The organism is Streptomyces sp. NPDC030838, assembly GCF_055572035.1.
Window position 1 is genome coordinate 1 of the sequence record NZ_JBVIED010000007.1, and the last position, 113,909, is coordinate 113,909.

Consider the following 113,909-nt stretch of genomic DNA (forward strand, 5'->3'; position numbering starts at 1 on the left):
TGTATGCGGGCGCGGCGGCGCTCGCCGCGGTGGCGACCGGGTCCGCCGCCGCCGAGCTGCCGTACATCCCTCTACCCCCCCCCCCCCCCCCCCTCCCCCCCCTCTCCCCCTCCCCCCCCCCCCCCCCCCCCCCCCCCCCCCCCCCCCCGCGTCCCGCGTCAGAGGTTGGTCATGTCGACCGGGATACGGGCCTCGCAGCCGTCCCGCAGGATGGTGGCCTCGATCAGGCCGTAGGGGCGGTCGGCGGCGAAGTACACCTCGTTGTCGTTCTTCAGCCCGAACGGCTCGAGGTCCACCAGGAAGTGGTGCTTGTTCGGAAGGGAGAAGCGGACCTCGTCGATCTCGCTTCGGTTGTTGATGATGCGCGCGCCCATCTGGTAGAGCGTCTGCTGCAGCGACAGGGAGTAGGTCTCGGCAAAGGCCTGGAGCATGTGCTTCTTCACCTGCTCGTAGGACTTCTCCCAGTTCGGCATCTTCTGCTCGTCGTCGGTCCAGTTGAACCGCCAGCGGCCGGAGACCTGGGTGGCCAGGATGCGGTCGTACGCCTCCTGGAGGGTCGTGTACTTGTCCTTGACGTAGCCCCAGAACTCGGAGTTCGTCGAGTTCATCACGATCAGGTCCTTCAGACCGGAGACGACCTCCCACTTCTCACCGTCGAAGGTGATCTGGGTCAGCCGGGTCTCCTGGCCCTTGCGGACGAAGGAGTGCTTGACCTCGTCGGCGCCGATGAACTTGCTGTTGGCGTCGGAGGTCTCGATCCGCTCCCAGGCGTACTCCTCGATGCGGATCCGGGCCTGGTGGATCGGCTCCTGCGAGGTGACGAAGTGGCGGGCGAGGTGGATGCCGAACTGCTCGGCGGACTCGATGCCGTACTCCTTGGCGAACGCGTACACCGTGTTCTTGGTGGTGTCCGTGGGGAGCACGTTGGCGTTCGAGCCGGAGTAGTGGACGTCGTCCATGTCGCCGCTCAGCGCCACGGAGACGTTCAGGTCCTTGATGTGGTGGGTCGCGCCGTCCCGCGTGATCTTTACGACTCGGTTCTCGGCCTTGCCGTACTGGTTCTGTCCCAGGATCGTGGGCATGTGTCTGCTAGCTCCCTCGGTAAACGGAGTAGCCGAACGGGTTGAGCAGCAGCGGTACGTGGTAGTGCTCGCCCGGTACGACGGCGAAGGTGATCGCCACCTCGGGGAAGAACACTGCGGCACCGCTGTCCCGATTCGCGGGGGCGTCCTGCTGCGCATCGGCTTGCTTCTTCTCGAAATACGGCTCCACGGCGAAGTCGAGCCGTACGTGGGTCGTCCCCTCCGGCAGGTCCGGAAGGTCCTTGCACCGGCCGTCGGCGTCGGTCGCGGAGCCGCCGAGCGCCTGCCAGTCCGCGTCGCGCCCGCTGCGGGCGGAGAGGTGGACGGCGACGCCCTCGGCGGGGCGGCCGACGGAGGTGTCCAGGATGTGCGTGGACACGGAGGCGGTGGTGCTGGTGCTCATGGTGTCAGGCGTCCTCTTCGACGAGTCGGGCCAGTCGGATGCGGTTGATCTTCCCCAGCTCGGTGCGGACGATCTCGCGCTCCCGCTCCGGCGTGTTGCCGATCCGCTCCTTGACCGCGTCCCGCATCTGCTCGCCGGTCCTGCCGGTGGCGCAGATCAGGAAGACATGACCGAACTTCTCCTGGTAGGCCAGGTTCAGTTCCAGCATCTCCGCCTTGAGCTCGTCGGAGGCGCCGGCCATGCCGCTCTGCTCGCGGGCGGAGGTCGGGTCGCCGGGCTTGGGGCGGCCGATCGGCGGGTGCCCGGCCATCGCCTCGTCGAGGTCCGCGGCGGTCAGCTCGGCCATGGCGGCGTCACTGGCCGTGTACAGGTCCTCGGCGGAGGCGTAGGGCCGGGCGGCGAGCAGCCGCTTGGCCCATGCCGTGGAGGCACACGCCTCATGGAGCGCGGCGAAGGCCGCGGGCTCCTCCAGAGCGTTGAACCGGGCCAGGCCCGGCGGCGTGGAAGTGGAAGTCACGGGAGCCTCCGTGGCCGTTTCGGCCTTCGTGCTGTTCGTGCTGAACGGGCTGCGGATAGCTAACGCCCTCTGAAACAGCACGTCAACACTTTGTTGAAAATTCGGCGTAACAAAGCGGACGGCCGGCGGTACGCCGGGGACACACCGCGGGTGCGCGAAACGCCGCCGCCCCGACCGGGACGACGGCGCTCGACATCACCGCTCGCTCGCGTCGGGCCCTAGGCCTCCTTCTCGCGGTTGAGGTAGTTGTAGACGGTGAAGCGGCTGACGCCGAGCGCGCCCGCCACGGTCTCCACGCCGTGCCGGACGGCGAACGCGCCGCGCGCCTCGAGGGTCCGTACGATCTCCTGCTTGGCCTTGCGGTCCAGGTCGGCGAGCGGCTTGCCCCGCTTGCGCTCCATGGCGGCCAGGATGTGATCGAGGGAGTCGGCCAGCTGCGGCAGCCGGACGGCAACCACGTCCGCGCCCTCCCACGAGAGCACGACATCGTCGGGGCCGGCCTCGTCGGGCGGCAGCATCTCGCCGCCCATGGCGTCGACCAGGGGCTTCACGGCCGTGATGAAGGGCTCGTCGCCGGACCCGGTCACCGCTCGTCCTCCCCGACCACGTTGACCTGGAGCGAGACCCGGGTGGCACCGGCCTCCAGGGCCTTGCGCAGCAGGGCGTCCACGGCGGTCAGCACCCGGTCGGCGCCGCCCTCCGCGGTGTTGCCGAAGGGGCCGACGTCCACCTCGTCCAGCCCGGCGGCCTCGATGACCTCACGCGCCACCAGCGCGTGCGCGGGCGCCTCGTCGAGATCGAAGGGCTCGGTTGTGAATTCCACTCGCAGTCGCACGGCCTCAACCTAACGCGCGCCACGCACGTTCGTGCAGCCCTTCGGGCACCCTGACCCTCGGACCGGCACGGGACCGGGGCCCGGCCCCTCCGGCTCGACACCAGACCGGGACCCGGCCCGACCCCTCCGGCTCGGCGCCGGACCGGCGCCCGGTCGGCTTGCTGTCGAATCCGCGCCCGCCCCCGGTGATACCGGACCGGTGCCCCAGCGGCGTCGGTAACGGATCGGGCCCCGCCCCGCTCACCACCGCATCCAGGCATGGCCCCACTTGCCGCCCGCCACCGGGTCGGTGCCCCACGTCGGCTCGCCGCCGGACCCGTGCCGGCCCCCGCTCACCACCAGATCAGGAACCCGCGCCCTCCGGCTGAGCAGGGGGATCGGCGTCCCGGCCGTCCCAGCCACACCCGCCAGGTCCCCGTCGCGCACCAAATCCGGGCCCGACCCGCCCCTGGCACCGGCTCGGTGCCCCGCACCGACTCGCCGCCCGACCCGTGCCCGCCCCCGCCCCCGCCCCCGCCCCCGGCCCCGCCCGCCACCAGATCAGAAGCCCTCGCCCTCCGACTGGCCAGGGAATCGGCGTCCCGGCCGTCCCAGCCACACCCGCCAGGCCCCCGTCGCGCACCGAATCCGGAACCCACCCGCCCCTGGCACCGGGCCGGTGCCCCACACCGGCTCGCCGCCGGAGCCAGGCCCCGCCCCGCTCACCACCGATCGGTGCGCAGCGCCCGGCTCGGGACCGGATCCGGCTCTCCCCCCGACCGCCCCCGGATTCGGGGCGACGGACCCGCCGGCTCCCCCCGTAGAGCAGATGACACACGCCTACCGGGAGGGGAACCACGACGTGGCAGGGCACAGAGTCAGGGCGGCGAGAGGTACGGCGGCCGCGGTGGTGGCGATGGCGGCGTTGACCGCCTCGCAGGCGCCGGGGACGGTTGCGGCGCGGGCGGCCGAGCCGGTGCGGCAGGGGGCGGCCGACGGGCACGGACCGAGCGTGTCCGGCGACACGCCGTACCGCACCGAGTTGCCGCCGCTGCGGGTCCCGGAGCGGCCGGAGCACCACGTGGCTGCGGCGCCCGCGCTCGCGGCGACCGTGTTCGCGGCCTATCGCCGGGCCGAAACCGAGCTGCGCCGCACCGACCCCGGGTGCGGGCTGCGGTGGCAGCTGCTCGCCGCGATCGGGCAGGTGGAGTCGGGGCAGGCCCGTGGCGGCCGGGTCGACGCGGACGGCACCACCCGGGCGCCGATCCTCGGCCCGCGCCTGGACGGCCACGGCTTCGCGCTGATCCGGGACACCGACGGCGGCGCACTCGACGGCGACACCGCGTACGACCGCGCGGTCGGCCCGATGCAGTTCATCCCGTCCACCTGGGCGCGATGGGGCGCGGACGGCAACGACGACGGCCGCGCCGACCCGCACAACATCCACGACGCCGCGCTCGCCGCCGGACGCTATCTGTGCGCGGGCGGCCGGGACCTGTCCCGGCCCGGCGACCGCGACCGCGCGATCCTCGGCTACAACCACTCTCGCGCCTATCTGCGGACCGTCCTGGCCTGGTACGCGTACTTCCTGGAAGGCCACCGGGTCGTACCCGACGCCGGGCCGGACGGCTCCGCGCAGACGGAGCGGAAGCCGAAGCCGGAGCCGGAGTCGAAGGCCGACCCGGAGCCGACGCCGTCCCGGCCCCACCCCGACCCCGCACCCGGCCCCGCCCCGCGCGACACGGCCCCCGCCTCCCCCGCGCCGTCGACCGCTCCGCCCGCCTCCCCGGCGCCCCCGCGGCCGGTCCCCGACGGCTCCCTCGAGCTCGCGCCGGAGACGCCGCCGTCGCTGGTCGGGACCGTTGCCGACTCGATAACCGCCACCCCCTCCACAACCGCGGATACTCGGCGGTAATGTCGCCCCCCGCCGGACGTCACGGGACCGGCGGGGTGAGCGCGAAGGGGCCCTCATGGCGACGATGGACAGGACCGCGGAAGCGGAGGTTCGGGCGGCCCACGACCGGTGGCAGCGCATGTGGAGTCACCGCGAGGAACTGCTGAGGGTGGCGCGCCGCCGGTCGATGAGCCAGGAGGACGCCGAGGACGCCGTGCACGAGGCGATGCTGCGCGCCGCCGAGCGCCCCGACCTCGACGACGAGCGGCTGGCCGCCTGGCTGACCACGGTGACGATGCGGCTCTGCGTCGACCGGCACCGCCAGGTCAGCCGGGAGGCCGAGGTCCATCGCAGCCCCACCCTGGTGGGTCCGGGCCCGGTGCCGGTCGAGGAGGTCGTCTGCGACCGGGCCGAGGCCAAGTGGCTCGCCGTGCGCAGCGGGGAGCTGCCCGCCCGCCAGGCGGAGGCGCTGCGGCTGAAGTCCGAGGACCTGGACGTCGGCCAGGTCGCCCACCGGATGGGCCTGAGCTACCGGACCGTGGAGTCGCTGCTGGCCCGCGCCCGGCGCACCCTGCGCAACTCGCTCGCCGGCACGCTCGGCCTGGTGCTGTTCCTGTGGGGGCGGGGCCGGCCGCGCACCGGCGGGCACGCCCCGGCCGTGGCGGTGGCCTCGACGGCGGCGACCCTCGCGGTGGCCGGGCTCGTCCTGCCGTACGACCGTGACGGCGGCGGCGAGCGCCAGGCGGTGGCGCCCCGCACCTCCGTCGCCCCGGCACCGGAGACCGGGCCGCCCGGGCAGCGTCCGTACGGGGAGGTCCGGGTGGCACAGCGCGATGACCGGGCGGCGGCCTCCCCCGCTCCGCGCGGACCCCGGCCGACGTCCGGGCAGGAAGCGCTGCCGGTCTCCGTGCCGGACCTCTCCGACCTGCCCGACCTGCCGGAGCTGACCCCCGGGCCCCCGCTGCCCTCCGCAGAGGTGCCCGGCCTCCCGGACACGTCGGTACTCCCGGACACGTCGGTGCTCCCGGACACGTCGGCCCTTCCGGACGCGTCCGTGCTCCCGGACACGTCCGTGCTCCCCGACGTCCCGCAGGCTCCCGCCCTGTCCAAGACGCCCGCCCTGCCCGAGGCAGAACCCACCCCGGCGATCGCCCTCCCGTAACAAAACCCGACGCCGCGAAAAAAATCCTCGTCCGCCGCGACGGACGCCCCGCCCCTCCCCGTAGAGCAGATGTCGAAGCTGCTCCACGGCCGGCGGAAGGGTGGACCGGATGGGTGTCGAGATCTGTGTGGAAGGGCTGACCAAGTCCTTCGGGCACCAGGTCGTCTGGCAGGACGTCTCGCTGACGCTGCCCGCCGGGGAGATCTCCGTGCTGCTCGGGCCGTCCGGCACGGGCAAATCGGTCTTCCTGAAGACGCTCGTCGGGCTGCTGAAGCCGGACCGGGGGTCCATCACGATCCAGGGCCGGGACATCACCCGGCTCCGTGAGCACGATCTGTACGAGGTGCGGAAGCTGTTCGGCGTGCTGTTCCAGGACGGCGCGCTGTTCGGGTCGATGAACCTGTACGACAACATCGCCTTCCCGCTGCGCGAGCACACCCGCAAGTCCGAGAGCGAGATCCGGCGGATCGTCCTCGAGAAGATGGACATGGTCGGGCTGATCGGCGCGGAGGACAAGCTGCCCGGCGAGATCTCCGGCGGCATGCGCAAGCGCGCCGGGCTCGCCCGGGCCCTCGTCCTCGACCCGGAGATCATCCTCTTCGACGAACCCGACTCGGGCCTCGACCCCGTCCGCGTCGCCTACCTCAACCAGCTGATCGTCGACCTCAACGCGCAGATCGACGCGACGTTCCTGATCGTCACCCACGACATCGCCTCGGCCCGCCAGGTCCCGGACAACATCGGGCTGCTGTTCCGCCGTGAACTGGTCGTGTTCGGGCCCCGGGAGAAGCTGCTGAGCAGCAACGAGCCCGTCGTACGGCAGTTCCTGAACGGCAGGATGCAGGGCCCGATCGGCATGGCCGAGGAGAAGGACGCCGCGCTGGTCGAGGCGGAGCTGGCGCAGCTGGACGACGACGGGGGCGGCCCGCCGCCGCTGACGCCGAGACTGCTGCCGGGCCGCGGCATCCCCCGGCCACCGCGCTGGGAGGCGATCGCCCGGCGTGAGGCGACGCGCCGGACCGAGGGGGCGGACGCATGAGCCTGTCGCCGACCGGGGCGCTGCGCCACTCCGGCCAGCTGTTCGCGCTGGCCCTGGACATCCTCCGGACCATGCCCAAACGGCCTTTCCAGGTACGGGAGTTCATTCAGCAGGCGTGGTTCGTCGCCAGTGTGACCATCGTGCCGACGGCGCTCGTGTCGATCCCGTTCGGCGCGGTGATCGCGCTGCAGATCGGCAGCCTCACCCGGCAGCTGGGCGCCCAGTCGTTCGCGGGGGCCGCCTCGGTGCTCGCGGTGCTGCGGGAGGCGTCGCCGATCGTGACCGCCCTGCTCATCGCGGGCGCCGGCGGCACGGCGATCTGCGCGGACCTCGGGGCGCGGAAGATCCGCGAGGAGATCGACGCGATGCAGGTGCTCGGCATCGATCCGGTGCACCGGCTGGTCGTGCCGCGGGTGCTGGCGTCGATGCTGGTCGCGGTGCTGCTCAACGGGCTGGTGTCGGTGGTGGGCGTGGCCGGCGGCTACTTCTTCAACGTCATCCTCCAGAACGGCACACCCGGCGCCTATCTGGCCTCCTTCACCACGCTCGCCCAGCTCCCCGACCTGTGGGCGGCGGAGGTCAAGGCGCTGGTGTTCGGGGCGATCGCCGGGATCGTCGCCTCGTACAAGGGGCTGACGGCAAAGGGCGGCCCGAAGGGTGTCGGCGATGCCGTCAACCAATCTGTGGTGATCACTTTCATGCTCCTGTTCGTGACCAACTTCGTGCTGACGGCCGTGTACTTCCAGGTCGTCCCGCAGCGGGGGTGAGAACAAGATGGCTCCGTTGCGTTTTCTCGACGATCTGGGTGCCCAGCTGGTCTTCTACGGCCGTTCGCTGGCGTGGACCGGGCGCACCCTGCGCCGCTACAAGAAGGAGATCCTGCGGCTGCTCGCCGAGGTGAGCTTCGGCCGGGGCGCGCTCGCGGTGGTCGGCGGCACGGTCGGGGTGATCGCGTTCCTGTCGTTCTTCACCGGCACCGAGGTGGGACTGCAGGGCTACGCGGCCCTCAACCAGCTCGGCACCTCCAACTTCGTGGCGTTCCTGTCGGCGTACTTCAACACCCGGGAGATCGCGCCGCTGGTGGCCGGGCTCGCGCTGTCGGCGACGGTCGGCGCCGGGTTCACCGCGCAGCTCGGCGCGATGCGGATCAGCGAGGAGACGGACGCGCTGGAGGTCATGGGCGTGCCGTCGCTGCCGTTCCTGGTGACGACGAGGATGGTCGCCGGGTTCGTCGCGGTGATCCCGCTGTACGTGGTCGGGCTGCTGTCGTCGTATCTCGCCGCCCGGACCATCACGACCGGCTACCACGGGCAGTCGGCGGGCACCTACGACCACTACTTCCAGCAGTATCTGCCGCCCGTCGACGTGCTCTGGTCGTTCGGCAAGGTGATCGTCTTCGCGGTGCTGATCATCCTGGTGCACTGCTACTACGGCTACTACGCGAGCGGCGGCCCGGCGGGTGTCGGCGTCGCGGTGGGGCGGGCGGTGCGCACCTCGATCGTCGCCGTGAACGTCCTGGACTTCTTCCTCAGCCTGGCCATCTGGGGCGCCGACACGACCGTACGGATCGCGGGATGAGCGGGGTGGGAGGCATGAGACTCAAGGTGTACGGGATCGCGTTCATCGCCGTGCTGGCGCTGCTGCTGTCGCTCGCGGTGGCCGCCTACCGGCAGGCGTTCACGCCGGTCGTGCGGATCACCCTGGAGGCCGACAGCCTCGGCAACCAGCTCGATCCGCGCGCCGACGTCAAGCTGCGCGGGCTGCTGGTCGGCGAGGTGCGCGAGGTGCGGGCGGACGGCCGCAAGGCGACGCTGGACATCGCGCTGAAGCCGCAGCACGTGCCGTTCATCCCGGCCGACGTGCACGCGCGGCTGCTGCCGAAGACGCTGTTCGGGGAGAAGTACGTCGACCTGGTGGTGCCGCGGGGTTCCACCGCCCGGCCGATCCGCGCGGGCGACGTCATCACCCAGGACCGCACCCGGGTCGGCATGGAACTCCAGCAGCTGATGAACGATCTGCTGCCGCTGCTGCGGGCCGTGCGGCCGGGCGAACTCAACGCCACCCTCTCGGCGTTCGCGACCGCGCTGGAGGGGCGGGGCGACCGGATCGGCGACAACCTCGTCCGCGTCGAGGGCTATCTGCGGCGGCTGAACCCGCATCTGCCGTCGCTGAAGGAGGACATCGCGCGGTTCGCCGACGTCGCCGAGGTGTACGCGGACGCGGCGCCGGACCTGATGGCGGTGCTGCGCAACACGGTCACCACCAGCCGCACGATCGTCGAGAAGCAGGACCGGCTGGCGGCCGCCCTCACCTCGACCGCGCGGGCGGCGGGCACCGGGCGGGACTTCCTCGACGCCAACGGGGACCGGCTGATCACCCTCGGCCGGGTCTCCCGGCCCACGCTGGAGCTGTTCGCCCGCTACTCGCCGGAGTACCCGTGCCTGCTGGAGGGCCTGGTCCGGCAGAACCGCGCGGCCGAGGAGACGTTCCGGGGCGGGAAGATGCGGATCACCCTGGAGGTCGTCCAGCAGCGGCGCGCGTACGAACCCGGTGAGGAGCCCTTCTACGGCGAACGGTCCGGGCCCGACTGCCGCGGCCTGCCGCATCCGGCGGTGCCCGCCCCGCACCCTCGCCTCAACGACGGGACGAGGGCCGGGAGTTCGCATAGCGCGCCGCCCTCGGACGTGTCCGCCACCCGGTCCGAGCAGCGGGTCGTCGGCTCGCTGGTGGCGCCGGTCCTCGGCGTGCCGGCGGACGAGGTGCCGCCCGTGGCCACGCTGCTGTTCGGTCCGCTGGCCCGGGGCACGGAGGTGAGCCACGCATGAGCCGGAACACGGCGGCACCGCTGGTCAAGTTCGGCCTCTTCGCCGTGGTGACCACCCTGGCCACCGCACTGCTCGCGGCGACCATCGTCCATCTCGACCTGGGTCCCGAGCACCGCTATCGCGCGGTGTTCAGCGACGTCACCGGGCTGGAGGAGGGCGACGACATCCGGGTCGCGGGCGTGCGGGTCGGCGAGGTCGAGGACATCCGGATCAAGGACCGGACGCTGGCGGAGATCACCTTCACCGTGGACACCGAGCGGCCGCTGCTCACCAGCACGGGCGCGCAGGTCCGCTACCGGAACCTGGTCGGGCAGCGGTACGTCGCGCTGACCGAGGGCTCGGGCGACGGCACCCGGCTGCGGCCGGGCGGCACCATCCCGCTGTCCCGGACCCAGCCGGCGCTGGACCTGAACGCGCTGCTGAACGGCTTCAAGCCGCTGTTCGCCGCGCTCAGCCCGCAGGACGTCAACAAGCTCGCCACGGAGATCGTCAAGACCTTCCAGGGCGAGGGCGGCACCGTGCACAGCCTGCTCGCGCACACGGCCTCCCTCACCACCACGCTCGCCGGGCGGGACAAGCTGATCGGCTCGGTGATCGACAACCTCAACACCGTGCTGGAGACGCTCGACAAGCGGGGCGGCCGCTTCTCGAGCCTGCTGAAGGAGCTGCGGCGGCTGATCTCCGGGCTGTCCGCCGACCGCAAGCCGATCGGCGAGTCCCTGGTGGGCATCGGGGACCTCACCGAGGCCACCTCCGGGCTGCTGAAGGACGCCCGGCCGCCGCTCAAGGACGACATCGCCGAGCTGACCGAGCTCACCGGAACGCTGAACGACAACGAGGAGACCGTGGAGGGCGTGCTGAAGCGGCTGCCGGGCAAGCTGAACGAGCTGACGGGGACGGCGTCCTACGGCTCGTGGTTCAACTTCTATCTCTGCGACTTCGACGGCCGGATCGTGCTGCCGAAGACCGAGCAGGTGCTGACGCCGGAACTGCATGTGGCGCGGGCGAGGTGTGCGGGATGAGGACGACCCTGCGGCTGCCCCGCCTGAAGCCCACGACCCTGCGGCTGCCCCGCCTGAAGCCCTTCCGGGAGCGCAATCCGGTCGTCGTCGGCGCCGCCGGCCTCACCACCCTCGCGCTGCTGACGGTCGCCGCCTTCAACGCCGACAGCCTCCCGGTGATCGGCGACGGCGACACCTACAGCGCGGCCTTCGCGGAGGCGGGCGGACTCAAGGCGGGCGACGAGGTGCGCATCGCCGGAGTGAAGGTCGGCAAGGTGGAGGAGGTCGACCTGGACGGCGACCACGTCAAGGTCACCTTCAAGGTCAAGGGCGACCCCGCGTTCGGCACCGCGACCGGCGCGTCGATCCGGGTGAAGACGATCCTCGGCGCCAAGTACCTGGCCCTGCATCCCAAGGGGCCGGGGCAGCTGCCGCCCGGCAGCGAGATCCCGCTGCGGCGGACCGTCCCGGCGTACGACGTGGTGCAGGCGTTCAGCGATCTGACCACCACCACGGAGGAGGTGGACACCGAGCGGCTGGCCAAGGCGCTGGACACCATCTCCGCCACCTTCGAGGACTCCCCCGCCGAGGTGCGGGCCGCCGTCAAGGGCCTGTCGAAGATCTCCCGGACGGTGTCGAGCCGCGACGAGGAGCTGCGCGAGCTGCTCGACCACGCCAACGGGGTGACCGGTGTGCTGGCCGAGCGCAGCGAGGACTTCGGGGCGCTGGTCGAGGACGGCGGCGAGCTGTTCAAGGAGATCTCCAAGCGGCGCAAGGCGATCCACAAGCTGCTCACCACCTCGGCCGCGCTCGCCGTCCAGCTCTCCGGCCTGGTCGAGGACAACCGCAAGGAGATCGGTCCCGCCCTCAAGGGCCTGAACCGGGTGGTCGAGATGCTGGAGCGCAACCAGTCGAGCCTGGACCGCAGCGTCAAGCTGCTGGCGCCGTACGTCCGGGTCTTCACCAACACCCTCGGCAACGGCCGCTGGTTCGACAGCTACATCCAGAACCTGGTCGCCGCTCCGGTGGTGCCGCGGACGGGAGGCGACCGATGAGGAAGAAGGCCGTCGCGCTGATCGCCGCGCTGGCGGTGGTCGCCGCGCTCGCCGTCGCGCTGTGGCCGCGCCCGGAAAGGGTGCGCGTCACGGCGTACTTCCCGCGCACGGTCGGCATCTACCCCGGCTCCGACGTGCGGGTGCTGGGCGTACGGATCGGGGAGGTCGCGGAGATCGAGCCGGAGGGGCGCAGGGTGCGGGTGGTGCTGGAGTACGACGCCGGGCGCCGGGTTCCGGCGGGCGCGCAGGCGGCGATCATCAACTCCTCGGTGGTCAGCGACCGTTATGTGCAGCTGCTGCCGGTGTACCGCAAGGGCCCGGTGCTGCGGGACGGCGACGTGATCCCCGAGTCGCGCACCGCGGTGCCGGTCGAGCTGGACCGGATCTTCGACAGCCTGCACACCACCGCCGAGGCGCTGGGCCCCGACGGCGCGAACGAGGACGGCGCGCTGGCCCGGCTGCTCGGGGTGAGCGCGGACACCCTGGAGGGCCAGGGCGACGACATCCACCGGACGGTCGAGGATCTGTCGAAGGCGGTCACCACGCTCTCCGACGGCCGCGGCGACCTGTTCGGCACGGTGCGCAACCTCCAGGTGTTCACGGCGGCGCTGGCGGCCGACGACTCGAGCGTGCGGACGTTCAACAGCACCCTCGCCAAGGTCGCCGAGCAACTGGCCGGTGAGCGGAAGGACCTGGCGCTGGCGCTGAAGCATCTGGGCACGGCGCTGGGGGACGTGGCGGACTTCGTGAAGAACAACAAGAAGTCGCTGACCGCGAACGTGAAGGGGCTCAGCAAGGTGACCAAGGTGCTGGTCACCCAGCGCGCCGCCCTGGAGGAGCTGCTGGAGGTCGCCCCGACGGGTCTGTCGAACCTCCAGAACGCCTACAACCCGTCCGCCGGCACCCTCGACACCCGCAACAACCCCGACCACCCGCAGGATCCGGCCGCCCTGCTCTGCTCGATCCTGCGCACGACCGGGGAGAAGAGCGCGGACTGCGAGGGCCTGGAGCAGCTGTTCGACTCCCTGCCCGAGCTGCCCGCGGCCCCGGTCACGACCGGTTCCACCGACCGCACCCTGGGCGGAATCCTGGAGGCCGACGCATGAGCGCGGCACGTGCCCGCAGGGCGGCCGTCTGGGCGGCGGCCGGTTCGCTGCTGCTGTCCGGGTGCGAGGTGAACGGCTGGTACGACGTCCCGCTGCCCGGCGGCGCGGCCGCCGACGGGAACGCCTACCGGGTCACCGTCGAGTTCCGGGACGTCCTCGACCTGGTGCCGCAGTCCGCCGTGAAGGTGAACAACGTGACCGTGGGCGCCGTGGAGGAGGTCGAGCTGGTCGGCTGGCACGCCCGGGTACGGCTGCGCATCGACGACTCGGTGAAACTGCCCGGCAACGCGATCGCCGAGCTGCGGCAGACCAGCATGCTCGGCGAGAAGTACGTCGCCCTGTCCGCCCCCGCGGACAGCGCGCCGGCCGGCCGGCTGCGCGACGGCGACCGGATCCCGCTGGCCCGCAGCGGCCGCAACCCGGAGATCGAGGAGGTGCTGTCCGCCCTGTCCGCGCTGCTCAACGGCGGCGGGGTGGCCCAGCTCAAGACGATCACCGTGGAGCTGAACAAGGCGCTGGACGGACGGGAGAACCGGGTCAGGTCGCTGCTGAGGGAGCTGGACACCTTCCTCGGCGGCCTGGACGAGCAGCGCGCGGACATCGTGCGCGCGCTGAAGGGCATCGACCGGCTCGCCAAGCGGCTCGGCAAGGAGAAGGAGACCATCGCCCGCGCCGTCGACACCCTGCCGCCCGCGCTGAAGGTCCTGGCCGACCAGCGGAAGGACCTGACGAAGATGCTCACCGCCCTGTCCGAGCTCGGCAAGGCCGGCACCAAGGTGGTCAAGGCGTCCCACCAGGACACGGTCGCCAACCTCAAGGCGCTCCGCCCGATCCTGGCCCAGCTCAACAAGGCGGGCGACGACCTGCCCAACTCGCTGGAGCTGCTGACCACGTATCCGTTCCCGCGCAACGCCGTCGACGCGATCAAGGGCGACTACGTCAACCTGAAGATCACCGCCGACCTCGACCTGTCGAGCCTCTACGGCAACGTCACCGACGAACCGGAGAAGGGCGAGGACTCCCCCGAGGCACCGGGGCTCCCGGACACCCCGGAGCTGCCGGACCTCCCGGAGACCCCGGACCTGCCCGACGTACCGGAGGTGCCGGGCGTGCCCACACCCACGCCGCTGCCGGAGGAACCCGGAGACGACGGCGGCCCGCTCTGCCCACCCGTCTGCACCGGCAGCCCGGTCGCCTACGGGACCGAATCCCCCGTCGACTACGACCCCGCCCTCGCCGAGCTCCTGCTGAAGGGGATACTCCCGTGATCACACGCGCGGTCAAGGCCCAGTTGGTGGCGTTCGCCACCCTCACGGCGGTGGGCGTGTCGTACGTCGGCGCCGAGTACACGGGCCTGGTGGACGGAGTGCTCGACCGCGGCTACACGGTGCGGGCCGACTTCGCCGACTCCGGGGGCATCTTCACCGGCGCCGAGGTCACCTACCGCGGGGTCCCGGTGGGCCGGGTCGGCTCGCTGCGGCTGAGCGGGGACGACGGGGTGTCGGTGGCCCTGGAGATCGAGGACGGGGCGCCGCGGATCCCGGCGGACTCGGTGGCCGTCGTGGCGAACCGGTCGGCGGTGGGCGAGCAGTACGTCGACCTCCAGCCGCGCCGGGCGGGCGGGCCGTATCTGCTCGACGGCGGCACCATCCCGCGCGCCCGGACCCGGGTGCCGCTGCCCACCACCGACCTGGTGGTGAGCCTGGACCGGCTGGTGAACTCGGTCGGCAAGGAGGATCTGCGCGTCACCGTCGAGGAGCTGGGCGAGGCGTTCTCCGGCACCGGCCCGCATCTGAGCCGGCTGGTGGACTCGGGCAACGCGCTCGTCGAGTCGGCGTCCGAGGCGCTGCCGGAGACGATCGCGCTGATCGAGGACTCGCGGACGGTGCTGAAGACCCAGGCCGACCAGGGCTCGGCGATCAAGTCCTTCTCGCGTGATCTGGCCACGCTCACCGCCCAGTTGAAGGCGAGCGACGGGGATCTGCGCAAGCTGATCGGCCACGCTCCTCCGGCCGCGCAGCAGGTCGACTCGCTGCTGAGGGCGACCGGACCCCGGCTGTCGGTGCTGCTCGCGAACCTGATCAGCGGCGGCCAGGTGACCCTGGCGCGGCTGCCCGGCGTGGAGCAGGCGCTGGTCACCTTCCCGGTGGTGGTGTCCGGCAGCTACACGGTCATCCCGGGCGACGGCACCACCCACTTCGGCATGGTGGTCAACGCCGACGACCCGCCCGCGTGCACCCGCGGCTACGACACCCGGCGCCGCGACCCGGCGGACACCGGCACCCGCCCCGCGAACACCGGCGCGCACTGCGCGGAGCCGCGCGGCAGCGCCACCTCGGTGCGGGGCGCGCAGAACGCCCCCGGCGCGTCCGGGACGCCGTATGTCGCGCCGTACGACCCGCAGACCGGTCTCGTCCAGGGGCCGGACGGAAGGCCCGTCGAGATCGGCTCGGCGGGCGGCCAGCAGGCCGTGTTCGGAAAGGAGTCCTGGCAATGGCTGCTCGTCGGACCGATGGCATGAGGCGGCGCGCCGATGGCGTGCGGCGGCGCGTGCGCGCGCTGCGGCGGAGTTCGGTGGCGCTGGTGGCGGCGACGGTCCTCACGACCGTGGCGGCCGTCTGGCTGAGCACGCAGGTGTACGAGCAGCGGCGGACGGAGCAGCGGCGGCAGGACATCCTGGCCGCGGCCCGGCAGTCGGCGCTCAACTTCACCTCGCTCGACTACCGCCACTACAAGCGGGACAGCGGCACGGTGCTGCGCGGCGCGACCGGCGACTTCAAGGAGCAGTTCGCCGCGCAGACCGAGGAGCTGACCCGGCTGGTGCGGCAGAACAAGTCGGTGTCGGAGGGACAGGTCCTGGAGGCGGGCATCGTCCGCGCCGACGAGCGCTCGGCCCGGGTGCTGGTGGTCGCGGACAGCGAGGTCACCAACGTCGCCGTGCCGAAGGGCGAGGCGCGCACCTACCGGCTGCAGCTCGACCTGGTCCTGGAGAAGGGCCGCTGGCTGACGTCGGACGTGGAGTTCGTCGGATGAGCCGGCAGCACGTACCACCCGTGAGGAGAACGACCGTGCCCCACCCGAGCACGAAGAGCCGGGCCCCCGGCTCGCCCACCCGGCGCACCCTGACCGCGGCGGCCCGAGCGGCGGCCAAGCGCGCGGAGCGGGCCGATCAGGAGCCCCCGCGGGACCAGGAGCCCCGGCCGGACCAGGAGCCCCGGTCCGGGCGGACGGTCGTCATCGAGGCGCCGGACGGCTGGGACGACCCGCCGGAGCCCGCGACGGACGGCGAGGAGATCGTCCTGCCCGTGCGCCGCCGCAGGCTCGGCACCCTGTCCCTCACGGTGCTGCTGGTGGCGGCCCTGGTCGCGGCGGGTGTGCTGGGCTGGCGGTACCAGGAGGGGCGGGCCACCGAACAGGCGCGTCAGGAGGCCCTGACGGCCGCGCGGAAGGCCGCGCCGGTGGTGCTGTCGTACGACCATCGCCGGCTGGAGCACGACTTCGCCCGGGCGCGTGCCCTGCTGACCGGGGAGTTCCGGGCGGAGTACGCCCGGACGACGAAGGCGGTGGTGGGGCCGACGGCGCGGAAGTACCGGGGCGTGGTGAAGGCGACGGTCGTGGCGCCGGCCGGCGGCGCCCCGGCGGCCTCGGTGGTGTCGGCCGCGCCGGACCGGGCGGTCGTGCTGCTCTTCGTCAACCAGGTCACGCAGAGCACCCAGGTCACGGGATCCCGCGTGGACCTGAACCGGGTGCGGATGACGATGGACCTGACCGACGACGGCTGGAAGGTGAGCGCCGTCGACGCGCTCTGACCTGCACTCCTGGAGAGCCCCCGCGCTGCGGCGCGGGGGCTCTTTTTGCGTACCCGGCTCGTGCCCGGCTCTTGACAGCTCTCCCCGACGACAGGCAGTCTTCCCCATGTCTTCCATTAAGCAGAAACCAACTTCCGCGATGCGAAATAGCAAGCGGATCAGCTAGTCAGGGAAGGGAGCGCGGCCCCGATGGGATTCGCAGACCAGCGCTTCAACGTCAACCTGTCGATCCTCTTCACGGAACTCCCGCTCCTGGAGCGCCCCGCGGCCGCCGCCGCGGCCGGCTTCACCGCGGTCGAGCTGTGGTGGCCCTGGATCGACTCGCCCACCCCCGAGCAGTCCGAGCTGGACGCGCTGAAGAAGGCCATCGAGGACGCGGGCGTCCAGCTCACCGGCCTCAACTTCTACGCCGGCCGGCTCCCGGGCCCGGACCGCGGCGCCCTGTCGGTGCCGGGTGAGGAGTCGGAGAGGTTCCGCGCCAACATCGACGTGACCGCCGACTTCGCCGCCTCCCTCGGCTGCAAGGCGCTCAACGCGCTCTACGGCAACCGCGTCGAGGGCGTCGACCCGGCCGAGCAGGACGCGCTGGCGCTGGAGAACCTCACGCTCGCGGCCCGGGCCGCCGACCGGATCGGCGCGATCCTGCTGATCGAGGCGCTGAACCAGCCCGAGTCGCCGCTCTACCCGCTGGTGAGCGCCCCGGCCGCGGTCGGGATCGTCGACAAGGTCAACGAGGCGACGGGACTCGGCAACGCCAAGTTCCTCATGGACCTCTACCACCTGTCCATGAACGGCGAGGACCTGCCGCAGGTGATCGCCGCGTACGCCGAGAAGACCGGCCACGTGCAGATCGCCGACAACCCGGGCCGCGGCGCCCCCGGCACCGGCACGCTCCCGCTGGAGGAGCTGCTCGACCAGCTGAGGAAGGCCGGTTACGACGGCTGGGTCGGCCTGGAGTACAAGCCCGGCGACCGCCCGAGCGCCGAGGCCTTCGACTGGCTGCCCGCCGAGGCCCGCGCCGCCCGCTGACCACCTTGCACTTGCACCAAGAGAGGCACCCCATCATGAGCAACCTCGCTGCTTCTTCCCACCCGACCCGCCCTGCGATCGCCTGGATCGGCCTCGGCATCATGGGCTCCCCCATGTCCGAGAACCTGATCAAGGCGGGCTACAGCGTCACCGGCTTCACCCTGGAGCAGGAGAAGCTGGACCGCCTGGCCGCCGCCGGCGGCACCGCGGCCGGTTCGATCGCCGAGGCGGTCAAGGACGCCGACGTGGTCGTCACGATGGTGCCCGCCTCCCCGCAGGTCGAGGCCATCGCCTACGGCCCCGACGGCATCCTGGAGAACGCCAAGTCCGGCGCGCTGCTGATCGACATGTCCTCGATCACCCCGCAGACCTCGGTCGACCTGGCGAAGGCCGCCAAGGACAAGGGCATCCGCGTCCTGGACGCCCCCGTCTCCGGCGGTGAGGCCGGTGCCATCGAGGCCGTGCTGTCCATCATGGTCGGCGGCGAGCAGGCCGACTTCGACCAGGCCAAGCCGATCTTCGAGGCGCTGGGCAAGACCATCGTGCTGTGCGGTCCGCATGGCTCCGGCCAGACGGTGAAGGCCGCCAACCAGCTCATCGTCGCCGTGAACATCCAGGCGTGCGCCGAGGCCGTGGTCTTCCTGGAGAAGTCGGGCGTGGACCTCGCCGCGGCCCTGGACGTCCTCAACGGCGGCCTCGCGGGCTCGACCGTGCTGACGCGGAAGAAGGACAACTTCCTGAACCGCGACTTCAAGCCGGGCTTCCGGATCGATCTGCACCACAAGGACATGGGCATCGTCACCGACGCCGCCCGCAACGTCGGCGCCGCGCTGCCGGTCGGTGCCGTGGTCGCCCAGCTGGTCGCCTCGCTGCGCGCCCAGGGCGACGGCGGCCTGGACCACTCGGCCCTGCTGCGGGCCGTGGAGCGCCTCTCCGGCGCCCAGGTCTGACGACCTCCCCGAGACCCCGGGCGGCGCCGCTGCTGACACCTGTCCTGTCGCGCCCAGGCGGCGGCGCCGCCCGGAATCCACTTCAACAAACTGTTGACGCCCCGATCGGCCCACTTCTAGGCTCCACAAAGCGGAAGTCGTTTTCCGCTGCCCCTCGTACGGAAGGTCCACGATGTCGAAGCGCGTGCTCACCACCGAGTCCGGCGCCCCGGTCGCCGACAACCAGAACTCCGCCTCCGCCGGCGTCGGCGGCCCCCTCCTCCTCCAGGACCAGCACCTCCTGGAGAAGCTGGCGCGCTTCAACCGCGAGCGCATCCCGGAGCGCGTGGTGCACGCCCGCGGCTCCGGCGCCTACGGCTACTTCGAGGTGACCGACGACGTCACCGGCTACACGCACGCCGACTTCCTGAACACGATCGGCAAGCGCACCGAGGTGTTCCTGCGCTTCTCCACCGTGGCCGACTCGCTCGGCGGCGCCGACGCGGTGCGCGACCCGCGCGGGTTCGCGGTCAAGTTCTACACCGAGGAAGGCAATTACGACCTCGTCGGGAACAACACCCCGGTCTTCTTCATCAAGGACCCGATCAAGTTCCCGGACTTCATCCACTCGCAGAAGCGCGACCCGTTCACCGGCAAGCAGGAGCCGGACAACGTCTGGGACTTCTGGGCCCACTCCCCCGAGGCCACCCACCAGATCACCTGGCTGATGGGCGACCGCGGCATCCCGGCGTCGTACCGCCACATGAACGGCTACGGCTCGCACACCTACCAGTGGACGAACGAGCAGGGCGAGGCCTTCTTCGTCAAGTACCACTTCAAGACGAACCAGGGCATCCGCTGCCTGTCCACCGAGCAGGCCCAGGAGATCGCGGGCAAGGACCCCAACTCCCACCAGACGGACCTGCTCCAGGCGATCGAGCGCGGCGTGAACCCGTCCTGGACGCTGTATGTGCAGATCATGCCGGCGGCCGAGGCGGCGGACTACCGGTTCAACCCGTTCGACCTGACCAAGGTGTGGCCGCACAAGGACTACCCGCTGCAGCGCGTGGGCCGCCTGGTCCTCGACCGCAACCCGGACAACGTGTTCGCCGAGGTCGAGCAGGCCGCGTTCTCCCCGAACAACTTCGTGCCGGGCATCGGTCCGTCCCCGGACAAGATGCTCCAGGGCCGCCTCTTCGCCTACGCCGACGCGCACCGCTACCGCCTGGGCGTCAACCACACCCAGCTCGCGGTGAACGCCCCGAAGGCGACCGTCGCGAACAACTACGGCCGCGACGGCTTCATGGCCGTCAACGGCCAGGGCCGGCACGCCAAGAACTACGAGCCGAACTCCTACGACGGCCCGGTCGAGACCGGCCGCCCGCTGTCCGCCCCGCTCGCGGTGACCGGCCACACCGGCACCCACGCGGCCCCGCAGCACACCAAGGACGACGACTTCTTCCAGGCGGGCGAGCTGTACCGGCTGATGAGCGCGGAGGAGAAGTCCCGCCTCGTCGCCAACATCGCCGGCGGCCTGTCCCAGGTCTCCCGCGACGACGTCATCGAGAAGAACCTGGCCCACTTCCACGCCGCCGACCCGGAGTACGGCAAGCGTGTGGAGGAGGCGGTCCGCGCCCTGCGCGAGGACTGAGGCCCGAGAACTCCCTGACCGCGCCCGGCCGCCGGACGACCCGGATGAGGGGTGGTCGCCCGGCAGGGGCGGGCGCGGACAGGGTGAGGACCGCGGCGGCGTGCGAGCCAGTGCGGTGGTGAAGGACTGGTGACTCCCTTCTCGACCTGAGGGAAGGGGCCGCCGGTACCGTCGCATCCGCCGCGGTCCCAGCACCACTCCGGACGAGCGCCGGGTGCGGACGGTCCCGCACCCGGCGCTTTCCGTGTCTCCGGAGCGTCGCCGGGGTGCGGATCGGTCCGGTGCGCAGCAGCCTGAAGGCATGGCACCTGCATCGGAGCATCCGCACGTCGTGGTCCATCCCCCCGCCCTGGACGGATCCCGACGGGTCACCGAGGGCGACGAGACGCTGGGGATCGCCACGCACGCCGACGACGTCGGCGAGATCCTGCGGCTGGCCGACCTGTATGTGACGGACGTGGCGGAGAGCGACTTCATCGAGTGGCAGGGCGGCGGCCCCGACGACTGGCCGGGGCTGTCGGAGCACCACGAGGCCTGACACGAGGCCTGAACGGCCGTACGTCACCGGTCGTATGGCCGGTACGACATGCTCAAATCAACCTCTGAACCCGCCCCCGGGAGGCGTAATCCACCCCCGGGGGCGGGCACAGTGCTGTCACGGGGCCCGCCGGCACGGGGGCGGCGGGCCCCGGCACGGGGGTGAGAGCCATGAGCGACGGTACGGCGGCCCTGGCGCCGCACGAGATCGCGCTGCTGCGGGGCGGCCCGCGCGCCGCCGTCACCGTCGCTCTGGTGGCGCTCCATCTGCGGGGCGTGGTGGAACCGGGACAGCCGGGCACGCTTCGCGCGGTGCCCTGGGACGCCGCGGCCGCCGCGCTCGCCTCCCCCTTCGAGGACGTCGTGCACTCCGCCCTGGACCGGCCGCTGCGGCCGCGCCGGCTCATGCGCCACGCGGACGTCCGTCTGGCCGTGGCCCTGACACGCGTCCCGCTCGCCGAGGCCGGGCTGCTGCGCTGGCCGTTCCTCGGCCCCACGCGGGCCGCCCGGCGCGAGGTGGAGGCCCTGCGGGCACGCCACCCGCTGCCCGTCCGGCGCCACGGCCTGACCGACCACGACAAACTGCTGGCCGTCGCCCTGCACGGCGAGGAGGCCCTGCGGGCGCTCGTGCCTCGGTTCGCCTACCGGGCGGGGCTGCTGCCGCGGGTCGACGTGACGGACGTACGCGGTACCAGCCCCTCCTGGGGCTACGGGGGCGCGGGACCGACCTGCGGCGGCGGGGACGGCGGCGGCTCCGACTGACTCCGCACGGGCATGCGAAAGGGCGGCCCACCCCCCGGATGGGCCGCCCTCAGCGTCGTACGAGCGTCGTGACCGTCGTATGACCGCCGTATGCGTCAGGCCTTCAGCGTCTTGATCGACGTCGGGGCGTGCCCCGGCTCGGTCGCGATCTCCTCGAACTCCACGACGTTGCTGATGTCGTTGGTGCCGGACATGGAGATGTTGGTGACGCGCTCGAGGATCGCCTCGACGACGACCGGCACCCGGTACTCGGCGGCCAGCTTCTTGGCCTGCTCGAACGCGGCGCCGAGTTCGCTCGGGTCGGTCACCCGGATCGCCTTGCAGCCGAGGCCCTCGGCGACCTTCACGTGGTCGACGCCGTAGACGCCCAGCTCGGGCGAGTTGATGTTCTCGAACTCCAGCTTGACCTGGAAGTCGATGTCGAACGCCCGCTGCGCCTGGCGGATCAGGCCGAGGTAGGAGTTGTTGACCAGGACGTGGACGTACGGGATCTTGTGCTGCGCGCCGACCGCCAGCTCCTCGATCATGAACTGGAAGTCGTAGTCGCCGGAGAGGGCGACGACCTGCGCCTCCGGGTCGGCCTTCGCCACGCCCAGCGCGGCCGGGATCGTCCAGCCCAGCGGGCCCGCCTGGCCGCAGTTGATCCAGTGGCGCGGCCGGTAGACGTGCAGCATCTGCGCGCCGGCGATCTGGGAGAGGCCGATGGTGGAGACGTACCGGGTCTCCGGGCCGAAGGCCTTGTTCATCTCCTCGTAGACGCGCTGCGGCTTGATCGGGATGTTGTCGAAGTGGGTGCGGCGCAGCAGGGTCGCCTTCTTCTCCTGCGCGGCGGCGGCCCAGGCGGAGCGGTCGGGCAGCCTGCCCGCGGCCTTCAGCTCCTTGGCGACCTCGACGAAGAGCTCCAGGGCGGCCTTGGCGTCGGAGGCGATGCCGTAGTCCGGGGCGAAGATCTTGCCGATCTGGGTGGGCTCGATGTCGACGTGGACGAACTTCCGGCCCTCGGTGTAGACGTCGAGCTTGCCGGTGTGGCGGTTGGCCCAGCGGTTGCCGATGCCGAGGACGAAGTCGGACTCCAGGAAGGTCGCGTTGCCGTAGCGGTGCGAGGTCTGCAGGCCCACCATGCCGGCGTTCAGCGCGTGGTCGTCGGGCAGCACGCCCCAGCCCATCAGGGTGGGCACGACCGGAGTGCCCGTCAGTTCGGCGAACTCCACCAGCAGATCGGCCGCGTCGGCGTTGATGACACCGCCGCCCGCGACGATCAGCGGGCGCTCGGCGGCGTTGAGCATGCCGATCGCCTTCTCGATCTGGGCGCGGGTCGCGGCGGGCTTGTAGGCCTGCAGCGGCTCGTAGGTCTCCGGGTCGAACTCGATCTCGGTGAGCTGGACGTCGATCGGCAGGTCGATCAGGACCGGGCCGGGGCGGCCGGAGCGCATCAGGTGGAAGGCCTGCTGGAAGACGCCGGGGACCTGCGCGGCCTCCAGGACGGTCACCGCCATCTTGGTGACCGGCTTGGCGATCGAGGCGATGTCGACGGCCTGGAAGTCCTCTTTGTGGATCACGGCGGTCGGGGCCTGGCCGGTGATGCACAGGATCGGGATGGAGTCGCCGGTCGCCGAGTACAGACCGGTGATCATGTCGGTGCCGGCCGGACCGGAGGTGCCGATGCAGACGCCGATGTTGCCGGGGTGGGTGCGGGTGTAGCCCTCGGCCATGTGGGAGGCGCCCTCGACATGGCGGGCAAGGGTGTGCGTGATGCCGCCGGAGGCTTTGAGGGCCGCGTAGAAGGGGTTGATCGCCGCACCGGGCACACCGAACGCGTCGGTGACGCCCTCGCGCTTGAGGATCTCGACTGCCGCGCGGGCAGCGGTCATACGAGCCATGGGAACTCCTGCTTCGGCTGTCGGATACGCACTCCCGTCGCGCCCCGCGGTGAGCACTTCTTCCGTATAGCGGAAATGAACTTCTACTATCTGGAAGCAATGTAGGGTGACAGACGAAAGCCGTCAAGAGACGCCCGAAGCGGCGGACAGACGAGCGCCGGGGGGAGCACGATGGGGGGCATGTCCGAGAGCGTGTCGGTGCGGTGTCCGGCCTGTCGGCGCGCCCATCTGTTCGCCGCGCCGTCCTATCCGTGCGCCTGCGGGGCACTCGTCGCGCCGCCGCTCGATCCCCACGCGCCCGCGACCGCCGTCACCCATCGCTCCTGGGACGAGGAGTGGGTGACCGTGCGCTGCGCCGCCTGCGACCGCCCGGCCCAGTGGCCGCACCCGGAGCTGGGCTGCCCCTGCGGCACGGTGCTGCGGCTCCCGGTGGCGGGCGTGGACGCCGCCCCGGAGGAGAAGCCCGCCGGGCCGGCGCGCCCGGCCTTCCAGCCGGTGACCATCCGCACCGCCCGCGACGCGGTCACCGCCGCCGCCCTCTATCTGCGCTGGCTCGGCCACCGGGACGTACGGCGCGCGGACCGGCGCCCGCCGTCCGGGATCGGGCTCGCCGCTCCCGGTGTGCTGGCCCAGGTGGACCCCACGGTGCGCCCGGCGCGGGCGCGGGACGTGGAGTGCCTGTGGCTGACCGCGATGACGGAGTCGGCGGCCTGCGTCTACTTCTCCCTCGCCGGGTACACCGACGAGGCCCGCGCCCGGGCCGACACGCTGGGCGTGCCGCTGTTCGTCCTCGACCTCACGGGCACCCCGCAGCCGGTCAACGACCACGCCGACGCGCTCACCGCCTGACGGCCGCACACACGACCGCGCCGGCCCCGCGGGTGCGGGAGCCGGCGCGGCCATGAACCTGTGTTACGGGGTGACGCAGCCGATCGAGCCGACCGGGAAGTTGTTGCCGGTCGAGGTGGCGGTGAAGCCGAAGGTCACACTGCCGTCCGGCGCGATGGTCCGGTTGTACTCGGCGTTCCGGACCGTGACCGTGCCGTCCGTCCCGGTGCTCAGCGTGCCGTTCCAGACCTGGCTGATCCTGGTGCCGTCGCCCGGCTGCCAGCGCACCGCCCAGCCGTTCTGCGGTGCCGTGTTGTGGTTCATCACCTCGACGGAACCCTGGAAGCCGCCGCTCCAGGAGTTCGTCACCGAGTAGACGGCCATGCACCCGGTGTGCGGCTCGGTGGGCGTCGGGGTCGGAGTCGGGGTGGGCGTCGGGGTCGGGGTGCCGTTCGAGCCGCGGATGCCGGTCACCTCGCCGTTGCCGCCGTCGAAGACGATGTCGGAGCAGGAGAAGAAGTTCTCCTGGCTGTCCGAGCGCACCCACTGGATGAACATCACCGCGTCACCGGAGCGGCCCGAGGGCAGCTTCAGGTCCCAGTAGTAGTGACCGGACTCGGAGCCCACCGAGCCGGACTGCGGCGGGTCGGTGACCGTCTGGATCAGCTCCAGGTCGCCCCAGCCCAGCGGCTGCGTGGGCGAGTAGCCGGGCTTGGACACGTACACCCGGAAGTCGCCCGGGTGCGCGGCCCAGTTGCTGTACTTGACCCGCATCGTCGCCCCGGAGGTGAGGTGCGTACGGGGCCAGTCGGCGCGGGCGGCGTTGTAGCCGGTGAAGTTGTACGGGGAGCGGTCGCCGGCGCTGCACAGCTTGCCGTCCGGCACATAGCCCGGCCCGCGTCCGCCCGCGTTGGAGTCGAGCACGGCGAACCAGTTGTACAGCGCCGTCGCACCGCTCTCGGCGAGCGCGGCCTTGCACGCCGGGTTCGTCGGGTCCAGGGCGCCGGTGCTGGTCTTGGCGTCCAGATAGCAGAGGTAGGTCCGCGATCCGGGCATCATCGCCACGCCGTGCGCCTGCGCGCTGCCCTGTCCGATCAGGGCCAGGCCGAGCCCGCTGAGCAGGGTGGCCAGCACCGCCAGTAAGGACAGTGATCGTCTGTTGTTTCTCGCCATCGTTTCTCCTGTCATGGTGGTGGGGTTGTGTGGGTCTCCTCGGGGGGTTCGGGGCCGGTCAGGCCGGCGGGGTGCCCCACGCCAGGGCCCCGCTCAGGTAGGCGGGGATCTTCGGGGCGTCGGCGTAGGACGTGGCGGTGGTACGGCTGTAGTCACCGGCCTCGTCGAACGCGGACCAGTCGGACTTGGCCATGCGCAGCTGGAGGTCGCCGGTGTCCTTGCCGGCGGGCAGGGTGCCGCTCTTGAAGGCGACCTCGAGGCAGGCGTCGGCGCCCGCGACCGGGGTGCTCAGCGGCACCACCCGCAGGGTGACGTTGGAGCAGCCGACGGCCGCGTGGTCGCAGAACGCGTTCACGGTGGGCGAGCCGCCGTCGCGGGTGAAGTAGTAGCGGGCGGTGACCTTGGTCAGGTCCACGGAGGCGCTGCCGGTGTTGCTGATCCGCAGGCCGGGGCGGATGGCGTTGTCCGTGGCCGAGGCGTCGTTGTTCTTGTATGTGACCTTGACGCCGCCGACCGGGTCGGGGCCGCCGCCGCCCGCCTCGGTGGTGACGCTCAGCGCGGTCGAGGCCGCGGAGACGTTCCCCGCGGCGTCCCGGGCGCGCACGGTGTAGCTGTACGCCGTGGCGGCGCTCAGCCCGGTGTCGGTGAACGTGGTCCCGGCGACCGGCGAGGCGCTGACCTCGGTGCCGTCGCGGTAGACGTCGTAGCCGGTGACGCCCACGTTGTCGGTGGCCGCCGTCCAGGCCAGGGAGACGCTGGACGCGGTCTTCGCGGTGGCCCGCAGACCGGTCGGCGCGGTCGGGGCGGTGGTGTCGACCGGGTCGGGGTCGCCACCGCCGTCGGTGGGCACGGCCGGGTACGCGTTCCGTACGAGTATCGAGAACTGGTCGTGGAACCAGTGGCCGGCGAGCGGCGCGTCCGGCATCGCGCCGGTCGGGTTGCCGCCCGCGTTGGGCGCGGTGTAGTCCGGGTTGCACATCGGGTCAGGGCGCTTGCCCTCCTCGTTCGGGATGTCCTTGCTCGCCCCGTCCGACTCCCCCGGCGGCTTGATCCACAGGAACGCGTCGAGGTGTGAGTCCGGGTAGCCCGCGGGCGAGGCCTGCGGGGGCTGCCCGAGTCCGGCGCCGTTGACGTTGCACCACAGGCCGCGGTGCGTGCGGCGGTCCACCTTGGACTGGCTGACGTAGGTGTCGAGGACCGTGCTGGTGGACTCGGCGGTCGGCCGGGCCGCGCCTCCCCAGCCGTTGCGGGAGGTGTCGACGACCATGCCGGTGGAGGCGGGCCAGCCCTGCGCCACCAGCGCGGCGTGCACCGCCTTGGTGAAGTCCGACTCGTCGAAGTTCGCGTTCCACTCGTAGAACTTGCCGGAGCGGATCTGGTTTCCGCCGACCGTCCTGGTCGGGTCGGTGAGGAACGGCTCGGCGAGCGGCGTGTAGTTGGAAACGTTGGTGATCAGCCCGTCCACGCTGCGCAGGCCGGCCGTGGTGCCCTTGACGACGTCCGTGTACAGCTGGGTGGTCTGGGAGAGGTTGTTGTCCCAGCCGAGCCAGCCCGAGTGGGCGAAGTCCATGTAGGTGTACACGTTCGGGATGGCGTGCAGCTTGTTCAGGGCGTACCGGATGGCGTCGACCTGGATGCCGCTGCTCTTGGCCTGGGCGCACTCCGGGTCGGAGAGGTTGGTGACCAGGTTGGGCAGGCCGTCCGGCTCGATGACCGTGGTGATGCGGATGTCCTGGTACTTCGGGTTGGCGAAGACCTTGGCGATCTCGTCGACGTACTCGCTCTTGTAGCGCGCCAGGCCCTCGGCGGTGAGGGGAAGTTCACCGTTGGAGGCGAGCGCTGCGCAGTCGCGGCCCGGCAGGTCGTACACGACGAAGGTGGCGACGAGCGGCTGGCCGGGCTTCTTCTGCGCGAGCGCCAGGTCGAGGTGGTCGGCGAGGCTCTTGCGGCCCGCGTTGGCGTCGCCGCCGTGGATGGCGGCGATCCGGTCCAGCCAGACGGCCGTCGGATAGCTCTTGACCTTCTCCATCCTGGCCTTGAGCGTGGCGTCGGTGGTCTTGGCGATGGACCCGTCGACCAGGCGGGCGTAGTCCGGGTTGACGTAGAACGAGGCGCCGGCGAAGGGATTGTCGACGTGTGCCTCGGCGGCGGACGCCTGGGGTGCGGACAGCTGGGCCGCGGCCCCCAGCAGCAGGGTGCTCAGCGCGATGGCCAGCGCCGCCGCCCGCTTGCGGTGCGGTCTGCGCGGGCGGGCGCCCCTGCGCCTGGTCCGGTCTGTCATGTGCTCTCCTCGAGTGCGGGGGTGCGGGCGACGGGGTGGGGACGTCCGCGGGATCGACCGGTGGGGAGAACCGTGGGTCCGGTCAGGCGGGGGTGCAGCGCGGGGCGGGGGTGCCCGCTGTGCCGTTCGCCGTGTAGCCGAACGAGGTGGTGGCGCCGGCGGCGAGGGTGCCGTTGGAGCCGGTGTCGCGGACCGTGATCCGGCCGCCGGAGACGGTGTGGGTGCCGTTCCAGAGGCTGGTGACGGTCGCGCCGCCCAGGTCCCAGTCGACCGTCCAGCCCGTGATCGGGCCGGTGCCGGTGTTCTTGACGGTGACCTCCGCCTGGTGGCCGCCGGGCCAGGAGTTGACCAGCTTATGGGTGGCGGTGCAGGCCTTGGCCGGCGTCGGGTCGGGGTCGGGATCCGGGTCGGGGTCGGGGGTGGTGCCGTAGGTCAGGCCGTGCCCGTAGGGGAAGAGCGGGCTCTTGCCGTCGCCGTCGTTGATGGGCTGCTGGGAGACGCCGCGCATCCACGTCATGGGCAGCTTGCCCGTCGGCGCGTGGTCGCCGAACAGTACGTCCGCCACTCCGCCGCCTTCGGTGCCGGGCAGCCAGGCCGCCAGCAGGGCCTGCCAGTCGGGCAGTTGTGCCGCGATGTCCAGCGGGCGGCCGGAGACCAGCACCACCACGACGGGCACCCCGCTCGCCTTCAGCCGGGCCAGGGTCGCCAGGTCCTCCTGGTCGAGGCCCATGCCGTCGGGGCGGTCGCCGCGCATCTCCGCGTACGGGGTCTCGCCGACGACGGCCACGGCGGCCGTGTAGCTGCCGTCGATGCCGTTGCCGTAGCGGTCGTAGGTGACCTTGGACGGGTCGGCGACCGCGGACCGGATGCCCTGGAGGACGGTGGTGCCCTCGGTGACGGCGCCGCTGCGGCCCTGCCAGCCCAGGGTCCAGCCGCCGCTCTGGTTGCCGATGTCGTCGGCGGACTTCCCGGCGACGAACAGTTTGCCCGTCTTCGGCAGCGGCAGGATCCCGCCGTCGTTCTTCAGCAGCACCTGTGAGGCGCGCACCGCCTGCCGGGCGAGGGTGCGGTGGGCGGCCGAGCCGACCGTGGAGGTGTACGAACGGTCGGTCAACGGCCGCTCGAACAGACCGAGCTGGAACTTCTTCGTCAGGATGCGCCGGTTGGCGTCGTCGATCCGGGCCTGGGAGACCCGGCCCGCGGTGACCTCGCCGCGCAGCAGGCTCAGGAACTTCTTGTAGTCGTGCGGGACCATCACCATGTCGACGCCCGCGTTGACGGCGGTGGCGATCTCCGCGCCGGTGAACCCGCTCTGCCCGTCGAGCTGGTCGACGGCGGCCCAGTCGGACACGACGAAGCCGGTGAAGCCCAGCTCGCCCTTGAGGACGTCGGTGACCAGGTACTTGTGGGCGTGCGAGCGGACCCCGTTCCAGCTGCTGTAGGACAGCATCACCGAGCCCACGCCGCGCTTGACCGCCTCCTTGAAGGGCGGCAGGTGGATGGCGCGCAGCTCGGCCTCGGAGATCTGGGTGTTGCCCTGGTCGACGCCGCCGGTGGTGCCGCCGTCGCCGAGGAAGTGCTTGGCGGTGGTGAGCACGGAGGCCGGGTCACCACCCAGGGTGTCGCCCTGCATCCCGGTGATGAACGAGGTCATGGCGGTGGGCAGTTCGGCCGTCTCGCCGAACGACTCGTATGTCCGCCCCCACCGGTCGTCGCGGGCCACGCACAGGCAGGGCGCGAAGGACCAGTCGATGCCGGTGCCGGCCACCTCCTCGGCGACCGCGCGCCCGACGCGCTGCACCAGGGCGGGGTCGCGGGTGGCGCCGAGGCCGATGTTGTGCGGGAAGATCGTGGCGCCGCGCACCGCGTTGTGGCCGTGCACCGCGTCGATGCCGTAGATCATCGGGATGCCGAGCGGTGCGGTCAGGGCGGTGCGCTGGAGGGAGTCGTAGGTGTCGGCCCAGGTCTGGGCATTGTTGGGGCTGACCGTCGAGTCGCCCCCGGAGAGCACCGAGCCGATGCGGTAGGTGGCGAGGTCGGACCTCGGGACCAGCGCGTCCTTCTCGATCTGGGTCATCTGGCCGAGCTTGTCGTCCAGAGTCATCCGGCCCAGCAGGTCGTCGACCCGCTGCGGCACGGGCAGCGACGGGTCCTGGTACGGCAGCGCGGCGGCGGGGGCGGCGGCCGGCTCGGGCGGGGAGGCGGCGGTCAGTGCGGTGACCGCGAGGGCGGCGGCGCAGAGGGCGGCGACGAGCGTGGGGCGGCGGGCGGAGCGGCGGGCGGGGGCTTCGGAGAGGAGCGGGCTCATGGCGGGGCCTTTCCGGGGGCGGTCCGGAGGGGCGGGAGGGGCGGGGGTGGTGCGCTCCGGGGTCCGCCCCGTCGGCGCAGGACGGAGCCCGGAGCGGGTCGGTGTGGCTCGGGTCAGGCGACCGAGCAGGTGGTGCCGTTCAGGGTGAACGCGGCCGGCTCGGCGAAGGTTGCGCTGTAGGTGCCCTGGAACCCGAAGGTCTGGGTGCCGCCGGCCGCGATGCGCGCGTTGTGCGCCACGGGGCTCGCCGTGACGGCGCCGGTCGCCCCGGACAGGGTCGCGTTCCAGGCGTTGCCGATCCGCTGCCCGGAGGGCAGGGTGAACCCGAGCTGCCAGCCGTCCACGGCGGTCGAACCGGTGTTCTTCACGGTCACGTTGGCGGTGAACCCGCCCTGCCAGACGTTGGTGTCGTACGCCACCTGGCAGCTCGCCGCCGGGTCGCCCGGGTCACCGGGGTCGCCGCCGCCACCGAGGTTCACGGCGGAGGAGAAGGAGTTCACCGTGAGCCCGGCGCCGTTCTGCCACGGCTCGAACCCGGCCTGAACGCTCGTCAGGTACCAGTTGCTCTGCGCCATGCCCCGGGCGACGGTCTGGTCGACGAAGTCCATGACGTCGAAGCTCCAGCTGCTGATCGCCGACGGGGCGACGAAGGAGATCACGTCGTTGGACCCGTTGCTGCCGGTCCACACCTCCCAGGAGCGCCCGGCGACGGTGGCGGTGCCGGTCTGCGAGCCGATCGGCTGGATCGGGCCGACCCGGTTGAACCAGATCATGATCTCGGTCCGGTTGACCCCGTCGGTGCGGGGCGTCGGGTCCAGCCAGATGTCGTACGAGGCGTTGTACACGGCGTTGGAGACGTAGCCGTAGGAAATGCTGCTCGGCGCACTGGAGATGGAGCTGATCTGCGCGGGGAGGTTGGTCCCCGGCGAACAGTTGGTGTAGTGGCAGCCGTTGAAGACGGACGGGTACGACTTGGGCGCGCCGTTGGTCGGCACCGAGCCGTCGGCCTGGGTGACCCGGAAGCCGGTGTCGGTCGCGGTGACGCACTGGGTGGCACTGGTGCCCCAGCGGTTGTTCTGGACGACGTAGCGGCCCTGGATCACGGTCGATCCGTACTGCTCGCAGATCAGCGTGTCGGCCTGGGCGGGCGCGCTGCCGGCGAGCAGCGCCGCGAGGGTGGTCAGAGCGGTGAGGAGCGCGCCGAACAGGGCGCGGGCGGTGCGGAGGCGGTGCGGTGACGATCGCATGCGGGGCCTCTCTCCGAGGGAACCGGATTTCGACAGGGGACGCTGTGCGGGTTCGGGTGTCGGGAGCGCTCCCATCTCCCCACTGATGGGAGCGCTCCCACCCCACCGGTTTCGGTCGCGACTGTAGGAGTCACCCCATGTTCCTGACAACCCTGTGCACACGAATCCGTCGAATGGATTTCGAAGCCGCAGGTCAGCGGGGTGGGATCGGTCGCCCGCTCAACAGGCAAGCCGGACAACGGAATTGGGAGCGCTCCCGAAAGTTGCGAGGAACGGGGCCGGGTGGGGACAGAGAACGGGGATCAGGAGGTGCACGTACGACCGTTGAGCGTGAACCCGGTGGGCGTACCCGACGGTGCCCCGCTCCCCTGGAAGCCGAAGCTCGCCGTGGCGCCCGCGGGCAGGGTGGCGTTGTGACCGGCGTCGGAGGCGGTGACGTCGGCTCCGGACTGGGTGACCGTGGCGTTCCAGGCGTTGGTGACCTTCTCGGCGCCCTGGAAGGAGAAGCCGAGCTTCCACCCGTTGACCGCTGCGGTCCCGGTGTTCTTCAGCTTCACCTCGGCGGTGAATCCGCCGTTCCAGGAGGAGCCGACGGTGTAGGTGACGGCGCAGCCTTCGGCGGGGGTGGGAGTGGGGGTCGGATCCGGGGTTGGGGTGGGGGTGGGGGTGGGAGTGGGAGTGGGAGTGGGGGTGCTGCCGTCGGGCAGGGTGCCCCACTGCCGGTCCGCGCCCTCCAGCAGGACGATGTTCGGGGCGTCCACCGGGGTGCTGCCCGGGGTGGTGGCGATCCGCTGGTACGACCAGTCGTTGCCGGGATTCCAGGCACCGGCGGAGCTGATCCGGAACTGCACCTCCTTGCGGTAAGCGGACTGGCCGGCGGGCGCGATCACGGCGTTGGAGCAGTCGACGGTGACGTAGTGGACGTCGCCCGCGTAACGGGTGGGCCCGGAGACCGGCCCGCACTGGTTGTAGTTGGTGGTAACGCTGATCTGGCTCGGCTGGACGCCCGGCTCCAGGGTGAAGTAGTAGCGCAGGGAGCTGTCGGTGAGGGCGCGGGCGGGCCAGGCGGACTTGTTGACGAGATAGGCCTTGATCTCGGTGAAGTTGGTGCCCGAGGCGTTCACGGAGGCCTGTACGGACATCTCCGGACCGTCGGGCGTCTCCGGCGTGGGGAAGTCGGTCTGGGGGGCGCCACCGTACTCGGCGTAGAGGCGGGCGAGGGCGCCGGTGAAGGCGGCGTTGTAGTCGGTGGCGACCTCGTTGTTGACGTAGTTCTGCCGGTCGTCGGTGTAGGCGTCATCGGCCGCGCTGGGCCCGCCGACGAGAGCGCCGTACAGCACGTGCCGGCTGTCGGCGGGGTTGGTGATCTGGTCGGACCAGGACCCGTGCGCCGTACGGTGATGGGGCTTCGTCGGCGGATTGGCCCCGAACCCCACGACGTAGCTGGAGCTGCGCGGATTGTCGCCGAGGGCGTAGTTGATCTGCCGGACGGCGAAGTCGTGGTAGCGGGCCTTGCGGGTGGGATCCCCGCTCAGCCAGTCGGAATAGACGAGCGCGGCGAACGCGGTGTTGGCGGCGTAACGCAGGGAGCCCCAGCTGTCGAGGACGGCCTGCCCGCCGGGCGAGTAGCGCACCCGGCTGCCGTTCACGCCGACGGTCCACCAGTCCAGCCAGCGGTTGGCGTCGTCGATGTACTTCTGCTTGCCGGTGAGCTGGGCGAGCAGGACGTAGGCGCCGTAGGAGCTGTCGTCCCAGGAGAGGGTCCAGCGGTAGGAGCGGGTGGAGGACTGGGGTTCGGTGGAGAGGTTGTCGTAGTAACTCTCGGCCTTGGCGAGGTAGGCGGGATCACCTGTGGCCTTGTGCAGCCAGATCGCACCCCACACCAGCTCGTCCCGGTAGCCGCTCCAGGAGTTGTAGTAGCCCTGGGCGTCGGTGATGCAGTCGCTGTACTCGCCGCGGTAGGTGTCGGCGAAGGAGTAGAGCTGCTTGGCGTGGGTGAGCAGCTTGTCGGCGTACGCGGCGTCGCTGTCCGCGAAGACCATCGAGGAGGCCGCCATGGCGGCGGCGGTCTGCCCGGCGAGGTCGGACCCGGGGCAGGAGGCGTCGACCTTGAAGGCGGGCCGCTCCATGGGCATGACTTCAGCGGGCCCCCACCAGGCGTGGTCGCGGCCGCCGTGCCCGACCTGTCCGTAGAGGACGTTGGGCGAGGGATGGGCCTTGACGAAGTAGTCGTTGACGAACCGGAGGTTGTTCTTCAGGTGCGTCCACTGGCCGGTGTCGGTGTAGGCGGCGCGCTCCTCCAGCCCGCCCCAGGCCAGCACGGTCGCCGAATACGCCATCGGCAGGCCGAACTTGACGTGGTCCCCGGCGTCGTACCACCCGCCGGTGAGATCGATGCCGACGTCCTTCCCGTCGTCCAGCGCGGAGTCGCCGCGCCAGCCGACCCGGTTCCAGTCCGGGAGTTCGCCGGACTGCTGGGCCTCATAGAAGAGGAGGGACTTCTGGAGCGCCTCGCCGTAGTTGAACGCAGGCGCGGCGGCGGAGGGGCCTGCGGCGGTGAGGGGGAGGAGCAGGCCGGCGGTGAGGGTGGCGGCGAGGGCGGCGGGGGCTGAGCGTCTGCGGCGGGTGAACGGGTTGAGGGAGCGCAGGTACGGGCGCAACGGATCGTCCTTTCCGTACGGCGGTGTGCGGGGAGGATGGATCGGGGTCGTGCCGTGCCATGTGGCATGCGTTGTGGTGTGCCATGCGGGGAGGCGGCCCTCGGGGCCATCGGTCGGGGGCGTGATGAAGCCCGGCGCCGGCTCACGTCCGCGGGGAGGCGTGCGGGAGCAGGCGCCGGGAGTCCTTTGGGAGCGCTCCCACGTGCTGGCCATGAAGCCAGGAGGGGCCTCCGGTGTCAAGAGAAGCGGACCAGGACAGATGCGCTGCGGCGGCTCGGGAGGGCTGCCGCACACCATGCATGGCGCGCTCAACTCCCGCTCTGCATAGGCCGATTGGGAGATGCGATGATGTCGATCATGGCTATCGAATCAGTGGTCGTGAGGCAACGCGTCGAGGATCTGGACGCGGCGGTGCCCTTCTACGAGAGGCTCACCGGGAGCACCGCATCCCGCTTCGCCTTCGCCGGGGTCACCCTGGCGAGTGTCGGCCCCTTCCTGCTGTTCAGCGGCCCGGACGACGCCGTGCAGCGCGTGGCCGGTGTGGCGGCCACGCTGACGGTCGCGGATGTCGACACGGTGGTGAAGGAAGCGGTGGAGGCGGGCGCCGAGGTGGTCGCTCCCACCGCCCCGACACCGAGCGGCCACCGGGCCGTGCTGCGGCATCCGTCTGGCGGGGTGTTCGAGTACGTCGGCCCCTGAACCAGCGTCGTGGCCTCGGGCTCGGCGAGACGGCGGCGCGCTTCACCGACGCCGGCCCGCGCCTGGCAGTCCTGGCGGGACACGGTTGCGGTCCTGTGGTCGTATGACGTCGTCGGATGAACCGAGCGCCGGTTCCGACAGCTCACGCCGACTCCCGCACCACCAACTGCGTCCGCAGGATCACATGCCGCCACGCCACCTCCGGCTGGTCCATCTCCTCCAGCAGCAGGCGGACCATCGTGCGGCCGATCTCCTCCAGCGGCTGGCGGACCGTGGTCAGCGGTGGGTCGGTGTGCTGGGCGAGCTGGAAGTCGTCGAAGCCGATGACCGCCACGTCGTCGGGGACGCGGCGGCCCGCCGCGCGCAGGACGGCGAGGGCGCCGGCGGCCATGGTGTCGGAGGCGGCGAGGACGGCATCGACCTCCGGGTGGCGTTCGAGGAGTTCGGTCATCGCGCGGCGTCCGCTCGCCTCGGTGAAGTCGCCCTCGACGGTCCAGGAGGCGTCACTGGACAGTCCCGCCTCGGTCAGGGCCTGCCGGTAGCCGCGCAGGCGGCACTGGGCGACGTACATGTCGAGCGGGCCGGTGACGGTCGCGATCGAACGGCGGCCGGTGCGCAGCAGGTGGGTCACCGCCTCCCGCGCACCGCCCACGTTGTCCGCGTCCACGTAGGTGATCTGCTCCTCGCCGGAGCGGCGGCCCAGCAGCACCGTGGGCAGGCCGGCGTCGGCGAGCATGTCCGGCAGCCGGTCCTCGGCGCGGACGGACATCAGCAGCACACCGTCGACCCGGCCGCCGCGCGCGTACTCGACGAACCGCTGCCGTTCGGCGTCCGTGCGGACCAGGGTGAGCAGCAGTTGTACGGAGGTGTCGGTCAGGGCGTCGCCGACGGCCGTGACCGTCTCCGAGAAGAACGGCTCGCCGAACAGCCGCCAGTCCCGCTCCGTCATCACCAGCGCCACGGCGTCGGCCCGCCGCCCGGCCAGCGAACGCGCCGCCAGGTTGGGCACATAGCCGAGTTCGGCGATCGCCTGCCGGACGGCGTGGCGCGTCGACTCCTTGACGCCCGCCTCGTTGTTGATGACGCGGGAGACCGTGCCCCGCCCGACACCGGCGAGGGTGGCCACCTGCTCCAGCGTGGGCGTCGTACCGGGCCGCCGTTTGACCATCATCACCCCCAAGGGCATCCGATCTTACGGGTGATCGAATGCCCTTGCGGACGTTCACCATCCCTCAGGCGCCGTACCTCTCCCTCAGCTCCACCTTCCGCACCTTTCCGGACACCGTCATCGGGAAGGAGTCGAGCAGCTGAAGCCTGCTCGGGATCTTGTAGTGGGCCAGCCGGCCGTCGCAGAACGCGCGCAGCTCCTCCAGCGTCAACGGGTCCGCGGCGTCGCGCGGGATGACGCAGGCCAGCACCTCCTCGCCGTACCGCTCGTGCGGCACCCCGACGACCTGGACGTCGGCGATCTTCGGGTGGGCGTAGAGGAACTCCTCGATCTCGCGCGGGTAGATGTTCTCGCCGCCCCGGATGATCATGTCCTTGATGCGGCCGACGATCTCCACGTAGCCGTCCTCCCGCATCACCGCGAGGTCCCCGGTGTGCATCCAGCGGCCCGCGTCGACGGCCTCGGCGGTCTTCTCGGGCTCGTTCCAGTAGCCGAGCATCACGCTGTAGCCGCGCGTGCACAACTCGCCTGCGGTGCCGCGTGGTTGGGTCACACCCGTCGCCGGGTCGACGATCTTCACCTCGATGTGCGGCAGGACCCGGCCGACCGTGGCGGTGCGGTGCTCCAGGTCGTCGTCCATACGGGTCTGCAGCGACACCGGGGAGGTCTCGGTCATGCCGTAGCAGATCGAGACCTGCTCCATGTGCATCTCGGCGACCACCCGCTTCATCACCTCCACGGGGCACGGCGAGCCCGCCATGATGCCCGTCCGCAGCGAGGAGAGGTCGTACGACGCGAAGTCCGGCAGGTTCAGCTCCGCGATGAACATCGTCGGGACGCCGTAGAGCGAGGTGCAGCGCTCCTGCTGGACCGCCTCCAGGGTGGCCTTCGGGTCGAAGGAGGGGGCCGGGATGACGATGCAGGCGCCATGGGAGGTGGCCGCCAGGTTCCCCATCACCATGCCGAAGCAGTGGTAGAACGGGACCGGCACGCATACCCGGTCATTCTCCGTGTATCCGATCAACTCCCCCACGAAGTAACCGTTGTTGAGGATGTTGTGGTGGGAGAGCGTCGCGCCCTTCGGGAAGCCCGTCGTGCCCGAGGTGTACTGGATGTTGATGGGGTCGTCGCAGGACAGCTCCGGGTACACGGCGGGTGTCCCGCCGCCCCGGTCCAGCAGTTCCTCCCAGCTCGGGTCGGCGAAGTAGACGATCTGCCTCAGCTCGGGGCAGTTTCCCCGCACCTGTTCGGCCATCGCCCGGTAGTCGCTCGTCTTGTGGCGGAGCGAGGCGAACAGGAGCGAGACGCCGGACTGTTTGAGGACGTACTCGACCTCGTGCGTGCGGTACGCCGGGTTGATGTTGACCATGACCGCGCCGATCCGCGCGGTGGCGTACTGGACGAGGACCCACTCGGGGCAGTTGACCGCCCAGATGCCGACCCGGTCGCCCTTGGCCACGCCGCTCGCGATCAGGGCGCGCGCCAGGTCGTCGACGTCCGCGGCGAACCGCGCGTACGTCCAGCGGCGGCCGGACGGGACGTCGACCAGCACGTCGCGGTCCGGCCAGGCGGCGACCGCGCGGTCCAGGCTCGCACCGATGGTGTCGCCGAGGAGCGGGGTCTCGCCGACGCCGTGAGCGTACGAGTTCACCGGAAGTCCTCCTCGCGGTACTCGGCGTCCGAGCCGGCCGCCGTGGCCTCGCGCAGCTCCACGCGGCGGATCTTGCCGGAGACGGTCTTGGGCAGGTCGGCGAACTCCAGGCGGCGGATGCGCTTGTACGGCGCCAGCGTCTCGCGGGAGTGCTCGAAGAGGACCTTCGCGGTGTCGGGGCCCGGCGTCCAGCCGTCCGCCAGGACGACGTACGCCTTGGGGACGGCCAGGCGCAGCTCGTCGGGGGCGGGGACGACCGCCGCCTCGGCGACCGCCTCGTGCTCCAGCAGGGCGCTCTCCAGCTCGAAGGGGCTGATCTTGTAGTCGGACGCCTTGAAGACGTCGTCACTTCGCCCGATATACGTCAGATATCCGTCTTCGTCCCTTGATGCGACGTCCCCCGTGCGGTAGTAGCCGTCGGCCATCACCTCCGCCGTGCGGTCGGCGTCGCCGTGGTAGCCGGTCATCAGACCGACCGGCCTCTCCGCGAGGTCCAGGGCGAGCTCGCCCTCCGTCGCGCCGGGTGCGCCGGTGACCGGGTCGAGGAGTTCGACGCGGTAGCCGGGGCTGGGGCGGCCCATGGAGCCGGTCTTCAGCGGCTGGCCGGGGGTGTTGGCGACCTGGACGGCGGTCTCGGTCTGGCCGAAGCCGTCCCGGATGGTGATGTCCCAGGCGCGCCGGACCTGCTCGATGACCTCGGGGTTGAGCGGCTCGCCGGCGGCGACGGCCTCGCGGGGCGGGGTGCGCAGCGCGCCGAGGTCCGCCTGGATGAGCATGCGCCACACGGTGGGCGGGGCGCAGAAGGTGGTGACGCCGGCGCGGTCCATCTCGGCCATGAGGCGGGCGGCGTCGAAGCGGGTGTAGTTGAGGAGGAAGACCGTCGCCTCGGCGTTCCAGGGGGCGAAGAGGTTGGACCAGGCGTGCTTGGCCCAGCCCGGTGAGGAGATGTTGAGGTGCACGTCGCCGGGCCTGAGTCCGATCCAGTACATCGTCGCCAGATGGCCGACGGGGTACGAGGTGTGGGTGTGCTCGACCAGTTTGGGGCGGGCGGTGGTGCCGGAGGTGAAGTAGAGCATCAGCGGGTCGTCGGCGCGGGTGGGGCCGTCGGGCGTGAAGCCGGACGGCGCCGTGTACGCCTCCTCGTACGGCAGCCACGGCCCGGCCGGGGCGCCGCCCACCGCGATACGGGTGTAGTCGCCGGGCACCTCGTCGAACTTCCCGGTGTCGGCCGCGCGCACGATCACCTGGCGGACCCGGCCGCGGTCGACGCGGTCGCGCAGGTCGGCGGGGCCGAGGAGCGGGGTGGCGGGGATGACGACGGCGCGCAGTTTCATCGCGGCCAGGGCGGTCTCCCACAGCTCGGCCTGGTTGCCGAGCATGACGAGGACGCGGTCCCCGGCGGCGACGCCCTGGGCGCGCAGCCAGTTCGCGACCCGGTCGGAGCGGTCGGAGAGTTCGGCGAAGCTCAGCCGGGTCTCGGTGCCGTCCTCCTCGACGATGTGCAGCGCGGTGCGGTCGTTGCCGTCCGCGATGACGTCGAACCAGTCCAGTGCCCAGTTGAAGTGCTCGGGCCGGGGCCAGGCGAAGCCGTCGTAGGCCGTGGCGTAGTCCTCACGGTGTGCCAGCAGGAAGTCCCGCGCCCTGCGGAAGTCCTCGGTCGCCGTCGTCATCTGTTCTCCCTCTGTCCGGACCGTTGCCGGGCGGCTCCCGGACATCGTGTAATCCGTGATGCAGGTCTCACTACCCCCTAACGGGGGTGTGCGCCGCAGGGCGCGGCGAGGAAAGGGCGAGCACGTGGGAGCAGACGCGGCGGACACGGCGGAGATACGGGGCGCGCTGCTGCGGCTGCGCCGGACGACCGGCCTTCCGGTGGCCTTCGGCGGTCTGGTGGAGGCGGGGCGGCCGCGGATGCGCATCACCGAGCTGACCGGGACGCGGACCCCGGCGCTGAGCGCGCTCGCGGTGACTTCCGGCAACGGTCTTGGCGGGAAGGCGGTGGCGCTGGGCCGGCCGTGCGCCGTGACCGACTACTCCGCCTCGCGGCAGATCAGCCACGAGTACGACGCACCGGTCGCCGTGGAGGGGCTGCGGTCCGTGCTCGCGGTGCCCGTCGTCGTACGGCGGCGGGTGCGGGGTGTGCTGTACGGCGCTCTGCGCACCGCGCAGCCGCTGGGCGACCGCATGCTGCACGCGGCCGTCGAGGCGGCGCGGGACGTGGAGCAGGCGCTGGTGGCGCGGGACGAGGCCCGCGGGCTGCTGGACACCGTACGGGCGGCCGAGCCGCGGGCCGACGCCGGAGCGGAACGCGAGCGGATGCGGGAGGCGCACGCGGCGCTGCGGGCGCTGGCGCCGCGGATCGCCGATCCGGCGCTGCGGGCGGAGCTGCTCGACGCGTGCGGGCTGCTCGCTCCGGGCCGCACGTCCCGCGAGGTGCGGCTGGCGCCGCGTGAGGTGGACGTGCTGGCCTGTGTGGCGGCGGGCTCGACGAACGCCGTGGCCGCCGAGCGGCTGGGGCTGCGCCCGGAGACGGTGAAGAGCTATCTGCGCTCGGCGATGCGGAAGCTGGGCGCGCGGACGCGGGGGGAGGCGGTGGTGGCTGCGCGGCGGGCGGGGGTGTTGCCGTAGGGGCCCCGGCATGAGCGCCGTAGGGGTTCTGAAGTCTGGCGGCCGCGGGCTCGTCGTGGTTGCTCGCGCAGTTCCCCGCGCCCCTTCCGGGCGCACCCGGAGTCGCCCCTTCGGAGCGCTCCCGCGTGCCGTTCGTCATGCAATTGCCACGGAGCTGAAATTCCCCATGCACGTTGCTGTTATTTCCCTCACCGTCTCGCCCCTCCGAATTTCAATGACTCCCCGCCTAGAATTTGGCCCGGACACGACACACGGAGGGGAGCGGTGACCGTGCGACGGGACTTCAAGGAGCCTGCCAGATGCCGCCCCGACCTGGTCATCGGCCGGGAGGAGCCGTTCACCGCGGCGCGTGAGCAGCTGGACCGCGGCGGCAGTGTGCTGCTCCACGGCCCCGCCGGAATAGGAAAGTCGACCGTGCTGCGGGCATTGGCCGCGGAATACGGCGCCACGGCCCGGACCGTGTTGCGCTGCTCGGCGACCGAGTCCGAATCCCATCTCCCCTTCCTCGCCCTCGCCGACCTGCTGGGCCTGGTCCTCGACGAGGTGTCCGGCCAGTTGCCCGCCACCCAGCGCACCGCGCTGGAGTCGGCGCTCACCGGCCGCGGCGAGTCCACCCTCCAGCGCGACGGACTCGCGCTGCGGCTCGCCGTGCTGTCGGCGCTGCGCGCGCTCGCCGCGGCGGGTCCCGTCCTCGTCGTCGCCGACGACCTCCAGTGGCTGGACCCGGCCAGCGCCGAACTGCTCGGCTTCGCCGCCCGCCGCCTCGGCGACACCCCGGTCCAGCTGCTGTGCGCGGTCCGTACCGAGGGCCAGGAGTACGACCGGCAGCTGCGGGCCGCCCCGCCCGACACCCTCGCGCTGCGCCTCGGCCCGCTCTCCCGCGCCCAGGTCTCCGCCCTGCTCGACCACCGCGGCTACACCGGGCTGCCCCGCTCCACGGTCCGGGACATCCACCGCACCAGCGGCGGCAACCCGCTGTTCGCGCTGGAACTGGGCCGCGCCCTCGCCGAGAACCCGACTCCGCCCCGGCCGGGCGAGCCGCTGCCGGTGCCGACCTCGCTGCGCGCCCTGGTGCTGAGCCGCCTCGAGATGCTGTCCGACGAGGCCCGGCACACCCTCCTCGTGGCCAGCGCGGGCGCCCGTCCCACGCTGGCCCTGCTGCACGCGACCGGCCGCGACAACGCCGAGGCGGAAACCGCGCGGGCCGCCGAACTCGGGCTGCTGGCCACCGAGTCGGAGGGTCCGGCCGTACGGTTCGCGCATCCGCTGATCTCGGCCGCGCTGTACGCGGAGGCGCCCGCGCACCAGCGGCGGGCCGCGCACGCCGCGCTGTCCGAGGCGGCCTCCGACCCGATCGAACGGGCCCGGCATCTCGCCCTGGCGACCATCGGCACCGACCCGGAGGTGGCGGCGCGGCTCGCCGAGGCCGCCGCGCTGGCCCGGGACCGCGGGGCGCCGTCGGTGGCGGCCTCGCTGGGGCTGCTCGCCGCCCGGCACACTCCCGCCGACGCCGTCCCGGCCGCCGACGAGCGGCGGTTGCAGGCCGCCGAGGACGCCATCACCGCCGGAGAGGTGGACCTCGCCCGGGACATCGCGCGGGAGGTGCTGTCCCGCGCCACTGTGCCCGCCGACCGGGTGCGCGCCTGGATGGTGGTGATCGAGGCGGCCGGGCAGGCCCTCGGGGAGGTCGACGCCGTCTTCCCGCAGGCGCTCGCCGACGCGGGCGACGACCCGCGGCTGCTCGCCCTGGTCCACTACCAGCTGGCCTGGCGCGGACTGGTCGTCGAGGGCGACTTCGCGGAGGGCCGGGAGGAGGCCGCGCACGCCGCCGAGCTGGCCGCGCGGGCCGGGGACCGGCGTACCGAGCTGCTGGCGCTCGCCTTCCAGGCGCAGGCCGAGACCCTGATGGGCCACCCGGACGCCCCGGCCACCATCCGGCGGGCGCTGGAGGAACCGCAGGACCCGCAGGTCGCCTGCCATCACAACGGGGCGGGCTCGACCCGGCTGCGCTGGCTGCTGATGAGCGACCAGCTGCCGGAGGCCCGCGCCACGGTCACCCGGCTGCTCAGCGAGGTGCGGCGGCGCGGCATGGTGGAGAGCGAGGTCCACTTCCTGCGCCTGCTCGCCGAGACCGAACTGCGCTCCGGGCACTGCGGGCGCGCCCTCGACCTGGCCCGCGAGAGCCTGCGCCTCGCCCGGGACTCGGGGATCGGCGAGGTCGCCTCCGCCCAGCTGACCTCCGTCGCGGAGGCGTCCGGCGGGGACGTCGACCGGGCGCTGGCGCTGGCCCGGGAGGCCGCCGAGCACGCGGAGGAGGACGGCGACCAGATCTACATGTCACGCGCCCTGGCCTCCCTCGGCTACGTCCAGCTGGTCGCCGGGGACGCTCCCGGCACCGTCCGGTCGCTGCGCCGGGTGTGGGAACTGGAGCAGGGCCTCGGGGTGACGGATCCGGCCCGCGGGCGCTGGCACGGCGACCTCGCGGAGGCGCTGGTGCGGATCGGGGAGATCGCCGAGGCGCAGGACGTCGTCGACGTCACCCGGGAGCAGGCGCTGCGGCTGGGCCGGGAGAGCGTGCTCGCGGTACTGGACCGGGCCGAGGCCCTGGTGCGGGCGGCGCGCGGGGACCACGAGGGCGCGATCGCCCGGCTGACGTCGGTGCAGGACCGGCTCGCCAAGCTGGGGTACGGGCTGGAGGAGGCCCGGGCCGCCTTCGTACTCGCCCGGCTGCGCAGCACGGGACGGCCGGGGCGGACGTCGTACGACGAGGCGGCGCGGCTGTTCCGGCGGTGCCGGGCGCTGCCCTGGCTGCGGCAGGTGGAGGCGGCGGCCGCGCTGCCGGAACCGCCGCCGGTCCCGGCGTCCGCTCCCGCGCCGGCGCCGGCCGCGCTGGACGGGCTCGCGTCGATGGAGCGTCAGGTCGCCGCGCTGGTCATGGAGGGCGCCACCAACCGGGAGATCGCGGCGCGGCTGTTCATCAGCGTCAAGACGGTCGAGGCGACCCTGACCCGGGTCTACCGCAAGCTGGGGATCCGCTCCCGGGTGGACATCGTGCGGCTGGCGGCGGGGCGACGTACGAGCTGAGGCGCGCGTGCAGGTCTAGTGGGCCCGACCGAGGGTTTTCCCTGCACCAACTCCCTTAGGGGGTTCCCTCATTGGGAGGTCGGCGCCCCGCCTCCTAGCGTGGGGACGTGCCGCTCGCCGGGCATACGGAGGTCCGTCCGAGACCCCCGTGCACTACCCCCCACACCCGCGCGACCCCCCACCGGCAACCCCCTGAGGAGACTCATGTTCGGGCTCACCCGTGCGAGAAAGACCGCCGTCGCCATCGCGGCCACCGCCGCCGCGGCCGCGACCGCGCTGACCGCCGCGCCCTCCGCCGTCGCCGCGCCCCAGCCCATCGTGGGCGGCACCACGACCACGACGAGCCAGTACCCGTTCATGATGCAGATCACCGACGCCTCGCAGAACCAGTTCTGCGGCGGCACGCTGGTCTCGCCGACGAAGGTCGTCACCGCCGCGCACTGCATGGTCGGCGAGACCACCAGCAGCGTCCGCGTGGTCGGCGGCCGCACCTACCTGAACGGCACCAACGGCACCGTCGCGCGGGTAAGCAAGATCTGGATCCACCCGAACTACACCACCGCCACCCGCGGTGAGGACGTGGCGGTGCTGACGCTGTCGACGTCGATGCCGTACACCACGGCGAAGTACGTCTCGTCGACCGACACCTCCGTCTACGCGGCCGGCACCACCGCCCGCGTGCTCGGCTGGGGCACCACGTCGCAGAACGGCAGCTCCTCCAACCAGCTGCGCACCGCGACCGTCCCGATCGTCTCCGACTCCAGCTGCAGCGGCAGTTACGGCTCCGACTACGTCGCGAGCGAGATGGTGTGCGCCGGATACTCCTCCGGCGGCGTGGACACCTGCCAGGGCGACAGCGGCGGTCCCCTGCTTGTCGGGGGCGTCCTGGCAGGGATCACTTCCTGGGGCGAGGGTTGCGCCCAGGCCGGTTACCCGGGTGTCTACACCCGGCTGACCACCTTCTCCAGCCTGGTGACCGCGCAGGTCAACTCGTAACCGGGAGAAGCTTCTGAGGGCACCCCTCAGTTGAGTACCAGGGGGCGTTGCGGGCCTCCACGAGCGGCCCGCAACGCCCCCTTTCCATGTCCCCGGCCGACCCTCTTGAATGGACGGTCACAGCCCATGCGCACACGAGGGTGGGGAACATGGACATGGTGCCCGCCGACCGGCTCCTGGCCTTCGCGGCGATGTCGGTCCTGGTGGTGCTGATCCCGGGGCCGAGCGTGCTGTTCGTGATCGGACGGGCACTGGCCCACGGCCGCCGCACCGCCGTGGCGACCGCGATCGGCAATGTCTTCGGCTCGTATCTGCTGGTCGTGGCCGTCGCGGTGGGCGTGGGCTCGCTGGTCGAACGGTCCGTCGTCGTCTATACGGCGGTGAAACTGGCCGGCGCGGCCTATCTGGTGTTCCTGGGCGTGCAGGCGTTCCGGCACCGCGCCGAGCTGAAGGTGACGGCGGCGGGTCGCGGGAGCCCCGCGCGCGGCGATCTGCGGACGGTCGTCGACGGGGTCCTGGTCGGGGTCACCAACCCCAAGGGGGTGGTGTTCTTCGCCGCGGTGCTCCCCCAGTTCGTGGACCAGGCAGCCGGTCATGTCGTGGCGCAGATGCTGCTGCTCGGCCTGGTGCCGATCTCCATCGGCCTGGTGACGGACACGTTGTGGGGCCTGACCGCGTCGGCGGCCCGCACCTGGTTCGCGCGGTCGGAGCGCCGCCTGTCGCTGATCGGCGGCGCCGGTGGCTGCACGCTGGTCGGTCTCGGGGTGACCGTGGCGGTGACCGGGCGCGCGGAGTGACGGTCAGGGGATGACGGTCCCGAACCGGATGTCGTACGACCCGCCCGGATACAGCACCCGCAGCACCCGCTCCGCCTCCGCCCCCACTTCCTCCCGCTGGACCTCGCTCAGCTCGCCGAAGGCTTCGATGACGAGGGCGTCGTCGTACAGCCGCCACACGCCCGCGAGGAAACCGTCGACGAGGAGCGGGCAGTAGAAGGTGTTCGCCTGCCAGGTGCGGCCGCGGGTCGCGGGCGGGATGACCCGGGTGCGGTCGGCGTGGGACAGCAGCAGGTTGTCGAACTCGGGCAGCAGGCGCGGCGGGGCCGGGGTGTCCGGGTCGGGGCGCGGGGCGTCGGGCAGGTCGAAGAGTTCGACGCCGTTCGGGTCGCGGAAGGTGACGAGGGACGGCCGCAGGCGTTCGAAGACGGGACGCGTCCGGGTCAGCCCGGCCCAGGTCTGGAAGTCCTTCACGGAGGCCGGGCCGAAGGCGGCGAGGTAGCGCAGGACGACCGTGTCGGGGGAAGCGGGCGGCTCGGCGGGGCGGCCCAGCCAGTGTTCGACGGTGGTGAGAGCGACCTGGCCGCTCCTGCCCCACAGTCCGCGCGGCGTGACCTGGACGAGCGGGAGGGTGCAGCGGGCGGCGACGGCCAGGGCCTGCGGATCGGCGTCCGGCCACTCGGCGAGCAGGGCCTCGCGCAGCTGCTTCATGGTGCGCGGCTCGTCCTCGACGAGGGCGCGGGCGAGGGCGGCGAGCCGCTGAAGATCGACGCCGACGAGACCGTCGCGGAACGTCTTCATGCTCAGCTCACGGTCCCTGGCGGGCTGCACCAGCGGCCGCAGGGTGAGGCTGTCGTCGGCGGTGTGCAGATGGATGGTGGAGCGCAGGGTGACGATCCGCACGGCCTCCCGGTCGGCCAGCAGCCCGGACAGTTCCTCGGGGGTGAAGCCGTCGAGGCGGGCGGCCAGCGCGTAGTAGGGCGGCCTGACCTCCTGCGCCTGGAGCCCGACGAGGTGCTCCACGGCCGCCTTGGCGGACATCGGCGAGCGCCGCAGCAGCAGCTGCCGGGCGAGGGTGGCCCGGTTGAGGGCGCGGGTGGTGAGCACGGGGGCGGTCGCGGCGGGCTGGGCCTTCGTCCTGGTCATGGGCGGCACGCTAGCGGGGGATGCGGACAGGTAGGGTCCGCGATGCGGCAGCCTGCCCGCCCGCCCCGGCCCGGTGGGTGCCGTTTGCCCCGTATATCCTGCTGGACGACCCACCCAATGCAGGCGATCACCAGCCGGACGCAGGGAGGTGCCCCTCATCGCCGCGAAAGATCCCGCGAAAGACTCCACGAAAGACTCTGCGAAGGACTCCGTAAAAGCCTCCGCGCAGGACTCCGGCAACGGACGAAGCCCACGGCGGCCGGTGTGGCGCCGCGCGACACCCCCGTCCCGCCCGCCGCGAACCCCCGCGACCGCGACCTCGCACGAGCCCGCACCGCGACCGCCCGCCGAGCCCGCCGGCATCGTCCAGGCGGCCCTCTACCAGGACGGCGTCCGCGTCTCCTCCCCCGCCACCCTCGCCGAGACCTACCGCGCCCTGCGTACCCAGCCCTCAGGCATGGCCTGGATCGGTCTGGCCCGCCCCACCGAGCGCGAGCTCCTCTCCCTCGCCGAGGAGTTCGATCTCCACCCGCTCGCCGTCGAGGACGCGATGGAGGCCCACCAGCGCCCCAAGCTGGAGCGCTACGGCGACACGCTCTTCGTCGTCCTCCGGGCGGCCCGCTACCTGGACGCGCCCGAGGAGGTCGACTTCGCCGAACTCCACGTCTTCGTCGGCCCCGACTTCGTCATCACCGTCCGCCACGGCGCCGCGCCCGGCCTGTCCGCCGTGCGCCGCCGCATGGAGGAGACCCCGGAGCTGCTGAAGCTCGGCCCCGAGGCGGTCCTGTACGCGATTCTGGACGCGGTGGTCGACGGCTACGCCCCGGTCGTCGCCGGCGTCCAGAACGACATCGACGAGATCGAGACGGAGGTCTTCCGCGGCCACCCGGAGGTCTCCCGCCGCATCTACGAACTCTCCCGCGAGATGGTCGAGTTCCAGCGCGCCACCCGTCCCCTGGTGGGCATGCTGCACGGCCTGATGGCGGGCTTCTCCAAGTACGGCACCGACGAGGAACTCCAGCGCTACCTGCGGGACGTCGCCGACCACGTCACGCACATCAGCGAACGCGTCGACGGCTTCCGCCAGGCCCTCACCGAGATCCTCACCGTGAACGCCACCCTCGTCACCCAGCAGCAGAACGCGGAGATGCGGGCGCTGGCGGAGGCGGGGTTCGAGCAGAACGAGGAGATCAAGAAGATCTCGTCATGGGCGGCCATTCTCTTTGCACCTACGTTGGTGGGAACCATCTACGGGATGAACTTCGACGCGATGCCTGAGCTGGACTGGGGCTTCGGCTACCCGTTCGCAATCTTGCTGATGGCAGTCGTGTGCACGAGCCTGTACTTCATCTTCAAGCGGCGGGACTGGCTATAGAAGTCGAGCCGGACACTCCGATCAGATTCGCATTCGCGAATGCTTTGGAACGGCCTTTCTGGCCCTCTGGGGAGAATCTGGGGAGAATGGGCTGCGCGGCTGCCCAAGTCGCTTCTCCCCGCGCCGGCCCTGTTCAACGTCTACCGGCGCAGCCACCCTCATCGGCACACGGCTACGCAACGTAACGAAAACGGGTGGCACAGCGTGTGCTGTGCCACCCGTTCTCTCACGTGAGGGCGAGATCCTCTGGGACGTACTCGGGAACCACGCCGAGTAGTGCGTCGACGGCCGCTCGCCCCTTGCCGCCCGCCTCGGGCATGAAGTGGGCATAGTGGTCGAGGGTGATGGTCGGGCTGGAGTGACCGAGCCATCGGGCGAGCGTGACGACGGACTCGCCGGCTTCGAGGATGATCGAGGCATAGGTGTGTCGGAGTACGTGGAAGCCGTCCTTGCGAGATGCCTTCCAGCGTTGCCCCTTCTCTCGCATGGGGATGACGCCGGCCTTCGCGAGCGCGGGCTTCCAGACCTCGACATTGAAGATGTTGGCGCGGATCGCATAGCCGTACGTCGTGGTCAGGACGAGCGGGAACGTCTGCCTCTCCCGCTCGGGCTCCGGGCCGCCCCAGGGCAGCTCGACCTCGACGGCCGGGTACTGCAGAAGATAGGCGGCCAGCTCGGCGGCGACCGACGGAGGCATGTCGACGATGCGCGTCTTCCCGCCCTTGGGAAGGGTGAAGTACAAGCGACCATTGAGAAGTTGAACCTGGCGGCGGACACGGATGAGGCCGCGCTCAAAGTCGACGTCTTCCGGTGAGAGGCCGAAGACCTCGCCCTGGCGAAGCCCGCACCCGAGGGCGACCACGACAGCAATCCGGTACCGCGGGTTGATGACATCCCGTACCCGCCGCGCGGTCTCCAGCGGCCATTTCCGCCGGAATGAGGCCGGGGAATGCCCCGGCGAAAGCACGGCGCTGTCCGCTCCAAGTCCACCGCCAAGCAGCCGGTGCGAACGGGATCAATAGTCCACACGATCGCCGGTTTGGCTAACCGGCGATCGTCGGCTATGTTGCGCGCCGCATCCGATGGGCCAGCAGCATTTCCGGCTGGCCGCAGTCAGGAAGCCAGTCGGTACGACCGCAGGGCCGGAGTCGCGTCATCTGCGACGAGCAGCAGGCCGTCATCCGTGAGGCGGTCAAGGTTGCGCGTCACCAGGCGCTCGGGGACTCCTGTGGCCCGGGCCACGTGCCGCGTTGTAGCTCCAGGGTGTGCAGCAACGTGCGCGAGGACGGCACGGTCACGACGGTAGCTTCGTTGCAGTAGGTCCTCGCCGAACAGGCCGGCCGCACAGACGCAGACGCACAGACCGGTGGAGACCGCGCCGTAGTCACCCGCCGCCTGACCGGACCAAGCGTTCATTGCGCCGAGGACAAAGAGGACGGGTGAAGTGAAGCGAGCGGATCGAATAGCGGAATCAGACAGATGGGCCTCCAAGTAGGGACCACGCCAGCGAAGCAGCTTCATGCGGTGCGGGTTTCCGAGTCAGTTCAACCCTGGCCGCAGCCGAGTAGCTGCTTCATCTGCCCTGGTGTTTTCGGGACGTTGTACGTTGACATGGTCCCGGCGGAGGTTCCAGTCTTTGGAGGTTCCTTCTTGTCTGCCGTGGGCGAATGCTCATTTTCGACCGGCGGGGCGTCCTCGCCTCGGACCTGCTGAGACGAAAGGGATGTGTCGAGACCGGCGCGGTGAAGCCGTCCCATAACTTGTCGGTCAAGACGACGAGGGGCGTCCCCTGGCTCTCGCCGTGGGCCGCCGTGGGAGAACCCTGGCAGCGTGCCGCGAGGGCGCTGCACAGTCGCCGCTCGTCCTGATCTGCGCTCCGCGTTCGTTGCGCTCGTACGTACGCCGCTCGTTCTTCTCGATCTTCCGAGCGACCTCCGATTCGAGGTCCAGCCCGTTCATCTCCGCCACGGCAGTCAGGTAGAGGAAAACATCGGCCAACTCTTCTCCGAGGCCGGGAAGACCCTTCCGCCAGGCGGTAAAGGCTTCGCCGACTCGGCCGTCAGGAGTCCGAACTCCAGGGCCACATCAGTGGTGTTGAAGCCATTAACGAGCTTGTTCTCCCAGGCGAGCCTTTAGGCGGATGAGATGTCCACGACTCCTCCGGAGCGGTACAGCGGGTGCTGCCGCAGCCTAGTACTCCAGCAGCGTTTCGGTGTCAGTGCTGGTCAGGGTGGTGTTTATGGCCCTGTGGGCGGTCGGCGGCACCCCGTGCTGTCAGGCCCGATTCCCATGCCCAGGCGGCGATGCCGACCCGGTTGCGGACCCCCAGTTTCCCTTGGATGTTGGCGAGATGGGTTTTCACCGTGCCGGGTGTGACGAACAGCCGTGCCCCGATCTCCGCGTTCGTCAGGCCCTGTGCGACCAGGTGGGTGATCTCCCGTTCGCGGCTTGTCAGCGGGTCCGGGGACGGGTCCGGGGCCGGGTCCGGGGCCGGGGTGGATTGGGATGGTGAGGTGATGTGCTGGAGGAGGCGGACGGTGATCTGGGGGCTGATCAGGGTGTCGCCGGCCATCGCTGCGCGTACCGCCTCGATCAGCAGCGTGGGGCCCGAGCGTTTCAGCAGGAAGCCGCAGGCGCCGTGGCGTAGCGCGGTGTGGACGTATGCGTCGAGGTCGAAGGTGGTGACGACCACGACCCGGGTGGTCGCGGCGAGTTGGCGGGTGACCTCGAGGCCGTCGAGGCGTGGCATCCGGATGTCGGCGAGGACGACGTCTGGGCGCAGGGTCCGGGCGAGGCCGACGGCGGTGGCGCCGTCCGCGGCCTCACCGACCACGGTCATGTCGGGCTGTGAGTCGAGTATCAGCCGGAAGCCGCTGCGGATGTCCTCCTGGTCGTCGGCGATCAGGATGCGGGTCGTCGTCATGCCGTGTCTCCAGTGGCGGGGAGGGTGACGGTGAGGCACCAGGTGCCGTCGCGCCGGGTGGTGTGGAGGGTCCCGTTCATGGCGCGGACGCGTTCGGTGAGGGCGAGAAGCCCCGTCCCGCCGGTCCCACCGTGCTCGCGCGTACGGGCATGGCTGCGGCCGGTGTCATTGGTGACGCTCAGCCGGACGGTCTTGTCGGCGAGCATGAGGGCCACCTCGACGCCGGTTGCGTCGGGGGCGTGGCGGCGGACGTTCGTCAGTGCCTCCGTCACGACGCGGTAGACCGTGGCGGCGGCCTCGCGGGACAGGGCGGTCTCCACTCCGGGGGCGATGTCGATGCGGGCCCGAGTGCGGCCTGTCTCGTCGAACCGCCTGACGAGTTCGGCGAGTTGGCCCGTGCCTGGGAGGGCCGTGCTGGCGGCCTCGTGGCCCGACTCGCGCAGCATGTGGACCGTACGGTCGATCGAGGCCAGCGCCGCGAGGCCGGCCCGCTCGATCCGTTCCAGTGCCCCGGCCACCGCCTCCGGACGCTGTTCGGCCACGAAGCGGGCGGCCTGGGCCTGTGCCACGATGCCGCTGATGTCGTGGGCGACGAAGTCATGGAGCTCGTGGGCGAGTTCGAGCTGCTGGCTGTAGCGGGCTTCCCGGACGGCCTGGCGCCTGCGGCGTTCCATCAGCCGGGGGTATCCGCCCACGACGGCTGCCCCGAGGGTGGGCAGGAACCAGAAGGCGCCCATACCGACCCGTTCGTAGATCGACGCGGCCGGCACCAGCGGCTGGGGCCACAGCGTGAGCGCCACCGCCGCAAGGCCGATGCCCACGGCTGCCTCCCGGCGCGGCGCCCACCGGAACGCGGCCGCCTGCAGCACCACGAGCGCCGTCGCCGCCGCGAAGAGCGGAACGGACTCGTCCTGCGTGGCGCCCGGGGCCCATCCGAAGGTGACAGCGATCAGTACGGCCGCGGCCAGCGCGGCCGCCCGCCCCGCCCAGGCGCCTACCACCACGACCACCGGGCCGCCTCTCATCGCCGATTCCCTCCCCACAGGTCCGACGGGTTCCGCCGGTTCCGCCGGAGTCCAGCTTATGGACCAGGATCCGGGCGCTGCCTCTGCCGATCGGCAGAGGCAGGACCTTCCGTACGGCCGGAGATCTGCCGGTCGACCGATGGTCGCGGACACGCCCCGCCCCGGAAGCTGATCACGTCAACGAGGCCATACGCCCAACAGGCGTCAGAACAAAGGATGTTCAGCATGCGCTACGTAGGGACGACGGTGGGTGGCGCGCTCGCCACGGCAGTGACGCTCGGACTGCTCGCGGGGACCGCCACCGCCGGCACACCCACCACGGAGTCCACGAAACTCAAGAAGGCCAAGGAGTCCAGCCTGACCGGCTCGGCCACGATGGACCGGGGAAAGAACGGCGAACGCGTGGCCTTCTCCTTCGACGCCCACGGCTTCGCCCCCACCGACGTCGGCGGCACCTCACGCGGCACCTTCCGCTTCAGCCACCACTCCCCCGACGGCGAGCAAGGCGCCACCTTCGAAGGCCGGATCGACTGCCTCCTGACCGGCGGCCCGGTCGCTACCGCCACCGGGATCATCACGCGCTCCGACCACCCCGACGGCCGGGTCATCGGCAAGCGGGTCGGCTTCACCGTGTACGACAACGGCAGGCGCGACCAGGTCGGTTACAGCTGGGCGGTCGGCGAAATTCCCAAGATGAACGTGCCCCAGTGCCTGAGCGCCGCGCCGTACGAGACCGTCCAGAGCGGCGACTTCACGGTGCGGCACGTCCTCCCGCCCACCCCCGGTACGGAGCGCGAGCGATGACCTCCATGACGACCACGCCGAGCACGACGACCGTGGCGAGAACGGCGACCACGGCGACTGCGGTTCCGCCCCGCTGGGTGGTCCGGCTCGCGCACATCACCGCGCTCACCCCGCTGCCCAGCGGCCTGTGGCGGATCGCGGCGGCGCTGGGTATCCCGGTGGGCTTCACGGGCGACAACCCGATGGCCACGGTCACGTTCGGCAGCTCGTTCTCGCTCTACATGATCGCCCTGACCCTGTTCGCCGAGTCCGTCGGACTGCTGGCACTCGGTCTGGTCCAGCGCTGGGGCGAGGTCTTCCCCCGCTGGATCCCGCTCATCGGCGGTCGGCACGTACCGACGGCGGTGGCCGTGATCCCGGCCGGGCTGGGGGCGAGCGCACTCACCGTCCTGTGCCTGGCGGGCGCGTTCGGCTGGAACGCTGCGGACACCATGGGCCACCCGGACTCACCGGACGGCATCGCCTACTGGATCATGACCGTCTGCTATCTGCCCCTGGTGGCCTGGGGGCCACTGCTCGCGGTCGTGACCGGGCACTACTGGCTACGACGTCACCGGGCCGGCCGACTGTACCAGGACCAGCACTGATACCGAAACGCTGCTGGAGTACTAGGGTCTGTTTGATGGGTCAGTGACGAGCCGGGCTGCCGCTCCTTTAGGGGCAGTGTGGGGAGGGTGATCTCACCGATTCTGAATGGGCCCGGCTTGAGCCGCACTTGCCGAAGAACGTCGGTCGGGGCGGGCGATGGAAGGACCACCGGCAGGTCACCAATGGGATCTTGTTCCGCATACGGACCGGCATCCCGTGGCGCGACCTTCCAAGAAGGTTCGGGAGCTGGCAGACCTGCTATGACCGGCACCGGCGCTGGTCCGCGGACGGCACATGGGAGAGTATCCTCCGGGCCGTCCAGGCCGATGCCGACGCGGAAGGCCGCATCGACTGGTCCATGGTGAGCGTGGACTCGACCGTGTGCCGGGCTCACCAGCATGCCGCCGGTGCACGCGAGCAGGCGCTGCGGAAACCCGGCAAGCGCACCCGGCCCGCGCAGCACCGTCCAGATGAAGCCCTTGGCCGGTCACGTGGCGGGCTGACGACCAAGATCCACTTGGCAAGTGAGGGTGGACTGCGGCCGTTGGCCATGCTGATCACGCCAGGGCAATGGGGCGATGCCCCGCAGATGATCCCGGTCTTGGAACACATTCGCCTGCCCCGTCCAGCCGGCGGCCATCCCCGCACCCGGCCGGACCATCTGAGCGGAGACAAAGCGTACTCATCACGCCGCAACCGCCACTACCTGCGGCGTCGGCAGATCAAGCACACCATCCCGGAACGCCGTGACCAGCAGGCCCACCGCCGACGCCGTGGCAGCTACGGCGGCAGGCCCACCAGCTTTGACCCGGCACGCTATGCCCGCAGGAACGAAGTCGAGCGGCTGATCAACCGGTTGAAGATCAACCGTGCGGTGTCCACGCGCTTCGACAAGAGGGCGTACGTCTTTCACGGCACCGTGGCCGTCGCATCCGTTCGCCTCTGGCTGCGCGCATGACTGCCAGAGCGAACTCAGCCCTTCTTCTGTTTGTACAGTTCGAGGTTCCTGTTCACGAACAGATGCACATAGCCGCAGTTCCAGCAGATCAGGCCGGTTGCCGACTCGTTCGCCCAGCCCAGGTTCATGAACTCCATGCCGGAGCTGTTGAGCTTCACCTCACGGTCCCTGAACAGGTCACCTTGACAGAAGTTGCACTTGATCCACACGCCCCCGAGAGCCGCGCGAACAGGTTTGGCCATGTCTCCACCTTTCCTAGGAGCCGCCGGAGTGGTGCATCCGTCTCGCACACAAACTGCGTGGCGGCAGCGTTATCAGGCCCCCGAACAGGGCCATGCCACCGCATCAGCCCAGTGACTACGCGATCACGAAGACGGCGGTGGCGCGCTGTTGGAATCAGGCGATGCCTGGCCGGCGCTGGGTGTGGCGGCGTCCGGTGAGGAACCAGAGCAGGCTCCCGAGGAAGGGGGCTATGAGGGCGAAAACGAGCCAGACCAGCTTCATGCCTCCGGTGAGGTCGGACCTGACGATGCTGCGCAGAGTGCCGAAGAACAACGCGAGGGCGCCCAGGAGCACAGCAGCTCCTGCGGAGGCGATCATGATGTCGCCCGTAGGGGCAAGGGCCATCTGGTGTGCGAGCTGGGTCTGCATCATTCATTCCTCTTGCTGGTGGGGGGGATTCTCAGGGCGCCCGGGTCGGGCAGCCTCGGTTGATGGCGGTCCGGCTGTTTCAGGATGCCGACTGCGTCATAGGTGAGCCTCTGTCACGACGGGCGCCCTGCGGACTTCAGCAGATGGACGCCGGCGGCGGCCGGGAGCGCCAGGACGCCCAGGAGGACCGGGATGAACGCTCCGAGGCCGAAGTTCAGCGTGCCCGCGGCGATCAGCCACTGCGTCACCAGGAACAGCGGCGGCACGAGGCCGGCCGCCGTCCCGATCGCCTTGTCCCGGTTACGCCACTGCGGCGCGGTCCACAGCCACCAGAGCGCGCCGATCAGGACGGGGCCGCCCAGCAGGGGGGCGAAGACCGTCAGGGGGCCGGTCGCCGCCAGCAGTCCCAGCAGGGCGAGGGTGCGTCCTCGGCTCACTTGCGGAGCAGGGGGCTCGTCGCCGAGTGCGGTTGCCGCGATGGTGCGCGGGTCACCGAGGCGGGCGAGCACGGTGCGGATCTCGTCACCGCCGGATGCGGACTGTTCCGCGAGTGTCACGGCGATGTGCTCCTCCAGGTCGGCCAGCAGCTCGTTGCGGCGTTCCGGGCTGAGTCCGGCCGTCTCACGCGCCACGGTGGCCAGGTAACTCTTCACCAGCGGGTGCTCGGTGATCGTCACGATGGTCTCCTGTCAGTCGGTGATGAAGTGGTCGACCGCGTCACGGAAGTGCGGCCAGATGGCGGTGAACTCCTTCAGCGCCTTATGCCCCGAGGGCGTCAGCTCGTAGTAGCGCCGCGGGGGCCCGCTGGGGGACTCCTGCCAGCGGGTCTCCACCAGGCCGTCACGGCGCAGCCGCGACAGCAGGGGGTAGATGGTCCCCTGGCTTGTGGCCATGACGTTCACCGCGCCGAGGGTTTCGAGCAGTTCAACGCCGTAGCGCGGGCCGTCCCGCAGGATCGCAAGCACGCAGTACTCCAGCACCCCCTTGCGGAGCTGGCTCTCCGCCTTGCCCGCGACGGGCTTACCTGCGATGTCAGGTTCCATGCATTGCACAGTACCTGGTTATCTCTAGAAGTCCAAAGGTGATGTCGGTGCACCCGGGATGCGGCCCTCGCGCTCAAGCCCCGCCGCCTGGGACGCCCACGGGGACGACGCCGCCCCCGTCACGTCTGCACCTGGCCGAACCGTGGGAGAACGTGCCACTCGGGCTGTACGGCACCGTGCTGACACGCACCACCTCGCCGCGCATGCCTGGCGGATCTCGGTTCACCCACGCGGGTAGCTTGCGACGCGGGACATGGAGCCGACAGCACAGTGACCCGCCGGACAGGGCCTAGTCGACAGCCCGACATATCGCCGTCAAGGGCGGGAAGCTACGCCGAGGGCGGGAAGACGGAGGGGAGGGACGCCCCGGCGATCTCGGCAAGGGCATCGAGCAGAGGCAAAAGTCCGACGAGTCGGCCGGCAGACTGGTCCTCCCAGGAGGTAACGGCGTCGCGTACGCGCTGCACCAGCTCGGAATGAGAGCGATTCAACACCACGTGATGTTGGTCTAGTTGGTGGAAAACGTCATCGACGTCTCCGAGCGTCGCGGGCTGGACAGCGGCCGGAACCTGGCCCAAGGTCTGGCTTTCAACGAGGTTGTGCAGCGACACGTAAAGCGCCCACGCTGCCTGTCGAGCCTCCTGGTCCTCGTCCATGCCTGTCACCTTACGCCCGCGCATGTTCGGCCAGCAGGAGTGCGGCCACGCCCCCGGCCTCGGTGATCCTGCCGGATCGAATCGCCTCGATGGCGTCGTCCAGCCTGCACGGCTGCACCGTCATGCCGACCTCGGTCTCATCGCGTCGGGACCAACCAAAGCCCTGAATCTCCGGCCGTGAATCCGTCGACGCCGCTCCAATGTTGAACCTGAAGCCCCTCAAGACGCTTAGGCGGCTTCACAGTTCCCTCACCCGATCGTCACGCAACCGTGCACAACCGTGTCCATCGCCACATTCACCGCATCCAGTTCGTGACGTGCGCCCCGATTGATGACCTTGCCGCGCCAGGTCAAGCGCTCCTAGAACAGCAGTGCGACGAATCGCAACCGATCAGCCTCGCCCAGGGGGAACATACGGGCGGGGCCAGAAGGGAAACTTCTCTTGTTAGGAAGCCCCCAAAAGAAGCCGCATCCTGTCGAAACTCGCCTTCGGCGCTTGCTCGATCCTGCTCCTGGGATCCGGAAACGTGGCAGCAGCCGATAGCGGCAACGGCACTCCCGACTGGGACTACGCACCGTCCGCCCGGCCCGCGGCAGGCCCGGAGACCCTCACCAAGGCCAACAACAACCGGCCCGTCTCAGGCAAGAACCTCGAGGCCGGCCCACCGTCCGCCAAAGACTCGGCTGGCGTGTGGCAGGTCAATCGCACCACCGTCACACTGCGCAACACCGTCACCGACGCTGACGGCGACGCGGCCAATCTGACCTTCCAGCTCTACACGACAGACGCCGCCGGCAACCCGAAGGACCAGGTCAAACTCACCGACCCTGACACCGGCCAACCCGCCGCGTACGGTGTGATCGTGTCCGATTTCGTGGCCTCCGGCGGAAGGGCGCAGGTCACCATCAGGTACGGCGACCTGAGGCCGAACACCACCTACGCCTTCCGCACCAGCGCCTACGACGGCAGCCTGTACGAGGCCAACTGGTCGTCATGGGCGAAGTTTCACACCCGCGCCCGGGCGGTGAATATCACCCTGCCCGTCGAACCGAAGAAGGACGCTCCGGCGCTCAACCAGGACGACTTCCAGAAGCCGCAGAAGATCGCTCAGCCCTCCATGGCCGCAGTCGACCCGACCGATCCACCCATCGGCCGAAGCGCCAAAGATGGCTGGAACTGCGGCAAGCTGAACAAGGAAACGGGGATTCAGCCCTGTTCGCGGCTGGTGCCGGGACGACAGCAAGAAGATCCGCGACGCCCTCACCAAGGGGGCGAACGGAGTGAAGGCGCCGCTGCCTCCCCTGGTCGACTGGTGCGCGAACCTCAGCGGCTCACACATCAAGCGCTATGAGGCGTGCATCGGCAGCTTCACCTACGAGTACGAGGGCATCGTCGTCAAGGACGGCAAGCCCACCGGCGAGATCCTGAATGCTTCCTGGGCGGTCGGCCAAGAGGTGAAACTATCGGGGACGTCGGCGACGTTCACACAGCAACTTGTGCTCGTGCCGGTGGCAATCGACGCCAAGTTCGGGTCGGTGACGCTCAACGTGGAGTTCGACTGCCTCCTCGCCGACCGGTGCACCAACAGCTCGCAGTCGTGGAACGGGGCGCTGGTGTGGACGGGGGCGGATCCGTTCTCGCACTCGGCCACCGGGAAGATAGATCACACTTGGAACGCGGCTAACAACGCGGACAAGTTGGACCTGTCCACGAAGATCACCGCCTACTCGCCGGTGGCGAATCCGGCCGCGACGCGGTGGCAGGCCGGTAGTGCGCAGATCCGCTGCGACAAGATTTCCTCCACCACGCCGGGTTGCACCTTCTACAAGTACATCCCGACGTGGGTGATGAACTTCGACAAGACACCGCCAGCCGTCGCGCACGCGTGGCTGATCCAGGCCAAGCTGCCTAACCACCCCGGCAGCAGGGCAGCCAAGAAGCCGCTGTTCTACCTGCCTGCCGCATCGAAGAACGCGCCCGGCCGCGACCCGGACGACAATCGCAAGGTGATCTGCCCTGACGGGTGGGCGGCCACTTACGGCAACCCAGACGCCACCACCGTTCCCGAGATCAGCTCGGGCGACAAGGCGTCGTGCGACGAGTTCGCCTACGCTTCTACCTACAACTCCGGCGGCATGCCCGCCGGCATGGGCGGCATGAACGAGGTCGACACCGGCAACGACTGCGTGCAGACCTATGCCACCCGGGTCAAGCAGGGCGAATGGCGCCTGTACGACGATATCCGGGAGGCTGCTCCGACGTGGACGGAGGTGTGTGGTCGCTCGGCCATGTCGGGATGGATCAACTCCACATCGATGGGTGGAGCGTTCAGCTCGGGCTTCTCGACCAAGTACCGGTTGCTGGACAAGGACCCGTACTGGGTGGACTTCCCCCAGTTCGCGCACTGCGATGCGGCCAAGGCGACGGTGACCTGCACGGTACCCAAGCCGTAACTGGTTGCTGACCACTGGTGGGGCACAGCACCGGGTTCTCGCTGTGCCCCACCAGCCCCACGTTGCGTACGGAAGGAGAAAGCTGCGATGCCCGACAACCTTGCATGGCTCGCCGATGCGTGGCACAGCGCGAACCTGAACGCCACCGACCTGTACATCACCTGCGCTCGCGGCCTCAGCCCTCAGCAGCTGGCTGAACGCATGGCCGACCATGAGCCTGTCGAGATCGGGCCTGCCCTCACCATCCAGGAAGCGTCCCGCATGGTCGACCTGGCGCAGATCTACTGCGTCGGCCGCATCGGCCAGAGCGGCGACTGGTCGTTCATCGTGGAGTCCGGGGGCAGCGAAGGCTGGTCGCTCGATCCGGCAGTGTCCCGCGACGGCGCCGAGGTGCTGATCTTCGATCCACGGCCGGACGATCCGCCCTCCTTCTTCAGGTACCTCGCCGACGGTGAGCTGCAGCTGCACTTCGAGTTGGGCTTCGGCTACGACCCCGCCGGAGCCCAACCTGACCTGCTGCGTCCTGCGCTGGAAGCGGCCGGAGTCATCCCGCCGGAAGACGGCATCGATACAACCTCAGCTGTCAGGCCGTCGCCATGGGCATAGCCCGTGTCGACGGCGTGCTACGGGGATCACTCTTTGAAGCGTCGCAAGCGCGGCTTGGGCCACGTCCCCACTGTCTTTGCCGAACCGGACGTGCAGCTTCCCGAAGTTGCCCAGGTCGGGACTGAAGTCCCGGTGTCGGGCATGACGGTCTCGTTGATCCACGGGCCCAGGCGTCGCCAAATGAGGCAGCGAAGTAGTTCCGGCCGGAAGAGCGGGTCGTCCTCAGCATCGGAGATGCGGAACACATAACTCTGGCCGTGTTGCCGGGCGGCCGGTTGTACTCCTCGATCAGCTGCTCGACATCCGATCCGGGCATGGATGACGCCCTGGTACTGCATCGGTGCTTGCTCTGAGTGCTGGTCAGTTTCAGGGGCTGTGTCCGCGTCGTTTGTCGTGGCTGATGCGGGCTTGGTGTTGGCGCCTCCGGCGCCAGGATGACCAGTGCAGGATGCGGTCGGCGGGTGGGGGCCGGCGGTCGGCGAGGCGAGTGATCAGGCGTCTGATCTCGGCGAGGCTGAGGTGGATGAGCTGGGAGTATCCGTTTCTGCTTTCTTCGCGTCCAGCTCTCGGGCCGCAGGACAGTCAGGCAGGCGTGGGCGGCCATCGCCAGGGTCATGTGGCGGTGCCAGCCTGGGTAGCGGCGGATCTGGTAGTCGTCCAGGCCGCACTTCTGCGTCGCGGTCTGGAAGCATTCCTCAACAGCCCACCGGCTGCCCGCGATCCGAATCAGCTCGTCCAGCGTGGTCCCGGCCGCGCAGTAGGCAATGCAGTAGGAGATCTCCTCGGGCCTGCTCACGCTGCGGCGGGCGAGAACCCAGTGCCGCCGGTCGGGCCGGTGCCAGGGCCGCATCTCGACGCGGGCCTAGTAGTGCTTCGTTACGTCGAGTGATCTCGCCTGGTGGTTGGCATCTTTGTGGTGTGAAGCTGGGGGAGGTGGAACGGCTCCGGGGTGAGTTAGGGGAGTTCGTTGCCGATGTTTTCGGGTCGTTGCCGCGGCGGGATCAGCGGCGGTGGGGTGAGTGTTATCTGCGGGGTCTGATGCTGGACGGCCGGCGCAAGTCGATACAGCCGATGGCCGAGCGGCTGCCGGACGGCAACATGCAGGCACTGCAGCAGTTCGTGAACCAGTCGCCGTGGGATCCGCTGCCGGTGCGGCGGCGGATCGCCGAGCGGTTGTGCGAGGCGATCCGCCCTGAGGTGTGGGTCGTCGATGATGTGTCGTTCCCCAAGTGCGGCACCGCTTCGGCCGGGGTGGCCCGGCAGTACTGCGGAGCGTTGGGCAAGCGGGCGAACTGCCAGGTCGCGGTCAGCGTGCATGCGGCCACCGATGCGGCATCGTGCCCGCTGGAGTGGGAGCTGTTCCTGCCCGAGGAATGGACACATGACGACGGTCGGCGCCGGCGGGCCGGGATTCCCGAGGAGGTCGGGCATGTGTCCAAGACCCGTCTGGCTCTGGGACTGCTGGACCGCCTGGCCGCGCAGGGCCTGACCGTGCCGGCGATCGTGGCCGATGCCGGTTACGGCCGCAGCGTCTCCTTCCGGCTCGCGCTGGAGGAACGCGGCTGGTCCTACGTCATGGCCGTCGACCCGAAAGAGATCGCACGGCCTGCCGACGCAGAGCCGTATCAACCCGCTTACGGCGGGCTGGGCCCGCCGACCCTGCCCCGATACCGCGAGGCGCCCCGCCCACTGCCGGGCCTCGTTGCTGAGGCCGCCGTGTTCGAGGAGGTCACGTGGCGGCAGGGCAGCAAGGGCACGATGACCTCGCACTTTGCCGTGCTCCAAGTGCGGCCCTCGGCCAAGGAAGCCTCCCGGACCGCCCAGGAACAGGCCGGCGGACGCAGCCGGTGGGACGGGGTTCTGCCGCTGCGGACCCCCAAGATGCTCGCCCTGAACCCCACCAGCCTCCACGTCGGCCACGGCACCCGCTGGAACCCGACCGGGTCCGCCGCTGGGCGGACCGGGAACACCGGCGCCTGTCCCGGCTCGACGCGGCGGGGCGGCTCCCCGTCCGTACGGAGAACAGGGTGCCCCGGTAGAGGGATCACACCCAGGGGTCAGGCTCTACGGGCCACAGCGGTGATCGCCGCCGTGACGGTTCTGTGCAGCTGCCGGGCGTCCGCTCCGGCGCGGGAGCGCAGGTTCACGCCGTGCGCCAGGAGGGCCAGGACGTCGGCGGCGGAGTCCGGGTCGGCGTCCTCAGCGAGCTGTCGCTGCCGCTGTGCCGACAGGAGTGCGGTGTGGAGGGCGGTGCGCAGGCGCTGGTGCTGGCGTTCGAGGATGGCGCGGACGGCGGGGTCGCCGTTCTCGGTGCCCGCGTGCGCGTTGGAGATCATGCAGCCCCATCCGGCGAACTCGCCCGTGCAGCGGGTCTCGATCAGCCCGGCGAAGAACTCGGTGACGGCCGGCAGTCCGCGGTCGTCCTCCTCGAGCCGGCCGGGCCGTGACCGGTCCTGGACGTACCGTTCGAGGGCCGCGCGGTACAACTCCTGTTTGCCGCCGAAGGTCGCGTACAGGCTGGAGCGGTTGAGCCCGGTGGCGTTGACGATGTCCTGGATCCCGGTGGTCGCCACGCCCTGCCGCCAGAACAGTCGGACCACCGTCTCCAGGGTCGCGTCCGGATCGAAGTGCTTGACGTCCGCCATGCCCCATCACCTCATCTTGAACCGATGATTCCAAGATATCCGCTCCGGCCGTTGACTTGGAGTCCGCTCTCATCGCTATCTTGAAACGAACGTTCCAAGATTCCTCCGGGAGGAGACCCATGAGCGTCAACGCCGAGCTGCGCGCCTTCTTCGACAGCCGCCAGCAACAGATCCCCGACGGCGTCCGCGCCGTGATGCAGCGGGCAGCCCGGGAACTGGCCGACTCCGGCCAGGCCGACCAAGCCCTGACCGTCGGCGCGAAGGCGCCGTCCTTCACCCTTCCCTCGGCCACCGGACGCACCGTCGACCTGGCCGGACTGCTCGCCGAAGGCCCGGTGGTACTGACCTTCTACCGCGGCGCCTGGTGCCCCTACTGCAACATCGCCCTGCGCTCCCTGCAGCAGCACCACGACGCCATCACCGCCCGCGGCGCCCGGCTGGTCGCCGTCTCCCCCCAGGTCCCCGACGAGTCCCTGTCGTACGCCGAGAAGAACGGACTGGCCTTCGACGTCCTCAGCGACCTCGGCTCCGACACCGCCAAGCAGTTCGGTCTCGCCTTCGACCTGCCGGACGACCTCGCGGCCGTGTACGCCGGCTTCGGCATCGACCTGGACCGCTCGAACGCCGGCCACCCGCGCACCCTGCCCGTGCCGGCGACCTACGTCATCGACCGCGACGGCACGATCCGCTGGGCCTTCGTGGACACGGACTACACCACCCGGGCCGAACCGGCCGACATCCTGGCCGCCCTCGACCGGTTGAGCTGAGGAGCGGCGGCTGAGGACCGATGCGGTGGGCATCCGAAAGGATGCCCACCGCGTCGGCCCGTTGAAGAGGTGGCCGCCCGGCCGGGCAAAGCAGCCTTGGCCGCGAGGCGGCGATACCCGGCAGGCCGTCGCACAGGTGCGTCGCCGCGAGCCCCGGGCACGTTCAGCGGGGCCGTGTGAACGCCACCCGCTCCGTCTCCACCCGGGAGCGGATGACGCACCCGGCCACGTGGTCATTGACGAGCCCCATGGCCTGCATGAACGCGAAGACGGTGGTGGGTCCGACGAACTTCCAGCCCCGCTTCTTCAGGTCCTTGGAGAGGGCGACCGAGGCCGGTGAGGTGGAGACCGTCTGCGGCGGGTCCACCTCGTCCGGATCAGGTTCGCCGCGCCAGAAGAAGGCGGCCAGTGAGCCTTCCTCGGCGGCCAGGTCGACCGCTCGGCGGGCGTTGTCGACCACGGCCTCGATCTTGCCCCGGTGGCGGACGATCCCCGGATCCTGCAGGAGCCTGTCCACATCGGCCTCGGTGAACGCCGCGACCACGTGGAAGTCGAAGCCGGCGAACGCCTTCCGGAAGTTCTCCCGCTTGGCCAGGATGGTGCGCCAGCTGAGCCCCGACTGGAATCCCTCCAGGCTGATCTTCTCGAACAGCCTCCGGTCGTCCACGACCGGGTGACCCCACTCCCTGTCGTGATAGTCCAGGAACTCGGGGGCGCCGCCGGCCCACCCGCATCGCGGGTCGCTGTCGGAGGCGATGAACACGGCCATGGGTCAGGCCGCCAGGAAGGCGAGCCGGGGATCGGTGGTGTTCGGCGCGATCTCGATGATCTCGGCCGAGACCACTTCGTGGGCGACGAACGGATCGGCCGCGACCCGGTTCCGCAGGTCGTCGAGGGTCGTGCCATGGGCCAGCACGGCACCACCCTGGCCGGACCGAAGGCCTCCGACCAGCAGGAAGACTCCGTCCTCCACGCCTTGCCGGATCCACTCCTGATGGTCTGCCATGTGATCCGGAGCCTGACTCTTGTTGGCCGCGAAGCGGAGCAGGACGACGAACACGGAAATCTCCTTCGACTGCTGGGAGGGGGAAGAGGTCGGGTTCAGCGCGCGGAGCGCGGTGCCGGGCCGTGCGCGATGCGCTCGTCGAGCCAGGCGTGGAGGCGGTCGACCTCCCGTCGCACGAACTCGCCGTCGTGGAAGGCGTTGGACAGGGTCGCCACGCCCTGGCTGAAGGCCAGGACGTGCATCGCGAGTTCGTCGGCCTCGACGGCGAGGCCGAGTTCCTCGAACTGTGCCCGGAGCCACGTCCGGAACAGGTCGAAGACGGCGACGGCCTGGGGTCGTGCGGGGTGCCCGAGTTTGGCGAGCTCGTTCGTGAGGGTCCCGACCGGGCAGCCGAAGTTCTGGATGTCCGCGCCGTTGGTGATGACGATCTCCACGAACCGCCGTACCCGCTCGGCGGGCCCCGGCTCGTCCCGGTCCCACTCCGCGAGCATCGCGCGCGTGCTCTGGAGCCGGGCCTCGATGACCGCGCCGAGGATCTCGTCCTTGCTCTTGAAGTGGTGGTAGAAGTTGCCCCGCGAGATGCCCACCGCCTCGGCGATCGCCGCGAACGACGTGTGCTCGAAACCTTTCACATAGAAAAGCCGGTTCGCAGCATCGACAATCTGCGCCCGCGTGCCCGCGCTCTCAGCCACCCCGCACCCCCACAGTCCTCACCCCTCACTAGGACGAGCGTCCTAGCGCTTGGCGTGAGTATAGGACAGGCGTCCTAGCGCTTCGACGTGTTTCGTAGTCCACCCGCAGTGGATGGCGCATTCCGATGGTTCGGTGCGCCGGGGGTATGTAGCGTGACGATCATGGAATCACCGAAGGGGAACACCACCGGCCAGGCGCCGGCGAACCCGGCCGCCACCGACGACATGCTGGCCACCCAGCCGATCGGCTACTGGTGCGGCCTGACCCAGACGGCCGTCACCCGGCACCTGCGTGACGCCATGGCCAGGATCGACGTCACGCAGCCGGAGTACTGGGTGCTCAACCGCGTGAACGGCGGTCCCGCGGCGCCGAGCCGGGAAGAGGTCGTCGCGCAGCTGACGCACCTCGCCGACGGGCCCCACGAGATCGCCAGAGTCGTTGACCAGTTGCTCCACCGCGCATGGCTCCGGATCGACGACGGGCAGCACCTGCACCTCACGGATGCCGGCGAGGCCGCCCGAGTGCGGATCCGCGAGCTGGCGACCGAGGTGCGCGCCGTGGTCCACCAGGGCATCAGCGACGAGGAGTACGTGGCCGCGCTCAAGGTGCTGCGCAAGATGGTGGCCAATGTCGAGGGCCATGGGGGTTCCGGCAGTCCATTCTGATTCCGCGGTCTTGTGCCAGACCCGGCTGGGAACGGGTGCATCTGCAATGGCCGACGCCGCTCGGGGCGCCGTAGCGGCGCAGGCGCAGTGGTGCCTCGGAACGCGAAGAGCGTTCCGGGCACCGGTCGTTCAGCGGTTCGCTCTGCCGCGCTTGACGGTGAAGGAGCACCAGGCCGTCCAGGCGGAGGACGTGTCGCCGTCCTTCACGCGGACGCGCCAGCGGTAGGCGCCGTGTCGGCCAGGGCGCCCTCGAGCAGCTGGAGGGCGGCGTCGTGGCTGGTGTCGCTGGTGAGCTGCCGGTGGAGCACGGGCTGACCGGCGGCGGTGTCGACCTCGAAGGTCACCTTGCGGCGCGGGCCGGGCCGGGCCGGTTCGACGGTGCCGGGCGGGGCGGCCGACTCCAGGGTGGCGGCGAGGGTCGGGGTGCCGGTCGTGACGACCGGGTCTCCGGCGGGGCCGCCGCAGAGCTGGAAGCCCGCGTACGAACCGTCCGAGTTCCTCGGCGCCTCGGGCGTCGGCAGCAGCCGGTCGTCCCCGGCGGTCGCCGCGGGACACGGTCCGCGGAGGCGGCGGCGAGGGCGATCGGGGTCGCGACGGCGTCGCCGACGGCGCAGGTCGCTACCAGGGCGATGATCTCCCTTCGCACCCTCTTTCGGGGCTGCTGGGGCTGCTGGGTGCGCAGACGCATGTCCTTGTCTCCTCTCCTCATCGGCGGGCTACTTCACGTACAGCGTGTGGTCGGGCTCGGGCGCCTGGACCTGGGTGCACTGGTAGGAGGTCCAGCGGTGTTCGGCGACGAGTCGCTTGCCGACCTCGACTTGAGCTTGTTCGTCACCCCGTACGCGGCGGCGTTGCCTCCGGCGGTGACGCCGTCGGTGCCGTCCCACCGATAGTGCACGCCGAGCCAGACCCCGCCGACGGCGTTCTCGGTCGGCCCGGCGGAGATCGAGGTGAAGGTGCGGGTCACGCCGAGGGCGTTGGGGTCCTCGGTGGTGGCGGTCCAGGTGATCTGGTCGGTGCCGAACCACGCCTGCGTCGCCTTCGACCACGCGCCCGCGAAGGTGGCGTGGCCGGAGACGTATGCCGGGAAGGGCGGGGAGAAGTGCTGGCCCTTGCGGTCCTGGGACAGCGGCTGCCAGTTGGCGTCGGCGGCGGTGGCGGCGTTGCCGTCGCCGTCGAGGCGGATCGCGCTCTCCGGACGCCACAGGTCGATGTCCGTCTGGTACTTCTGGTCCCAGGACACGATCGCCGCGTCGGCCATGGCGAAGGCGGTCAGGGCGAAGAGCTTGGCGTTGCCGGCAACGGTGGTGCCGTACTGGCGGGACAGGATCTGGGTGTGCTCGAGCCCAGAACAGCGCCGCCTTCGTCTGGTCGGCCGTACGGGTCGTGGACTCCGCCCCGCCCAGGCTCTTCACGTCGTTGACCTGGTCCGCGTACGCCCGGCTCGGCAGCAGCGTGCCCATCTGCGTGTGCCCGGCCGGGCCGGCGGAGCGGAACTGGGCACTGCTCTCCATGCCGAAGGGCTTGACCAGACCCCACTGCGGGGTGGCGCCGTCGCCCGTACCGGTCGGCCGCCAGTAGCCGGGCTGCGTGGAGCCGGTGTACGGGGCGACGGGGGCCGAGCCGTCGTTCTGCCGGGCGGCGATCATCGCGGCGGCGGCCTTCTGGCCGACCTCGGTGCCGGCGGCGCGCTGGGCGTCCGTGACGGCGGCGGGGATGGTGGAGCGGGCGGCGGCGATCTCGTCGTCGAAGTCCAGCGTCGGGTAGAGCGATCGCAGGACGTCGAAGGCGGCGTGGTCGATGGCACTGTTCACGTCGGGCACCGCCCCGTTGGAGGCTGTGGCCTTCACCAGGTAGGCGTCACCGAGGCACTTGAGCGAGCCTTCCGCACAGCGGGCGGAGTTGGCCGCGTCGTAGATCGCGCCGTGCACCATGGCACCTGCCCGGGCGAGCGGGCCGGGAGCGCCGCCGACCTGGCGGTAGGTCTCCTGCAGGACGTCGTTCCAGTAGACGACGTGGTCCTTGACCGGGTCCGCGGGGGTCTCGTAGGTGACGAGGACCGAGGGCGCGGTGGTGGTCTGGGCGGAGGCGAAGATCTTGAACGCCGTGACGTCGTTCTCGTCGGTCGCGCTGAACGAACGGGCAGCGTCAGAGCCGCCACGCGCTCGGCGGCCTGCCGGTCGGCGACCACCGGCAGGGCCGCCTGCGCGGGCTGCGGGGAGGCGGCCAGGAGAGTCCCGGTCGTGGCGAGGACGGCGGCGACCGCCAGGGCTCTGAGCCGGTTGCGCGGAGTGGGTGCCATCATGATGCTCCTTGTGATCACGTCGGCTGATCACCACACGTCTGGTGGCGCGCGAGATCATGACGCGAGCCATGCGCGGACCTGGTCCGTACCGGCACGGAATGGCCGACCCCGCGCAGGTAGATGACCGAAAGGCCGGTGCCGCCACCGGAATGAAGGACGTCCCACAGCCGGGGCAGGAAGCCAGGGAGCCCAGCAGCCGGAATCATCCGATTCGCGCCTCGCCACTGCCTTCACGAAGGCGGGGCAAGAACCGGTCTCGACGCGATGCCACCCCGGCGTGCTGCCGGCATGCGGGGGCGAGGAATCCCAGCGGCAGTGATCAAGACGACGACGGTGGCCCACCGGTCGCCCACTCAGCCTTTACGCCGTGAAGAAGTCGACGAGTGCGCGTGCGACCTGGCCGGGAGCGTTCTCCGTGGGGATGTGCCCTGCATCCGGGATACGTACGAGTGTGGTGTGCGGGATCTCCGAGGCGAACCGCTCGGCGTACTCCACCTTCTGGAAGCCGTCGTCCTCGCCCCAGACCAGCAGCTTGGGTGTCACGTTCTGCCGCAGGGCGGGGAGAACATCCCGGGTGTAGCGGTTGTCGGCCGCGCCCACCATGGCCATCCAGGAGCGGCGGACCCGCGCATCGGTCCACGGGTCCAGATAGTCCGTGATCAACTGCTCCGTGGCGGCACCGGCCAGCGCTTGGGTCACGGCTTGCCGGCGGGCGGCGAGAATCTCGTCCGCGGTGGTCGCGGCGACGACCACCGGGTCCCGGAACCGGGCCACGCTGGACACCGGCCAGGAGTCGTAGGTGACCGAGTTGACCAAGGCCAGCCGGGACACCTCCAGCCGATCGTGGACGAGGAGGTACTGGGCCACGGCGCCGCCGATGTCGTGACCCGCTACGGCGATCGGCCCGGAGAGCTCCAGCGCGGAGGCGAAGCGCGCCACCCAGTCCGCGAGGGCTGGAACCTCGCCCGTCTCCAGGGTGAGTTCGCCTCCCGAGCGCCCAAGTCCGGGGAGGTCGACGGCGATGGGGCGCAGCCCCGCCGCGCCCAGACGGTCCATCACCGGAAGCCAGACCCGGCTCCAGTAGGTGCCGTGCAGCAGGAGCACGGCCGGGCCGTCCTGCTCCACGGTCAGGTAGCTGGCCGGCTCCCCGTCGACCTGAATCTCGGTCCGCCGCACTGCCGATTCGATGATTTCGCTCATGGACCCACTCTCGGCCGGGACCGGCCTCCCGGCCGAGAGTCTGGAATGACACCCTCGGGTACATTCTTGCCATGTCGCTTCATCGCGTGGTGGCCCTGCTCACCCCGCCGCAGTCGCCCTTCGAGCTGGCCTGTGCGTTCGAGGTCTTCGGCATCGCCCCGCCGGACGCGCCGCCCCGCTACGACTTCCGGGTCTGTGCCGAGCGTCCCGGACTCCTGCCGACCGGCGCCGGCTACACGATGCTCGTGGAGGAGGGGCTGTCCGCTCTGCGGGAGGCGGACACCGTGGTCGTCCCCGGGCGGCAGCCTCCCGACGCGCCCGTGTCCCCTGACGTCACCGCGGCGCTGCGGGGCGCCCACCGGCGCGGGGCGAGGATCGTCGCGATCTGCACAGGGGCGTTCGTCCTCGCTCAGGCCGGACTGCTCGACGGCCGCCGCGCCACCACCCACTGGCGCAGCGCCGCCCGGTTCGCCGCCGCCTTTCCCCAGGTGCACGTGGATCCGGACGTGCTCTTCGTGGACCACGGCGACGTGGCGACCAGTGCCGGGACCGGTGCGGGCATCGACCTGTGCCTGCACCTGGTGCGTTCCGACCACGGGGCGGCATACGCCTCCCGGATCGCCCGGCGCATGGTCCTGCCACCGCACCGGGAGGGCAGCCAGCTCCAGTACGCCGCACAGCCCGCACCGGCCAGGGCGGACGAGTCGTTGGCGCCGCTGCTGGAGTGGGCCGCCTCCCGCCTCGACACCAGACTGACCCTCGACCACCTCGCCGAACGCGCCGGCCTGTCCAGCCGATCCCTCTCCCGGCGGTTCACCGAACAACTCGGCACCAGCCCGGGACAGTGGCTGCTCGGCCGGCGCCTTGACGCCGCACGGATCCTGCTGGAACAGACCGACCTGCCGGTGGAAGCCATCGCCACCCGGGTCGGACTCGCATCGGCGGTCAATCTGCGTCGCCGTTTCCGAGTGCATTTCGGCACCACACCCGGCGCTTACCGACGAACCTTCAGCGAAACCTGACGAAGACCTGTGAGATTCTTCGCGCCTGCCGCCTCAGAGGCGCCGGCGTGCCACGCCATGCTCGACATGCCCGGATGCACAGCCTTGCCCTCGCCAGGTAGATCAACGGGCTCTACCGCGATCAACCATGCCCGAGGCGACTCGAAGGCGCCCGAGCGTGTTCGGCGCCCTCGCCCAACGCAGCCGAAGACGGCACGCACGCTGGGCCCTTCCTGGCCAACCGCCCCTTCCGATACGTTGCGTAGCCACTTCACCGAGGCGTAAACCGGTCTTGACCAGGGGCGACCCTCCTCCCGAAGCGGCACTCACTGGGAAGAATCTGGGGAGAATGAAGGCGCACTGGGGAGCGGCTGGGGAGAATCGACCGCATAAAACGGCGTCACCGTGAAAGCTCCAGAAAAAGCAAAGCCGCAGGTCAGAACCCCTCAGACATCTATCTACGCAGGTCAGCACCTTGAGGGCGACGACTTCAAGAGCCGGAGCTGCACTGGGGCTTCGGATACCCCTTCGCGATCGGGCTGATGGGGGTGGTCTGCGTGAGTTTGTACGTGATTTTCAAGCGTCGGGACTGGCTCTGAGGCTCACGATCTCGATCAGACCCACCAGCCGACCACCTCCACGACTCACAGCGTCCGTCGCACGCCCGCCTGACGTTCCAGGTTGCGCAGCTGCACCGCCAGATCCCCTTCCACGGCGTCGTACGCGGGACCCCGGCGTCCTATGGGCAGAACCTCCTCACCCCTCATGTCCTCCAGCATGAGCGCGAACGCGGCGTACATGGCCACACCCGCGAGGAGCAGTCCGAAGGCCCCGGACACGTAGCCAAGCCAGGCGGCACCAGTGAAGTTGAAGAGGGAGGCCACGGCGAAGCGTGGCACGGCCACACACAGCACGAACCACATCGCACGCTTGCGGTTCGCGACGCTCGCCATCATCAGGGCGAAAACGGCGAACACGAGATTGAGCACCCCAAGCGCCTCGGCGCCCGCCGGCGGATCGAGGGCCAGCACCAGGGAACTCGCCAGCCAGGTTCCGGAGAAGCACGCCATGAGCGTCGCCGCGAGCACGTCCCTCGCCCCGAACGCCAGGATGCTGACGATCAGTTGCAGGATGAAGGCCGGAAGGATCGTCAGGGCGACCGCGCGATGGGCGTCGTCACCCAGGAAGCCCAGTTGCAAGCTCCCGACGATGACGGAGGCGATCGCCACCGCGAAGAACCCGACCGGCATCGGGGAGGCGATGGGGCGGAGGTTGATGCGGGTCATCGGCCGTAGGTCCGGTTCGAAATGCCTACCTGACGGCTCGGCCCGCTCCTCGGGCGATTCGGGACTGGTCCTCATGCTGAACTCTCCTGGAGGTCGGGCCGGCAAGGGAGCGGGGGTTGGTCATCGCGACAGTCGGCATGCGACTCTGTCACCGTCGGCATCGGCGGTTCATGCCCCTTCAGGCGCGGACCAGAGGGGTGTCCACCAGATGCTCGGCCAGGAACCACGCCTGGAGTTCACCGGTCCGGATCACCTGTGAGACCAGCAGGTCGTTGGTTCCGTCGTCGCCCAGCTCCCCGATGCGGGCCGCCGCGTCATGGGCCTCGACGAGGATGGTCTCGTGTGCCTCCAGCAGCCGTGACAGCATGGCCGGCACCTCCTCCACACCGTCCGGGGGCCGGGGGATCGACGTGATCTCGGCGACGTGCCGGGGGTCCCCCACCGCGACACCGCCGAGGGTCTGGACCCGTTCGGCGAGGGCGTCGACGAGTGCGAGCTGTTCCCCCGCGTGCTTGTCCAGCACCAGGTGCAGTTGGTAGAAGGTCGCCCCGCGCATCAGCCAGTGGTGCTTCTTGTAGAGGCCGTAGAGGATCTGGGTGTCGGCCAGGACTCTGTTGAGCCGCTGGCAGGAGTACATACGGGTCTCGTAGGACAGGCCGAGCGGGAACTGCTTGACCGTCCCGAACTCCTGGATGATCTCGCCCGTCTGATGCAGCCGCGGCTGGCTGCTGACGTGCTGGGAGCTGATGGTCATGATCCGCCTCCTGCGGTCCGGGCTCGGTTGGCACCAGTGACGCTAGGTGCCCGCACAGCGGACTCTTGTCCAGGAGCGCATGCGGAGGTGCTCGGCAGCGCACTCGGCGAGGAGTCCGTGCCCGGTGTTCGCTCTCGGGCACGTCACCGTGCGCCGGCGGGCACGGTCCGGTGCCTCGCCCCCTCTAGCCTCGGGCGCACGGCGTGAGCCGACGACCGGCAGGGAGAGGCATGAGGGTGAGCGAGCAGGCAGATGTGGTCGTCCTGGGTCTGGGGCCCGGGGGCGAGTACGTCGCGGGCACGCTGGCAGAGGCCGGACTGGATGTGGTGGGGATCGAGGCGGAACTCGTCGGGGGCGAGTGCCCGTACTGGGGATGCGTGCCCAGCAAGATGATGATCCGGGCCGGGAACCTGCTCGCCGAGACAGGCCGCGTGCCCTTCCTCGCCGGTGATGTGGAGGTGACGCCCGACTGGAGCCGGGTTGCCGGACGTATCCGGGGCGAGGCCACCGACGACTGGAACGACCAGGTGGCCGCCGACCGCCTCGCGGCGAAGGGCGGCCGGCTGGTACGCGGAACGGGACGGCTCACCGGGCCACGGCAGGTGACGGTCGGCGAGCGTACGTTCCGGGCCCGGCAGGGTGTGGTCCTGGCCACGGGCTCGCGGCCCTGGATTCCCCCGGTCCCGGGCCTGGCCTCGACGCCGTACTGGACCAACAGGGACGCCATGGCGGCCCGGGAGCTGCCGGCGTCGATGGTCGTGCTCGGAGGGGGCGCCATCGGCGTGGAACTCGCCCAGGTCTTCGCCCGCTTCCGGTGCGCGGTCACCGTGGTGGAGGGACAGGAACGGCTGCTCTCGCAGGAAGAACCGGAGGCCGGGCAGCTGGCCGAGAAGGTCCTGCGGGAGGACGGCGTCACCGTTCTCACCTCGGCCCGGGCCCGGCGGGTCGGGCATGACGGCACCGGCTTCATCGTTCACCTCCAGGGCGAGGAGGAGCCCTTGCGCGCCGAGCGGCTTCTCGTCGCCACCGGGCGCCGCGCCGACCTCGCCGCGCTGGGCGTCGACGCGGTGGGTCTCGACCCTTCGGCACGAGCCGTGCGCACGGACGGGCAGATGCGGGCCGGGGAAGGGCTCTGGGCGATCGGGGACGTCACCGGCCACGGCAGTTTCACGCATGTGTCGATGTACCAGGCGGAGATCGCCGTCCAGGACATACTCGCGTGTCCGGGTCCCGATGCCGACTACCGGGCGCTGCCCCGGGTCGTCTTCACCGACCCCGAGATCGCGGCCGTGGGACTCACCGAGCGGCAGGCGCGCGACCAGCGGCTGCGGGTGCGCACCAGCGTGGTGCCGATCGCCTCCTCCACGCGCGGCTGGATCCACGGGGCGGCCTCGGCGGGGCCGGCCGGAGGTGAGGTGTTGTACGGGCTGAACGTCGCCGTCCACGCGGAGGTACCCGTCGAGCGTCTCAGGCACATGATCTACACCTTCCCCACCTGATCACGCGGCGCGCCGATGCCCCGTCGCCGGCGGCAGGGTCGCGATCACCATGCCGGCAGCGGTCTTCCTGATCACCGTGTGGGCGATACACATCCGGCCGCACCAGCAGAGCAGGGCCGAACGGCTTGCGTTTCCCGCAGAGGCGGGGCAGCGGGCCCTGCAGCCTGCCCGCCACGGTGATCAGCGTTCACCGGGATGCCGTGACTGTGCAGCTGTCAGGAGGTACGCAGGGCGGTCCGCAGGGTGGCGGTGGCCAGCGTGATGGCGGCCTGGGCCGCGTGGGTCTCGCGCAGGGCGTTGAGCATCACGAAGTCGTGGATGATGCCCTGGAAGCGGACCGCGGTGACCGCGACGCCCGCCTCGCGGAGCTTGTTGGCGTAGGCCTCGCCCTCGTCGCGCAGCACGTCGGCCTCGGCGGTGATGACCAGTGCCGGGGGCAGGTCCTTGAGCTGTTCGGTGGTGGCGCGCAGCGGGGAGGCGGTGATCTGCGCGCGTTCGGCCTCGTCGGTCGTGTACTGGTCCCAGAACCACTGCATGCCGTCGCGGCGCAGGAAGTAGCCTTCTGCGAACTGGTGGTAGGAGCCGGTGTCGAAGCTCGCGTCGGTGACCGGGTAGAACAGCACCTGCTGCACCAGCGGGACGCCGCCACGCTCCTTCGCCATCAACGTCAGCGCCGCCGTCATGTTGCCGCCGACCGAGTCACCGGCGACCGCGATGCGGGAGCCGTCCAGCCCCTTCGTCGCGCCCTCGCGGACGATCCACTGAGCAACCGCGAAGTTCTGCTCGATGGCGACCGGGTAGCGGGCCTCGGGCGACAGGTCGTACTCGGGGAAGACCACGGCGGCGCCCGTGCCGACGGCCAGCTCGCGCACCAGGCGGTCGTGGGTGTGGGCGTTGCCGAACACCCAGCCCGCACCGTGGATGTAGAGGATCACCGGGAGGGTGCCCTCGGCGCCGGCGGGCTTGACGATCCGCGCGCGGACGCTGCCCGTCGGACCACCCTGGACGGTGATCCACTCCTCGTCGACGGCGGGCTTGTCGATCTCACCGGACTGCACGTCGTCGACCGCCTTGCGCCCCTCCGCCGCGGGCAGGTCGAACAGGTACGGCGGGTTGGCGGTCGCCTCCGCGAAAGCGGCTGCGGCGGGCTCCAGCACCGGCTGAACCGGCTGGACGGCATGGGACATGTGGTCCTCCTGGACGTTCATGGGGACGCCGGTCCTTCCGGCGATACGGGCCAGGATGCCGCGAAGGGCGTCCCGGAACCGCTGTTCGCCACGCTAAATCCGCAGGACACGCGGTAATTGCCAACGGACGCACCACTGCTGTCCTGACAGGGCACGGGCTGCCTTCGGGCTTCTCCCATCGCATCCCGAGCATGGATGGGTCAGTGCACTGTGAGGCAAAGTCATGTGCTCTGGCAGACATGGGTGGCGCGTCTGTGGTGTCTATCGTGATTGGCGAAGCAACCGCGGCACCTCGTGCACAGGGCCTGCCTTCGTTCCGAGGGCACGACGAGTGTCGGTGGAATTCAACCGGCTCGATTCGAGCAGGCAGGCATTTTGAGCGTGACTGAATCGTCAAAGGCCGTCTGTACCGGCCATGACGTGGATCGAAGTCGTTTTCCCGAAGGGGTTTCCAGAGATGTCAACAATGCCCGTCGGCGGGCTGGTGCCGCATGCCATCGACGATGCCGCGGACCTCGTCGTCCGCAACGCGAAGATCCACACCGGGGACCCGGGCCGTCCGCATGCGGAGGCGCTCGCCGTCCGCGACGGCGTCATCACGGTCGTCGGCGACGACAAGGACGTGGCTCCCCACATCGGCGCGGGCACGAAGGTGGTCGACGCGCTCGGGCGACGGATGATCCCCGGCCTCAACGACGCCCACCTGCACGTGATCCGCGGGGGCCTCAACTACGTACTCGAACTCCGCTGGGACGGCGTGCGCAGCCTGCGTCAGGGCCTGGCGATGCTGCGTGAGCAGGCCGCCCGTACCCCGAAGGGCCAGTGGGTACGGGTGGTCGGGGGCTGGTCGGCCGAGCAGTTCGCCGAACGCCGGCTGCCGACCGTCGCCGAACTGAACGCCGCCGCCCCCGACACCCCGGTGTTCGTCCTGCACCTGTACCAGTCGGCCGTGCTGAACCGGGCAGCGCTCAAGGCCGCCGGCTTCAGCAAGGACACGCCCGACCCCAAGGGCGGCCAGATCGTGCGGGGCCGCGACGGGGAACCGACCGGCATGCTCCTGGCCGCTCCCAGCGCCCTCATCCTCTACTCGACCCTGGCCAAGGCGCCGGTCCTGGAGGGCGAGGACAAGAAGACCTCCACCCGCCATTTCCTGCGGGAGTTGAACAGGTTCGGACTGACCTCGGCGATCGACGCCGCAGGCGGTTTCCAGAACTTCCCCGACAACTACGCCACCGTCATCGAACTGGCCAAGGCCGGACAGCTGTCGTTGCGTATCGCCTACCATCTTTTCCCCCAGACTCCCGGTCAGGAGATCGACGATCTCGCCCGCTGGATCGAAATGGCCCGCCCCGAGGACGGGGACGAATGGCTGCGGCTGAACGGCGCCGGTGAGAATCTCACCTGGGCGGCCGCCGACTTCGAGAACTTCACCCAGCCGCGTCCGGAACTCGCCCCGGACTACGAGGCGGAGTTCGAGAAAGCGGTGCGCCTGCTCATGGAGAACGGCTGGGGATTCCGGCTGCACGCCACGTACGACGAAACCATCCGCCGTGATCTCGCGGTGTTCGAGAAGCTCGCCGCGGATGGGCTTTTCCCGGCCGGAAACCGGTGGCTCTTCGACCACGCCGAGACCGTCTCCGCGGACAGCCTCGACCGCATCGCCGCCCTCGGCGGCGCGATGTCCGTGCAGAACCGCCTGTCCTTCCAGGGCGAGGCGTTCGTGCGGCGCTACGGCCCCGGCGCCGCGGCGGACGCCCCGCCGATCCGGGCCATGCTGGACCGCGGCCTGACCGTGGCCGCCGGCACCGACGCCACCCGGGTCTCCACCTACAACCCCTGGGTCGCCCTGCACTGGCTCGTCAGCGGTCGCTCGGTCGGCGATCTGGCGCTGCGCCCGCCGGCGAACCGCGTCGACCGGCAGACGGCGCTGGCGATGTTCACCCGCGCCGGAGCCGCACTGACCGGCGAGGACGAGGTCAAGGGCGTGCTGCGGCCGGGGTGCTACGCGGACCTGGCGGTCCTCTCCGAGGACTACTTCGCCGTGCCCGAGCCGGACATCGCGCACATCGAGTCGCTGCTGACGGTGACCGGCGGCCGGATCGTCTACGCCGCCGCCGAGTACGAGGGGCTCGACGAGGAGCTTCCGCCCGTGTGCCCGGCCTGGAGTCCGGTGGCGCACTTCGGCGGCTACCAGGCGTCCCGCCCGGCGGGGCTCGCCGGCGCCCGCCAGGCGGAGTTGCTCGGCCAGGCCGTCACCGAGTCGGAGCAGCACCGCCAGTGGCGCATCGCGCGTGGTCTCAACCCCGAGGCCGCGAGCACCCCCTTCGATCCCTGCTTCGACCTCTGAACTCCCGGAAGGGGCCCGGCCTGTGAGTCGCCCCTTCCGGGACACCCACCAGCTCCGTCCCACCGGACGGTCCTTTCCACGGCACGGACAGCAGTCCGCGCCACCGCTTACCGAGAAGGGCTCCACTCTCATGGTCAACATCTCCGAGGTCACCGCCGCCCCCAGCCCCGACCTGCTCACCCCGGACAACTGCGCGGTGCTGTTCGTGGACCACCAGCCGCAGATGTTCTTCGGCACCGGCAGCGGCGACCGCACCGCCATCATCAACTCCACCGTGGGCCTGGCGAAGTCCGCGAAGGTGTTCGACGTGCCGGTCGTGCTGAGCACCGTGGCCGCCGAGTCGTTCTCCGGCCCGCTCATGCCGCAGCTGGCGGACGTCTTCCCCGACCAGAAGATCATCGACCGCACCACGATGAACGCCTGGGAGGACGTGAACTTCGTCGAGGCGGTCAAGGCGACCGGCCGCAAGAAGCTCGTCATCGCCGGTCTGTGGACCGAGGTCTGCGTCGTCCTGCCGGTGCTCTCCGCCATCGCCCAGGGCTACGAGGTGTACGTCGTCACCGACGCGTCCGGCGGTGTCAGCCCGCAGGCCCACGAGCACGCCGTCCAGCGCATGATCCAGGCCGGGGCCGTCCCGGTCACCTGGGTGCAGGTGCTCCTGGAGCTCCAGCGCGACTGGGCCCGCACCGAGACGTACGCCGCCGTGGGCGACGTGGTCAAGGCGCACGGCGGCACCTACGGCCTCGGGTTGGTCTACGCGCAGGCCGTCATCGGCGCCCACGCCGCCGGCTGACCCACAGCACCGATACGTCAGGAACAGGCAGGGACACGATGGACGCTGGACTGTTGATCCTCCGGCTGGCGGTGGGGTTGCTCATCGCCGGGCACGGTGTGCAGAAGGTGAGCTTCCGGCTCGGCGGCAACGGATTGGCGGGCGGGACCGAGGAGTTCCGCCGTGACGGATTCCGCGGCGGCAGGCTGACCGCGCTCGCCGCGGGAGCCAGTCAGATCGGTTCCGGCCTGTTCCTGGCGGCCGGCCTGCTCACGCCCCTGGCCGCGATGGCCGCCATGGGCGTGATGACGGTCGCCGGCACCGTCAAGTGGCCCAAGGGCCTGTGGGTGCAGAACGACGGCTACGAATACCCCCTCGTCCTCGTCGTCGTCTCCGCCGCACTGGCCCTCACCGGGCCCGGACGGTGGTCCGTGGACCACGCACTGGCCGTCACCCCCTGGCCGGTGTGGGTCTCCGTCGACGCGATCGTGATGGGCCCCGCGAGCGGCTTGCTCACCCGCGCAGTGCTGCACCGGCCGCCCGCCGCGACGGAAGGGACGCGGTATGCGCGGGCTGCTGAGTGACGCGTTGCGCACCCTGGTACCGCGCGGAGAGGAACGTCACGGCCCGCTGCCTCCCCTGATGTTGATCCTGACGGTGGTCACCGGACTGGTCGACGCGGTGAGCTATCTGGCGCTGGGGCACGTCTTCGTCGCCAACATGACCGGCAACGTGGTCTTCCTCGGGTTCGCCCTGGCGGGCGACGAGAGCCTGTCCGCGCTCGCGTCCGTCGTCTCGATGGTCGCGTTCCTCGTGGGCGCGCTGGCAGGGGGCAGGCTCGGCACGCGGTTCGCCCTGCATCGCGGGCACCTGCTGCGCACGTCGACGGCCGTGCAGACGATCCTGGTCGCGGTCACCGTGGTGGTCGCCGCCGTGTCGGACGGCCGGGTCACCCCCGGCGTCCAGTACACGCTGATCGTTTTCCTGGGACTCGCCATGGGCCTGCAGAACGCGGTCGCCCGACGCCTGGGCGTTCCGGACCTCACCACGACCGTACTGACCCTGACCCTGACGGGCCTGGCAGCGGACTCCACCCCGGCAGGCGGCGAGGCACCACGCCCGGGCCGCCGGATCCTCTCCGTGCTCGCCATGTTCCTCGGCGCCCTCGCCGGAGCACAGCTCGTCCTGCACGGCCATCTCGCCCTCACCCTGGGCCTGACGCTGGTGCTGCTCGCGGTCACCTCCATGATCACCCATCGTCTGTCGGCCGCCGATGCCGCCTGGACCCGGCCGCGGCTGTGAACAACACACCGGCCCACCGGTGTCAGCGCGCCGAGGGAACAACGCCATGAGCACCGCACCACCCTCCACACCGACACAGTCCCCCAAGCCGGATTCGGCATGGGCGCCGCTCGCGGCGCGCGTCTTCCGGGCGCTGTGGATCGCCCAGTTGGTCTCCAACATCGGCAGCTGGATGCAGATGGTGGGCGCCCAGTGGCTGCTGATCGGGCACGACGCGGCCCTGGTGACGCTCGTCCAGACGGCTTCCAGCCTGCCCGTCGTACTCCTGGCTCTGCCCTCGGGCGTGGTCGCCGACCGCTACGACCGTCGCAGGGTGCTCCTGGCCGCACAGTTGGCCATGCTCGCGGTCTCCGGCGCGCTCACCGCGCTGGCCTTCGCGGACGCCCTCACCCCGGTGCTGCTGCTGGTGCTCACCTTCCTGCTGGGATGCGGCACCGCCTTGATGGGCCCGGCCTGGCAGGCGATCCAGCCGGAGCTGGTGGAACGCCGCCAGCTCGGACAGGCCGCCGCGCTCGGCGGCGTGAACATGAATCTGGCCCGCGCCGTCGGACCGGCCGTAGGTGGACTGGTCGTGGCAGCGGCGGGCGCGGGGTGGGTATTCGCCTTCAACGCCGCCTCCTACCTCGGCATCGCCGCCGTCCTGCTGCTCTGGCGGCCTCCCCGGACGGTCGTCCCCGCCCCCAGCGGTGAGAAGCTGCTGACAGCCCTCGACGCCGGCCGTCGCTACGTGTGGTACGCACCCGGCATCCGCCGGGTCCTCCTGCGCATGATCCTGTTCATCCCCGGTGGCGCCGCCCTGTGGGCGCTGCTGCCGCTGGTCGCGAGCCGCTCCCTGCACCTGGGCTCGGGCGGCTACGGGCTGCTCCTGGGCGCGGTCGGCGTCGGAGCGGTCGCGGGCGCCTTCGTCCTGCCCCGCAGCAACCGGGTGCTCGGCGCCAACGGCACTCTGGGCGGCGGTGCCCTGATCTTCGCGAGTGTCCTCGCGGTACTGGCCACCGGACGCATCCCGTGGCTGGTGACGGTGGCGCTGCTGTTCGCCGGTCTGGCGTGGATCGGCGTCCTGTCCACCCTCAACGCGGCCATGCAGGCGCGGCTCCCCGGCTGGGTCAGGGCCCGTGGCCTCGCCGTCTATCTCCTTGTCTTCCAAGGCGGCCAGGCGCTGGTGGCGCCACTGTGGGGCGCCCTCGCCGACCGGCTGGGGCTCACCGTCCCCCTCCTGGCCGGCAGCGCGTTGCTGCTGATCAGTGCCCTCAGCCTGCGGCGCTGGCCGCTGCACGGCGCGGAGGGCGTCGACCCCTCCCCGTCCGAGCACTGGCCGGTCCCGCCCCTGGTGTTCGAGCCCGGGCCGGCCGTCGGCCCGGTGCTGGTCACCGTCTCCTACCGCGTCGCTCCGGGAAACGGCTCGGCCTTCAGTGACTGCATGGATCACGTCGCCCGTTCCCGGCGGCGCACCGGAGCCCTCACCTGGGGCCTGTACCAGGACGGACAGGATCCCGGGCACTTCATCGAGACCTACCTCGTCGCCTCCTGGTCCGAGCATCTCGCCCAGCACAGCGACAGACTCACCCTCACCGACCGCCGCTACGAGGAGCGGGCACGCCGTCTCCTCATCCCGGGCACCCGGCCGGAGGTCACCCACGCGTTCGACACGTCATCGGGACCCGTCGTCCCGGAAGGAGGCGGTGCTCAGTGAGCGACGTCGAAACACTCCCGCACATCGAGGCGTCGTTCCGGTCGGCGCTCGACCTGGACATGTCCAGGGATCCCTTCACGCGGGCCCGCCTCCTGCTCGCCTACGGCGCGTGGCTGCGTCGTAGGCGCCGGGTGATGGAGTCCCGGGTGCCCCTGCGGATTGCCAGGGAGACCTTCGCCTCGTTGGGGGCCCAACCGTGGCACGAGCGCGCCTGCCAGGAGCTCCGCTCGGCGGGCGAGGGTGGCACGCAGAGCGTGTCCACCGACTGGGATCTGCTCACGCCGCAGGAACTGCAGATCGCGCAGCTGGCGGCGACGGGGCTCTCCAACCGGGAGATAGGCCAACAGCTCTACCTCTCCCACCGCACCGTCGGAGCCCACCTGTACCGGATCTGTCCGAAGCTGGGGATCACCTCCCGTGGCCAGCTGCGGGAGAAGCTCCGGCCGGACGGATGAGAGCCGGATGCCGACGGCCGCGGACGTTTCAGTCGAAGCGCAGGTCGGAGAGCTGCCGTTCGAGCGCGGTGATGTCGTCCTCGGGCGTCTCCTCGGCCGGGCGGGCGGCCACGAGGGTGGCCAGCTCGCCGCCCGCCCGCCGTATGCGCGCGGGCAGGCCCTCGGTGTACTCGTCACCGCCGGACCCCCAGTCCTCGGACGCCGCGTACACCGCGGTGGGGACCACGGTGGCGCGCAGGTAGGCGAAGAGCGGGCGCAGGGCGTGTTCCAGGACCAGGGAGTGACGGGCCGTGCCGCCCGTCGCGGCGACGAGGACCGGTTTCCCGGTGAGAGCGTCCGGGTCGATCAGGTCGAAGAAGGACTTGAACAGCCCGCTGTAGGAGGCGGTGAACACGGGGGTCACGGCGATCAGGCCGTGGGCCCCCGTCACCGCGTCGATCGCGGCGGCCAGTTGGGGGGACGGGAAGCCGGTCACAAGGTGGTTGGCGACAGCGACGGCCAGTTCCCGCAGCTCGATGACCTCGGTCTCCACGTCGTAGCCCTGAGCGGCGAGTTCGCCGCGGGCCGACTCGGCGAGACGGTCGGCCAGCAGGCGTGTGGAGGACGGGGTGCTCAGCCCCGCGGACACGGCGACGAGCTTCATGCGGCGGACACCTCCTGGACGGCCCGCAGGGACTGGTGGGTGGGCGCGTCCGGCACGGTGGCGCGGCGGCCGATCGCGAACTCCTTGCGTAGCACGGGCACGACCTCTTCGCCGAGGATGTCCAGCTGCTCCAGGACGGTCTTCAGCGGCAGGCCCGCGTGGTCCATCAGGAACAGCTGCCGCTGGTAGTCGCCGACGGTCGTACGGAAGGACAGCGTCCGCTCGATGACCTGCTGGGGAGAACCCACCGTCAGCGGAGTCTGCTCGGTGAACTCCTCCAGCGACGGCCCGTGCCCGTAGACGGGCGCGTTGTCGAAGTAGGGGCGGAACTCACGTACGGCGTCCTGGGAGTTCTTCCGCATGAACACCTGCCCTCCGAGGCCCACGATGGCCTCCTCGGGCCGGCCGTGACCGTGGAAGGCGTACCGCCGCCGGTACAGCTGGACCATCTGCCTCGTGTGCTCGGCGGGCCAGAAGATGTTGTTGTGGAAGAAGCCGTCGCCGTAGTACGCGGCCTGTTCGGCGATCTCCGGCGAGCGGATCGAGCCGTGCCAGACGAAGGGCGGTACGCCGTCCAGCGGGCGGGGCGTGGACGTGAAGCCCTGCAGGGGCGTACGGAACTTCCCCTCCCAGTTCACGACGTCCTCGCGCCACAGCCGGCGCAGCAACGCGTAGTTCTCCTTGGCGAGGTTGATGCCCTGCCGGATGTCCTGCCCGAACCACGGATAGACGGGTCCGGTGTTCCCGCGCCCCATCATCAGGTCCACACGCCCGTCGGCCAGGTGCTGGAGCATCGCGAAGTCCTCGGCGATCTTCACCGGGTCGTTGGTGGTGATCAGCGTCGTGGCGGTGGAAAGGATCAGCTTCTCGGTGCGAGCGGCGATGTAGCCGAGCATCGTGGTCGGGGACGACGGCACGAACGGCGGGTTGTGGTGCTCACCGGTCGCGAAGACGTCCAGGCCGACCTCCTCCGCCTTCAGCGCGATGGCGACCATCGCCTTGATGCGCTCGTGCTCCGACGGGGTGCGGCCGTTGGTCGGGTCGGGGGTCACGTCCCCCACCGAGAAAATTCCGAACTGCATGGAGGCCTCTTCATTCCGGCGACTGTGTGAGTGCCCGAAATGTAGGCACCGGTCGGACGGCCGTCATGCCTGTCCGCGCAGAGGGGCTTGCCCGTCAGCGCCCTGGACCACGGTCGGAGTCACAGCCCAGGTGATACGCGAACTGCCCGACCGGATTTCCGGACGGGCAGTCGGGGTTGGTGGGCCCTGCGTGGTGCGGGACGGCGGTCCCGCGGCGGGTCACTTCGCCAGGAAGGTGAGCAGCGCTGCGTTGACCTCCTCCGCGTGGGTCCACAGCAGGCCGTGCGGGGCGCCCTCGATCTCCACGTAGTCGGCGGACGGGAGCGCCTTGTGGAACGGCCGCGCGGTTCCCTCGACGGGCAGGATCCGGTCGCCCGTGCCGTGCAGGATCAGGGCCGGCACGTCGATGGCCGGTATGTCGGCCCGGAAGTCGGTGTACCAGGTCGACGGCGCGGCGGCAGCGGCGAAGAAGCCGCCGCCCGCGGCGACGTTCCAGCTGTTGCGGACGGCCTCCTCGCTGATCCTGGTGCCGAGGTTCTCGTCGAGGTTGTAGAAGTCCTGGTAGAAGGCCGTGTAGTACGCGTAGCGGTCCGCCTTCACGGCCGCGACGACGCCGTCGAAGAACTCCTTCGGGGCGACCCCGTCCGGGTTGTCGTCGCTCTTGAGCAGGCAGGGCTCCAGCGAGGCCAGGAAGGCGACCTTGGCGACCCGGGCGGAGCCGTAGGTGGACACGTACCGGGCGACCTCACCGGTGCCCATCGAGAACCCGACCAGGACGGCATCCCTCAGGTCGAGGGTCTCCATCACCGTGTTCAGGTCGGCCGCGAAGGTGTCGTAGTCATAGCCGGTCGTCGGCTGGCTCGACTGCCCGAAACCGCGGCGGTCGTAAGTGATCACTCGGTAGCCGGCGTCGAGCAGCACGGCACTCTGCCGCTCCCAGGAATGGCCGTCGAGCGGGAAGCCGTGGATGAGGACGACCGGCTGCCCGGTTCCGTGGTCCTCGTAGTACAGGTCGATGGTGGTGGAGTTCTCCTGGCCCACGGTGATGTACGGCATGCGTTCGCTTCCTCGTTTCCGGATGGCTGGTGCGTGGATGGGAACTCGGTCACGCTAAGGCGGATGCCGCGCCGCCGGTTGTCGCGCAGTGCACCGCTCCTTGCCCGCGGACGCAAAAGGGGCGGTGGGACCGGCTCTGAGCAACCGGTCGGCGAGCTGGTGCGCTGAGGGGTCGTCGTGGCCGGCGCGGCCTCCCTGCGAGCACGCTCGGCGTTTCGGCCACCGCTGTTCGGCGCCTGGCCCTGTGCGCCACGAGGCACCACAAGGGTCGGTGCACCGCGCATGCTCCGCCGGGCCCTCAATCCCGGGGTTCCCCAACCGACTGAAATACACGTGTTCGAAATTGCGGCTGGGTCGTTGAGCCTCACGAGCCAGCCGCACGACCGTCGAGGGGGACCGCGTTGACATCGGCCAGCACACGGAAACAACCGACGTCCGGCACATCGGACGCGGGCGCGCCGGACGGCGCCGACAGTCCGCGGGACGAGGAATTCCTGTACCGCGACGAGTCCAGACTCCAGGCCGGCGCGCAGATGACCACCGGCACGATGGCGCGGCGGCTGCCCGCGCTGATTCGCCGGTCACTGAAGATGGCGTGGCAGGCGGACCGCGGCGCCACGGCCGGGCTGCTGGCGTGCCAGGCCGGCACCGGCATCCTCTCCGCACTCGGACTGCTCGCGGTCGCGGGAACGATCACCGCACTGATCTCATCGGGCGACATCACCGATCGGCTGTGGGAGGCCGCTCCGCAGCTGGCGGTCATCGCCGCGGCGACCGGACTGCGTGCTCTGCTGGGGATCACGGTGACGTGGCTGACCGGGCGGTTGCGGCCGGTGCTGGCCCGGGCGGCCGAGCTGACGATGATCGAGGCCGCGCTGGGCGCGGAGCTGGCGGCGAACAACAAGCCCGGCTACAACGACTTCTACGACATCGCCGACCGCGGCGCCCAGGTCACCCCGGACCTGGTGGACGAGGCACAGGACGTGCTCGCGGCGACGGCGACCCTCGCCGCCGGCGCGACCGTCCTCGCCGTGCTCCACCCCGCGCTTCTTCCTCTGCTCCTCCTCGCCTGTCTGCCGCAGGCCGCCGCGTATGTGCGGGCGGCCCGGGTGCTGTACCTGGCGGGTCTGGAGACCTCCGGGCGGCGGCGGATGCTGCACAAGCTCCGCTGGCACATGGCCTACATGGAGTCCAGTGAGGAGATGCGGGCCTGCCTGGCCGGTCCCTTTCTGCTCGGCCGGTACCGGCGGCTCGCCGCTTCGGTGAACGCCGCGGAGCGCCGGGCCGCGGACACCGGAGCGTGGATGGGGCTGGCCGGTGCGCTGGCCGGCGGCGTGGCGTCGGCCGCGGTGTGGGCCGCGCTGCTGTGGCTCCTGGCCTCCGGGCGCATGGACCTCGCGGCCGGGGGCGGTGCGGTCTTCGCCCTCCAGACGGCGACCGGATCCGTACGCGGCATCATCAACAGCGGAGCCCGGCTGGTGCGCACGGGCTGGTACGTACAGGACTGGCAGAACTTCCTCGACAACGCCCACGGACAGGCCATGACCGCGTCCCGGGGCACCAGGACGCTCCCCCGGGCGCCGGAGCGGTTCGAGGTCCGCGACGTCACCTACCGGTACGACGGCGCACCGAAGGACAGCCTCACCGGGGTGTCCCTCCAGGTGCGGCGCGGCGAGATCGTGGCGCTGGTCGGGGAGAACGGCTCGGGCAAGTCCACGCTGTCCCGGCTGCTCTGCGGCCTGCTGCTGCCCACGTCCGGCGAGGTGGCCTGGGACCACACGACCACGGCGGAGATGGAGCCCTGGGAAGCGTGGCAGCACGTCGCGCTGGCCCCGCAGAAGTACACCTACCTGCCGCTGACGCTCCGCGACAACATCACCTTCGGGCAGGGCGACACCAGCGACGCCGCCGTCCTGGCGGCCTGCGAGGCGTCCGGGGCGGCGGCCATGCTGCCCAGTCTGCGGTCGGGTATCGACACCCTCCTGACCTCCGAGTGGTACGGCGGCCAGCAGCTCTCCGGAGGGCAGTGGCAGCGCGTCGTCCTCACCCGGGCGTTCCACCGGCAGGCGGCTCTGCTCGTGATGGACGAGCCCACGGCCGCGCTGGACGCACGCGCGGAGCACCACATCTTCACCGGCCTGCGGGAACTGGCCAAGGACCGAGCCATCCTGCTGATCACCCACCGGCTGGCCAACGTCGCCGTGGCGGACCGGATCGCCGTCCTCGACGAAGGACGGATCGTCCAGGAAGGCACGTACGCCCAACTCACCAGAGATCCCGGCCTGTTCCGAACCCTGTGGGAACTCCAGCGACGCACCGGCGGAGAGACCAGTGACCCTCACGCCGCGCCACCCCGATGACGCCGTGTCATGATCACCCTGGGTGCGACAGCCGAGTTGGGAGGAACAGCAGCATGAGCGAACCGCGAGTGGCCCTGGTCACCGGGTCGTCCTCGGGCATCGGCGCAGCCGTCGCACGCCGCCTGGCCGCCGCAGGCGTCCATGTCGTCGTCAACTCCGCGCACTCCGTGGCGGCGGGCGAGGCCCTCGCCGCCGAGCTGCCGGACGCGGTCTACATCCGGGCGAACGTCGCCGAGGAGGGCGAGGCGGCCCGGCTCGTCGAGGGCGCCGTCAAGGCGTACGGGCGTCTGGACATCCTGGTCAACAGCGCCGGGATCACCAGGTTCATCCCCCACGACGACCTGAACGCGGCCTCGCCCGACGTCTGGCGCGACATCTTCGACGTCAACGTCCTGGGCGTCTGGCAGACCATCACCGCGGCCGCACCCCATCTGAAGGCGAGCGGCGGCTGCGTCGTGAACGTCTCGTCCCAGGCGGGCGTCCGGCCGGGCGGCAGCTCGATCCCGTACGCCGTCTCCAAGGCCGCGGTCAATCACATGACCCGGCTCCTCGCCAAGACCCTCGGCCCCGACGTCCGCGTCAACGCCGTCGCGCCCGGCATGATCGACACGCCCTGGTTCGACGGTCTCGACGGCGCGGACGAGGCCAAGGCCCATGTCGCCGGGGCCGTACCGCTGCGCCGTGTCGGCCGCCCCGAGGACATCGCCCAGGCCGTCTTCGACCTGGCCAACGCCTCGTACATCACGGGTGAGGTGCTTCTCGTCGACGGCGGCGGTCACCTGCTCGGTTAGCGGAGTGTGCGGCGGACCGCCGGCCCGGAGCGCCTCCGAGCGGGTCTGACGCCGCGGCGTCAGACCCGTCGCAGTGTCAGCCGCTCAGCCGGACCGGTCGAAATGAGCCAGGACCAGCGGGAGCGCCTTGCGTACCGATCCGTTGTGATCGACGTTGCCCACGTCGGTGATCCGCTGCCGGGCACCGTGGTCCGCCAGCTGCCGCTGGCAGTGCAGCGCGTTGGCGTACGCCACGTCGGTGTCGCCGGAGGCGTGGTAGATGTGCACCGGGACCTCCGGCCGCCAGTCGCACGTGGTGTCCAGCACGTTCAGCCGCTGCCGCAGCTCACCGGACGGGTTCCGTATCTTCTCCAGGAACGCCTCGGTGAACAGTTCCTTCGAGGTGTCGGGCAGTGCGGCGGCGATCTCGGCCTGGGTGTGGTGGCCGTCGAAGAGGCCCTCCACGATGCGGTCGTACGGGGCTCGGAACGCCTCACCCGGCTCGTCGTACAGGCCGTACATCTTCTGCCACGCCGTGGTGAAGTAGGCCAGGTACAGCGGAGCATGGGACACCTCGTCCGCCGCCGCGTCCGCTTCGAAACCGCTCAGGTCGAACGGCCCGGCGATCGGGGCCAGCGCACCGAGCCGGAAGTAGGGATCGACGTTCCGCTGGAGCGCCTCGCCCACCATCATCGTGGCGGGCCCGCCCTGGGAGAAGCCGCTGACCTGCACGCGCCGGTCCGGCACATGGCCGTGCCGCCGGGCGACGGTCCGGGCGGCGCGCAGCGCGTCGAGCGAGGCGGACACGGTGGCTTCCGGGTGCCCGTACGGGTGGTAGCCGGGCCCCTCGCCGAGACCGAGGTAGTCCGGCGCGGACACCAGCCGGCCGGAACCGGCGAACATCAGCGCGGCGGCGCGGTCGGTCGACGACGCCTTCATCGACGCCACATCGCCGCGGAAGACGGTGGTGCCGTGGAGCCAGGAGACGACGCGCAGCCCGTCCCGAAGACCGGCCCCCGTCTGCCGGTGACCGGTCTTCGGGACGGCGACGAGCTGACTGGCCGTGGTGGGCCTGCCCTCGGGGTCGATGGTGCGGTAGACGACCCGGTAGGCCAGCACCCCGTGGGTGGCGTGCGGGGCGTCGGTGATCCCGGCCGCGGTCAGCCGTTCGTCGACCTCGCCGGCCGACACGTCCTCCACTTCGGTCACGGACACCACCGTGCCGCGCCATGCCTGCTCCGCGACCGGTCCCTGTTCCCCGGCCACCGCCTGCCGTAAGGCACCGGGCGCGGTGTCGCCCTGCGCGGGCACCGCCGCCAGCAGCAGGGTGGCGGCACATCCCAGAGCGACCGCCCCGGGCAGAACTGTCGTACGCAATCGATTGATCATGAGCCCAGCCTGCCCCTCAAGGCACCCTTCTGGCTCTGGAGGAGGCACCCCGACCGGCCCGGGGGCTTGCCCTACCGTCGCATGGTGTACGGCCGCAGGTTCCAGGCCCCGACCGTGTAGCCGAGGTGGCCCCCTCCCCCGGCGCGGGCCTCGATGTGCCAGGGGCTGCCACCGGTGGGGTAGAACCGCAGGGTCAGCGTCCGGCCCGAGGGCAGGTAGAGCTCGGCGACGGATCGGTCCACCACCAGACGCAGTTCGATCGGGGCACCGGACGCCGTCTCCGCCTCGGGGCAGGGCACGCGGTAGGTGCCGCCGTGTGCGCGTGGGTCGAGGGAGGCATGCCCTCGGTCGACGACGAGCTCGCCGGCGGCGGAGTCGATCCCGATGTCGAGGTACTCGGTGCCGTCGGCAGACGTCACCAGCCGTAGTCCCCCTGCCGTACCCGTGGCGCGGAGTTCCAGACGGGCGGTCAGGTCGAAGCTGCCGCTCACCGTTCCCAGAACGGCGGTTCCGGCGGTCTCGCCGGAAGCCGTCACCGCGCGTCCCTCGCGCAGCGAGAGGAGTTCCGCGGCCGGTCGCTGTCGTACGGAGCCGTCCTCGCCGAGTGTCACCTCGCGCGGCAGTGTCAGCAGTCCGGCCCAGCCGGACTCCCGCACCCACCGGGGGTCGCGGGCCTCCCATGACCAGCCCCACAGCAGCCAGCGGCCGTCGGGGGCGGGCAGCAGCGCCGGGGCGTAGAAGTCGGGACCGTGGTCGAGGAGGACGGGGGCGTCGGCGACGAAGCGGCCTTCCTGCTCGCGCCCGGGGTAGACCACCGTCCGGCGCGGTCCGAGTTCCGGGTCCCAGGCGCTGACGATCAGCGCGCCGCGTCCTTCCTCCGTGTGCAGATACTGGGGGCACTCCCAGCCCAGCCCCGTGTCGGCGCCCGGCGCCACCGGCTGCGGGGCCCGGTCCAGAAACGGCCCCCGGTAGTGCCACTGTTCCAGGTCGGAGGACTCGTACAGCAGGGCCGCCGCCCGGCCGTCCGCCAGGGCGGAGCCGACCAGCATGCGCCAGTGGCCCGCCTCGCGCCAGACATATGGGTCGCGGTACATGGTCGCGCCCTCGGGCAGGTCGGGTATCAGCAGACCGCCGCGCGGTGTCCAGGTGACGCCGTTGTCCCAGGACTCGGCGGTGGTGACCGGCTGGGCCCAGCGGTCGGTGCGGAAGGCGGAGTAGAAGGCCACCATGCGGTCGCCGTCGGAGACGGCGTTGCCGGAGAAGCAGCCGTCGGCGTCCTCGCCGCCCGGTGTGGGGGTCAGCGCGATCGGGAGTTCCTCCCAGCTCAGCAGGTCGGAGCTGCGGAAGTGGCCCCAGTGCATGTGCGCGTGCTCCGGCCCGTACGGGTTGTACTGGAAGCACACGTGGTAGTGGCCGTCGTGGAAGGCCAGCCCGTTGGGGTCGTTGATCCAGTTGCCGGGCGGGCGCAGGTGCGCGACGGGCAGGTGGGGGTCTGCGGGCATGACGGACACGCAGGGGTCCTTTCGGGGTGGGGGGCGACGGAGCGCGGTCAGCCCTTGACGCCGGTGGAGGCGATGCTGTTGACGAACGACCGCTGGAAGGCCACGAACAGGGCCAGGATCGGCACCGTGATCACGGACGAGTACGCCATGATCTGGCCCCAGCTGACGTTCAGTTGGAAGAAATAGGAGATGCCCACCATCACCGGCCGCATCTCCTCGCTCTGCACGACCATGAGCGGCCACAGGTAGGAGTTCCAGGCGGGCAGGAAGGTGAGGATGGCGACGGTGGCGACAGCCGGTCCGGACAGCGGCATGACGACGCGGCGGTAGATGGTGAACCAGCTCGCGCCGTCCACGATCGCGGCCTCGTCGATCTCCTTGGGGATGCTCTGGAAGTACTGGTGGAAGAAGAAGACCGAGAAGGCGTTGGCCACGAACGGCAGGATCTGCACCTGGTAGGTGTCCATCCAGCCGGTGGTCCACTCCAGGTGGAAGCCGTTGACGCGGAGCAGCGGCAGTTGGTTGACCCACCAGACCAGCGGCAGGGCGAAGGTCTCGAACGGCACGATGAGGGTGGCGATGACGGCGGTCATGACCGCCTTGCGGCCGGGCCAGCGCATCCGTGACAGGGCGAAGGCGGCCATGCTGTTGACGACGAGGCCGAGCACCACGGTGACCGACGAGATGATCACGGAGTTCAGCAGGAACTGTGCCGCCGGGACACGTTCGAACACGCCCGTGTAGTTGTCCAGGGACAGAGCGCCGACCGGCAGGAAGGCGCGCGGGGAGCCCAGGTCGCCGAAGATCTGGTCGTCCGCCTTGAACGACGAGACCAGCATGAAGAGGAGCGGGAGCGCGAAGGCCAGGGCCAGTACGACCCGGCCGGCGTGACCGGCGAAATTCCGCAGGAAGGAGGTCATGTCAGTCCTTCTCCCGGGTCAGGAAGCGCTGCACGAGGGACACGGCCAGCACGAGTACGAAGAAGACGAGGGAGATGGCTGCCGCGTACGCGGTCTGCTGCTGCTCGTAGCCGGTGTGCATCGCCTGGTGGACGACGGTGGTGGTGGAGTCGAGCGGGCCGCCGTCGGTCATCACGTTGATCTGGGTGAAGAGGCCGAGTGCCTGGATGGTGATGGTGATCAGCACGAAGGTGCGGGTGGCGCGCAGTCCGGGCCAGGTGACATGGCGGAAGCGGTGCCGGCGGGTGGCCCCGTCCAGGTCGGCGGCCTCGTACAGCTCGGCGGGGATGGTCTGGAGGCCGGCCAGCCAGATGATCATGTGGAAGCCGACGCCCTGCCACACCGACATCAGGATGATGGCCGGCATGGCGGTGGCCGGGTCGCCCAGCCAGTCCGGGCCGTCGACGTGGCCGAGGGTGAGGGTCGAGATGACGTGGTTGACCAGGCCGTCCTGCCGATACAGGAACGTCCACAGCAGGGACACGACCACCATCGAGGTGACGACCGGCAGGAAGTAGACGGTGCGGAAGAAGTTGACGCCGCGCACCTTCGCGTTGACCAGCAACGCCAGCACCAGCGCGAGCCCGGCCTGGAGCGGGACGACGACGGCGGCGAAGTAGGCCGTGTTGCGCAGGGACTTGAAGAAGACCGGGTCCTGGAAGAGCTGGGTGAAGTTCCGCAGGCCCACGAAGCGGGCCGGGGTGGGAGAGATGAGCCGTGCGTCGGTGAAGGACAGGGCGAAGGTCAGGGCGATCGGTACGACGACGAAGACGACCAGCAGCACCACGGCCGGGGTGGCCATGCCGAGGGCGGTGAGGCTCTCACGGCGCCGGGCGTGCGTCGTTCGGGTTCGCCGGACCGTACGCAGCCGACTGAGGGCTGCGGTCATGGTGGTCACGGTAGCTCCAGGGGGAGCCGGTCCGGTTCGGGCGCGCGACCGCCGAGAGGCCGCGCGGTCGGGGCCCGAACCGGAGCGGGTCGGGTCAGCCGGCGTAGTAGCCGTTCGTCTTCAGGTTGTTGTCGATGTCCTTCGCGGCCTGGCCGAGCGCGTCCTCGGGGTCGGCGCCGGCCAGGATGTCCTGCACGGCCTTCTGGAACTCGGTCGAGATGTACGGGTAGGCCGGGGTGACCGGGCGGACCACCGCGTACTCACGCGCGAACCGGGTGAACACGTTGAACTCCCCGCCCGGCTGGTAGCCGTCGACCTGCTCGGCGGCGGCGTCGGTGGCCGGGATCGTGCCGGTGGCCTTGGCGTAGTCGACGAAGTACTCGGTCTGACGGGAGAACTTCAGCCACGCCTGTGCACCGGCCTTGTTGGAGCAGGTGGAGCTCATCGCCCACTGCCAGGAGGCGCCGCCGATCTTGGGTCCGTGCCCGAAGTCGACCGGCGGGATGATCGCCAGGTCGTCACCGAGCTTCGCGGCGTTCTTGGCCGCGTTCCAGCTGCCGTCCCAGTGGATGGCGCTCTTGCCGGCGAGGAAGTCCTTGTTGGGGTCGGCTCCCGACTTCTTCGACAGATAGCCCTTGGTCACCAGCGAGCGCAGCCAGGTGGCCCACTCCACGGAGTCCTTGCCGTCGAGGGTGCCCGAGGCGGTCTTGTAGCCGTCGCGGTCGATCAGGTCACCGCCGAAGCTCTGCAGCTGCGGCGAGTAGGCGTACGGGTACCACTCGCCGAGGCTGCCGGTGCCCATCTCCAGCGGGTACTCGAACTTCCCGCTCTTCTTCAGCTTGGCCAGCGCGGAGTCGAACTCGTCCTTCGTCCACGGCTTGTCCATGGTCGGGACGCGGATGCCGTACTCGTTCAGCACCGACTTGCGGGCGAAGAAGGTGAGGGCGACGTCGGTGAAGCCGAACGCGTAGACCTTGTCGTGGTAACGGCCGACGGTGCTGGGCAGCTGGTCGGACAGCGGTACCTCGCTGCCGGAGACGTCCATCGGGGCCAGATAGCCGCCCCACGCCCAGTTCGGCACGTTGGGGCCGTCCACGTCGAGCAGACAGGGCAGCTTGCGGGCGGACGCGGCGGCCACGACGGAGTCGTTGTAGTTGCTCTGCGGGAACGCCTGGAGCTCGACCTTGTACTCGCTCTGCGAGGCGTTGAAGTCCTTGATGATCTTCTTGACGACGTCGAGCTCGGCCGAGTTGCCGGCGTTGTGCGTCCACAGCGTCAGCGTGTTGCCGCTCGCTCCGGACGTGCTGCCGCCGCTCCCGGTCGCGCATCCGGCGACCAGCGCGGTCGCCGCCGCGACGGCTACACTCGCGACTGCGAGGCGCCTGGTTCTGAACACCACGAGGTTCCTCCATCTCACTGAGACGGGTCTTGCCGGACCCGCCTTGGCGACCGGTTGCGACGGTCGCTGTTCTTGGTGGCCGTCCCGCCGCCGGGGGTCTGCGCTCCGGGCGGCGGGACGACCGTTTCCGGGTGCCGGTATCAGCCCTCCGCGGGGGCGCCGATGGAGGCACGCTCCCGCAGCGGCAGGGGCACACGGTGTACGACGGCTTCGAGCGGCCCTTCGCGGAGGATCAACTCCACGGCGAGGCGGCCGAGTTGGTAGTGCGGCAGCTTGAGCGTGGTGAGCGCCGGGCGCAGCACGGAGGCGATGTCCTGGTCGTCGAAGGAGACCACCGACACATCGCCCGGCACCGACAGCCCCGCTTCGCCGAGCGCCTGGTAGGCCCCGAAGGACACCCGATCGGTCAGGCACACCAACGCCCGTGGGCGGTGGCCCGCGGCGAGCAGCTTGGTGACCTCCCGGTAGCCGTCCGGCGTGTTCCAGTCGCACTCGACGACACCGTCCAGACGGGCACCGCCCGCCCTCAGGACCTCCTCCAGGCCGCGCATGCGCTCGTTGCCCGCGATGATCCCCTCGGGCGTGGCCGGAACGGCCTGGTGTCCGCCGATCGCCCAGATGCCCTCGGTGTGACCGGCCGCGAGCAGGGCACGGGCCGCGTCCCGGCCGGCCTCCAGCTCGTCCGGGACGACGGACGGGGCGTCGAAGCCGGGGGCCAGGCAGTTCAGCAGGACCACCCGGCGCCCGAACAGTTCCTTGGGCGGAGTGACGTACCGGGTGAACATGGACGCGTAGATCACCGCGTCGACCTGGCGGTCCAGCAGTGCGTGGACCAGCGACGACTCGGCGGTCCGGTCGCCGCCGGCCTCCGTGATGAACAGCAGGTGGTCCCGCTCCCGGGCGGCCTCCAGCGCACCCCGGATCACATCGCCCGCGAACGGTGTCGTGGTGATCAGGTCGGACACCAACCCGATGGTCTGGGTCGACTTCGTCCGCAGGCTGCGTGCGGTGACGTTGGGTCGGTAGCCCAGCTCCCGGGCGGCCTCCAGCACACGTTCGCGGGAGGCGGCGGAGATACGCATGTCGGTGCGGCCGGAGAGGGCGAACGACGCGGTGGTCGGCGAGACACCCGCCCTGCGGGCAACGTCGGCCATCGTCACGCGGCGTTCAGACATCAGCTGCTCAACTCCGTTGTTAAATCGGATTAGCAAGATGCGACGAGAGTGATGCGCTCTGCGTTCGGTGTCAACTCCCCGGACATATCGAAGAGAAAACGGTGACTGTATGTCCCGTTTCGCCCGCCCTCCAGGTATCGCCCGGGTAAATCGATGTGCGTTAGCTCTTGCTTTAGCTGTCGCGACGCGCGAACGATGCCAACCCCTCCCCCAAACCGATTTGGCATGGTGTCAAGCCTGCCGTAGCGCCCAGGAGTTGCCATGAAGAGAAGAACGGCCCTCGGCGTCGTGTCCGCCGCCGTCGGCGGCGCGATCGTCCCGTTCTCGTACGCACCCGCCGCCACCGCCCAGGAACGGCGTCCGCCCGGAAACCCCGCCGCCCGCTGGGACTTCGACGAACGCACGGGCACGGTCACCCGCGAAGCGGTGTCCGGCACCGCCGACCCTGTCGACCACGTCTTCAACGACGCCCGCTACAAGCCCGACAGCGATCCTCTGCGACGCCACGGAGTGCGCGGCCGGGCGCTGTACTTCGACGGCTACTCGACCGTCGTCACCGCACAGGGCCCCGGCGACCTCGACCCCTCCGGCGGCCTCACGCTCGACGTGTGGATCGCGCCCTACGCGTACGAGCACGGCATCGACGGCAAGCCCCAGGCGCTGGTCAACCAGCACGACCCCGACGCGAAGACCGGATTCCTGCTCGGCCTGCGCCGCTTCGGGCAGATCGTCTTCCAGCTCGGCTTCGGGGACGAGCTGATCGAGGTCAAGGGCGCCCCGGACCAGCCGGCGGCCAAGGGGAGATGGACTCATGTGGCGGCGACCTACGACCCGGCCGCCCGGCAGCTGCGTGTCTACCGCGACGGCCGGCTGATCGGCACCGCCACCACCCCGGACAAGGCCCCCGAACCGGCCTCGGGCGAGCCGCTCCTCATAGGCCGGCACAGCCGGTCCACGCTGCTGAACGGCGAGTTCCACGCCAACATGTACATGGGCCTGATGGACAGCCTCGTGATCCGCCCGGGCACCCTCGATGACCTTATGGCCCGGCAGGAGCACGCCGACACGATCGCGGCGCTCCCCGGGGGCCACGTGCCCCGGCCCGACCTGGTCCACCACCGGTCCCGTTTCGACGGCGACCGGCACCGCCCCCAGTTCCACATGCTGCCGCCCTGGCACTGGATGAACGAGCCGCACGCGCCCGTGTACTTCAAGGGCAAGTACCACATCTTCTACCAGCACAACCCGCTCGGCCCCTTCTGGGGCCAGATCCACTGGGGGCACGCGGTCAGCACCGACATGGTGCACTGGCGGGACCTGCCCATCGCCCTCGCGCCCGCCGCGGACTCGGTCGGACCGGACGGGATCTGGTCGGGCTCGGCCCACGTCGACGGCGACCGCGGGCCGGTGCTCTTCTTCACCGGCGGCGACGACCGCCTGCCCCACCGCCAGCGCACCGGTCTCGCCGTGTCCTCCTACTCGACCGACGGCGACACGGACCTGCCCACCTGGACGATGAGGTCCGAGCCGGTCACCGAGGCCCCGGCAGGCCTTCCGGCCGGCCCCGGCACCGCGTGGGCGGAGAACTTCCGTGACCCGTTCGTCTGGGAGGAGGACGGCGTCTGGTACCAGCTGGTCGGCAGCGGAATCGTCGACTACGAGGGCACGCGGGTCACCCGGAAGCACGGGGGAACCGCCCTCGTCTACACGGCCCGCAGGCCGGAGGGCCCGTGGACGTACCGGGGCCCGCTCCACTGGAACGACCTCGCCACCCAGCCCGAGCCGGGAGAGGCGTGGGAACTGCCGGTGCTCCTCCCGCTCCCCGGCCCCGACGGTAACCGCACCGGCAAGCACATCCTGCTGGTCAGCCCCTGGTGGGAGTCGTTCCACCCGAACGCCGTCAAGCACACCTACTACTGGATCGGCACCTTCGACAAGCGCGCGTGCCGCTTCGTGCCCGACCACGACGAGCCCCGCGAGTTCGACTTCGGCGAGCACTTCACGGGCCCGTCCGGCTTCGTCACCCCCGACGGCCGGTCCGTGCTCTTCAGCATCGCCCAGGACCGCCGGAGCGAACAGCAGCACGCCCAGTCCGGCTGGGCGCACAACGCCGGGATGCCCGTCAGCGTCTCGCTGCGCCGGGACGGCCGTCTCGGCGTCGAACCGATCACCGAGGCGGCCGGACTCCGGGGCGAGCGGCTCGCGCGGATCCGGCAGACCTCGGTCGAGGAGGCGAACCGGCGACTCGCCGACGTCTCCGGCGACCTGCTGGACATCAGCGCCGTCATCGAGCCGCGCGGCGCCCGGACGATCACCCTGGCGGTCAGGGCCTGCGCCGACGGCACCGAGGAGACGCTGCTGTCCTACGACACGGCCGAGCGCCGCTTCCGGATCGACCGCGGCCGCTCCAGCCTCGACCCGGACGTCCGCAAGGGCGTGCACGGAGGCACCGTCGAACTGGACGACGGGCGACTGCGCCTGCGCGTCCTGCTCGACCGCTCGATGCTGGAGGCGTACGTCAACGGGACCAACAGCCTCACCAGCCGCGTCTACCCCACCAGGGAAGACGCCACCGGCCTGCGGCTGACCGCCGAGGGCGGCAGCCCCCGGGTCCTGGAACTGGACGTCTGGCGGATGAACGGCGCGTACGACACCCCCGTCGCCCCGGCCGCCTACGATCCGCCCCGCCCGACGGACGTCGACGCCCTTCCCAACCACGACTTCGCCACCGGAGACCTCACCGGGTGGACCGTGGTCTCGGGCACGACGTTCAGCGACGCCAATGTGACCACCCGCACCGACTGGGGCTGGGGCGGACCCTTCTACCAGGCCGAGACGCCGGACGACCCGGCCGGCCACCACCTGTGGGGCTTCAACCCGGACGCGGGCGGCGACGACGCCACCGGGGTGCTCCGCTCCGCCACCGTGGTCCTCGGCGGAGACGGCCTGATCGACCTGCTCGTCTCCGGCGGAAACGACCCCGACCGGCTCTACGCGGCCGTCGTCCGCGCCGACGACGGCAAACTGCTGGCCAAGGCGACCGGCCGCGGCGTCGAACAGTACCGCCGCGTCGTCTTCGACCTGTCCGCCCACGTCGGTGAGCGGATCTACGTCGAGGTCGTCGATCGGGCGACGGGCGGCTGGGGCCACATCAACGTGGACGACGTCAACGTTCCCGTCCGCCGGCGGTGACGCCTGACGTCACCCTCATCCGATGGTTCGGAGCGGTGGCCAGGCTGTGCCGCGGCTGCCGATACGGGACGGGGCGGGAAGGACCACCCGCTTCTCGCGGATCCGGATTGCGCGGTGCGCGGCTGTGAGCCGCTTCCCCGCGTCTGCGTCAGGTCCTTCCCGTCACTTCCAGTAGAGCGCGCGGTGCCCGGTTTCACCAGAGGCCGACCGGCACTGAGGCAGCGCCGTGCGCGGGCTTCACGGCGTGGCGCCCTCCTGTGGCTTCACGCCGGAGACCCCGTACAGGATCTTCGTGAATGTGCCGCTGCGCATGCGCACGTCGTATCCGCGTCCCAGGGACCAGGAGACGAGGTCGCGGACGTGGGGTACGACGCCGAAGACGTCGACGGGGACGCCGTGGGCCGCGCAGGCCTCGACGAGCCGGTCGGGGGCGATGAAGAAGCGGTGATCGTGGGTGCCCTTGGGTGCGGCCCAGGTCAGGGGAAGGCCCTCGCCCAGGGTGATGACCGCGAGCCGCGCCAGGAGGGTGTTCGAGATGGTGTCCATCACGAGGGTGCCGCCGGGCCTGAGCAGGCGGCAGCACTCGGCCACCACGTCGAAGGGGCGCGCGACGTGTTCCAGGCAGTACCCGGCCACCACGACATCCGCGAAGCCGTCGGGCAGCGGGATGGCGTGGATGTCGTGGATCAGGACCTCGTCGACGCCGTGCCGCCGGGCCACCTCCGCGCTCTTGGTGGACACGTCCACGCCGACGTGGCGGTAGCCCTTGTCCCTGATGTGCGGGTGGAGCAGCCCGCCGCCGCAGGCCACGTCGAGGAGCACGGCGCCGGGGCGGCTCGCCGGGGGGACGTGCTCGGCGCGGGCCCGCGCGCCCCAGTGCAGGATGGCGAGCGGGCCCCGGCGCTGCCACCACAGGGACGACCAGGTGTCGTACTCGGCGGGCTCGGGGCCGTCGGAGGTCCCGGTGGTCGTCGTGCGGCTCTCGGGGGTGATGGTCACCGTCGTCCCTCCTGTTCCGCCGGTACGGCTGTGGACGGCACGGGCCGGGTGTGGTCCGTGGGCGCGGTGGCGCCCGGCAGGTCGCTTCCGGGCGCGGGGTCCTCGCGGCGTACGGACTCGGTGTGGCGGGCGTGGGCGTGCAGGGCGATCGCCCAGAGCGCGTACGCGTCCGTGCGGACGTCCTCGAGGGCGTGGGCGGAGGGCGGGCGCTGTCCCGGGTCGGTCCAGCCGCCCTCCTTGCTCTGGTGGCGGAGCAGGAACGCGACGGCCGCGCCGATGCGCGGCGCGTCGAGGACACCGGTGGTGTGGGCCGCGACGACGCACCGGGCCGTCTGCGCCACCGTGCTCGGGCCGCCCGGCCGTGCGGTGGTGCCCGGGGCGGACGAGGCGTCGTCGCTCCAGCCGCCGTCCGGGTTCTGCTGCTGGTAGATCCACTCCATGGCCCCCTCCACCGCGAGGTGCCCGGCGCCCACCCCCGCCGCGTCGAGCGCGAGCAGGACCTGGGTGGTGGCGTGGAGGCGTCCGCCGCGGCGGTCCTCCCAGAATCCCTCGATGGCCTGTTCCGCCAGCAGCAGGCGCAGGGCCCGGCGCACGGCGGGGTGCCAGGCGAACCCCTCGGCGCACAGCGCCTCCACGACGTGGGCCGTCACGCACGGCGAGGGGAGTTCGACGAAGCCCAGGCCGGTCAGGGCCCGTCGGGCGGGCAGGGAGCGGCGGCGGACGCCGAGGCGCGACCAGCCGCCGTTCGCGGACTGCCGGTCCAGGAGCCACCGGACGCTCTCGGCTACGGCGGTGTCCGTCTCGCGGGAGCGTGGCGCGGCGACCCGGTGGAGGGCGGTGAGGACCAGCGCGGTGGCGTCCACCGGGGGCGCATGGGTCGTCGGGTCGCTCGGGTGGGGCAGCAGCCGGTCGACCGCGCGGTCCACCACGGGGTCGGAACCGGCCCGGCAACCCGCCGCGGCCAGGGCGCGCAGGGCGAGGGCGGTGTCCACGGCGGTGGAGGGGAGGCCGGGGAGGGGGCGAGGGCCGTTCCCGCCGACGTGGTGGCCGGCCAGTGCGTCCAGCGCCGCGGCGACAGCGGGGTGCCGGGTGCTGTGGCCCAGGGCCCACAGGGCCAGCACGCAGACGGCCGTACCGGGCCGGCCGGCGGCCCAGTTCCCGTCGCCTTCCTGCCCGTCGAGCAGCAGGTGCTCCGCCTCGCGCAACGCCTTGCGGCGCAGCGGGCGCGGGGAGAGCCGGCCGAGGGTGTGGGCGGTGCGGAGTACGGCGGTGGCCGCGGCGTCACGGAGAGCGGGGCGCGCGCTCCTCCCAGCGTGCAACGTCGCCGTCTCGATGGGGAGTTCGCGTACGGGACGCAGGGTGCCCAGGACGCCTACGGCGGCGGCGAGCGCGCGGGCCGGGGGGTCGAAGCCGTCGACGGCACCGGGGGCCCAGGAAGGCAGGAGGAGCAGTTCCGGGGGCATGGGCACGGTCCTGTCCCAGCCGACGGCTCCGGTGAACGCCAGCCAGAAGCGTGCGGGTTCCGCGCCGGCGGCGTCGATGCCGCCGTGCTGCCGGGTGAACCGTGCGGCGCGGTCGAGGCGTTCGCGGTCCTCGGCGTGGCCGACGAGTTGCAGGGCGACGTGGGTGAGCACGGTGCAGGAGAGGTCGGAGGGCCCGTCCGCGTGGAGGGGGAAGCCTCCGTCGTCGTGCTGCCGTCCGACGATCCGGGCGCGCTGCTCCGCGACCCGGACCGGGTCGACGGCGTCGAGGAGGTGGTGCACGAGGACATCGACGGCCTCGCACCAGGTGCTGCCCGCCGCGACCTCCCCGGTCCAGCCGCCCTCCTTGTCGTGCCGGTCGGCAAGCGCGGTGCGTGCGGCGGCGAGGGCCGCGCGCACGCTCCGTTCGCCCTCACCCTCGCCCGGATCCACGGTGACGCGGTGGGTCGTCGCGGTCTCCTCGGTGGCTGCTTCCACAGGCGGCGGCCTCCTTGTTCGTTTGGGTGCGGAGGTGGTCTCGTGAGGTGCGGGGCAGGAAGCGGTGGTTCACCAGACGACGGGGAGACGCTCGGGTCCGCGGAGGAGCAGCCCCGTCTTCCATTCCACGGTGTCGGGGTCGCCGGCGAGCCGGATGTCGGGCATCCGTCGCAGCAACCGGCCGAGCGCGACCTGGAGTTCCATGCGGGCGAGTGGCGCGCCGGCGCAGTGGTGCGGGCCGTGGCCGAAGGCCAGGTGACGGGGAGCGGGACGGGTGAGGTCGAGGCGGTCGGGTTCGTCGAAGACGTCGGGGTCGCGGTTGGCGGCGTTGGTCGAGGTCAGCACGGGCCGGCCCGCCGGTACGGTGCCTCCGCTCAGCTCGACGTCGGCCGTGGCGTAGCGCGGGTAGGCGGCGGAGACGGGCAGCGGGGTGAACCTGAGCAGTTCCTCGACGGCGTCGGGGAGCAGTGCGGGCCGCTCCTTGAGGAGCGCCAGCTGGTCGGGGTGGGTGAAGAGGACGTAGGCGAAGTCGGCGATCTCGTTGGCGGTGGTCTCGTAACCGGCGATGAGCAGCACCATGCACAGGAAGACCAGCTCGTCCTCGGACAGCCGGTCGTCCTCGTCGCGTGCCTGGACCAGCTCGCCGATGAGGTCGTCGGTGGGGTCGACGCGTCTGCGCTGCACCAACTCTTCCATGTACGCGAGGAGTTCGGACATGCCGTCCGTCCGCGCCTGGCCGCCGTCACCGCCGTCTTCGCCGTCGCCGCCGACGAGCCGGTTGACCTCCGTGACCCAGTGGTGGAACCGGTGGCGGTCCTCGTAGGGGACGCCGAGGAGGTCACAGATGACGCCGATGGGGAGGGGAACGGCGAAGTCCCGGACGAGGTCGGCGGGCGGTCCGGCGGCGATCATCGCGTCGAGGAGCGAGTCGGCCAGCCGTTCCGTCGCCGGGCGCAGCCGTTCGGCGCGCGGGGCGGTGAACGAGGCCGCGATGAGGCGGCGGATGCGGGTGTGATCGGGAGGGTCCATGTCCATCAGGCCGAGCGGCACCAGGTCGGGGGTGACCCGGGGCTGATCGAGGCCTTCCGGCACGGACCTGCGGAAGCGCGGGTCGGCGAAGACCGACTTGACGTCCTCGTAGCGGGTGACGAGGAGGCTCGGGTCACCGTAGGGCATGCGCACCGGGCACAGGGGTTCGTTCTTCCGCACGTGCTGGTAGAGCGGGTGCACGTCGAGCGCGTGGCACGGCGCGAACGGATAGGGCCTTTCCCGACCGGGGGTTTCCCGACCGGGACTTTCCCGACCGGAGGTTTCCCGCCCGGAGGTTTCCCGACCGGCACTTTCCTTTTCGTCGCTCATGCCCCACCCCCATTGTCCGGAAGTCCACTTCTCCGTTTCACCGGGACGATCGCGGCGGACATTAGCAGGCGGTGCGGGGAGTCCACAGGGACAGGGATGTCCCCACCGGACACCGGTGTCTCTGGACGCGGGGACGCCGTCCGAACTTGAATCGGCAGGGGCGTCCGGAAGTCGCATCCGTTTCCCATGGGTTCGTCCGCCGTACAGGGGAGAATTTGGCATGCCGGAATTCCGGTCGGAAAGTTCCGCGCTCCCGCCCGTCGCGCCCGTGGTGGCGCGCCGGCTCGCACCGGTGCGGGCCTGGATATCGGCGATGGGGCTGCAGATGACCCTGGTGGTGCTGCTGCAGGTGGCGTTCGCGCTCGCCGTGGCCGGCCGGCTCGGCACGCTCTCGACGGGCCGGGCACTGCTGACGCTGGCGCTGTTCGTGCCGGAGTCCATCGCCCGGCGGCTGCTCAACGACTACGACGACTACAAACGCGGCGTGGACGTGCCGGAAACGGCCCGGCGGGGCGGCGCCCTGGCGCTGGGGCTGTCCATGGAGCGGGTGCGGGCGGTCGGTCTGGTGTGCTTCGCGACGGGGATCGTGGCGCTGGGCTGGCTGCTGTACACGACGAATCCGTGGTCGCTGCTGGTGCTTCCGCTGTCCTTCGGAATGCTGGTGTATTCCGGTGGTCCCGTTCCCCTGGGGCACCGCGGGCTCGGCGAGGTCATGGATTTCGTCATCAACGGTTTCTACGTGGTGGCGGTCGTGATCTGGGTGAATGTGCACGCCTTGCCCTTCGAGGCCGTGATGGCGGCCACGGCGGCGGGATTCCTGTTCACCGCGACGATGTTCCACAACGATCTGCGGGACAGCGTGGAGGATCTGCGGGCGGGAAAGCGGACCCTCGCGCACGCGCTGTCGCCGCGTGCGTCCAAGGTCTGGTACGCGGTGTTCGTGCTCGCGCCCTATCCGTGCGTCGCCCTCATCGCGTACGCGTTCGACTCGCTGCGTTTCGCGGCGCCTCTGCTCACCCTCCCCCACGCCGTCTGGCTGGTGGTCGGGGTGACGCGGTCCCGTCTGGAGCACACGATGCCGTCGTGGATGCACCTGCCACGACTCCTGGCGTCGTTCTTCGCCCTCCTCGCGCTGGCCGCATGGATCTGACATCTGTCGCATCGCTCTGACCGAGGTCGAGGTGGTTACCGCATGTCCGTCCTGTGCCGTCCCGCGGTGCAGTTCCCCGAGCACGAGGTCACTCTCAAGGACACCCTGGAGACGGCACGCCGGCTGCATCCGGAGCATCCACGACTGGACACGGCGCTGCGTCTCATCGAGAACACGGGGGTGCGCAGCCGGCGCGTCCTCCAGCCCCTGGAACTGACGCTCCGCCACCCGGGGGTGGCCGTGCGTACCGGTCTGTACTGGGAGGCGGTCCGCGGCCGGCTGCCGGGCCTGGTCACGGAGGCGCTGGAGCGGGCGGAGGTGTCCCGCGACCAGATCGACGCGGTCACCTTCGTGTCGTGCACGGCCTTCACCATGCCGTCACCGATCGTCTGGATGATCAACGAGCTGGGTTTCTCCACCCGCGTCGACCAGATCCCGCTGGCCCAGCTCGGCTGCGCGGCGGGCAGCGGCGCGATCAGCGCCTCCGCCCGGTACTGCCGGGCCCATCCGGACCGCAACGTCCTGATCGTCGCCTTCGAGCTCTGCTCGCTGTGCTACCAGCCCACCGACACCGACGTGGGCGCGCTGCTCTCGGCGGGCCTCTTCGGCGACGGCTTCGCCGCGGCGGTGATGCGCGGCACGGCCCGTTCGGGCCTCAGGATCGAGCGGTCGGCCTCCGAGACCATCTCGAACACGGCGGAGTGGATTTCGTACGACGTCCGGGAGACCGGCTTCCACTTCCGGCTGGACAGCCGGGTGCGGCACACGATGCGCGGGGTCACCCCGGCGATCACGAAGCTCGTGGAGGAGGCGGGCTGGAGCACCGGGGAGCTGGACTTCGTACTCGCCCACGCGGGCGGTCCGCGCATCCTCGACGACCTCACCCGGTTCCTGAACATCGATCCGGCGCTGCACCGCTTCAGCCGGGCGGCGCTCGCGGAGCACGGCAACACCGCGAGCGTCCTGATCTTCGATTCGCTGGCGCGGTTCTGGGACGACGGAGCGGCCGGGCCGGGTGCGCGCGGTCTCGTCGCCGGGTTCGGCCCCGGGGTCAGCGCCGACTTCTCCCTGGGGGTGTTCCTGTGAAGGACGCACGAGGTTCGTCGGGGTACACGCGCGCGTGGGGCGCGCCGCCGGTCGTGCTGATCACCGGCTGTTCCTCCGGCATCGGCCGGGCCGTCGCCCGGCGGGCGGTGAGCGCGGGCTTCACCACTGTGGCGACGGCTCGCGATCCCGAGACGCTGCGGGAGCTGGAGGCCGCGGGCTGCGTGGTGCGCGCGCTGGACGTGACGGACGACGCGGCGCGCCGCCGGGTCGTGGCGGAGCTGGAAGAGACGTACGGCGCGGTCGACGCGCTCGTCAACAACGCCGGTTACGGCGAGCTGGGTCCCTTCGAGGAGGTCCCGCTGGACCGCTGGGAGCGGCAGTTCCGGACCAACGTCTTCGGTCCGGTGGCGCTCGCCCAGCTCGTCCTGCCCGGGATGCGGGCCCGTGGGCACGGCCGGATCGTGAACGTCAGCTCCATGGCGGGCGAGCTGGTGCTGCCGGTGGGCGCCGCGTACCACGGGAGCAAGTTCGCCCTGGAGGCCGCGATGGAGGCGCTCTGGCTGGAGGTGCGCCGGTTCGGCGTCGAGGTGAGCCTGGTGCAGCCGGGCGCGGTGAACTCGCGCTGGGGCGACAACGTCCCCGCGCTGAAGGAGTACGCCTCCGGTGTCTACGGCGAGCTGGTGACCGAGATGGCGGAGCAGATGGCCAAGCGGCTGCCGCGCGGCGCCTCGGTGGAGTACGCGGCCTCGGTGGTGCTGCGCGCGCTCACCGACCGTCGTCCGCGCCTGCGGTACCGCGTGGGCGTCGACGCGCACGTCCTGCTGCCGCTGAGCCGGGTGCTGCCCGCCCCCGTGTGGACGGCGTGGGTGCGCAAGCAGTTCCCGTCGATGCGGCGCCCCGCGCCCCGGCACGCCCCGACGCTCGACGGGACCCGCCCGTGACGGCGGCGCCGGGCACGGGGCGCGGAAGCCGAGCGGGACGAGCCGGGGTCGCACGGCTCGCCTCCCTCGCCTCCCTTGTACGGCAGGGGGATACGGGCTCCCGGGTGGCGGTGGCCGGGGTGCCGCTGTGCGCGGCGGGACTGGCCGTGGCGTTCCGGGGTCCCGGGCGGGCGCACTGGCGCACGCTCGCGCTGACGCACGGCGCGCTGGGGCTGGCCGCGTCCGTGGTGGAACCGTCCGCCCGGCACCGGCCGGCGAGCCGGGACGACGTCGTGGCGGCCTTCCGCGTGGGCGCGGGGATGTTCGTGGCGGGCACGCTCGTCGACGCGGTGGCGCGGCGCGCCGTGCCCCGGCTCGCGGCCGACGCGACGGCCCTGCGCGCGCTGGCCGCCACCGCGGGCCCGGTGCGGATGTGCGCCCATCTGCTGCTGGTGGTCGCCCCCGGCGAGGAACTCTTCTGGCGGGGCCTGGTGCAGGGCCGCCTCACCCGGCGGCTCGGCGCCGGGCGGGCCGCCGCCGTGACCACCGTGCTGTACGGGCTGGCCCACGTGCCGGCGGGCAACGCGGCGGTGACGGGGGCCGCCACGGGCCTGGGCGGTGGCCTGTCGCTGCTGCGGGCCCGGGGCGCGGGCCTCGAACGCCTCGCCCTCGTCCACGCGTTCTGGGTCGTGCCGACGCTGCTGGCGGAGCGTGTACGGCGCGCCGACGGCACGCCACCGGGCCGGGGCGACGGCACACCCCACGGCAGTACGGCACCACGGAGCCCGTACGACCGGCAGACCGCCGCCGACCAGGAGGACCCGAGCATGACGACGACGCCGCGCGAGGTCCGGACCGGACGGACCGTGACCCGGTGGAGCCGGTTGGTTCAGCGCGCGAACAACGCCGTGCACATCGCCCTGTACGAGCGGACCGGGGGCCGGCTCGGCACGCGCATGCTGGGCAACCAGGTGGGCATCCTGACCACCCGGCGGCCCCGTGACGGACAGCCTTACTCCGTGCCCCTGTTCACCTTTCCCGACGGGCCCGACGTCATCGTCGTCGCGTCGTACCGGGGGTCGGCCGGCCACCCGAGGTGGTACCGCAATCTGCTGGCCGACCCGGACGCGGTCCTGCGCGTCGGCGACCGGGTGCGGGCGGTGCGGGCGCACGTACTGGACGCGGACGAGCGTGCCGCGGTGTGGCGGCACGTGGTGCGCCGCTTCAAGGGCTACGCGGAGTACCAGCGCCGCACCACGCGGGAGATCCCCCTGGTGCGGCTGTCCCCGCGACCGGAGCACGACTGAGGTGCCGGTCCCGGTGGAACCCCCCGCCCCGTCCGTCCACGCGGGCCAGGCGCTGTACACGCGCTCGTTCCTGCGCGCCTACGACACCCTCGTGTACCGCGTCAACTCCCCGCTCACCTGGCGCTGTCCGAAGGACCGGCTCGTCGCGCTGTACGACCGGCACGTCTCGGGGCGGCACCTCGACATCGGTGTCGCCACCGGGGTGCTGCTCGACGAGTGCCGCTTCCCCGTGCCGGTGCCGGACCTCACGCTGATGGACCTGAACCCCCACGCGCTCGCCGCCGCGTCGCACCGCCTGCGCCGCTACGCCCCCAGGGTCCATCAGGCCGACGTGCTGCGGCCATGGGGCCTGCCGGGCGGGCTCGTGGACTCCATCGGCATGGTTCACCTGCTGCACTGCCTGCCGGGAACGCTCCCGGACAAGGCCGTGGTCTTCGAGCACGCCCGGCAGGTGCTGCGCCCGGGCGGCACGCTGTTCGGGGCGACGATCCCCGGGGCGGGCGTCCGGCACAACCGGTCGGCGCGGTGGCAGCTGGCCCTGGCCAACCGGCGCGGGATCATGTGCAACCGGCGGGACCGGATCGAGGACCTCGACGCGGCCCTGGCGAAGGTCTTCACGGACCACGAGGTGACGGTCGTGGGCTCGGTCGCCCTGTTCCGGGCACGTTGAAGGGAAAAGCACCCGCGGTCCGGAATCCCGGAATGGCCGAGGGGTACCGTTCCGCACATCCACCGGTTGAATCCGGTCGAACCCGGCCGACGTACTGGACCGTTAAACCGTCGTTGTCTACCGTGATCGGAACGACAGCCCCAATTCTCCATCCGACACGGCAATTCCAGATCTCAGGGCGGCCCGAACAGGACGACCGCAAGGGGGGAACTCTGTGTCTCGAGCGGACCGGATCCGCGTGTCCGAATTACCGAATCCCGGGAGGGCGTCGGATTCCAGAGGCACCGCGCATTCTCCGGAATTCCCCGCACAGCCCGAGACACAGGGGCACTTCCAGGACGCCTACGAGGCCGCGCGCATCCTGTCCGGCAAGTGGGTTTTCGCCGTCCTGGTCCAGCTCGCCGAGGGCCCGCGTTACCACAACGACCTGGCCCGCTCGGCGGGCATGGCGGAGAACAAGCCCCTGGACCGGGCCCTGCACCGCCTGCTCCACATGCGCATGGTCGACCGCACGGTCCACAACGTCGGCGGTTCCGCGCCCCGGGTGCGCTACCGGCTGACGCCGCGCGGCTACTCCGTACTACCTATCATCGACGAACTGGCGGGGTGGTGGCGGGCGACCGAGGTGCCCCAGCACTGAACGACTCCGCCGGAGAGTCGCGGCATGCAAGCGTCCTCCCTCCTGGAGCCGACATGTTGAGACGCCACGCGACCGGTCCCCTGCTGGTCGTCCTCCTGTTCCTGCTGACCGCACTCGCCCCGCTGCCGGCCGCCGCACGGCCCTCGGCGGCGCCTTCCGCCCCCACCGCGGCACAGAGCACCGTGCCCCTGCCGTCGCTGCACGCGACCACCACCCAGGTCGCCAACGGGCTGCGGCGCCCCACCGCACTCGCCGCCCCCGACGACGGCACCGGCCGCCTGTTCGTCACGGAGAAGCCCGGCACCGTCCGCGTCTACCATCCGGACACCGGCCTCGCCCGGACCCCGCTGATCGACATCACCTCGGCCATCGACGAATCGGGCAACGAGCGCGGCCTGCTCGGCATCGCCCTTCCGCCCGACTTCGCCGACAGCCAGGACGTCTACCTGGCGTACACCGCACTGCCCGACGGCGCCGTCACCCTCGCCCGCTACCGGCTCGACGAGTCCCGGCTGGAGGTCCTGCTCTCGCAGGAGCACGCCGAGTACAGCAACCACAACGGCGGTCAGCTCGCCTTCGGTCCCGACGGCCACCTGTACTGGAGCATCGGCGACGGCGGCGGCTCCGCGGACCCGCTGCGCGCCGGGCAGCGACTGGACACCCTGCTGGGCAAGATCCTCCGCATCGACGTCGGCCGCACCTGCGGCACGCTCGCGTACTGCGTCCCCGAGGACAACCCCTTCGTCGACACCGCCGGCGCACGCCCGGAGATCTGGCTGTACGGGCTGCGCAACCCGTGGCGGTTCTCCTTCGACAGCGCCGACGGCTCGCTGTGGATCGGCGACGTCGGCCAGGGCCGCTGGGAGGAGGTCGACCATCTCGCCCCCGGACGGGGCGGCGCCAACCTCGGCTGGTCCTGCTACGAGGGCCTGGAGAGGTTCGAGGGCGGCCACTGCCCGCCCGGCGAGGAGTACACGAAGCCGGTCTTCACGTACTCGCCCTACACCGGCGGCTGTTCGGTCATCGGCGGCCACGTCTACCGGGGTCGCGCGTACGCCGACCTGGTGGGCGGCACGTACATCGCCACCGACTACTGCTCGTCCACGGTCTGGGCGCTCCGCCCCGACGGCCGGGGTGGCTACGAGCAGGCCGAGATCGGGGAGATGCCCACGCAGGTGACGTCGATCGGCACCACGGCCGAAGGCGAGTTCTACGTCGTCAACGACCTGCCCGGCGGGCTGCACCGGGTGTCGTTCGAGCGGTCGGAACCCACCTGCCGCGTCGACCGCACCGTGACGTCCTGGGGCACCGGCACGACGGTCGACCTCACGGTCACCAACACCGGCGGCACCGCCGTGAACGGCTGGACGCTGGAGTTCCCGCTGGCCCTCGGGCAGACCGTCGTCTCCGACTGGAACACGAACCTGACCCAGGGAAGCAACACGATCACGGCGACGAACGCCTCGTACAACGCCACCATCGCGCCCGGCGCGAGCGTGACCCTCGGATACCTCGCCGACCACACCGGTGACGCCTCGCCGCCGCCGCGCTTCACGCTGAACGGCGACGCCTGCGCCATCGGCCGCTGAGCCGCCGTTCCGTCGGGAGGGCGGCCTGCCGCGCGACGGTGCTCGACGCGGTCGTCGTCGAGAGCGTCGGCACCGCCCTGCTAGTCACCGCCGCCACCGCCCCCGCCGTCACCGCCTCCGCCGCCGTCACCGCCGCCGCCGTCTCCCCCGCCGGAGTCCCCGCCTTCGCCGCCGTCCGCGCCCCAGCCGTCGGCGCCGCCGGGTTCGTTGTCGTCCCGCCCTCTCCCGAGGTTGCTGAACCAGGGGCGGTCCCACCAGTCGTCGGCGGCGATCGGTTCGCCGCCGTTCGGCCGGCGCCGCTCGGTCCGGAACCGCGCTGCCCCTGTCGTGTCCCCGATCCCGAAGGCGACGGCGAAGGCCTGCGCCATGACGGCGTCCAGCGGGTCGGAGCTCATGTACCGCACAGGCGTCAGCGGCAGCAGGACACTGCCGGGCTCGGGCTCCGGTCGTCCCCGGGGCCGCATCAGGAAGGCGACCCGCCGTTCGTCGCGCAGCAGCCACGAACTCCTCGCGGTCTCCCGCCGCAACTCCCAGTGCTGCCCCGGCAGTCGTACCTCCACACGCCTCTTGGCCTTGCGCTTCTTCTTCAGGAGGACGAGTTCCGCCGGGACGTCGCCGACGGTCAGACGCAGCCCCTGGGACGGATCGTGACCCTGGCGGTGGAAGCCGTACGGCGCCCGGATCCTTACGACGGGAGCACCCGGGCCCCACACGTCCACCCGCACCAGGTTCCGGTCCACGGCGACGGCGACCGGCCCGGCGGGCCCCGGCGCGAACCGGCGCGCGATCCACAGCGGTACGCCCTCGGCCCGGGCCCGGGCCGCCAGCGCGGCCACCTGCTCCGGCCCGCCGCAGTGCCGTACCGCCAAGTCCCCCAGCGCGCGGGCGAACTCCGCGGCCCGTCGCACCTTCAGCGGTCTGGTGGTGCCGGTGACGCGGGTCACCGGGACGATGCCGGGTCCGTCCGCCAGACGTGCCAACGGGCGTTCCGTCCCGCCGCCACCGAGCCAGTACCCGCGCTGGAACGCCTCGGCCATGGCGGCGAGGTTCAGCTCGTTCAGCGGCGTGTCCCGGCCGCCCCTGCGCAGCCCGTCCTCGGTCAGCTCGACGGTTCGCGCCAACGGGTTCCACGACCGCTCGTCATAGAGCACACGGCTCACAACAACCCCCCACACATGCGCGATACGACAGGACCGACCCTCACCCCCAGAGAGTGGGGCGGATGCCGTGGCGGTTCCCGGCGCCGGTCCGCGGCCTTGCCGAGACGCGAGGCGTCGGCGGCTCGGACGTGCAGGATCCTGCAGCGGAGTCTGCAGCTTCACCGCCTTGTGTGCGGCAGGACCCGCCCGTGACGCTGGTGATCACGACGGTCGGTACGCCCTGGTCCGGGCGGCCACTTCTGCGTCGGAATCACGAGAAGAGGAACATGTCCGAGAAGGCTGCGCACACTCCTTTGCCGACCCTTCCGCTCGGCGGCACCGGGATGGAGATCACCCGGGTCGGTTTCGGCTCCTGGGCCGTCTCCGGTTCGGGCTGGCATTTCGGCTGGGGCGCCACCGACGACGCCGAGTCGGTGGCGGCGATCCGGCACGCCCTCGCGTGCGGCGTCAACTGGATCGACACCGCCGCCGTCTACGGCCTGGGGCATTCGGAGGAGCTGGTCGGCCGGGCGATCGCCGATCTCCCGGACGGTGACCGGCCGTTCGTCTTCACCAAGGCCGGGCTGGTCTGGGACCCCGACCATCCCACGGCGGCACCTCACCGGATCATGCGCCCCGACAGCGTGCGCCGCGAGGTCGAGGACTCGCTGCGCCGCCTCGGTGTCGAGCGGATCGACCTCTACCAGGTGCACTGGCCGGACACCGGCGAGTCCCTGGAGTACGCCGGCGACGGCAATGGCGCGGTCTCCCCCAACGCGACGCCGCTGGAGGAGTACTGGCAGACCATGGCCGACCTCAAGGCCGAGGGGAAGGTCCGCGCGATCGGCCTGTCGAACCACACGCCGGACCTGCTGGACCGTGCCGAGAAGGTCGCCCATGTCGACGCGATCCAGCCGCCGTTCTCCGCGATCAACCGCTCCGCGGCCGCCGAGATCGCCTGGGCCGCGGAGCACGGCACCGGCGTGATCGTCTACTCGCCGCTGCAGTCCGGGCTGCTCACCGGCGCCTTCACCGCCGAACGCGCCGCCGCCCTGCCCGCCGACGACTGGCGCTCCGCCCACGCCGACTTCACCACCGGCCTGGCCGCCAACCTCGCTCTCGCCGACGCGCTGGGACCCGTCGCCGAGCGGCACGGGGTGGCCGTCGCGGAGGTCGCCATCGCCTGGGCGCTGGCCTGGCCGGGCGTGACCGGCGCGATCGTCGGCGCCCGCCGACCCGAGCAGGTCGACGGCTGGCGGGGCGCGGCAGCGGTCGCGCTGACCCGCGACGACCTGGACGAGATCGCCGCCGCCATCGCCCGGACCGGCGCGGGCAGCGGTCCCGTACGTCCCTGATCCGCACCCACGCCGACACACAAGGACGAGGACACCGAGGACATCGCAGTGAGCAGGCGCATTCTCATGGTGCTGACCAGCATGGCCACCCTAGGCGACAGCGGACGGCCGGGCGGATTCAACGCCGCCGAGGCCTCCCACCCGTGGGCGGTCTTCCGCGCGGCCGGCTTCCAGGTCGACCTGGTCAGCACGGCGGGCGGTGAGCCGCCGCGCGACGAGGTCGATCCGGCCGACCCCGACCAGACCGCCTTCTTCGCCCAGGCCGCCGGGCAACTGGCCGACACCCCACGCCCCCGGGACGTCGACCCGGACCGCTACGACGCCGTCTTCTTCGTCGGCGGCCACAGCACCATGTGGGACTTCCCCGACAACCCCGAACTGGCCCGTCTGGCCCGCGCCGTCTACGAGGGCGGCGGCGTGGTCGCGGCCGTGTGCCACGGCCCGGCCGCCCTGGTCGGCCTCACCCTGTCCGACGGGTCCTACCTCGTCGACGGGAAGCGGATCGCCGCCTTCACCAAGTCGGAGGAGATCGCCGGGGGCATGATCGACATCATCCCGTTCGTGCTCTCCGACCGGCTGGTCGCCCAGGGCGCACGGCACGCGGCCGCCGACGACTGGGCGGAGAACGTCGTCCGGGACGGCCGTCTCGTCACCGGCCAGAACCCCGCCTCCGCCCGGCGCACCGCCCGTGAGGTCGTCGACGCGCTCATGGCGTAGGCGCCGGTTCCCCGGTTCGCTGCCCGGACGCTCACAGCCAGCCGCGTTCCTTGGCGCGCAGGGCGGCCTGGAAGCGGCTGTTCGCTCCGAGCCGTCTCATCAGGTCGGCCACGTGGGCACGGAACTTGCGGACCGACACGTTGATGGAGCGGGCCGCGGCCTCGTCGGTGCCATGACGGGTCAGCGCGTGCAGCACGCGCTGCTCGTCGGCCGACAGCGGCAGGTCGTCCAGGTCCCGGGCGCGGTCCCACATGCCCTCGAACAGCTCCGCCAGCATGGCCACCACCCCGGGCTGGCGGATCTGGAGCGCTCCGGCCGCCGGGTCGGAGGGGTCGGCCTGGACGAACGCGACGGAGTCGTTGATCAACGCGAGGTGCCGGAACCTCTCGCTGGTGACCCGGTGCAGAACGCCCAGGGCGTGCCAGGACCGCGCGTGGGCCTCCTGTCCCGGTTCGTGCAGTACCTGCGCGGAGAACAGGGTCCGGCTGCGCAGTCGGCCGGCCGGCAGGCGGGTGAACGGGGCGCCGTCGTACGCGCTGCCGGGCTCACGGGCCCACTTCTTCAGGTGCGCGAACTCCCGTGGATCCTGCTCCAGCAGTGCTCGCATGCGCGCGGCGACGGACGCGCTGTCCGTCAGATGCTCCACCAGCTGCACCCGGCGTCCGCTGCGGTACTCCTCGGTCAGCTCGGCCAGCACGTCCCAGGCGACGCTCAGTCCGGCCAGCCGCCGTTGGGTCTCCTCCACGCGCCGCCGTACCAGCAGGTCGACAGCGGTCGCGGGAGTGACCGCCGTCGACTCCCCGTGCACCAGCCCCAGGTCCCGCAGTTCCGCGGCCACCCGGGCCACGTCCGGTAAGCCGAGCTCGACCCGCGCCCGGTCGAGTCCGGCGTACGGGCTGCGCAACAGGAAGCGGTACAGCCGCTCCTGATCGGCGGTCATCCCCAGGTGCGCCAGACCCATGCTCGTCCCCTCGTGATCACATACCGGCGTGCCACCGGTCGCGCTGTTCCGACGGCCGGTGTCTTCGCGTCTTGAACTCTTCGCCTCTTCGACGAATCAGAACCGCTGCGATGTGACACGGGCTCGCGGCGCGCCCCGTGCACCTGTGCGCCCCCAGTGGGCTCCCCCGAGCACCCTGTATGCGCCGGACAGCGCGCCTACTCTGAGCGCAGTCGTGGCCGGAACTGGTCCGGCGGCGAGGCGCATGCGGCGGGGGCGGCATGGTGAGACGCCGAGATCGTGGTGTGGGTGGCGCACCCACGCCGGGCGAGACCTCCTCGATCGGCCGGATCCGGGCGACCGGCACCCGCTCGATCGGCGCCGGCAGCATCGGCACCGCCATCAGCGGCGACGTGGTCAACCTGCCCACGGACGCGCTGCACGCCCCGGACCGGATCGACACCCCCGCCGGCACCTCCAACCTGGATCCGGACGGGCGGTGCCTGGGGCGGGAGGACGAACTGGCCCGGCTGCGGCGCAGCCTGACCGCCCGCCGGGACAGCGCCATCACCCCGGTCAGCCTGGTGCACGGGCTGGGCGGAGTGGGCAAGACCACCCTGGCCCTGCGCTACGCCCACCGTCACCGTGCGGACCACTCCCTCGTCTGGTGGATCAAAGCGGATTCCCCGGATGCCATCGAGCGGTCCCTGGCGGAACTGACCCAGGAACTGGTCCCCGGCTGGGCGGCCACGGCCGCGCCCAAGGCCCAGGTGGCGTGGGCCAAGCAGTGGCTGCGCTGGCACCCGGGCTGGCTGCTGGTCTACGACAACGTCGAGGATCCCGCCCACCTGATCCCCTACCTGGGCTCGCTGAACGGCGGGCATCATCTGGCCACCAGCCGCCGCA

General features: G+C 71.0%; 102 protein-coding genes and 3 pseudogenes (1 of these 105 running past the window's edge). 56 read left to right on the forward strand and 49 right to left on the reverse strand.

From position 1 onward, the window contains the following. Positions 1-158 precede the first annotated feature (158 nt). The 5 genes from pucL to ACZ42A_RS19510 all read right to left on the reverse strand — a co-directional run bounded on the left by pucL (position 159) and on the right by ACZ42A_RS19510 (position 2,837). A complete protein-coding gene (gene pucL / locus ACZ42A_RS19490) occupies positions 159-1,082 on the reverse strand; it encodes a factor-independent urate hydroxylase (RefSeq protein WP_468528467.1) in 924 nt (307 codons plus the stop codon). Between the two features lie 7 nt (positions 1,083-1,089). Next, entirely contained in the window at positions 1,090-1,485 is a 396-nt protein-coding gene (uraH, locus tag ACZ42A_RS19495) for a hydroxyisourate hydrolase (RefSeq protein WP_468528468.1), read from the reverse strand. A 4-nt stretch (positions 1,486-1,489) separates the two neighbouring features. Beyond that, positions 1,490-2,002, reverse strand: coding sequence for a 2-oxo-4-hydroxy-4-carboxy-5-ureidoimidazoline decarboxylase (uraD, locus tag ACZ42A_RS19500; RefSeq protein ID WP_468528469.1), 513 nt, complete (start codon positions 2,000-2,002; stop codon positions 1,490-1,492). A gap of 218 nt (positions 2,003-2,220) precedes the next feature. After that, the gene (locus ACZ42A_RS19505; RefSeq protein WP_468528470.1) at positions 2,221-2,589 is read right to left on the reverse strand and encodes a helix-turn-helix domain-containing protein; all 369 of its coding nucleotides are present in this window, start codon (positions 2,587-2,589) and stop codon (positions 2,221-2,223) included. Then, positions 2,586-2,837, reverse strand: a complete 252-nt coding sequence (locus ACZ42A_RS19510) for a thiamine-binding protein (protein WP_468528471.1) — start codon at positions 2,835-2,837, stop codon at positions 2,586-2,588. Before ACZ42A_RS19510 ends, ACZ42A_RS19505 begins: the two co-directional genes overlap by 4 nt. A gap of 841 nt (positions 2,838-3,678) precedes the next feature. On the opposite strand from ACZ42A_RS19510, the gene ACZ42A_RS19515 reads away from it, so the two are divergent. The 18 genes from ACZ42A_RS19515 (at position 3,679) to ACZ42A_RS19600 (ending at position 21,615) form a co-directional block, all read left to right on the forward strand. Then, entirely contained in the window at positions 3,679-4,731 is a 1,053-nt protein-coding gene (locus tag ACZ42A_RS19515) for a lytic transglycosylase domain-containing protein (protein WP_468528472.1), read from the forward strand. 55 nt (positions 4,732-4,786) lie between these two features. Beyond that, positions 4,787-5,872 carry an RNA polymerase sigma factor gene (locus ACZ42A_RS19520; RefSeq protein ID WP_468528473.1) on the forward strand — a complete coding sequence of 362 codons (1,086 nt, stop codon included), beginning with the start codon at positions 4,787-4,789 and terminating at the stop codon, positions 5,870-5,872. Positions 5,873-5,981: 109 nt separating this feature from the next. Further along, on the forward strand, positions 5,982-6,911 hold the full coding sequence (locus ACZ42A_RS19525) for an ABC transporter ATP-binding protein (RefSeq protein WP_468528474.1): 930 nt from the start codon (positions 5,982-5,984) through the stop codon (positions 6,909-6,911). After that, complete coding sequence (locus ACZ42A_RS19530) at positions 6,908-7,678, forward strand: MlaE family ABC transporter permease (RefSeq protein WP_468528475.1); 771 nt, start codon at positions 6,908-6,910, stop codon at positions 7,676-7,678. The genes ACZ42A_RS19525 and ACZ42A_RS19530 overlap by 4 nt, the downstream gene beginning before the upstream one ends. Before the next feature lie 7 nt (positions 7,679-7,685). Beyond that, a complete protein-coding gene (locus tag ACZ42A_RS19535; RefSeq protein ID WP_468528476.1) occupies positions 7,686-8,489 on the forward strand; it encodes an MlaE family ABC transporter permease in 804 nt (267 codons plus the stop codon). A gap of 14 nt (positions 8,490-8,503) precedes the next feature. Then, complete coding sequence (locus ACZ42A_RS19540) at positions 8,504-9,736, forward strand: MCE family protein (protein ID WP_468528477.1); 1,233 nt, start codon at positions 8,504-8,506, stop codon at positions 9,734-9,736. Further along, on the forward strand, positions 9,733-10,758 hold the full coding sequence (locus ACZ42A_RS19545; protein ID WP_468528478.1) for an MCE family protein: 1,026 nt from the start codon (positions 9,733-9,735) through the stop codon (positions 10,756-10,758). The genes ACZ42A_RS19540 and ACZ42A_RS19545 overlap by 4 nt, the downstream gene beginning before the upstream one ends. Beyond that, positions 10,755-11,792, forward strand: a complete 1,038-nt coding sequence (locus ACZ42A_RS19550) for an MCE family protein (protein WP_468528479.1) — start codon at positions 10,755-10,757, stop codon at positions 11,790-11,792. Before ACZ42A_RS19545 ends, ACZ42A_RS19550 begins: the two co-directional genes overlap by 4 nt. Continuing rightward, on the forward strand, positions 11,789-12,898 hold the full coding sequence (locus ACZ42A_RS19555) for an MCE family protein (protein WP_468528480.1): 1,110 nt from the start codon (positions 11,789-11,791) through the stop codon (positions 12,896-12,898). The genes ACZ42A_RS19550 and ACZ42A_RS19555 overlap by 4 nt, the downstream gene beginning before the upstream one ends. After that, positions 12,895-14,166, forward strand: coding sequence for an MCE family protein (locus ACZ42A_RS19560; RefSeq protein ID WP_468528481.1), 1,272 nt, complete (start codon positions 12,895-12,897; stop codon positions 14,164-14,166). Before ACZ42A_RS19555 ends, ACZ42A_RS19560 begins: the two co-directional genes overlap by 4 nt. Then, a complete protein-coding gene (locus tag ACZ42A_RS19565) occupies positions 14,163-15,419 on the forward strand; it encodes an MCE family protein (RefSeq protein WP_468528482.1) in 1,257 nt (418 codons plus the stop codon). Before ACZ42A_RS19560 ends, ACZ42A_RS19565 begins: the two co-directional genes overlap by 4 nt. Then, positions 15,392-15,931: a hypothetical protein gene (locus ACZ42A_RS19570; RefSeq protein ID WP_468528483.1), complete on the forward strand. Its 540-nt coding sequence runs from the start codon at positions 15,392-15,394 to the stop codon at positions 15,929-15,931. Before ACZ42A_RS19565 ends, ACZ42A_RS19570 begins: the two co-directional genes overlap by 28 nt. A gap of 35 nt (positions 15,932-15,966) precedes the next feature. Further along, a complete protein-coding gene (locus ACZ42A_RS19575) occupies positions 15,967-16,707 on the forward strand; it encodes a hypothetical protein (protein WP_468528484.1) in 741 nt (246 codons plus the stop codon). Positions 16,708-16,896: 189 nt separating this feature from the next. Next, positions 16,897-17,736, forward strand: a complete 840-nt coding sequence (locus ACZ42A_RS19580) for a TIM barrel protein (RefSeq protein WP_468528485.1) — start codon at positions 16,897-16,899, stop codon at positions 17,734-17,736. A gap of 35 nt (positions 17,737-17,771) precedes the next feature. Next, on the forward strand, positions 17,772-18,686 hold the full coding sequence (locus tag ACZ42A_RS19585; protein ID WP_468528486.1) for a 2-hydroxy-3-oxopropionate reductase: 915 nt from the start codon (positions 17,772-17,774) through the stop codon (positions 18,684-18,686). 172 nt (positions 18,687-18,858) lie between these two features. Continuing rightward, positions 18,859-20,316: a catalase gene (locus ACZ42A_RS19590; protein WP_468528487.1), complete on the forward strand. Its 1,458-nt coding sequence runs from the start codon at positions 18,859-18,861 to the stop codon at positions 20,314-20,316. A gap of 301 nt (positions 20,317-20,617) precedes the next feature. Further along, positions 20,618-20,854: a hypothetical protein gene (locus ACZ42A_RS19595; protein WP_468528488.1), complete on the forward strand. Its 237-nt coding sequence runs from the start codon at positions 20,618-20,620 to the stop codon at positions 20,852-20,854. A gap of 170 nt (positions 20,855-21,024) precedes the next feature. Further along, positions 21,025-21,615: a TIGR04222 domain-containing membrane protein gene (locus tag ACZ42A_RS19600; protein ID WP_468528489.1), complete on the forward strand. Its 591-nt coding sequence runs from the start codon at positions 21,025-21,027 to the stop codon at positions 21,613-21,615. A 95-nt stretch (positions 21,616-21,710) separates the two neighbouring features. Here the strand turns inward: ACZ42A_RS19600 and gcl are convergent, their stop codons facing one another. Next, positions 21,711-23,495 (reverse strand): glyoxylate carboligase, encoded by a 1,785-nt coding sequence (gcl, locus tag ACZ42A_RS19605; protein ID WP_468528490.1) that lies wholly within the window; start codon positions 23,493-23,495, stop codon positions 21,711-21,713. Between the two features lie 171 nt (positions 23,496-23,666). Here gcl and ACZ42A_RS19610 point away from each other — a divergent pair, with 171 nt between their 5' ends. Beyond that, positions 23,667-24,344 carry a hypothetical protein gene (locus ACZ42A_RS19610; RefSeq protein WP_468528491.1) on the forward strand — a complete coding sequence of 226 codons (678 nt, stop codon included), beginning with the start codon at positions 23,667-23,669 and terminating at the stop codon, positions 24,342-24,344. A 63-nt stretch (positions 24,345-24,407) separates the two neighbouring features. On the opposite strand, the gene ACZ42A_RS19615 is transcribed toward ACZ42A_RS19610, so the two are convergent. The 5 genes from ACZ42A_RS19615 to ACZ42A_RS19635 all read right to left on the reverse strand — a co-directional run bounded on the left by ACZ42A_RS19615 (position 24,408) and on the right by ACZ42A_RS19635 (position 33,992). Continuing rightward, positions 24,408-25,496, reverse strand: coding sequence for a lytic polysaccharide monooxygenase auxiliary activity family 9 protein (locus ACZ42A_RS19615; RefSeq protein ID WP_468528492.1), 1,089 nt, complete (start codon positions 25,494-25,496; stop codon positions 24,408-24,410). Positions 25,497-25,554: 58 nt separating this feature from the next. After that, positions 25,555-27,777 (reverse strand): glycoside hydrolase family 6 protein, encoded by a 2,223-nt coding sequence (locus ACZ42A_RS19620; RefSeq protein ID WP_468528493.1) that lies wholly within the window; start codon positions 27,775-27,777, stop codon positions 25,555-25,557. A gap of 82 nt (positions 27,778-27,859) precedes the next feature. Beyond that, entirely contained in the window at positions 27,860-30,085 is a 2,226-nt protein-coding gene (locus ACZ42A_RS19625; protein WP_468528494.1) for a glycoside hydrolase family 3 N-terminal domain-containing protein, read from the reverse strand. Between the two features lie 113 nt (positions 30,086-30,198). Beyond that, positions 30,199-31,332 (reverse strand): glycoside hydrolase family 12 protein, encoded by a 1,134-nt coding sequence (locus tag ACZ42A_RS19630; protein WP_468528495.1) that lies wholly within the window; start codon positions 31,330-31,332, stop codon positions 30,199-30,201. 302 nt (positions 31,333-31,634) lie between these two features. Continuing rightward, positions 31,635-33,992: a glycoside hydrolase family 9 protein gene (locus tag ACZ42A_RS19635; RefSeq protein ID WP_468528496.1), complete on the reverse strand. Its 2,358-nt coding sequence runs from the start codon at positions 33,990-33,992 to the stop codon at positions 31,635-31,637. Positions 33,993-34,349: 357 nt separating this feature from the next. On the opposite strand from ACZ42A_RS19635, the gene ACZ42A_RS19640 reads away from it, so the two are divergent. Then, positions 34,350-34,691: a VOC family protein gene (locus tag ACZ42A_RS19640; RefSeq protein WP_468528497.1), complete on the forward strand. Its 342-nt coding sequence runs from the start codon at positions 34,350-34,352 to the stop codon at positions 34,689-34,691. A gap of 142 nt (positions 34,692-34,833) precedes the next feature. Here ACZ42A_RS19640 and ACZ42A_RS19645 read toward each other — a convergent pair whose 3' ends face one another. The 3 genes from ACZ42A_RS19645 to ACZ42A_RS19655 form a co-directional block, all read right to left on the reverse strand. After that, positions 34,834-35,859 carry a LacI family DNA-binding transcriptional regulator gene (locus tag ACZ42A_RS19645; protein WP_468528772.1) on the reverse strand — a complete coding sequence of 342 codons (1,026 nt, stop codon included), beginning with the start codon at positions 35,857-35,859 and terminating at the stop codon, positions 34,834-34,836. A gap of 64 nt (positions 35,860-35,923) precedes the next feature. Then, a complete protein-coding gene (locus tag ACZ42A_RS19650) occupies positions 35,924-37,510 on the reverse strand; it encodes an AMP-binding protein (protein ID WP_468528498.1) in 1,587 nt (528 codons plus the stop codon). Beyond that, positions 37,507-39,180 (reverse strand): AMP-binding protein, encoded by a 1,674-nt coding sequence (locus ACZ42A_RS19655; RefSeq protein ID WP_468528499.1) that lies wholly within the window; start codon positions 39,178-39,180, stop codon positions 37,507-37,509. The genes ACZ42A_RS19650 and ACZ42A_RS19655 overlap by 4 nt, the downstream gene beginning before the upstream one ends. Before the next feature lie 124 nt (positions 39,181-39,304). Here ACZ42A_RS19655 and ACZ42A_RS19660 point away from each other — a divergent pair, with 124 nt between their 5' ends. From ACZ42A_RS19660 to ACZ42A_RS19675, 4 genes are all read left to right on the forward strand, one after another. Further along, positions 39,305-40,135 carry a response regulator transcription factor gene (locus tag ACZ42A_RS19660; protein WP_468528500.1) on the forward strand — a complete coding sequence of 277 codons (831 nt, stop codon included), beginning with the start codon at positions 39,305-39,307 and terminating at the stop codon, positions 40,133-40,135. A gap of 264 nt (positions 40,136-40,399) precedes the next feature. Then, entirely contained in the window at positions 40,400-43,219 is a 2,820-nt protein-coding gene (locus ACZ42A_RS19665) for a helix-turn-helix transcriptional regulator (protein WP_468528501.1), read from the forward strand. Between the two features lie 204 nt (positions 43,220-43,423). Next, on the forward strand, positions 43,424-44,215 hold the full coding sequence (locus ACZ42A_RS19670; RefSeq protein ID WP_468528502.1) for a S1 family peptidase: 792 nt from the start codon (positions 43,424-43,426) through the stop codon (positions 44,213-44,215). Positions 44,216-44,370: 155 nt separating this feature from the next. After that, complete coding sequence (locus ACZ42A_RS19675) at positions 44,371-45,012, forward strand: LysE family translocator (protein WP_468528773.1); 642 nt, start codon at positions 44,371-44,373, stop codon at positions 45,010-45,012. Between the two features lie 3 nt (positions 45,013-45,015). Here the strand turns inward: ACZ42A_RS19675 and ACZ42A_RS19680 are convergent, their stop codons facing one another. Further along, positions 45,016-46,137: a winged helix DNA-binding domain-containing protein gene (locus ACZ42A_RS19680; RefSeq protein ID WP_468528503.1), complete on the reverse strand. Its 1,122-nt coding sequence runs from the start codon at positions 46,135-46,137 to the stop codon at positions 45,016-45,018. Positions 46,138-46,399: 262 nt separating this feature from the next. Here ACZ42A_RS19680 and ACZ42A_RS19685 point away from each other — a divergent pair, with 262 nt between their 5' ends. Next, on the forward strand, positions 46,400-47,512 hold the full coding sequence (locus ACZ42A_RS19685) for a magnesium and cobalt transport protein CorA (RefSeq protein ID WP_468528504.1): 1,113 nt from the start codon (positions 46,400-46,402) through the stop codon (positions 47,510-47,512). 226 nt (positions 47,513-47,738) lie between these two features. On the opposite strand, the gene ACZ42A_RS19690 is transcribed toward ACZ42A_RS19685, so the two are convergent. From ACZ42A_RS19690 to ACZ42A_RS19705, 4 genes are all read right to left on the reverse strand, one after another. After that, positions 47,739-48,479, reverse strand: coding sequence for a site-specific integrase (locus ACZ42A_RS19690; protein ID WP_468528505.1), 741 nt, complete (start codon positions 48,477-48,479; stop codon positions 47,739-47,741). 146 nt (positions 48,480-48,625) lie between these two features. Next, the gene (locus ACZ42A_RS19695) at positions 48,626-49,033 is read right to left on the reverse strand and encodes a MarR family transcriptional regulator (RefSeq protein WP_468528506.1); all 408 of its coding nucleotides are present in this window, start codon (positions 49,031-49,033) and stop codon (positions 48,626-48,628) included. A gap of 694 nt (positions 49,034-49,727) precedes the next feature. Next, positions 49,728-50,435, reverse strand: coding sequence for a response regulator (locus ACZ42A_RS19700; RefSeq protein WP_468528507.1), 708 nt, complete (start codon positions 50,433-50,435; stop codon positions 49,728-49,730). After that, the gene (locus ACZ42A_RS19705) at positions 50,432-51,460 is read right to left on the reverse strand and encodes a sensor histidine kinase (protein ID WP_468528508.1); all 1,029 of its coding nucleotides are present in this window, start codon (positions 51,458-51,460) and stop codon (positions 50,432-50,434) included. Before ACZ42A_RS19705 ends, ACZ42A_RS19700 begins: the two co-directional genes overlap by 4 nt. 225 nt (positions 51,461-51,685) lie before the next feature. On the opposite strand from ACZ42A_RS19705, the gene ACZ42A_RS19710 reads away from it, so the two are divergent. The 3 genes and pseudogenes from ACZ42A_RS19710 to ACZ42A_RS19720 all read left to right on the forward strand — a co-directional run. Further along, positions 51,686-52,264 carry a hypothetical protein gene (locus tag ACZ42A_RS19710; RefSeq protein WP_468528509.1) on the forward strand — a complete coding sequence of 193 codons (579 nt, stop codon included), beginning with the start codon at positions 51,686-51,688 and terminating at the stop codon, positions 52,262-52,264. Next, positions 52,261-52,851, forward strand: coding sequence for a hypothetical protein (locus ACZ42A_RS19715; RefSeq protein ID WP_468528510.1), 591 nt, complete (start codon positions 52,261-52,263; stop codon positions 52,849-52,851). Before ACZ42A_RS19710 ends, ACZ42A_RS19715 begins: the two co-directional genes overlap by 4 nt. 80 nt (positions 52,852-52,931) lie before the next feature. Beyond that, positions 52,932-53,810, forward strand: a pseudogene (locus ACZ42A_RS19720) (IS5 family transposase); the annotation flags it as partial. 14 nt (positions 53,811-53,824) lie between these two features. Here ACZ42A_RS19720 and ACZ42A_RS19725 read toward each other — a convergent pair. The 5 genes from ACZ42A_RS19725 to ACZ42A_RS19745 all read right to left on the reverse strand — a co-directional run bounded on the left by ACZ42A_RS19725 (position 53,825) and on the right by ACZ42A_RS19745 (position 56,160). Next, positions 53,825-54,052, reverse strand: a complete 228-nt coding sequence (locus ACZ42A_RS19725) for a hypothetical protein (RefSeq protein ID WP_468528511.1) — start codon at positions 54,050-54,052, stop codon at positions 53,825-53,827. A 154-nt stretch (positions 54,053-54,206) separates the two neighbouring features. Beyond that, on the reverse strand, positions 54,207-54,464 hold the full coding sequence (locus ACZ42A_RS19730) for a PLD nuclease N-terminal domain-containing protein (protein ID WP_468528512.1): 258 nt from the start codon (positions 54,462-54,464) through the stop codon (positions 54,207-54,209). 110 nt (positions 54,465-54,574) lie between these two features. After that, on the reverse strand, positions 54,575-55,138 hold the full coding sequence (locus ACZ42A_RS19735; protein ID WP_468528513.1) for an HAAS signaling domain-containing protein: 564 nt from the start codon (positions 55,136-55,138) through the stop codon (positions 54,575-54,577). Between the two features lie 12 nt (positions 55,139-55,150). Further along, entirely contained in the window at positions 55,151-55,504 is a 354-nt protein-coding gene (locus ACZ42A_RS19740) for a PadR family transcriptional regulator (protein WP_468528514.1), read from the reverse strand. A gap of 329 nt (positions 55,505-55,833) precedes the next feature. After that, on the reverse strand, positions 55,834-56,160 hold the full coding sequence (locus ACZ42A_RS19745) for a GNAT family protein (protein ID WP_468528515.1): 327 nt from the start codon (positions 56,158-56,160) through the stop codon (positions 55,834-55,836). 527 nt (positions 56,161-56,687) lie between these two features. On the opposite strand from ACZ42A_RS19745, the gene ACZ42A_RS19750 reads away from it, so the two are divergent. The 3 genes from ACZ42A_RS19750 (at position 56,688) to ACZ42A_RS19760 (ending at position 59,220) form a co-directional block, all read left to right on the forward strand. Then, positions 56,688-57,512: a hypothetical protein gene (locus ACZ42A_RS19750; RefSeq protein ID WP_468528516.1), complete on the forward strand. Its 825-nt coding sequence runs from the start codon at positions 56,688-56,690 to the stop codon at positions 57,510-57,512. Beyond that, positions 57,442-58,614 (forward strand): hypothetical protein, encoded by a 1,173-nt coding sequence (locus ACZ42A_RS19755; protein ID WP_468528517.1) that lies wholly within the window; start codon positions 57,442-57,444, stop codon positions 58,612-58,614. Before ACZ42A_RS19750 ends, ACZ42A_RS19755 begins: the two co-directional genes overlap by 71 nt. 87 nt (positions 58,615-58,701) lie before the next feature. Continuing rightward, entirely contained in the window at positions 58,702-59,220 is a 519-nt protein-coding gene (locus ACZ42A_RS19760) for a DUF6461 domain-containing protein (RefSeq protein WP_468528518.1), read from the forward strand. 491 nt (positions 59,221-59,711) lie between these two features. Here the strand turns inward: ACZ42A_RS19760 and ACZ42A_RS19765 are convergent. Further along, positions 59,712-60,082, reverse strand: a pseudogene (locus tag ACZ42A_RS19765) (IS701 family transposase); the annotation flags it as partial. A 56-nt stretch (positions 60,083-60,138) separates the two neighbouring features. Between ACZ42A_RS19765 and ACZ42A_RS19770 the strand changes: the two are divergent. After that, a pseudogene (locus ACZ42A_RS19770) lies at positions 60,139-61,086 on the forward strand (IS701 family transposase); the annotation flags it as partial. Between the two features lie 191 nt (positions 61,087-61,277). Here the strand turns inward: ACZ42A_RS19770 and ACZ42A_RS19775 are convergent. Further along, positions 61,278-61,865: a TetR/AcrR family transcriptional regulator gene (locus tag ACZ42A_RS19775; RefSeq protein ID WP_468528519.1), complete on the reverse strand. Its 588-nt coding sequence runs from the start codon at positions 61,863-61,865 to the stop codon at positions 61,278-61,280. Positions 61,866-61,984: 119 nt separating this feature from the next. On the opposite strand from ACZ42A_RS19775, the gene ACZ42A_RS19780 reads away from it, so the two are divergent. Beyond that, positions 61,985-62,632, forward strand: coding sequence for a peroxiredoxin-like family protein (locus ACZ42A_RS19780; protein WP_468528520.1), 648 nt, complete (start codon positions 61,985-61,987; stop codon positions 62,630-62,632). Between the two features lie 163 nt (positions 62,633-62,795). Here ACZ42A_RS19780 and ACZ42A_RS19785 read toward each other — a convergent pair whose 3' ends face one another. Genes ACZ42A_RS19785 through ACZ42A_RS19795 form a run of 3 tightly spaced genes read right to left on the reverse strand, consistent with a single transcriptional unit; the run spans position 62,796 to position 64,330 of the window. After that, a complete protein-coding gene (locus ACZ42A_RS19785) occupies positions 62,796-63,401 on the reverse strand; it encodes a DNA-3-methyladenine glycosylase I (protein ID WP_468528521.1) in 606 nt (201 codons plus the stop codon). Positions 63,402-63,404: 3 nt separating this feature from the next. After that, complete coding sequence (locus tag ACZ42A_RS19790) at positions 63,405-63,692, reverse strand: YciI family protein (RefSeq protein ID WP_468528522.1); 288 nt, start codon at positions 63,690-63,692, stop codon at positions 63,405-63,407. 41 nt (positions 63,693-63,733) lie between these two features. After that, complete coding sequence (locus tag ACZ42A_RS19795) at positions 63,734-64,330, reverse strand: TetR/AcrR family transcriptional regulator (protein ID WP_468528523.1); 597 nt, start codon at positions 64,328-64,330, stop codon at positions 63,734-63,736. A 162-nt stretch (positions 64,331-64,492) separates the two neighbouring features. Between ACZ42A_RS19795 and ACZ42A_RS19800 the strand changes: the two genes are divergently transcribed. Beyond that, positions 64,493-64,996 (forward strand): MarR family winged helix-turn-helix transcriptional regulator, encoded by a 504-nt coding sequence (locus ACZ42A_RS19800; protein WP_468528524.1) that lies wholly within the window; start codon positions 64,493-64,495, stop codon positions 64,994-64,996. A 203-nt stretch (positions 64,997-65,199) separates the two neighbouring features. Here ACZ42A_RS19800 and ACZ42A_RS19805 read toward each other — a convergent pair whose 3' ends face one another. Both ACZ42A_RS19805 and ACZ42A_RS19810 read right to left on the reverse strand, forming a co-directional pair. Beyond that, complete coding sequence (locus tag ACZ42A_RS19805) at positions 65,200-65,340, reverse strand: hypothetical protein (RefSeq protein ID WP_468528525.1); 141 nt, start codon at positions 65,338-65,340, stop codon at positions 65,200-65,202. A 377-nt stretch (positions 65,341-65,717) separates the two neighbouring features. Then, on the reverse strand, positions 65,718-66,257 hold the full coding sequence (locus tag ACZ42A_RS19810; RefSeq protein ID WP_468528526.1) for a vanadium-dependent haloperoxidase: 540 nt from the start codon (positions 66,255-66,257) through the stop codon (positions 65,718-65,720). 329 nt (positions 66,258-66,586) lie between these two features. On the opposite strand from ACZ42A_RS19810, the gene ACZ42A_RS19815 reads away from it, so the two are divergent. Beyond that, the gene (locus tag ACZ42A_RS19815) at positions 66,587-66,763 is read left to right on the forward strand and encodes a hypothetical protein (protein WP_468528527.1); all 177 of its coding nucleotides are present in this window, start codon (positions 66,587-66,589) and stop codon (positions 66,761-66,763) included. Between the two features lie 898 nt (positions 66,764-67,661). Here the strand turns inward: ACZ42A_RS19815 and ACZ42A_RS19820 are convergent. After that, positions 67,662-68,501 (reverse strand): alpha/beta fold hydrolase, encoded by an 840-nt coding sequence (locus ACZ42A_RS19820; protein ID WP_468528528.1) that lies wholly within the window; start codon positions 68,499-68,501, stop codon positions 67,662-67,664. 71 nt (positions 68,502-68,572) lie between these two features. Between ACZ42A_RS19820 and ACZ42A_RS19825 the strand changes: the two genes are divergently transcribed. Continuing rightward, on the forward strand, positions 68,573-69,523 hold the full coding sequence (locus tag ACZ42A_RS19825; RefSeq protein ID WP_468528529.1) for a GlxA family transcriptional regulator: 951 nt from the start codon (positions 68,573-68,575) through the stop codon (positions 69,521-69,523). 623 nt (positions 69,524-70,146) lie between these two features. Here ACZ42A_RS19825 and ACZ42A_RS19830 read toward each other — a convergent pair. Continuing rightward, on the reverse strand, positions 70,147-70,788 hold the full coding sequence (locus ACZ42A_RS19830) for a GPR1/FUN34/YaaH family transporter (RefSeq protein ID WP_468528530.1): 642 nt from the start codon (positions 70,786-70,788) through the stop codon (positions 70,147-70,149). Between the two features lie 178 nt (positions 70,789-70,966). Further along, complete coding sequence (locus tag ACZ42A_RS19835) at positions 70,967-71,542, reverse strand: Dps family protein (RefSeq protein WP_468528531.1); 576 nt, start codon at positions 71,540-71,542, stop codon at positions 70,967-70,969. A gap of 236 nt (positions 71,543-71,778) precedes the next feature. On the opposite strand from ACZ42A_RS19835, the gene ACZ42A_RS19840 reads away from it, so the two are divergent. Beyond that, positions 71,779-73,041: a dihydrolipoyl dehydrogenase family protein gene (locus ACZ42A_RS19840; protein ID WP_468528532.1), complete on the forward strand. Its 1,263-nt coding sequence runs from the start codon at positions 71,779-71,781 to the stop codon at positions 73,039-73,041. A gap of 215 nt (positions 73,042-73,256) precedes the next feature. Here ACZ42A_RS19840 and ACZ42A_RS19845 read toward each other — a convergent pair whose 3' ends face one another. Beyond that, a complete protein-coding gene (locus ACZ42A_RS19845) occupies positions 73,257-74,228 on the reverse strand; it encodes an alpha/beta hydrolase (protein ID WP_468528774.1) in 972 nt (323 codons plus the stop codon). 457 nt (positions 74,229-74,685) lie between these two features. On the opposite strand from ACZ42A_RS19845, the gene ACZ42A_RS19850 reads away from it, so the two are divergent. The 6 genes from ACZ42A_RS19850 (at position 74,686) to ACZ42A_RS19875 (ending at position 80,797) form a co-directional block, all read left to right on the forward strand. After that, positions 74,686-76,575, forward strand: a complete 1,890-nt coding sequence (locus ACZ42A_RS19850; protein WP_468528533.1) for an amidohydrolase — start codon at positions 74,686-74,688, stop codon at positions 76,573-76,575. 130 nt (positions 76,576-76,705) lie between these two features. Then, complete coding sequence (locus ACZ42A_RS19855) at positions 76,706-77,368, forward strand: hydrolase (RefSeq protein ID WP_468528534.1); 663 nt, start codon at positions 76,706-76,708, stop codon at positions 77,366-77,368. A 38-nt stretch (positions 77,369-77,406) separates the two neighbouring features. After that, a complete protein-coding gene (locus tag ACZ42A_RS19860; RefSeq protein WP_468528535.1) occupies positions 77,407-77,931 on the forward strand; it encodes a DoxX family protein in 525 nt (174 codons plus the stop codon). Continuing rightward, positions 77,912-78,649: a YoaK family protein gene (locus ACZ42A_RS19865; protein WP_468528536.1), complete on the forward strand. Its 738-nt coding sequence runs from the start codon at positions 77,912-77,914 to the stop codon at positions 78,647-78,649. Before ACZ42A_RS19860 ends, ACZ42A_RS19865 begins: the two co-directional genes overlap by 20 nt. Before the next feature lie 46 nt (positions 78,650-78,695). Continuing rightward, positions 78,696-80,342 carry an MFS transporter gene (locus tag ACZ42A_RS19870; protein WP_468528537.1) on the forward strand — a complete coding sequence of 549 codons (1,647 nt, stop codon included), beginning with the start codon at positions 78,696-78,698 and terminating at the stop codon, positions 80,340-80,342. Then, a complete protein-coding gene (locus ACZ42A_RS19875; protein WP_468528538.1) occupies positions 80,339-80,797 on the forward strand; it encodes a helix-turn-helix transcriptional regulator in 459 nt (152 codons plus the stop codon). Before ACZ42A_RS19870 ends, ACZ42A_RS19875 begins: the two co-directional genes overlap by 4 nt. Before the next feature lie 28 nt (positions 80,798-80,825). On the opposite strand, the gene ACZ42A_RS19880 is transcribed toward ACZ42A_RS19875, so the two are convergent. The 3 genes from ACZ42A_RS19880 to ACZ42A_RS19890 all read right to left on the reverse strand — a co-directional run bounded on the left by ACZ42A_RS19880 (position 80,826) and on the right by ACZ42A_RS19890 (position 83,578). After that, positions 80,826-81,440: an FMN reductase gene (locus ACZ42A_RS19880; protein ID WP_468528539.1), complete on the reverse strand. Its 615-nt coding sequence runs from the start codon at positions 81,438-81,440 to the stop codon at positions 80,826-80,828. Then, positions 81,437-82,522 carry an LLM class flavin-dependent oxidoreductase gene (locus ACZ42A_RS19885; protein ID WP_468528540.1) on the reverse strand — a complete coding sequence of 362 codons (1,086 nt, stop codon included), beginning with the start codon at positions 82,520-82,522 and terminating at the stop codon, positions 81,437-81,439. Before ACZ42A_RS19885 ends, ACZ42A_RS19880 begins: the two co-directional genes overlap by 4 nt. 219 nt (positions 82,523-82,741) lie before the next feature. Further along, complete coding sequence (locus tag ACZ42A_RS19890) at positions 82,742-83,578, reverse strand: alpha/beta fold hydrolase (protein WP_468528541.1); 837 nt, start codon at positions 83,576-83,578, stop codon at positions 82,742-82,744. A gap of 401 nt (positions 83,579-83,979) precedes the next feature. Here ACZ42A_RS19890 and ACZ42A_RS19895 point away from each other — a divergent pair, with 401 nt between their 5' ends. Together ACZ42A_RS19895 and ACZ42A_RS19900 are read left to right on the forward strand one after the other, a co-directional pair. Next, on the forward strand, positions 83,980-85,938 hold the full coding sequence (locus tag ACZ42A_RS19895; protein ID WP_468528542.1) for an ATP-binding cassette domain-containing protein: 1,959 nt from the start codon (positions 83,980-83,982) through the stop codon (positions 85,936-85,938). Positions 85,939-85,991: 53 nt separating this feature from the next. Continuing rightward, positions 85,992-86,729, forward strand: coding sequence for an SDR family NAD(P)-dependent oxidoreductase (locus ACZ42A_RS19900; RefSeq protein WP_468528543.1), 738 nt, complete (start codon positions 85,992-85,994; stop codon positions 86,727-86,729). An 84-nt stretch (positions 86,730-86,813) separates the two neighbouring features. Here ACZ42A_RS19900 and ACZ42A_RS19905 read toward each other — a convergent pair whose 3' ends face one another. From ACZ42A_RS19905 to ACZ42A_RS19930, 6 genes are all read right to left on the reverse strand, one after another. Continuing rightward, the gene (locus ACZ42A_RS19905) at positions 86,814-88,085 is read right to left on the reverse strand and encodes an alpha/beta hydrolase (RefSeq protein ID WP_468528544.1); all 1,272 of its coding nucleotides are present in this window, start codon (positions 88,083-88,085) and stop codon (positions 86,814-86,816) included. An 83-nt stretch (positions 88,086-88,168) separates the two neighbouring features. Then, positions 88,169-89,599 carry a glycoside hydrolase family 32 protein gene (locus ACZ42A_RS19910; protein ID WP_468528775.1) on the reverse strand — a complete coding sequence of 477 codons (1,431 nt, stop codon included), beginning with the start codon at positions 89,597-89,599 and terminating at the stop codon, positions 88,169-88,171. Between the two features lie 47 nt (positions 89,600-89,646). Further along, on the reverse strand, positions 89,647-90,519 hold the full coding sequence (locus ACZ42A_RS19915; protein WP_468528545.1) for a carbohydrate ABC transporter permease: 873 nt from the start codon (positions 90,517-90,519) through the stop codon (positions 89,647-89,649). 1 nt (position 90,520) lies between these two features. Next, complete coding sequence (locus tag ACZ42A_RS19920; RefSeq protein ID WP_468528546.1) at positions 90,521-91,447, reverse strand: carbohydrate ABC transporter permease; 927 nt, start codon at positions 91,445-91,447, stop codon at positions 90,521-90,523. Between the two features lie 94 nt (positions 91,448-91,541). Next, positions 91,542-92,843, reverse strand: coding sequence for an ABC transporter substrate-binding protein (locus tag ACZ42A_RS19925; RefSeq protein ID WP_468528547.1), 1,302 nt, complete (start codon positions 92,841-92,843; stop codon positions 91,542-91,544). A gap of 143 nt (positions 92,844-92,986) precedes the next feature. Next, positions 92,987-94,021, reverse strand: a complete 1,035-nt coding sequence (locus ACZ42A_RS19930) for a LacI family DNA-binding transcriptional regulator (protein WP_468528548.1) — start codon at positions 94,019-94,021, stop codon at positions 92,987-92,989. Between the two features lie 261 nt (positions 94,022-94,282). On the opposite strand from ACZ42A_RS19930, the gene ACZ42A_RS19935 reads away from it, so the two are divergent. Further along, a complete protein-coding gene (locus ACZ42A_RS19935) occupies positions 94,283-97,213 on the forward strand; it encodes a glycoside hydrolase family 32 protein (protein ID WP_468528549.1) in 2,931 nt (976 codons plus the stop codon). 237 nt (positions 97,214-97,450) lie between these two features. Here ACZ42A_RS19935 and ACZ42A_RS19940 read toward each other — a convergent pair whose 3' ends face one another. From ACZ42A_RS19940 to ACZ42A_RS19950, 3 genes are all read right to left on the reverse strand, one after another. After that, positions 97,451-98,212 (reverse strand): methyltransferase domain-containing protein, encoded by a 762-nt coding sequence (locus ACZ42A_RS19940; protein WP_468528550.1) that lies wholly within the window; start codon positions 98,210-98,212, stop codon positions 97,451-97,453. Then, the gene (locus tag ACZ42A_RS19945; RefSeq protein ID WP_468528551.1) at positions 98,209-100,170 is read right to left on the reverse strand and encodes a hypothetical protein; all 1,962 of its coding nucleotides are present in this window, start codon (positions 100,168-100,170) and stop codon (positions 98,209-98,211) included. The genes ACZ42A_RS19940 and ACZ42A_RS19945 overlap by 4 nt, the downstream gene beginning before the upstream one ends. A 69-nt stretch (positions 100,171-100,239) precedes the next feature. Then, positions 100,240-101,400: a cytochrome P450 gene (locus tag ACZ42A_RS19950; RefSeq protein ID WP_468528552.1), complete on the reverse strand. Its 1,161-nt coding sequence runs from the start codon at positions 101,398-101,400 to the stop codon at positions 100,240-100,242. A 397-nt stretch (positions 101,401-101,797) separates the two neighbouring features. On the opposite strand from ACZ42A_RS19950, the gene ACZ42A_RS19955 reads away from it, so the two are divergent. The 7 genes from ACZ42A_RS19955 (at position 101,798) to ACZ42A_RS19985 (ending at position 108,852) form a co-directional block, all read left to right on the forward strand. Beyond that, positions 101,798-102,679, forward strand: a complete 882-nt coding sequence (locus ACZ42A_RS19955) for a UbiA family prenyltransferase (protein WP_468528553.1) — start codon at positions 101,798-101,800, stop codon at positions 102,677-102,679. Between the two features lie 42 nt (positions 102,680-102,721). Beyond that, a complete protein-coding gene (locus tag ACZ42A_RS19960) occupies positions 102,722-103,765 on the forward strand; it encodes a type III polyketide synthase (protein WP_468528554.1) in 1,044 nt (347 codons plus the stop codon). Continuing rightward, on the forward strand, positions 103,762-104,667 hold the full coding sequence (locus tag ACZ42A_RS19965) for an SDR family NAD(P)-dependent oxidoreductase (protein WP_468528555.1): 906 nt from the start codon (positions 103,762-103,764) through the stop codon (positions 104,665-104,667). The genes ACZ42A_RS19960 and ACZ42A_RS19965 overlap by 4 nt, the downstream gene beginning before the upstream one ends. Positions 104,668-104,771: 104 nt before the next feature. Continuing rightward, entirely contained in the window at positions 104,772-105,953 is a 1,182-nt protein-coding gene (locus tag ACZ42A_RS19970; RefSeq protein WP_468528556.1) for a nitroreductase/quinone reductase family protein, read from the forward strand. Positions 105,954-105,966: 13 nt separating this feature from the next. Then, complete coding sequence (locus tag ACZ42A_RS19975) at positions 105,967-106,623, forward strand: class I SAM-dependent methyltransferase (protein WP_468528557.1); 657 nt, start codon at positions 105,967-105,969, stop codon at positions 106,621-106,623. 238 nt (positions 106,624-106,861) lie between these two features. After that, the gene (locus ACZ42A_RS19980) at positions 106,862-107,263 is read left to right on the forward strand and encodes a winged helix-turn-helix transcriptional regulator (protein WP_468528558.1); all 402 of its coding nucleotides are present in this window, start codon (positions 106,862-106,864) and stop codon (positions 107,261-107,263) included. A gap of 53 nt (positions 107,264-107,316) precedes the next feature. Then, positions 107,317-108,852, forward strand: a complete 1,536-nt coding sequence (locus ACZ42A_RS19985) for a PQQ-dependent sugar dehydrogenase (RefSeq protein ID WP_468528559.1) — start codon at positions 107,317-107,319, stop codon at positions 108,850-108,852. An 80-nt stretch (positions 108,853-108,932) separates the two neighbouring features. Here the strand turns inward: ACZ42A_RS19985 and ACZ42A_RS19990 are convergent, their stop codons facing one another. Further along, positions 108,933-110,012, reverse strand: coding sequence for a hypothetical protein (locus tag ACZ42A_RS19990; protein ID WP_468528560.1), 1,080 nt, complete (start codon positions 110,010-110,012; stop codon positions 108,933-108,935). A gap of 266 nt (positions 110,013-110,278) precedes the next feature. Between ACZ42A_RS19990 and ACZ42A_RS19995 the strand changes: the two genes are divergently transcribed. Both ACZ42A_RS19995 and ACZ42A_RS20000 read left to right on the forward strand, forming a co-directional pair. After that, the gene (locus ACZ42A_RS19995) at positions 110,279-111,346 is read left to right on the forward strand and encodes an aldo/keto reductase (RefSeq protein ID WP_468528561.1); all 1,068 of its coding nucleotides are present in this window, start codon (positions 110,279-110,281) and stop codon (positions 111,344-111,346) included. A gap of 48 nt (positions 111,347-111,394) precedes the next feature. After that, positions 111,395-112,063: a type 1 glutamine amidotransferase domain-containing protein gene (locus ACZ42A_RS20000; protein ID WP_468528562.1), complete on the forward strand. Its 669-nt coding sequence runs from the start codon at positions 111,395-111,397 to the stop codon at positions 112,061-112,063. A 31-nt stretch (positions 112,064-112,094) separates the two neighbouring features. On the opposite strand, the gene ACZ42A_RS20005 is transcribed toward ACZ42A_RS20000, so the two are convergent. After that, positions 112,095-113,024 (reverse strand): hypothetical protein, encoded by a 930-nt coding sequence (locus tag ACZ42A_RS20005; protein WP_468528563.1) that lies wholly within the window; start codon positions 113,022-113,024, stop codon positions 112,095-112,097. Between the two features lie 284 nt (positions 113,025-113,308). On the opposite strand from ACZ42A_RS20005, the gene ACZ42A_RS20010 reads away from it, so the two are divergent. Continuing rightward, positions 113,309-113,909: the start of a tetratricopeptide repeat protein gene (locus tag ACZ42A_RS20010; RefSeq protein WP_468528564.1), read on the forward strand. It continues 2,597 nt past the right edge of the window; the window shows 601 of its 3,198 coding nt (coding positions 1-601); it begins with the start codon at positions 113,309-113,311; its stop codon lies beyond the right edge, outside the window.

Bases quoted from the DNA above. Each gene is read 5' to 3' on its own strand.
- ACZ42A_RS19595 (WP_468528488.1), top strand. From the start codon at position 20,618: ATGGCACCTGCATCGGAGCATCCGCACGTCGTGGTCCATCCCCCCGCC.
- ACZ42A_RS19730 (WP_468528512.1), bottom strand. From the start codon at position 54,464: ATGATGCAGACCCAGCTCGCACACCAGATGGCCCTTGCCCCTACGGGC.
- ACZ42A_RS19835 (WP_468528531.1), bottom strand. From the start codon at position 71,542: ATGACCATCAGCTCCCAGCACGTCAGCAGCCAGCCGCGGCTGCATCAG.
- ACZ42A_RS19625 (WP_468528494.1), bottom strand. From the start codon at position 30,085: ATGAGCCCGCTCCTCTCCGAAGCCCCCGCCCGCCGCTCCGCCCGCCGC.
- ACZ42A_RS19520 (WP_468528473.1), top strand. From the start codon at position 4,787: ATGGCGACGATGGACAGGACCGCGGAAGCGGAGGTTCGGGCGGCCCAC.
- ACZ42A_RS19920 (WP_468528546.1), bottom strand. From the start codon at position 91,447: ATGACCGCAGCCCTCAGTCGGCTGCGTACGGTCCGGCGAACCCGAACG.
- ACZ42A_RS19585 (WP_468528486.1), top strand. From the start codon at position 17,772: ATGAGCAACCTCGCTGCTTCTTCCCACCCGACCCGCCCTGCGATCGCC.
- ACZ42A_RS19600 (WP_468528489.1), top strand. From the start codon at position 21,025: ATGAGCGACGGTACGGCGGCCCTGGCGCCGCACGAGATCGCGCTGCTG.
- ACZ42A_RS19620 (WP_468528493.1), bottom strand. From the start codon at position 27,777: ATGACAGACCGGACCAGGCGCAGGGGCGCCCGCCCGCGCAGACCGCAC.
- ACZ42A_RS19850 (WP_468528533.1), top strand. From the start codon at position 74,686: ATGTCAACAATGCCCGTCGGCGGGCTGGTGCCGCATGCCATCGACGAT.
- ACZ42A_RS19785 (WP_468528521.1), bottom strand. From the start codon at position 63,401: ATGGCCGTGTTCATCGCCTCCGACAGCGACCCGCGATGCGGGTGGGCC.
- ACZ42A_RS19760 (WP_468528518.1), top strand. From the start codon at position 58,702: ATGCCCGACAACCTTGCATGGCTCGCCGATGCGTGGCACAGCGCGAAC.
- ACZ42A_RS19860 (WP_468528535.1), top strand. From the start codon at position 77,407: ATGGACGCTGGACTGTTGATCCTCCGGCTGGCGGTGGGGTTGCTCATC.
- ACZ42A_RS19700 (WP_468528507.1), bottom strand. From the start codon at position 50,435: ATGACGACGACCCGCATCCTGATCGCCGACGACCAGGAGGACATCCGC.
- ACZ42A_RS19930 (WP_468528548.1), bottom strand. From the start codon at position 94,021: ATGTCTGAACGCCGCGTGACGATGGCCGACGTTGCCCGCAGGGCGGGT.
- ACZ42A_RS19615 (WP_468528492.1), bottom strand. From the start codon at position 25,496: ATGGCGAGAAACAACAGACGATCACTGTCCTTACTGGCGGTGCTGGCC.
- ACZ42A_RS19865 (WP_468528536.1), top strand. From the start codon at position 77,912: ATGCGCGGGCTGCTGAGTGACGCGTTGCGCACCCTGGTACCGCGCGGA.
- ACZ42A_RS19545 (WP_468528478.1), top strand. From the start codon at position 9,733: ATGAGCCGGAACACGGCGGCACCGCTGGTCAAGTTCGGCCTCTTCGCC.
- ACZ42A_RS19810 (WP_468528526.1), bottom strand. From the start codon at position 66,257: ATGGCCGACGCGGCGATCGTGTCCTGGGACCAGAAGTACCAGACGGAC.
- ACZ42A_RS19745 (WP_468528515.1), bottom strand. From the start codon at position 56,160: ATGGACGAGGACCAGGAGGCTCGACAGGCAGCGTGGGCGCTTTACGTG.
- ACZ42A_RS19640 (WP_468528497.1), top strand. From the start codon at position 34,350: ATGGCTATCGAATCAGTGGTCGTGAGGCAACGCGTCGAGGATCTGGAC.
- ACZ42A_RS19675 (WP_468528773.1), top strand. From the start codon at position 44,371: ATGGTGCCCGCCGACCGGCTCCTGGCCTTCGCGGCGATGTCGGTCCTG.
- ACZ42A_RS19780 (WP_468528520.1), top strand. From the start codon at position 61,985: ATGAGCGTCAACGCCGAGCTGCGCGCCTTCTTCGACAGCCGCCAGCAA.
- ACZ42A_RS19645 (WP_468528772.1), bottom strand. From the start codon at position 35,859: ATGGTCAAACGGCGGCCCGGTACGACGCCCACGCTGGAGCAGGTGGCC.
- ACZ42A_RS19960 (WP_468528554.1), top strand. From the start codon at position 102,722: ATGTCCGTCCTGTGCCGTCCCGCGGTGCAGTTCCCCGAGCACGAGGTC.
- ACZ42A_RS19580 (WP_468528485.1), top strand. From the start codon at position 16,897: ATGGGATTCGCAGACCAGCGCTTCAACGTCAACCTGTCGATCCTCTTC.
- ACZ42A_RS19915 (WP_468528545.1), bottom strand. From the start codon at position 90,519: ATGACCTCCTTCCTGCGGAATTTCGCCGGTCACGCCGGCCGGGTCGTA.
- ACZ42A_RS19870 (WP_468528537.1), top strand. From the start codon at position 78,696: ATGAGCACCGCACCACCCTCCACACCGACACAGTCCCCCAAGCCGGAT.
- ACZ42A_RS19555 (WP_468528480.1), top strand. From the start codon at position 11,789: ATGAGGAAGAAGGCCGTCGCGCTGATCGCCGCGCTGGCGGTGGTCGCC.
- ACZ42A_RS19900 (WP_468528543.1), top strand. From the start codon at position 85,992: ATGAGCGAACCGCGAGTGGCCCTGGTCACCGGGTCGTCCTCGGGCATC.
- ACZ42A_RS19725 (WP_468528511.1), bottom strand. From the start codon at position 54,052: ATGGCCAAACCTGTTCGCGCGGCTCTCGGGGGCGTGTGGATCAAGTGC.
- ACZ42A_RS19775 (WP_468528519.1), bottom strand. From the start codon at position 61,865: ATGGCGGACGTCAAGCACTTCGATCCGGACGCGACCCTGGAGACGGTG.
- ACZ42A_RS19995 (WP_468528561.1), top strand. From the start codon at position 110,279: ATGTCCGAGAAGGCTGCGCACACTCCTTTGCCGACCCTTCCGCTCGGC.
- ACZ42A_RS19590 (WP_468528487.1), top strand. From the start codon at position 18,859: ATGTCGAAGCGCGTGCTCACCACCGAGTCCGGCGCCCCGGTCGCCGAC.
- ACZ42A_RS19680 (WP_468528503.1), bottom strand. From the start codon at position 46,137: ATGACCAGGACGAAGGCCCAGCCCGCCGCGACCGCCCCCGTGCTCACC.
- ACZ42A_RS19800 (WP_468528524.1), top strand. From the start codon at position 64,493: ATGGAATCACCGAAGGGGAACACCACCGGCCAGGCGCCGGCGAACCCG.
- ACZ42A_RS19710 (WP_468528509.1), top strand. From the start codon at position 51,686: ATGCGCTACGTAGGGACGACGGTGGGTGGCGCGCTCGCCACGGCAGTG.
- ACZ42A_RS19885 (WP_468528540.1), bottom strand. From the start codon at position 82,522: ATGCAGTTCGGAATTTTCTCGGTGGGGGACGTGACCCCCGACCCGACC.
- ACZ42A_RS19825 (WP_468528529.1), top strand. From the start codon at position 68,573: ATGTCGCTTCATCGCGTGGTGGCCCTGCTCACCCCGCCGCAGTCGCCC.
- ACZ42A_RS19560 (WP_468528481.1), top strand. From the start codon at position 12,895: ATGAGCGCGGCACGTGCCCGCAGGGCGGCCGTCTGGGCGGCGGCCGGT.
- uraH (WP_468528468.1), bottom strand. From the start codon at position 1,485: ATGAGCACCAGCACCACCGCCTCCGTGTCCACGCACATCCTGGACACC.
- ACZ42A_RS20005 (WP_468528563.1), bottom strand. From the start codon at position 113,024: ATGGGTCTGGCGCACCTGGGGATGACCGCCGATCAGGAGCGGCTGTAC.
- ACZ42A_RS19570 (WP_468528483.1), top strand. From the start codon at position 15,392: ATGGCTGCTCGTCGGACCGATGGCATGAGGCGGCGCGCCGATGGCGTG.
- ACZ42A_RS19740 (WP_468528514.1), bottom strand. From the start codon at position 55,504: ATGGAACCTGACATCGCAGGTAAGCCCGTCGCGGGCAAGGCGGAGAGC.
- ACZ42A_RS19820 (WP_468528528.1), bottom strand. From the start codon at position 68,501: ATGAGCGAAATCATCGAATCGGCAGTGCGGCGGACCGAGATTCAGGTC.
- ACZ42A_RS19880 (WP_468528539.1), bottom strand. From the start codon at position 81,440: ATGAAGCTCGTCGCCGTGTCCGCGGGGCTGAGCACCCCGTCCTCCACA.
- ACZ42A_RS19985 (WP_468528559.1), top strand. From the start codon at position 107,317: ATGTTGAGACGCCACGCGACCGGTCCCCTGCTGGTCGTCCTCCTGTTC.
- ACZ42A_RS19890 (WP_468528541.1), bottom strand. From the start codon at position 83,578: ATGCCGTACATCACCGTGGGCCAGGAGAACTCCACCACCATCGACCTG.
- ACZ42A_RS19935 (WP_468528549.1), top strand. From the start codon at position 94,283: ATGAAGAGAAGAACGGCCCTCGGCGTCGTGTCCGCCGCCGTCGGCGGC.
- ACZ42A_RS19535 (WP_468528476.1), top strand. From the start codon at position 7,686: ATGGCTCCGTTGCGTTTTCTCGACGATCTGGGTGCCCAGCTGGTCTTC.
- ACZ42A_RS19845 (WP_468528774.1), bottom strand. From the start codon at position 74,228: ATGTCCCATGCCGTCCAGCCGGTTCAGCCGGTGCTGGAGCCCGCCGCA.
- ACZ42A_RS19830 (WP_468528530.1), bottom strand. From the start codon at position 70,788: ATGACCCGCATCAACCTCCGCCCCATCGCCTCCCCGATGCCGGTCGGG.
- ACZ42A_RS19550 (WP_468528479.1), top strand. From the start codon at position 10,755: ATGAGGACGACCCTGCGGCTGCCCCGCCTGAAGCCCACGACCCTGCGG.
- ACZ42A_RS19540 (WP_468528477.1), top strand. From the start codon at position 8,504: ATGAGACTCAAGGTGTACGGGATCGCGTTCATCGCCGTGCTGGCGCTG.
- ACZ42A_RS19610 (WP_468528491.1), top strand. From the start codon at position 23,667: ATGGGGGGCATGTCCGAGAGCGTGTCGGTGCGGTGTCCGGCCTGTCGG.
- ACZ42A_RS19855 (WP_468528534.1), top strand. From the start codon at position 76,706: ATGGTCAACATCTCCGAGGTCACCGCCGCCCCCAGCCCCGACCTGCTC.
- ACZ42A_RS19715 (WP_468528510.1), top strand. From the start codon at position 52,261: ATGACCTCCATGACGACCACGCCGAGCACGACGACCGTGGCGAGAACG.
- pucL (WP_468528467.1), bottom strand. From the start codon at position 1,082: ATGCCCACGATCCTGGGACAGAACCAGTACGGCAAGGCCGAGAACCGA.
- gcl (WP_468528490.1), bottom strand. From the start codon at position 23,495: ATGGCTCGTATGACCGCTGCCCGCGCGGCAGTCGAGATCCTCAAGCGC.
- ACZ42A_RS19525 (WP_468528474.1), top strand. From the start codon at position 5,982: ATGGGTGTCGAGATCTGTGTGGAAGGGCTGACCAAGTCCTTCGGGCAC.
- ACZ42A_RS19630 (WP_468528495.1), bottom strand. From the start codon at position 31,332: ATGCGATCGTCACCGCACCGCCTCCGCACCGCCCGCGCCCTGTTCGGC.
- ACZ42A_RS19910 (WP_468528775.1), bottom strand. From the start codon at position 89,599: ATGCCCGCAGACCCCCACCTGCCCGTCGCGCACCTGCGCCCGCCCGGC.
- ACZ42A_RS19530 (WP_468528475.1), top strand. From the start codon at position 6,908: ATGAGCCTGTCGCCGACCGGGGCGCTGCGCCACTCCGGCCAGCTGTTC.
- ACZ42A_RS19655 (WP_468528499.1), bottom strand. From the start codon at position 39,180: ATGACGACGGCGACCGAGGACTTCCGCAGGGCGCGGGACTTCCTGCTG.
- ACZ42A_RS19695 (WP_468528506.1), bottom strand. From the start codon at position 49,033: ATGAAGCTGCTTCGCTGGCGTGGTCCCTACTTGGAGGCCCATCTGTCT.
- ACZ42A_RS19670 (WP_468528502.1), top strand. From the start codon at position 43,424: ATGTTCGGGCTCACCCGTGCGAGAAAGACCGCCGTCGCCATCGCGGCC.
- ACZ42A_RS19705 (WP_468528508.1), bottom strand. From the start codon at position 51,460: ATGAGAGGCGGCCCGGTGGTCGTGGTGGTAGGCGCCTGGGCGGGGCGG.